This is a genomic window from Micromonospora yongxingensis (assembly GCF_052601155.1).
Window position 1 is genome coordinate 1 of sequence record NZ_JBQXEO010000002.1, and the last position, 112,959, is coordinate 112,959.

Annotated in this window: 104 protein-coding genes and 1 riboswitch (1 of these 105 only partly in view); of the genes, 44 read left to right on the forward strand and 60 right to left on the reverse strand. The window is 72.1% G+C overall.

The genetic code is table 11. The features are described 5' to 3' along the window. Both ACTWLT_RS03155 and ACTWLT_RS03160 read left to right on the forward strand, forming a co-directional pair. Nucleotides 1–919, forward strand: a 919-nt coding sequence (locus tag ACTWLT_RS03155; protein WP_445317053.1) for a glycosyltransferase family 9 protein, incomplete at its 5' end; no start/stop codon positions are given. 9 nt (nt 920–928) lie between these two features. After that, nucleotides 929–1,792 carry an alpha/beta hydrolase family protein gene (locus ACTWLT_RS03160; protein WP_445317054.1) on the forward strand — a complete coding sequence of 288 codons (864 nt, stop codon included), beginning with the start codon at nt 929–931 and terminating at the stop codon, nt 1,790–1,792. Between the two features lie 39 nt (nt 1,793–1,831). On the opposite strand, the gene ACTWLT_RS03165 is transcribed toward ACTWLT_RS03160, so the two are convergent. Beyond that, complete coding sequence (locus tag ACTWLT_RS03165; protein ID WP_252419548.1) at nt 1,832–2,002, reverse strand: hypothetical protein; 171 nt, start codon at nt 2,000–2,002, stop codon at nt 1,832–1,834. A 199-nt stretch (nt 2,003–2,201) separates the two neighbouring features. Here ACTWLT_RS03165 and ACTWLT_RS03170 point away from each other — a divergent pair, with 199 nt between their 5' ends. From ACTWLT_RS03170 to ACTWLT_RS03180, 3 genes are all read left to right on the forward strand, one after another. Beyond that, nucleotides 2,202–2,834 carry a hypothetical protein gene (locus tag ACTWLT_RS03170; protein WP_445317055.1) on the forward strand — a complete coding sequence of 211 codons (633 nt, stop codon included), beginning with the start codon at nt 2,202–2,204 and terminating at the stop codon, nt 2,832–2,834. Nucleotides 2,835–2,981: 147 nt separating this feature from the next. After that, a complete protein-coding gene (locus tag ACTWLT_RS03175; RefSeq protein ID WP_445317056.1) occupies nt 2,982–3,350 on the forward strand; it encodes a hypothetical protein in 369 nt (122 codons plus the stop codon). An 81-nt stretch (nt 3,351–3,431) separates the two neighbouring features. Continuing rightward, entirely contained in the window at nt 3,432–4,673 is a 1,242-nt protein-coding gene (locus tag ACTWLT_RS03180; protein WP_445317057.1) for a cytochrome P450, read from the forward strand. 19 nt (nt 4,674–4,692) lie between these two features. On the opposite strand, the gene ACTWLT_RS03185 is transcribed toward ACTWLT_RS03180, so the two are convergent. Then, nucleotides 4,693–5,628, reverse strand: a complete 936-nt coding sequence (locus tag ACTWLT_RS03185) for a DUF72 domain-containing protein (protein ID WP_445317058.1) — start codon at nt 5,626–5,628, stop codon at nt 4,693–4,695. A gap of 129 nt (nt 5,629–5,757) precedes the next feature. On the opposite strand from ACTWLT_RS03185, the gene ACTWLT_RS03190 reads away from it, so the two are divergent. From ACTWLT_RS03190 to ACTWLT_RS03200, 3 genes are all read left to right on the forward strand, one after another. After that, the gene (locus tag ACTWLT_RS03190) at nt 5,758–6,261 is read left to right on the forward strand and encodes a DinB family protein (RefSeq protein ID WP_445317059.1); all 504 of its coding nucleotides are present in this window, start codon (nt 5,758–5,760) and stop codon (nt 6,259–6,261) included. Nucleotides 6,262–6,364: 103 nt separating this feature from the next. Next, entirely contained in the window at nt 6,365–7,123 is a 759-nt protein-coding gene (locus ACTWLT_RS03195; RefSeq protein ID WP_445317060.1) for a hypothetical protein, read from the forward strand. Nucleotides 7,124–7,244: 121 nt separating this feature from the next. Further along, nucleotides 7,245–7,949 (forward strand): Pr6Pr family membrane protein, encoded by a 705-nt coding sequence (locus tag ACTWLT_RS03200; protein WP_445317061.1) that lies wholly within the window; start codon nt 7,245–7,247, stop codon nt 7,947–7,949. Nucleotides 7,950–7,988: 39 nt separating this feature from the next. Here ACTWLT_RS03200 and ACTWLT_RS03205 read toward each other — a convergent pair whose 3' ends face one another. The 3 genes from ACTWLT_RS03205 to ACTWLT_RS03215 all read right to left on the reverse strand — a co-directional run bounded on the left by ACTWLT_RS03205 (nt 7,989) and on the right by ACTWLT_RS03215 (nt 11,062). After that, nucleotides 7,989–10,061: an amylo-alpha-1,6-glucosidase gene (locus ACTWLT_RS03205; RefSeq protein ID WP_445317062.1), complete on the reverse strand. Its 2,073-nt coding sequence runs from the start codon at nt 10,059–10,061 to the stop codon at nt 7,989–7,991. Beyond that, nucleotides 10,058–10,435 carry an SCP2 sterol-binding domain-containing protein gene (locus tag ACTWLT_RS03210; RefSeq protein WP_445317063.1) on the reverse strand — a complete coding sequence of 126 codons (378 nt, stop codon included), beginning with the start codon at nt 10,433–10,435 and terminating at the stop codon, nt 10,058–10,060. Before ACTWLT_RS03210 ends, ACTWLT_RS03205 begins: the two co-directional genes overlap by 4 nt. A gap of 120 nt (nt 10,436–10,555) precedes the next feature. Next, nucleotides 10,556–11,062, reverse strand: coding sequence for a mycothiol transferase (locus ACTWLT_RS03215; RefSeq protein ID WP_252419539.1), 507 nt, complete (start codon nt 11,060–11,062; stop codon nt 10,556–10,558). 77 nt (nt 11,063–11,139) lie between these two features. On the opposite strand from ACTWLT_RS03215, the gene ACTWLT_RS03220 reads away from it, so the two are divergent. Next, nucleotides 11,140–11,655 carry a 2'-5' RNA ligase family protein gene (locus tag ACTWLT_RS03220; RefSeq protein WP_445317064.1) on the forward strand — a complete coding sequence of 172 codons (516 nt, stop codon included), beginning with the start codon at nt 11,140–11,142 and terminating at the stop codon, nt 11,653–11,655. A 277-nt stretch (nt 11,656–11,932) separates the two neighbouring features. Beyond that, nucleotides 11,933–12,118, forward strand: a complete 186-nt coding sequence (locus tag ACTWLT_RS03225) for a hypothetical protein (RefSeq protein ID WP_445317065.1) — start codon at nt 11,933–11,935, stop codon at nt 12,116–12,118. A 15-nt stretch (nt 12,119–12,133) separates the two neighbouring features. Here ACTWLT_RS03225 and corA read toward each other — a convergent pair whose 3' ends face one another. After that, complete coding sequence (corA, locus tag ACTWLT_RS03230) at nt 12,134–13,261, reverse strand: magnesium/cobalt transporter CorA (RefSeq protein WP_445317066.1); 1,128 nt, start codon at nt 13,259–13,261, stop codon at nt 12,134–12,136. 216 nt (nt 13,262–13,477) lie between these two features. On the opposite strand from corA, the gene ACTWLT_RS03235 reads away from it, so the two are divergent. The 5 genes from ACTWLT_RS03235 to ACTWLT_RS03255 all read left to right on the forward strand — a co-directional run bounded on the left by ACTWLT_RS03235 (nt 13,478) and on the right by ACTWLT_RS03255 (nt 18,342). Next, nucleotides 13,478–15,427: an amino acid transporter gene (locus tag ACTWLT_RS03235; protein ID WP_445317067.1), complete on the forward strand. Its 1,950-nt coding sequence runs from the start codon at nt 13,478–13,480 to the stop codon at nt 15,425–15,427. Nucleotides 15,428–15,513: 86 nt separating this feature from the next. Continuing rightward, nucleotides 15,514–15,625, forward strand: a riboswitch (SAM riboswitch). A 33-nt stretch (nt 15,626–15,658) separates the two neighbouring features. Beyond that, nucleotides 15,659–15,799, forward strand: coding sequence for a hypothetical protein (locus tag ACTWLT_RS03240; RefSeq protein ID WP_252419534.1), 141 nt, complete (start codon nt 15,659–15,661; stop codon nt 15,797–15,799). Between the two features lie 99 nt (nt 15,800–15,898). Further along, nucleotides 15,899–16,777 carry an ABC transporter substrate-binding protein gene (locus tag ACTWLT_RS03245; RefSeq protein WP_445317068.1) on the forward strand — a complete coding sequence of 293 codons (879 nt, stop codon included), beginning with the start codon at nt 15,899–15,901 and terminating at the stop codon, nt 16,775–16,777. Nucleotides 16,778–16,822: 45 nt separating this feature from the next. After that, entirely contained in the window at nt 16,823–17,602 is a 780-nt protein-coding gene (locus ACTWLT_RS03250; RefSeq protein WP_445317069.1) for an amino acid ABC transporter permease, read from the forward strand. Next, entirely contained in the window at nt 17,599–18,342 is a 744-nt protein-coding gene (locus tag ACTWLT_RS03255; RefSeq protein WP_252419531.1) for an amino acid ABC transporter ATP-binding protein, read from the forward strand. The genes ACTWLT_RS03250 and ACTWLT_RS03255 overlap by 4 nt, the downstream gene beginning before the upstream one ends. Before the next feature lie 36 nt (nt 18,343–18,378). On the opposite strand, the gene ACTWLT_RS03260 is transcribed toward ACTWLT_RS03255, so the two are convergent. From ACTWLT_RS03260 to ACTWLT_RS03270, 3 genes are all read right to left on the reverse strand, one after another. Then, on the reverse strand, nt 18,379–19,686 hold the full coding sequence (locus ACTWLT_RS03260) for a hypothetical protein (protein ID WP_445317070.1): 1,308 nt from the start codon (nt 19,684–19,686) through the stop codon (nt 18,379–18,381). A 142-nt stretch (nt 19,687–19,828) separates the two neighbouring features. Next, entirely contained in the window at nt 19,829–21,400 is a 1,572-nt protein-coding gene (locus ACTWLT_RS03265; RefSeq protein WP_445317071.1) for a Na+/H+ antiporter, read from the reverse strand. Nucleotides 21,401–21,496: 96 nt separating this feature from the next. Continuing rightward, nucleotides 21,497–24,820, reverse strand: coding sequence for an ATP-binding protein (locus tag ACTWLT_RS03270; protein ID WP_445317072.1), 3,324 nt, complete (start codon nt 24,818–24,820; stop codon nt 21,497–21,499). A 155-nt stretch (nt 24,821–24,975) separates the two neighbouring features. Here ACTWLT_RS03270 and ACTWLT_RS03275 point away from each other — a divergent pair, with 155 nt between their 5' ends. The 3 genes from ACTWLT_RS03275 (at nt 24,976) to ACTWLT_RS03285 (ending at nt 26,950) form a co-directional block, all read left to right on the forward strand. Continuing rightward, a complete protein-coding gene (locus ACTWLT_RS03275; protein WP_445317073.1) occupies nt 24,976–25,854 on the forward strand; it encodes an alpha/beta fold hydrolase in 879 nt (292 codons plus the stop codon). A gap of 254 nt (nt 25,855–26,108) precedes the next feature. Further along, nucleotides 26,109–26,558, forward strand: a complete 450-nt coding sequence (locus ACTWLT_RS03280) for a hypothetical protein (RefSeq protein WP_445317074.1) — start codon at nt 26,109–26,111, stop codon at nt 26,556–26,558. Beyond that, complete coding sequence (locus ACTWLT_RS03285) at nt 26,555–26,950, forward strand: hypothetical protein (protein ID WP_445317075.1); 396 nt, start codon at nt 26,555–26,557, stop codon at nt 26,948–26,950. The genes ACTWLT_RS03280 and ACTWLT_RS03285 overlap by 4 nt, the downstream gene beginning before the upstream one ends. Before the next feature lie 29 nt (nt 26,951–26,979). On the opposite strand, the gene ACTWLT_RS03290 is transcribed toward ACTWLT_RS03285, so the two are convergent. After that, entirely contained in the window at nt 26,980–29,157 is a 2,178-nt protein-coding gene (locus ACTWLT_RS03290) for a hypothetical protein (RefSeq protein WP_445317076.1), read from the reverse strand. A 218-nt stretch (nt 29,158–29,375) separates the two neighbouring features. Here ACTWLT_RS03290 and ACTWLT_RS03295 point away from each other — a divergent pair, with 218 nt between their 5' ends. Beyond that, the gene (locus tag ACTWLT_RS03295) at nt 29,376–29,729 is read left to right on the forward strand and encodes a cupin domain-containing protein (protein WP_445317077.1); all 354 of its coding nucleotides are present in this window, start codon (nt 29,376–29,378) and stop codon (nt 29,727–29,729) included. Nucleotides 29,730–29,748: 19 nt separating this feature from the next. On the opposite strand, the gene ACTWLT_RS03300 is transcribed toward ACTWLT_RS03295, so the two are convergent. Beyond that, the gene (locus tag ACTWLT_RS03300; RefSeq protein WP_252419522.1) at nt 29,749–30,516 is read right to left on the reverse strand and encodes a TetR/AcrR family transcriptional regulator; all 768 of its coding nucleotides are present in this window, start codon (nt 30,514–30,516) and stop codon (nt 29,749–29,751) included. A 125-nt stretch (nt 30,517–30,641) separates the two neighbouring features. On the opposite strand from ACTWLT_RS03300, the gene ACTWLT_RS03305 reads away from it, so the two are divergent. The 3 genes from ACTWLT_RS03305 (at nt 30,642) to ACTWLT_RS03315 (ending at nt 33,748) form a co-directional block, all read left to right on the forward strand. Beyond that, the gene (locus ACTWLT_RS03305; protein ID WP_445317078.1) at nt 30,642–31,934 is read left to right on the forward strand and encodes a sensor histidine kinase; all 1,293 of its coding nucleotides are present in this window, start codon (nt 30,642–30,644) and stop codon (nt 31,932–31,934) included. Continuing rightward, nucleotides 31,922–32,587 carry a response regulator transcription factor gene (locus ACTWLT_RS03310; protein WP_252419518.1) on the forward strand — a complete coding sequence of 222 codons (666 nt, stop codon included), beginning with the start codon at nt 31,922–31,924 and terminating at the stop codon, nt 32,585–32,587. Before ACTWLT_RS03305 ends, ACTWLT_RS03310 begins: the two co-directional genes overlap by 13 nt. 99 nt (nt 32,588–32,686) lie before the next feature. Next, nucleotides 32,687–33,748 (forward strand): Gfo/Idh/MocA family oxidoreductase, encoded by a 1,062-nt coding sequence (locus ACTWLT_RS03315; protein WP_445317079.1) that lies wholly within the window; start codon nt 32,687–32,689, stop codon nt 33,746–33,748. Nucleotides 33,749–33,777: 29 nt separating this feature from the next. Here ACTWLT_RS03315 and ACTWLT_RS03320 read toward each other — a convergent pair whose 3' ends face one another. From ACTWLT_RS03320 to ACTWLT_RS03330, 3 genes are all read right to left on the reverse strand, one after another. After that, entirely contained in the window at nt 33,778–33,939 is a 162-nt protein-coding gene (locus ACTWLT_RS03320; RefSeq protein WP_445317080.1) for a hypothetical protein, read from the reverse strand. 184 nt (nt 33,940–34,123) lie between these two features. Beyond that, on the reverse strand, nt 34,124–34,342 hold the full coding sequence (locus ACTWLT_RS03325; protein WP_252419515.1) for a hypothetical protein: 219 nt from the start codon (nt 34,340–34,342) through the stop codon (nt 34,124–34,126). A gap of 184 nt (nt 34,343–34,526) precedes the next feature. Further along, the gene (locus ACTWLT_RS03330; protein WP_252419514.1) at nt 34,527–35,621 is read right to left on the reverse strand and encodes a PIN domain-containing protein; all 1,095 of its coding nucleotides are present in this window, start codon (nt 35,619–35,621) and stop codon (nt 34,527–34,529) included. Nucleotides 35,622–35,842: 221 nt separating this feature from the next. Here ACTWLT_RS03330 and ACTWLT_RS03335 point away from each other — a divergent pair, with 221 nt between their 5' ends. Beyond that, nucleotides 35,843–37,879 carry a glycosyl hydrolase family 28-related protein gene (locus tag ACTWLT_RS03335; protein WP_445317081.1) on the forward strand — a complete coding sequence of 679 codons (2,037 nt, stop codon included), beginning with the start codon at nt 35,843–35,845 and terminating at the stop codon, nt 37,877–37,879. 39 nt (nt 37,880–37,918) lie between these two features. On the opposite strand, the gene ACTWLT_RS03340 is transcribed toward ACTWLT_RS03335, so the two are convergent. The 5 genes from ACTWLT_RS03340 to ACTWLT_RS03360 form a co-directional block, all read right to left on the reverse strand. Further along, on the reverse strand, nt 37,919–38,260 hold the full coding sequence (locus ACTWLT_RS03340; RefSeq protein ID WP_445317082.1) for an MmcQ/YjbR family DNA-binding protein: 342 nt from the start codon (nt 38,258–38,260) through the stop codon (nt 37,919–37,921). A gap of 68 nt (nt 38,261–38,328) precedes the next feature. Then, the gene (locus tag ACTWLT_RS03345) at nt 38,329–38,955 is read right to left on the reverse strand and encodes a CG0192-related protein (protein ID WP_445317083.1); all 627 of its coding nucleotides are present in this window, start codon (nt 38,953–38,955) and stop codon (nt 38,329–38,331) included. Nucleotides 38,956–39,015: 60 nt separating this feature from the next. After that, the gene (locus ACTWLT_RS03350; RefSeq protein WP_445317084.1) at nt 39,016–40,110 is read right to left on the reverse strand and encodes a cellulose binding domain-containing protein; all 1,095 of its coding nucleotides are present in this window, start codon (nt 40,108–40,110) and stop codon (nt 39,016–39,018) included. Nucleotides 40,111–40,175: 65 nt separating this feature from the next. Further along, nucleotides 40,176–41,225 (reverse strand): nitronate monooxygenase, encoded by a 1,050-nt coding sequence (locus tag ACTWLT_RS03355; protein WP_445317085.1) that lies wholly within the window; start codon nt 41,223–41,225, stop codon nt 40,176–40,178. 107 nt (nt 41,226–41,332) lie between these two features. Beyond that, nucleotides 41,333–42,421: an NHL repeat-containing protein gene (locus ACTWLT_RS03360; protein WP_445317086.1), complete on the reverse strand. Its 1,089-nt coding sequence runs from the start codon at nt 42,419–42,421 to the stop codon at nt 41,333–41,335. 143 nt (nt 42,422–42,564) lie between these two features. Between ACTWLT_RS03360 and ACTWLT_RS03365 the strand changes: the two genes are divergently transcribed. Both ACTWLT_RS03365 and ACTWLT_RS03370 read left to right on the forward strand, forming a co-directional pair. After that, the gene (locus ACTWLT_RS03365; RefSeq protein WP_252419552.1) at nt 42,565–42,885 is read left to right on the forward strand and encodes a PadR family transcriptional regulator; all 321 of its coding nucleotides are present in this window, start codon (nt 42,565–42,567) and stop codon (nt 42,883–42,885) included. A 16-nt stretch (nt 42,886–42,901) separates the two neighbouring features. After that, entirely contained in the window at nt 42,902–43,996 is a 1,095-nt protein-coding gene (locus ACTWLT_RS03370) for a hypothetical protein (protein ID WP_445317087.1), read from the forward strand. A gap of 33 nt (nt 43,997–44,029) precedes the next feature. Here the strand turns inward: ACTWLT_RS03370 and ACTWLT_RS03375 are convergent, their stop codons facing one another. Further along, a complete protein-coding gene (locus ACTWLT_RS03375) occupies nt 44,030–45,139 on the reverse strand; it encodes an RICIN domain-containing protein (protein ID WP_445317088.1) in 1,110 nt (369 codons plus the stop codon). 347 nt (nt 45,140–45,486) lie between these two features. Between ACTWLT_RS03375 and ACTWLT_RS03380 the strand changes: the two genes are divergently transcribed. Further along, nucleotides 45,487–47,790 (forward strand): M64 family metallopeptidase, encoded by a 2,304-nt coding sequence (locus ACTWLT_RS03380; RefSeq protein WP_445317089.1) that lies wholly within the window; start codon nt 45,487–45,489, stop codon nt 47,788–47,790. Nucleotides 47,791–47,883: 93 nt separating this feature from the next. Further along, nucleotides 47,884–48,156 (forward strand): hypothetical protein, encoded by a 273-nt coding sequence (locus ACTWLT_RS03385; protein WP_252419504.1) that lies wholly within the window; start codon nt 47,884–47,886, stop codon nt 48,154–48,156. Between the two features lie 29 nt (nt 48,157–48,185). On the opposite strand, the gene ACTWLT_RS03390 is transcribed toward ACTWLT_RS03385, so the two are convergent. After that, entirely contained in the window at nt 48,186–48,731 is a 546-nt protein-coding gene (locus ACTWLT_RS03390) for a hypothetical protein (protein WP_445317090.1), read from the reverse strand. A 273-nt stretch (nt 48,732–49,004) separates the two neighbouring features. Here ACTWLT_RS03390 and ACTWLT_RS03395 point away from each other — a divergent pair, with 273 nt between their 5' ends. The 3 genes from ACTWLT_RS03395 (at nt 49,005) to ACTWLT_RS03405 (ending at nt 51,386) form a co-directional block, all read left to right on the forward strand. Then, nucleotides 49,005–49,412 carry a GntR family transcriptional regulator gene (locus ACTWLT_RS03395; RefSeq protein ID WP_445317091.1) on the forward strand — a complete coding sequence of 136 codons (408 nt, stop codon included), beginning with the start codon at nt 49,005–49,007 and terminating at the stop codon, nt 49,410–49,412. A 97-nt stretch (nt 49,413–49,509) separates the two neighbouring features. Next, nucleotides 49,510–50,400: an ABC transporter ATP-binding protein gene (locus ACTWLT_RS03400; RefSeq protein ID WP_252419501.1), complete on the forward strand. Its 891-nt coding sequence runs from the start codon at nt 49,510–49,512 to the stop codon at nt 50,398–50,400. Further along, the gene (locus ACTWLT_RS03405; RefSeq protein WP_252419500.1) at nt 50,397–51,386 is read left to right on the forward strand and encodes an ABC-2 membrane transporter-related protein; all 990 of its coding nucleotides are present in this window, start codon (nt 50,397–50,399) and stop codon (nt 51,384–51,386) included. Before ACTWLT_RS03400 ends, ACTWLT_RS03405 begins: the two co-directional genes overlap by 4 nt. A gap of 49 nt (nt 51,387–51,435) precedes the next feature. Here ACTWLT_RS03405 and ACTWLT_RS03410 read toward each other — a convergent pair whose 3' ends face one another. After that, entirely contained in the window at nt 51,436–52,524 is a 1,089-nt protein-coding gene (locus ACTWLT_RS03410; RefSeq protein ID WP_445317092.1) for a DNA glycosylase AlkZ-like family protein, read from the reverse strand. Nucleotides 52,525–52,683: 159 nt separating this feature from the next. Here ACTWLT_RS03410 and ACTWLT_RS03415 point away from each other — a divergent pair, with 159 nt between their 5' ends. Together ACTWLT_RS03415 and ACTWLT_RS03420 are read left to right on the forward strand one after the other, a co-directional pair. Beyond that, nucleotides 52,684–54,294, forward strand: a complete 1,611-nt coding sequence (locus ACTWLT_RS03415; RefSeq protein WP_445317093.1) for a metallopeptidase domain-containing protein — start codon at nt 52,684–52,686, stop codon at nt 54,292–54,294. Between the two features lie 68 nt (nt 54,295–54,362). After that, nucleotides 54,363–54,707: an avidin-fold protein gene (locus tag ACTWLT_RS03420; RefSeq protein ID WP_445317094.1), complete on the forward strand. Its 345-nt coding sequence runs from the start codon at nt 54,363–54,365 to the stop codon at nt 54,705–54,707. A 35-nt stretch (nt 54,708–54,742) separates the two neighbouring features. Here ACTWLT_RS03420 and ACTWLT_RS03425 read toward each other — a convergent pair whose 3' ends face one another. The 5 genes from ACTWLT_RS03425 to ACTWLT_RS03445 form a co-directional block, all read right to left on the reverse strand. Beyond that, on the reverse strand, nt 54,743–56,002 hold the full coding sequence (locus ACTWLT_RS03425) for an ROK family transcriptional regulator (protein WP_252419496.1): 1,260 nt from the start codon (nt 56,000–56,002) through the stop codon (nt 54,743–54,745). A 112-nt stretch (nt 56,003–56,114) separates the two neighbouring features. After that, a complete protein-coding gene (locus tag ACTWLT_RS03430; protein ID WP_252419495.1) occupies nt 56,115–57,218 on the reverse strand; it encodes a substrate-binding domain-containing protein in 1,104 nt (367 codons plus the stop codon). A 51-nt stretch (nt 57,219–57,269) separates the two neighbouring features. Further along, nucleotides 57,270–58,568 carry a multiple monosaccharide ABC transporter permease gene (gene mmsB, locus ACTWLT_RS03435; protein WP_252419494.1) on the reverse strand — a complete coding sequence of 433 codons (1,299 nt, stop codon included), beginning with the start codon at nt 58,566–58,568 and terminating at the stop codon, nt 57,270–57,272. After that, nucleotides 58,565–60,112 carry a multiple monosaccharide ABC transporter ATP-binding protein gene (gene mmsA, locus ACTWLT_RS03440; RefSeq protein WP_445317095.1) on the reverse strand — a complete coding sequence of 516 codons (1,548 nt, stop codon included), beginning with the start codon at nt 60,110–60,112 and terminating at the stop codon, nt 58,565–58,567. The genes mmsB (ACTWLT_RS03435) and mmsA (ACTWLT_RS03440) overlap by 4 nt, the downstream gene beginning before the upstream one ends. Nucleotides 60,113–60,163: 51 nt before the next feature. Further along, nucleotides 60,164–60,619, reverse strand: a complete 456-nt coding sequence (locus ACTWLT_RS03445; protein WP_445317096.1) for a hypothetical protein — start codon at nt 60,617–60,619, stop codon at nt 60,164–60,166. Between the two features lie 28 nt (nt 60,620–60,647). Between ACTWLT_RS03445 and ACTWLT_RS03450 the strand changes: the two genes are divergently transcribed. Together ACTWLT_RS03450 and ACTWLT_RS03455 are read left to right on the forward strand one after the other, a co-directional pair. After that, on the forward strand, nt 60,648–61,028 hold the full coding sequence (locus ACTWLT_RS03450) for a hypothetical protein (protein WP_445317097.1): 381 nt from the start codon (nt 60,648–60,650) through the stop codon (nt 61,026–61,028). A 67-nt stretch (nt 61,029–61,095) separates the two neighbouring features. After that, nucleotides 61,096–61,518: an acyl-CoA thioesterase gene (locus ACTWLT_RS03455; protein ID WP_252419491.1), complete on the forward strand. Its 423-nt coding sequence runs from the start codon at nt 61,096–61,098 to the stop codon at nt 61,516–61,518. Nucleotides 61,519–61,530: 12 nt separating this feature from the next. Here the strand turns inward: ACTWLT_RS03455 and ACTWLT_RS03460 are convergent, their stop codons facing one another. From ACTWLT_RS03460 to ACTWLT_RS03470, 3 genes are all read right to left on the reverse strand, one after another. After that, the gene (locus ACTWLT_RS03460; protein WP_445317098.1) at nt 61,531–62,706 is read right to left on the reverse strand and encodes an alcohol dehydrogenase catalytic domain-containing protein; all 1,176 of its coding nucleotides are present in this window, start codon (nt 62,704–62,706) and stop codon (nt 61,531–61,533) included. A 136-nt stretch (nt 62,707–62,842) separates the two neighbouring features. Then, nucleotides 62,843–63,082, reverse strand: a complete 240-nt coding sequence (locus tag ACTWLT_RS03465; protein ID WP_445317099.1) for a tautomerase family protein — start codon at nt 63,080–63,082, stop codon at nt 62,843–62,845. A gap of 30 nt (nt 63,083–63,112) precedes the next feature. Next, nucleotides 63,113–63,829, reverse strand: coding sequence for an SDR family NAD(P)-dependent oxidoreductase (locus tag ACTWLT_RS03470; RefSeq protein WP_252419488.1), 717 nt, complete (start codon nt 63,827–63,829; stop codon nt 63,113–63,115). A gap of 116 nt (nt 63,830–63,945) precedes the next feature. On the opposite strand from ACTWLT_RS03470, the gene ACTWLT_RS03475 reads away from it, so the two are divergent. Continuing rightward, on the forward strand, nt 63,946–64,566 hold the full coding sequence (locus tag ACTWLT_RS03475; protein ID WP_445317100.1) for a TetR family transcriptional regulator C-terminal domain-containing protein: 621 nt from the start codon (nt 63,946–63,948) through the stop codon (nt 64,564–64,566). Between the two features lie 7 nt (nt 64,567–64,573). On the opposite strand, the gene ACTWLT_RS03480 is transcribed toward ACTWLT_RS03475, so the two are convergent. Beyond that, entirely contained in the window at nt 64,574–65,476 is a 903-nt protein-coding gene (locus ACTWLT_RS03480) for a LysR family transcriptional regulator (RefSeq protein ID WP_445317101.1), read from the reverse strand. 92 nt (nt 65,477–65,568) lie between these two features. Then, a complete protein-coding gene (locus ACTWLT_RS03485; protein WP_445317102.1) occupies nt 65,569–65,967 on the reverse strand; it encodes a hypothetical protein in 399 nt (132 codons plus the stop codon). 327 nt (nt 65,968–66,294) lie between these two features. On the opposite strand from ACTWLT_RS03485, the gene ACTWLT_RS03490 reads away from it, so the two are divergent. Then, a complete protein-coding gene (locus tag ACTWLT_RS03490; protein WP_252419484.1) occupies nt 66,295–67,554 on the forward strand; it encodes a family 16 glycosylhydrolase in 1,260 nt (419 codons plus the stop codon). A 100-nt stretch (nt 67,555–67,654) separates the two neighbouring features. Here ACTWLT_RS03490 and ACTWLT_RS03495 read toward each other — a convergent pair whose 3' ends face one another. Further along, nucleotides 67,655–68,953 carry a DUF1479 domain-containing protein gene (locus ACTWLT_RS03495; RefSeq protein ID WP_445317103.1) on the reverse strand — a complete coding sequence of 433 codons (1,299 nt, stop codon included), beginning with the start codon at nt 68,951–68,953 and terminating at the stop codon, nt 67,655–67,657. Between the two features lie 91 nt (nt 68,954–69,044). Here ACTWLT_RS03495 and ACTWLT_RS03500 point away from each other — a divergent pair, with 91 nt between their 5' ends. Beyond that, on the forward strand, nt 69,045–70,232 hold the full coding sequence (locus ACTWLT_RS03500; RefSeq protein WP_445317104.1) for an ROK family transcriptional regulator: 1,188 nt from the start codon (nt 69,045–69,047) through the stop codon (nt 70,230–70,232). Between the two features lie 51 nt (nt 70,233–70,283). After that, nucleotides 70,284–71,306, forward strand: a complete 1,023-nt coding sequence (locus ACTWLT_RS03505) for a DUF4331 family protein (protein WP_445317105.1) — start codon at nt 70,284–70,286, stop codon at nt 71,304–71,306. Nucleotides 71,307–71,385: 79 nt separating this feature from the next. Here the strand turns inward: ACTWLT_RS03505 and ACTWLT_RS03510 are convergent, their stop codons facing one another. Both ACTWLT_RS03510 and ACTWLT_RS03515 read right to left on the reverse strand, forming a co-directional pair. Beyond that, nucleotides 71,386–71,616 (reverse strand): DUF2188 domain-containing protein, encoded by a 231-nt coding sequence (locus tag ACTWLT_RS03510; RefSeq protein ID WP_252419480.1) that lies wholly within the window; start codon nt 71,614–71,616, stop codon nt 71,386–71,388. A 111-nt stretch (nt 71,617–71,727) separates the two neighbouring features. Next, entirely contained in the window at nt 71,728–72,384 is a 657-nt protein-coding gene (locus tag ACTWLT_RS03515) for a M23 family metallopeptidase (protein ID WP_445317391.1), read from the reverse strand. Between the two features lie 120 nt (nt 72,385–72,504). Here ACTWLT_RS03515 and ACTWLT_RS03520 point away from each other — a divergent pair, with 120 nt between their 5' ends. The 3 genes from ACTWLT_RS03520 to ACTWLT_RS03530 are packed head-to-tail and all read left to right on the forward strand — an operon-like array spanning nt 72,505 to nt 76,245. After that, nucleotides 72,505–74,910 carry a PEP/pyruvate-binding domain-containing protein gene (locus ACTWLT_RS03520; RefSeq protein ID WP_445317106.1) on the forward strand — a complete coding sequence of 802 codons (2,406 nt, stop codon included), beginning with the start codon at nt 72,505–72,507 and terminating at the stop codon, nt 74,908–74,910. Between the two features lie 43 nt (nt 74,911–74,953). After that, nucleotides 74,954–75,619, forward strand: a complete 666-nt coding sequence (locus ACTWLT_RS03525; protein WP_445317107.1) for a PH domain-containing protein — start codon at nt 74,954–74,956, stop codon at nt 75,617–75,619. A 53-nt stretch (nt 75,620–75,672) separates the two neighbouring features. Then, nucleotides 75,673–76,245: a TetR/AcrR family transcriptional regulator gene (locus ACTWLT_RS03530; protein ID WP_445317108.1), complete on the forward strand. Its 573-nt coding sequence runs from the start codon at nt 75,673–75,675 to the stop codon at nt 76,243–76,245. 14 nt (nt 76,246–76,259) lie between these two features. Here the strand turns inward: ACTWLT_RS03530 and ACTWLT_RS03535 are convergent, their stop codons facing one another. From ACTWLT_RS03535 to ACTWLT_RS03575, 9 genes are all read right to left on the reverse strand, one after another. Continuing rightward, a complete protein-coding gene (locus tag ACTWLT_RS03535) occupies nt 76,260–77,648 on the reverse strand; it encodes an N-acetylmuramoyl-L-alanine amidase (RefSeq protein WP_445317109.1) in 1,389 nt (462 codons plus the stop codon). A 37-nt stretch (nt 77,649–77,685) separates the two neighbouring features. Then, nucleotides 77,686–78,852 (reverse strand): peptidoglycan DD-metalloendopeptidase family protein, encoded by a 1,167-nt coding sequence (locus tag ACTWLT_RS03540; RefSeq protein WP_445317110.1) that lies wholly within the window; start codon nt 78,850–78,852, stop codon nt 77,686–77,688. 28 nt (nt 78,853–78,880) lie between these two features. Then, on the reverse strand, nt 78,881–79,747 hold the full coding sequence (locus ACTWLT_RS03545; RefSeq protein WP_445317111.1) for a MauE/DoxX family redox-associated membrane protein: 867 nt from the start codon (nt 79,745–79,747) through the stop codon (nt 78,881–78,883). Between the two features lie 79 nt (nt 79,748–79,826). After that, nucleotides 79,827–80,423 (reverse strand): cell wall protein, encoded by a 597-nt coding sequence (locus ACTWLT_RS03550; RefSeq protein WP_445317112.1) that lies wholly within the window; start codon nt 80,421–80,423, stop codon nt 79,827–79,829. A 15-nt stretch (nt 80,424–80,438) separates the two neighbouring features. Further along, nucleotides 80,439–80,852 carry an RlpA-like double-psi beta-barrel domain-containing protein gene (locus ACTWLT_RS03555; protein WP_252419472.1) on the reverse strand — a complete coding sequence of 138 codons (414 nt, stop codon included), beginning with the start codon at nt 80,850–80,852 and terminating at the stop codon, nt 80,439–80,441. 165 nt (nt 80,853–81,017) lie between these two features. Further along, a complete protein-coding gene (locus ACTWLT_RS03560) occupies nt 81,018–82,340 on the reverse strand; it encodes a hypothetical protein (RefSeq protein ID WP_445317113.1) in 1,323 nt (440 codons plus the stop codon). 14 nt (nt 82,341–82,354) lie between these two features. Continuing rightward, on the reverse strand, nt 82,355–83,881 hold the full coding sequence (locus ACTWLT_RS03565; protein WP_445317114.1) for an alkaline phosphatase D family protein: 1,527 nt from the start codon (nt 83,879–83,881) through the stop codon (nt 82,355–82,357). 139 nt (nt 83,882–84,020) lie between these two features. Further along, nucleotides 84,021–85,007 (reverse strand): TolB family protein, encoded by a 987-nt coding sequence (locus ACTWLT_RS03570; protein ID WP_445317115.1) that lies wholly within the window; start codon nt 85,005–85,007, stop codon nt 84,021–84,023. After that, entirely contained in the window at nt 85,004–86,284 is a 1,281-nt protein-coding gene (locus ACTWLT_RS03575; protein WP_445317116.1) for an MFS transporter, read from the reverse strand. The genes ACTWLT_RS03570 and ACTWLT_RS03575 overlap by 4 nt, the downstream gene beginning before the upstream one ends. 222 nt (nt 86,285–86,506) lie before the next feature. On the opposite strand from ACTWLT_RS03575, the gene ACTWLT_RS03580 reads away from it, so the two are divergent. Then, on the forward strand, nt 86,507–87,883 hold the full coding sequence (locus tag ACTWLT_RS03580; protein WP_445317117.1) for a CBM96 family carbohydrate-binding protein: 1,377 nt from the start codon (nt 86,507–86,509) through the stop codon (nt 87,881–87,883). A 92-nt stretch (nt 87,884–87,975) separates the two neighbouring features. On the opposite strand, the gene mmsB (ACTWLT_RS03585) is transcribed toward ACTWLT_RS03580, so the two are convergent. The 4 genes from mmsB (ACTWLT_RS03585) to ACTWLT_RS03600 all read right to left on the reverse strand — a co-directional run bounded on the left by mmsB (ACTWLT_RS03585) (nt 87,976) and on the right by ACTWLT_RS03600 (nt 93,205). Continuing rightward, the gene (gene mmsB, locus ACTWLT_RS03585) at nt 87,976–89,226 is read right to left on the reverse strand and encodes a multiple monosaccharide ABC transporter permease (protein WP_445317118.1); all 1,251 of its coding nucleotides are present in this window, start codon (nt 89,224–89,226) and stop codon (nt 87,976–87,978) included. Then, the gene (mmsA, locus tag ACTWLT_RS03590) at nt 89,223–90,761 is read right to left on the reverse strand and encodes a multiple monosaccharide ABC transporter ATP-binding protein (protein WP_445317119.1); all 1,539 of its coding nucleotides are present in this window, start codon (nt 90,759–90,761) and stop codon (nt 89,223–89,225) included. The genes mmsB (ACTWLT_RS03585) and mmsA (ACTWLT_RS03590) overlap by 4 nt, the downstream gene beginning before the upstream one ends. An 80-nt stretch (nt 90,762–90,841) precedes the next feature. Further along, nucleotides 90,842–91,984 carry a multiple monosaccharide ABC transporter substrate-binding protein gene (chvE, locus tag ACTWLT_RS03595; RefSeq protein WP_252419464.1) on the reverse strand — a complete coding sequence of 381 codons (1,143 nt, stop codon included), beginning with the start codon at nt 91,982–91,984 and terminating at the stop codon, nt 90,842–90,844. A 234-nt stretch (nt 91,985–92,218) separates the two neighbouring features. Further along, entirely contained in the window at nt 92,219–93,205 is a 987-nt protein-coding gene (locus ACTWLT_RS03600; protein ID WP_252419463.1) for a LacI family DNA-binding transcriptional regulator, read from the reverse strand. A gap of 618 nt (nt 93,206–93,823) precedes the next feature. On the opposite strand from ACTWLT_RS03600, the gene ACTWLT_RS03605 reads away from it, so the two are divergent. After that, complete coding sequence (locus ACTWLT_RS03605) at nt 93,824–96,565, forward strand: beta-L-arabinofuranosidase domain-containing protein (RefSeq protein WP_445317120.1); 2,742 nt, start codon at nt 93,824–93,826, stop codon at nt 96,563–96,565. Nucleotides 96,566–96,644: 79 nt separating this feature from the next. Here ACTWLT_RS03605 and araA read toward each other — a convergent pair whose 3' ends face one another. From araA to ACTWLT_RS03665, 12 genes are all read right to left on the reverse strand, one after another. Further along, the gene (gene araA / locus ACTWLT_RS03610) at nt 96,645–98,147 is read right to left on the reverse strand and encodes an L-arabinose isomerase (RefSeq protein ID WP_445317121.1); all 1,503 of its coding nucleotides are present in this window, start codon (nt 98,145–98,147) and stop codon (nt 96,645–96,647) included. A 26-nt stretch (nt 98,148–98,173) separates the two neighbouring features. Continuing rightward, complete coding sequence (gene yjfF / locus ACTWLT_RS03615; RefSeq protein WP_252419460.1) at nt 98,174–99,163, reverse strand: galactofuranose ABC transporter, permease protein YjfF; 990 nt, start codon at nt 99,161–99,163, stop codon at nt 98,174–98,176. After that, nucleotides 99,160–100,230 (reverse strand): ABC transporter permease, encoded by a 1,071-nt coding sequence (locus tag ACTWLT_RS03620; RefSeq protein ID WP_445317122.1) that lies wholly within the window; start codon nt 100,228–100,230, stop codon nt 99,160–99,162. The genes yjfF and ACTWLT_RS03620 overlap by 4 nt, the downstream gene beginning before the upstream one ends. Beyond that, a complete protein-coding gene (locus tag ACTWLT_RS03625; RefSeq protein WP_445317123.1) occupies nt 100,227–101,768 on the reverse strand; it encodes a sugar ABC transporter ATP-binding protein in 1,542 nt (513 codons plus the stop codon). The genes ACTWLT_RS03620 and ACTWLT_RS03625 overlap by 4 nt, the downstream gene beginning before the upstream one ends. Before the next feature lie 183 nt (nt 101,769–101,951). Further along, a complete protein-coding gene (locus ACTWLT_RS03630) occupies nt 101,952–102,953 on the reverse strand; it encodes an ABC transporter substrate-binding protein (RefSeq protein WP_445317124.1) in 1,002 nt (333 codons plus the stop codon). A gap of 116 nt (nt 102,954–103,069) precedes the next feature. Then, a complete protein-coding gene (locus ACTWLT_RS03635; RefSeq protein ID WP_445317125.1) occupies nt 103,070–103,762 on the reverse strand; it encodes an L-ribulose-5-phosphate 4-epimerase in 693 nt (230 codons plus the stop codon). After that, the gene (gene araB / locus ACTWLT_RS03640; RefSeq protein ID WP_445317126.1) at nt 103,759–105,429 is read right to left on the reverse strand and encodes a ribulokinase; all 1,671 of its coding nucleotides are present in this window, start codon (nt 105,427–105,429) and stop codon (nt 103,759–103,761) included. The genes ACTWLT_RS03635 and araB overlap by 4 nt, the downstream gene beginning before the upstream one ends. Nucleotides 105,430–106,191: 762 nt before the next feature. Beyond that, the gene (locus ACTWLT_RS03645; protein WP_252419454.1) at nt 106,192–106,980 is read right to left on the reverse strand and encodes an ABC transporter permease; all 789 of its coding nucleotides are present in this window, start codon (nt 106,978–106,980) and stop codon (nt 106,192–106,194) included. Beyond that, on the reverse strand, nt 106,977–107,933 hold the full coding sequence (locus tag ACTWLT_RS03650; RefSeq protein WP_445317127.1) for an ATP-binding cassette domain-containing protein: 957 nt from the start codon (nt 107,931–107,933) through the stop codon (nt 106,977–106,979). Before ACTWLT_RS03650 ends, ACTWLT_RS03645 begins: the two co-directional genes overlap by 4 nt. A 44-nt stretch (nt 107,934–107,977) precedes the next feature. Further along, nucleotides 107,978–108,820 carry a DUF4097 family beta strand repeat-containing protein gene (locus ACTWLT_RS03655; RefSeq protein WP_445317128.1) on the reverse strand — a complete coding sequence of 281 codons (843 nt, stop codon included), beginning with the start codon at nt 108,818–108,820 and terminating at the stop codon, nt 107,978–107,980. Between the two features lie 72 nt (nt 108,821–108,892). Further along, nucleotides 108,893–109,417, reverse strand: coding sequence for a hypothetical protein (locus ACTWLT_RS03660; protein WP_445317129.1), 525 nt, complete (start codon nt 109,415–109,417; stop codon nt 108,893–108,895). A gap of 89 nt (nt 109,418–109,506) precedes the next feature. Next, nucleotides 109,507–110,721 (reverse strand): FUSC family protein, encoded by a 1,215-nt coding sequence (locus tag ACTWLT_RS03665; protein WP_445317130.1) that lies wholly within the window; start codon nt 110,719–110,721, stop codon nt 109,507–109,509. A 214-nt stretch (nt 110,722–110,935) separates the two neighbouring features. Here ACTWLT_RS03665 and ACTWLT_RS03670 point away from each other — a divergent pair, with 214 nt between their 5' ends. Continuing rightward, on the forward strand, nt 110,936–112,959 hold the 5' portion of the coding sequence (locus tag ACTWLT_RS03670; protein ID WP_445317131.1) for a hypothetical protein. 205 nt of this gene lie beyond the right edge of the window; 2,024 of the gene's 2,229 nt are visible here — the first part of the coding sequence; its start codon is at nt 110,936–110,938; the stop codon falls past the right edge of the window.

Consider the following 112,959-nt stretch of genomic DNA (forward strand, 5'->3'; position numbering starts at 1 on the left):
GACCGCGGTGCCCGCGCTGAGGGCACTACGCGCCGCGTACCCCGGTCGGGAACTGGTACTGGTCGCACCGCGCTGGCTGACGCCGCTGGTCGACCTCGTCGGCGGCGTCGACCGGCTGGTCGACGCACCAGGGCTGGGCCACCTCGCGTGGCCCGGCCCGGCCCCGCAGATCGCGGTCAACCTGCACGGGCGGGGACCCCAGTCACACCGCATGCTCGCCGACACGCAGCCGCAACGGCTGCTCGCCTTCGCCAACGCCGACGCCGGCTTCACCGACGGCCCGCCCTGGACCGTCGACGAACACGAAATCGACCGGTGGTGCCGACTGCTGTCCTGGTACGACATCCCCGCCGACCACACCAACCTGACATTGCGCCGGCCGGAACCAGCCGGTCTACCGACCGGGGTCAGCATCGTGCATCCCGGCGCGAAGGCCGCCGAGCGCCGCTGGCCGCCGGCCCGGTTCGCGGCCGTGGCGCGCGACCTCACGGCACGGGGGCACCGGGTGGTGGTGACCGGCAGCCGTGGCGAGCGGGCGCTCTGCCTCAGGGTGGCGGAGCTGTCCGGGCTTCCCACCGCGGCGGTGCTGGCCGGTCGGACCGACCTCGGCGAGTTGGCCGCGCTGGTCGCAGACGCCCGGCTGGTGCTCAGCGGCGACACGGGCATCGGTCACCTGGCCACGGCGTACGGCACGCCGTCGGTGCTGCTGTTCGGGCCGGTGCCGCCCCGGCAGTGGGGACCGCCGCCGGACCGGCCGTGGCACCAGGCGCTCTGGGCGGGCCCCCGTCCGCGCGGTGCGGCCGACGACGCCCCGCATCCGGCCCTGGCCGCCGTGCAGGTGCCCCAGGTGCTCGACGCCGTGGAGCGGGTGGAGCGGGCCCGCCGCGCGCCGCTACCCGCCGGTAACGTCGGGTCGTAAGCTGGGCGGGTGAACGGGGACCCGGAGTACGCGCAGGAGTTCGTCGACGTCGATGGTGGCCGCCTCGGCGTGCAGGTGTACCCGGAGCCCGAGGGCGACGCGGGCGCGCCGGCCGTGGTGATCTGGCCGGCGATGGGGGTGCGCGCCCGGTACTACCGGCCGTTCGCCGCCGCGCTCCGCGCCGCCGGGCTGGCCGTCGTGGTCGCCGACCTGCGGGGCACCGGGGCGAGCACCCCCGCACCGAGCCGCGCCGACCGGCACGGCTACAGCGAACTCGCCGGCGACGTCGGTGCCGTCCTGGCCGCGCTCAAGCCACGACTGGACGGCCGTACCCGGCTGCTGCTCGGGCACTCACTCGGCGGGCAGGCCGCACTGCTGCACCTCGCACTGGACGGCACCGACGCGGTGGACGGGCTGGCGCTGGTCGCGGTCGGCATCCCCTACTGGCGCACCTACCCGGGGCGGCGAGGGCTGGGAGTGCTGCCGTACACCCAGGGGATCGCCGCCACCGCCGCGCTGCTCGGGGTGTGGCCGGGGTGGGGCTTCGGCGGCCGGCAGGCGCGCGGGGTGATCCGGGACTGGGCGTACACCGCGCGGACCGGCCGCTTCCCCCGACTCGACGGTACGGACACCGAGGCGGCGGTGCGCGCGGTACGGACTCCGGTGCTGGCGGTCAGCGTGGACGACGACCAGTACACCCCGCACGAGACCATGGACCACCTCTGCGCGAAGCTCACCGCGGCCCCGGTGACGCGGGAGCGGTACACGGTGGCGCAGGCCGGGGCGGCCCTGGACCACTTCACCTGGGTCCGTGCGGGTGCTCCGCTGGCGCGGCGGATCGCCGGTTTCGCCAGCGACCTGCCGCCCCGCTGAGCCGTACCGGCCGGTCGTCGTGCGGCCCGGCCGGCTGACTCACTCGTCCTGATCCAGCGGCACCAGCTCGCCGTCGCGCTCCACCCGGACCTCACCGTGGTCCTTGCGCGGAGCGACCTCGGCGGTGTTCCGGTGCGGGTCGTTGTCCGGATGCATCAGCACCGCGTCGGTCTTGGCGGTCTTCTCCCGGCTCTCGTCCGGCTGCGACATCCCGTTCCCCTCTCCGTCAGCGTCCCCCGGACATCTACCCGCCACCGACCGGACGACTCCTGCCGGTGGCCATGCGGCACCATCGCGATCCGGATGTCCCCGCCGTGCCCGTGCGGCACCGGATCGACCGGCACGCGCCGGGGTTAGCCGCCCGGGCGGCGGGTAAGCCGCAGCGCCCGACACGGCGGAAGGGGATCACATGTCCGAACGGCACACCGCACTGCGCTCGATGCACGATCTGGGCCTGGCGGCCTGGTTTGGCGGCTCCCTCATGGGAGCGCTCGGCGTCAACGGCGCAGCGGCGAAGATCAGCGACTCGACCCAGCGGCTTCCGGTCGCGTCGGCCGGATGGTCCAAGTGGACCCCGGTCAACGCGGCCGCGATCGGCGCGCACCTGGCCGGGGCCGTCGGCGAGCTGGTGACGGAGAGCCCGCGGGTCGCCAGCCAGTCAGGGGTGGCCCGGGCCAGCACCATCAAGACGGCGCTGACGATCGGCGCGCTCGCGGTCACCGGCTACAGCCGGTTGGTCGGCATGCGGTTGGAGAAGGCGGGGGCCCCGCCGGTGAGCGGGGCCACCGAGCCCAACCACCAGACCCCGGCGAGCGTGGCCTCCTCGCAGCGGCAGATGAAGCTGCTCCAGTGGGCCATCCCGGCGTTGACCGGGACCCTGGTCGTGGTGACCGCGTACATGGGCGAGCAGCAGAAGCCCGGCCAGGTGTTCCGCGGCATCCTCGGCCGGGCCGGCGGAGTGATGAGCGCCCCGATGGGGGTGGCCAAGATCGCCGGCATGGGCATGGGCGGCAAGCGGCAGATGGCGATGGCGGGCCGCTGAGTGCCGAACCGGACGGCCATTGCCCCGCCGCTCCTGCACGGCGGGGCGATGGCCGGCCGGTCGTAGGGACCGGTACGGCGCGCGGGCGGGCGTGACCCGTCCCCGCAATCGTCCGCCGGTGACGGCGGACCGACGAGCGAGGTGGCCATGACGGCGCACGAGGGACGCAGTGGCGGCGACCGGCTGGAGCCGGAGGCGGTGCAGCCGTGGAAGACCGAGGACGGCTTCGACGCCGAACCGCCGTGGGGCACGGACGAGGACTCGCCGATGGACGAGGGCAGCGAGGAGACGGCGGTGCCCGAGGGGCGGCGCGGAGAACGCCGCGCGGGCGCCCCGGCGAGCCGGACCAACCCGGCCGGCCTGCACGGCTTCGGCTCGGTCGAACCGACCCGTACTCCAGCGGCCGGCCCGGGCGCACCGCCGGACCCGGCGCCCGGCCGCCGGTCCTTTCCGGACGACGCGGACATCAACGAGCGCAGCCAGGACGCGCTGCGCACCCGCGGTCGGCGCTCCTAGCAGCACCCGCGACGCCCGCCGCCGGGTTTCGGCCGGCGGGCTCGTGGTTTGCGAAACGTCCGGCCGGGCACGACTGCACCCATGCAGAAGCCGCGCACCTTCCGCCTCGACGATGGTCTTCCGCTGGCGTTGCACGGGTACGCGTGGCTGCCCGACCGGCTACGTCGGGCCGGCGCCGACGTGCTGCGGACCCGGCTGCTGGGGCTGCCCACGGTGGCCCTGCACGGCCCGGAGGCGGCCCGGTTCTTCTACGACGAGCGGCACGTGCGCCGGCAGGGGGCCATCCCCGGGCCGGTGCGGAGCACCCTGTTCGGGCACCACGCGGTGCACACCCTCGACGGCACGGCACACCGGGTCCGCAAGGCGCTGTTCGTGGGTCTGCTCGTGAACGGCGGCATCGACGGCCTGGTCGAGCGGGTCGGGCGGGCGTGGCAGGCCGCCTCCCAGGACTGGCCCGGCCGCGGCCGGGTGGTGCTCTTCGACGAGACGAGTCGGGTGCTGACCCGGGCCGTCTGCGACTGGACCGGCATCCCGCTGACGCCGGCCGAGGTGCCGGCGCTCGCCGCCGACCTGGTCGCCATGGTCGACGGCTTCGGCAGCGTCGGCCGGCGGCACCTGCGGGCGCGCCGGGCACGGACCCGCCGGGAGAACTGGCTGGCCACGCTGATCGACCGGGTACGCCGGGGCGAGGCGACGGTCCCGGAGGGCTCCGCGGTCGCGGCGGTGGCGGGTCACCGGGACGCCGACGGCGCGCCGCTGGACGCCTGCACCGCCGCGGTCGAACTGCTCAACATCATCCGCCCCACGGTCGCGGTGAGCTGGTTCGTCGCCTTCGGCGGGCACGCTCTGCACCGCTGGCCGGCGCACGGGGACCAGCTCCGCGCCGCCGACCCGGGGTTCGCCGAGGCGTACGCCCACGAGGTCCGCCGGTTCTACCCGTTCGCGCCGTTCGTCGGCGGGCGGGCGGTGACCGGCCTGGAATGGGGCGGCGTACGGATCCCGGCGGGCGCGATCGTGCTGCTGGACCTGTACGGGCAGAACCACGACCCCCGGCTCTGGCCGGAGCCGTACCGCTTCCGGCCGGAGCGGTTCGTCGGCCGGGAGATCGGGCCGTTCGAGCTGGTGCCCCAGGGCGGCGGTGACCCGCGCACCGGGCACCGTTGCCCCGGGGAGCAGATCACCGTGGCGTTGTTGCGTGACCTCGTCGTCCGGCTGGCCCGGCTGGAGTACACGGTGCCCGAGCAGGACCTGCGCATCCCCCTGCACCGCATCCCCACCCGCCCGGTGGACGGCCTGCTGATCGAGGTCGGCCCGACGGCCTGACCGGCCGCTGCGGCACGTGTCAGGTGGTGGACGCGGCCCGCGCGGCGACGTCCGGTCGGTCGACGTCGGACTCGGGCCAGATCATGGTCTCGGTCAGCACCTGCGCGAGCCGGGTCGCGTCGCGCTGGGCCTGGCCGGCGCAGCAGTTGTTGAACAGCACGTGCAGTTCGTCGGCCGGGCCGGCCAGCTCGGCCAGCAGCCCGGCCCAGTGCCGCAACTCCTCCTCGGCGTACGCGTAGCGGAACTTGTCCTCCTTGTCGCCGTCGCGCCAGGCGTCGCTGTGTCCGTGGAACCGGACGATCGCCGGCTCCGCCGTGGCGGTCAGGATCGGCGGCACCGACGACGGGTGCCCCTGCGGCATGTCGACACAGACCAGCGAGAGGTCGTGCGCGCGCAACAGGTCCACAGTGTCCACGGCGGCCCCGTCGTCGAACCAGGACCCGTGTCGCAGCTCCACACCGACCCGCCACGGCCGGCACCGCTGTGCCAGTTCGACGATCCGGCGTTCGGCGGCGGCGCTGCGCACCAGCCACGGCGGGAACTGGAGCATCACGACACCCAGCTTGCCGGCGGCCGCGATCGGCTCCAGCGCCGCCCGGAACCGGGACCACAGCTCGTCGTACGACCGCTCCGGCAGGTCGCGGCGACGGATCCGGCTCGAACCGGCGGGCGGGCGCAGGTCGCGGGGCAGTGCCGCGACCCGTGTCGGGTGACCGGTGAAGAGGCTGAACGCCTTGACGTCGAAGGTGAACTCGGGCGGAGTGGCGTCGACCCAGCCGTGGGTCGTCTCCGGCGCGGGGATCGCGTAGTAGGAGGTGTCCACCTCGACCAGAGGGAAGCGTCCCGCGTAGAAGCCCAGTCGACCGGCGGGCGTGTTGGCCGAGCGCGGGTACCACCCGGAGCGCAGCAGCGACTGGTCGGCCCACGAGGACGTACCCACCTTAATCACACCCATGTCATTCAGTGGACCGCTCCGCGCGCGGATCGGCAACCGCTGGCGGCCCGCGCCGTCGCCTGTGGGCCGGAACTGTCGGTGCCGGGTCCTACGCTCAGGCCGAGCCGACGTCGACGAAAGGGCGCCACCATGACGAGCACCGAGCAGCTCACCGGAGAGCGGGCCGACCTGTTGCAGGCGCTGCGCCGGCACCGGGGTTTCCTCCTGCACACCGTCGACGGGCTCACCGACGAGCAGGCGGCCACACGGACCACCGTCAGTGAGCTCTGCCTCGGCGGTCTCATCAAGCATGTGGCCGGCATCGAGGAGCGGTGGATGCGCTTCGCCGTGGGCGGCGCGGATGCGATGCTGCGCGAGGAGGTCGACTGGGTCGGTCAGTTCCGGATGGCGCCGGGCGAGACCCTGGCCGGTCTGGTCGAGCGATTCCAGCAGGTCGCCGCCGAGACCGACGAGCTGGTCGCCACCCTCGACCTGGACGCGGCGCACCCGCTGCCGCAGGCGCCCTGGTTCGAGCCGGGGGCGAGCTGGACTGTTCGCCGGGTGCTGCTGCACCTGATCGCCGAGACGTCCCAGCACGCCGGGCACGCCGACATCCTGCGCGAGGCGATCGACGGCACCAAGACCATGGGCTGACCCGGGCGGGCCGTTCCCCGCCATCCACCGCGCGTCACCTCCGATCCCACCGAGCGGGAGCCGATGTGACAGCGCGCAGGTCGGTGGCGCTGAGGGACACGAGATGACCGCAGACCGCATCGACCAGAAGACCGCCGAACAGTTGTTCGGCGGTAACATCGTCGACCCCTCGACCGCCCGGCGGCCGGTCGCGTTGCTGCTGACCGCGGTGCGCGCCGCACCAAGCCCCGGTGAACTGGCCGGTGAAGGCGTCGCCCTGCACGCCTTTCGCCGTGCCCTGGCTGACCCGGCCGTCACCCGACAGCCCGACCGCCGGTCACGCACTCTCGCCTGGACCGGCGCCCGGGCCGCGGTGGCGGCACTGGCGCTGGCCGCCACCGGCGGGGTGGCACTGGCCGCCGTCAACGGCACGACTCCCCGGCCGCACCTGCCCACGGCAACCCCACCGGCACCCGTCGGTCCACCCGCCGCGACCGCCCCGGCCACCGGTGACCGGCCGGCGACCGACGCGCCCGCCACCACCGTGCCGACGCCGCACACGTCGGCCGCCGGCGAGGTGGTGGGTCTGTGCCGGGCGTACCGGACGGTCGCCGAAGGCAACCCCGGGCGCGCGCTCGACAGTCCGGCCTTCTCCGGGTTGATCGCCGCAGCGGGCGACCGGCATCGCGTGGCCGACTACTGCGCGGACATCCTGGCCGTCGAGGCCGCACCGGGCAGGCCCAGCGGTGCACGGCCCGGTGCGGTGCCGAGCCGGCATCCGGGGTCTCCCGGGCCTCCGGACGGGCCGCCCACCGCCCGCGAGCAGGACCACACCGGACCGGCCGACGGCCGGTCCGCCCCGCCGGGCCGCCCATCGAACTGACCGCTCACGCGGGCGGCCGTCCTGACGATGTGGACGGCACAACCGACCTTCCTCGGCCGGGGCTCGAGATCACGGCCCGGCGCGACGACTCCTGCCCGCCGACGGCTGATAGCTTGCCCCGGTGAGTCTGCGGCGTCGACGCGCGGTGGCGGCCCTGCGCCTGGCGGTGGTGCTCGGCGTGCTGGGCGGGATCGTGCTCACCGCGCTCGGCCCGGCCACCGTCACCGGGCTGCTGCCGTACTTCACCATCCAGAGCAACGTCGCGGTCGGCGCCCTCGCGGGGTACGCCGGCTGGCGGGCCTGGCGGGACCGGCCCGATCCCCCACCGGCGCTGCGCGGCGCGGTCACCCTCTACATCACCATCACCGGCGTGGTCTACCACCTGGTGCTGGCCAACCCGGCGAGCCCGTTCGCGATGGCGCAACCCGACCGGGCCGTCGGCGAGGCGCTCGGCAACCAACTGCTGCACACGGTCGTGCCGCTGCTCGCGGTCGCCGACTGGGTGCTGTTCGACCAGCGTGGCCGGCTGCGCCTGCGCTACGCGGCATGGTGGCTGGCGTTCCCACTGGCCTATCTCGGCTTCGCCCTGCTCCGAGGGCTGGTCGTCCGCCGGTACCCGTACCCGTTCCTGGACGCCGGTGAGCTGGGCTACGACGGAGTGGCGATCAGCGCGGTCCTCTTCGCCGTCGCGTTCTGGCTGCTGGGCCTGCTCTTCGTCACCCTGGACCGCACCCTGACCCCCCGCCGCCACCCAACCACCCCCACCCCCACCCCCACCCCGCCCGCCGACCATGAGGTCGGCGTGGCCGGCACCGGCGGGTCGTGACACCAATCTCATGATCAGCGGGGCGGGAAGGGGCACCGGTCAGCGGAGGCGGGCTCGTGCGGCGGCCCGGTCGCGGCCGTAGGCGTCGGAGTGGCCCCAACGGCCCGGGATGTCGAGCAGCTCGATCCGGCCGAAGCCCTTGGGCAGGGACGGGTTCACGAGCAGGTTGTCGCCGGTGGGCCGCAGCCCCAGCAGGGTGCCCAACAGCATCAGCAGCGCGCCCGACGACCAGGACTGGGGACGACCGGCCGAGGGCAGCTGAACGGGATACTTCGTCAGGCTGCGCTCGTAGCCGGCGATCAGCTCCGGCACCGCCCCGCCGACCGTCTGCGCCATGTCGAAGATGCCGTTCGCGATCAGGGCCGCCTGGACGTCGAAACCGTAGTGTCGCAGCCCGGCGGCGATCAGCGCGTTGTCCGACGGCCACACCGCCCCCAGATGCGAGCCCACCGGGTTGTACGGGCGCTGCCCGGTGGCGAAGGTCCGCACCCCCCACCCGCTGAACAGCCGCGGCCCGACCAGATGCTCGGCAACCGCCTCGGCGCGGTCGTCGGCGACGATCCCGCTCCACAGCAGATGCCCGATGTTGGACGACAGCGCGTCGACCGGATCGCCGTCCGGCCCCAGCGCCAGCGCGTAGTACTCCCGGTGCGGCAACCAGAAGTCCCGGTTGAACCGGTCCTTCAGCTCCGCCGCCTCCCGCTCCAACCGGTCGGCGTACGCGGGGTCACCCCAGAACTCCCGGGCCAACCGGGCGCCGCGCCGCTTCGCGTCGTACGCGTAGCCCTGCAACTCACAGGTCGCCCGGGGAAGTCCGGGTTGCCGTCCATGGACGTCGACGATGGCGTCGTCCGAGTCCTTCCATGCCTGGTTGACCACGCCGTGCCGCTCGTTGCGGCGCTGGTAGCGCAGGTAGCCGTCACCGGTCATGTCGCCGTACTCGTCGATCCAGTCCAGCGCCATCCGGGCCGGGTGGCGCAGTTCGCGGACCAGGTCGGCGTCGCCGGACCAGCGCTCGTACTCGTCGAGGAGGACGACGAACAGCGGGGTGGTGTCCGCCGCGCCGTAGTACACGGCGTCCGGTCGCTCGCCGAACGCGGCGGATTCGCCGTAGCGGAGCTGAGCCAGGATCTTGCCCGGCTCCTCGTCGTGTCGGTCGTCGAGCTGGCTGCCCTGCAGCAGCGCCAGCATCCGCAGCGTCGCGGGGGCCAGCTCGGGGGTGAACGCCATGGTCTGCAGGCAGGTGATGATGCTGTCGCGTCCGCACAGGCCCATGGCCCACGGCAGGCCGCCGACCGGCACCCGGGCGGTGGACGACAGTGGCAAGTACCGCAGCGCCGCCAGGTCGGCGAGGCAGCCCCGGTAGGTCTCCTCCAGGCCGCCCCGTTCGGCCACCAGGTGCGGGGCCCGGTCCAGCCAGTCCGCCAGATCCTCGCGCATTCCCCCGCGTACGTGCTGCCGGTGCGACTCGATGTCGTTGCGCAGGTCCCGGCCGCCCTCGCCGTGGATGGTCATGGTGACGTGCAGGGTGGTCTCCCACGCGCCTTCGGGCTCGATCCTGATCCGGAACGTCATTCCCCGCTCGTCCACCTGCACGGGCGCCGTGCTGGTCACGGTGGTCTCCCGGATGAACCGCTCCCGCTCGTAGCGCAGCACGAGTTGGCGGCGCGCCGAGTCGGCGGTGATCTGGGCGGCCCGGCGGGTCGGCTCCCGTCGCTCGGCGGCTCTGGCGACGTCGGACAGGTCGGCGAAGTCGTTGCCGATCTCCATCCGCACCGTGAACTCGGCCGGCTGGGCCGAGTGGTTGAGCACGGTGATGTGCTCGCTGAAACTGTCGTTGATCGATCGGTGCCGGATGACCGACACGTCGGCGTCGACGTAATGGCTCGCGGCGCCCGGAACCAGGAAGAACCGGGTCTCGAAGTACGTCATGTCGTCGCGGGACAGCGCGTTCAGCCCTTCCCCGTCGACCCGCAACATCCAGTGGGACAGGAAGCGGGTGTCGAATGAGAAGAGCCCCACCGGCGCGTCCGGGGCCGCCTCCACGTCGCCCTGCGCGTCGCTGATCGCGAAGGCGTTGCCCGCGATCACGTGCACCAGTTCCTGCCTCACGGCCGCCCGCCCCGCCCGGCCGTCGCGGCCCTGCCCAGCTCGCGGGGATGGCGGGCACCGACAGGCCCGGGAAAGATCCGCCGCAGCAGCATCAACAGCCGAATGTTGCCCTGGACGGTCACCTCGTTGCGCAGCAACGCGGCCGACAGGTGGGTCTCGCCGCTCGCCAACCGTTCGAACACCGTCCGGTCGGCGCGGACCACCAGCTCGGCGTCGCTGGACGACCGGGTCACCCGGACGTGCTGGTCGTCGACGGTCAGGTACCAGTGCTCGCTGTGGCCGTCGTCGCACGCGTCCAGCCGCAGAGTCCCGGCGGTCGTCTCTGGCAGGTCGGTACGCCGGCCGGAGCCGAGCTGTTCCAGGTGTTCGGCCATCGCGCCCATCTCGTCCCCTCCCCCGCTCTCCCGCAGGATCGCCCGCCCCGGGGTGAGGACGCCTCACCCGGACCGGGTGACGACCGGTGATCGCGGGCTGAGCCGGTGGACGTCCCCGGCTCAGGCGCCGATCAGCCCTCGGAGGTAGTTGGCCTGGCCGACGTGTTGCTGGTCGTCCTCGGCGATGCTGACCAGCCGGACGCCGAGGGTGACCGGCGGGTCCCACGACTCGTCGACCACCCGGTCCAGATCCGCCGCTCGCAACCCGGCCAGGAACGGCCCGGTCCGCGCCGCGACCGCCTCGTAGTAGTCGATCAACGCCTGCGCGCTCTCCGGCCGCACCGCGGCGACCTGGGCGGGCGAGTGGCCGTAGCCGGTGTTGTCCGGGTCGGTGGTGAGGCCGAACCGGCCGGCCCACTCGCCGCTCGCCCAGACCTGGTCGGTGTCGAGCAGGTGGGCGACGTGGTGGTCCTGGACCCTGGTCAGGTGCCAGACCAACCAGCCGATCGAGTTGGCGCCGGGGCCGGGCGCCCAGCGCAGCTGCTCGGGGCTGAGGCCGTCGACCGCCGCCCGGACGAGGTCGGGCAGCCGGTCGTACGTCTCGGTCAGCAGGTCACTCACGTCCACGGGTCACGCCTCCTGGTGTGTCTCTGATCGGGTACCGCCGACACGGACGGCCAAACCTCGGCCGCTACGGTGATCAAGTGGTCGCGGCGTTGGAGCTGTATCTGGACCCGGACGCTACCCGGCGGATCCGGGTGCTCTGGGACGCTCTGGAGGCCGAGGGCGTGCAGAGCATGCGCTCGCTGCTGGAGCAGCGCCACCGCCCGCACGTCTCGCTCGCGGTGGCGCCCCGCTTCGACCCCGAGCAGGTCGCCGCGGCGCTGCGCGGCACCGTCGTGGCCGCCCCGCTGCGACTCGACTTCCAGCACGCCGGTCAGTTCGTCGGACGGGTGCTCTGGCTCGGCCCGACGCCCACATCGGAGCTGCTGGCCCACCACCGGATGGTGCACGACCGGCTCGCCGCCGCCGGCATCACGCTGGTCGAGCACTACCAGCCGGGGCGCTGGGTGCCGCACTGCACGCTCTCCATGCGGGTGCCGAACGTGCTGATGGCCGCCGCGGTGCGCCGCTGCCTGGAGGTGCTGCCGCTGGCCGCGACCGTGGTCGGCGCGGCACTCACCGACCACGCCCGCGGCATCGCCCACCCGCTGTCCTGACCGCCGGCCCGCCTGGCCCTGGAGGGCGGCCGCGCCCGGCCGGACAGGGAGTCTCCCCAGCTCCCCGGACCAGCGGCGCGACCCTTGTGCGTAATGTCCGGATTGGCGGGTCGCAGTCGGGAAACTGAAAACAAGGGGTGCCGACGAGGCCGGGCGTGGGATGGTTCGACATGGATGCCGTTCCGATGGCCGCCCGCCGCGCGCGGCCGGCCCATCCGGCGACGCGGGCGCAACGTGGCGCCGCCCGGGACGGCTTCGACGACGAGAGGCAGTGCCCATGCAGGCTCAGCGCAGGCCACCGCAGACGGAGCGGAGCCAGACCAGGGACGACCGGACCGGCGGCGGCATGACCGGGGCGGCCACGCCACTGACCATCTGGGCCGCTGCCGTGCTGCTCGGTCGGATCGGCTCCGGCGAGGACGACAGCGAGGACGAACTGCACATCCTTCGCGGCATCGAGTGACCCTCGGGACCCCGTTCAGAGCCAGCCGCGCCGCTTGAAGATCAGGTAGAGGGTGCCGCAGACCAGCAGCATCAGCAACAGCGCGAACAGGTACCCGAAGTGCCACTGCAACTCCGGCATGTGGACGAAGTTCATCCCGTACACCGTGCCGATCAACGTGGGTGCGAACAGGATCGCCGCCCACGAGGAGACCTTCTTCAGCTCCTCGTTCTGCGTGTAGCTGGCCGCCGTGAGGCTGCGCATCTCCTCGTTCTGCTGCTGCGAGACGAGGGTGGCGTTGACGGTGAGGATGTTCTGCAACAGGTGCCGGAAGCCGTCGACGCGTTCCACGACCTGTGTGAGGTGGTCGGTCACGTCGCGCAGGTAGCGCCGCAGCTCCTCGTCGGTCGCGTAGCTGCCCGCGCCGGCCGCCAGCGCGTCGAGCACGTTGAGCAGCGGGCGGGCGGCCCGTTGGAACTGGATGACCTCGCGGCTGAGCCCGTAGATGCGCCGGCTGGCGTTCGGGTCGCCACCGAAGACCTCGGTCTCGATCTCGTCGATGTCGTTCTCCAACCCGGCCACCACCGGCGCGTAACCGTCGACCACCTGGTCGAGGATCGCGTACAGGATGGCCTCCGGGCCCTGGGCGAGCATCTGCGGATCGGCCTCCATCCGCCGCCGCACGGCGGCCAGGTCGGGCGCCTCACCGTGGCGGACGGTGACCACGAAGCCCGGCCCGATGAACAGGTGCAGCTCGGAGAACTCGACCTCCTCCCGCACATCGTCGTAGCGGGCGGCGCGCAGCACCACGAAGAGGGTGTGCCCGTAGCGCTCCAGCTTGGGCCGCTGGTGGGCGTTGATCGCGTCCTCCACCGCCAGGTCGTGCAGCCGGAACTCCCGGGCCAGCGAGGTGATCTGGTCAATGTCGGGTCGGTACAAGCCGATCCAGGCCATCGCGTCGTCCTGCTCCTGGAGGCACCGGTACGTCTCGGCGAGGCCGGCCGGTGACGCGAAGCGGTGCCCACGGATGTAGACGGCGCTGTCCACCAACCCGCCGGTGCCCGGCTCGGCCGGCTCGTCGCCCGGCGGCTCGTCGCGGATCTCGTGCTCGTCGAGCTGGCGGCCGAAGCCCTCACCCGGGCGGAACCGACGGCCGCCGACCATGACCCGCTCCCTCCCCGGAGGCACCACCGGCGGCTACCCGAACCACCCGCGCGGTTCGGCCAGGCAGCCGGGAGGCGCTGCTTCCCCCGTGCCCGCGCACCAAAACCCTCCGGGGCGTCGCCCACGGTCGCCCGGGTTCCGCCCAGCGTCGGACGGGCGGGGTCCGGCTGGCGGATACTCGCGGTGACCACGGGCGGGACGACGGGGGAAGCGCCGATGGAGGTCGACAGGCGCGCCGGCCCGCGGACCGGGCGGCTGCGGGGGTGGCTGCTCGGCGGCGACTCGGAGCAGCCGCGGCAGCAGGGGCCGCACGGACGCCCGCCGGAGCACCGGCACCACCCGTGGTGGAGGGTGATGTGCCTGACCGGCGTCGACTACTTCTCGACCCTGGGCTACCAGCCGGGCATCGCGGCACTGGCCGCCGGGGCGCTCTCGCCGGTGGCGACCCTGGTGCTGGTGCTGGTGACCCTGCTGGGCGCGCTGCCGGTCTACCGGCGGGTGGCGGTGGAGAGCCCGCACGGCGAGGGCTCCATCGCGATGCTGGTACGCCTGCTGAGCTACTGGCCCGGCAAGCTGCTGGTGCTGGTGCTCCTCGGCTTCGCGGCCACCGACTTCATCATCACCATCACCCTGTCCGCCGCTGACGCGACCGCCCACATCGACGAGAACCCGTTCTGGCCGGAAGGGCTGCGCGGGCAGGAGGTCGTGCTCACGCTGCTGCTCGTGTCGCTGCTGGGTGCGGTGTTCCTCAAGGGATTCACCGAGGCCATCGGGATCGCCGTCGTGTTGGTCGCGGTCTATCTGGCGCTGAACACGGTGGTGATCGCCGCCGCGCTGTGGCAGGTGGTGACGCACCCGAGCGCGGTCGGGGACTGGACCACCGCGCTGACCACCGGCCACGGCGACCCCTGGATGATGGTCGGGCTGTCCCTGCTGGTCTTCCCGAAGCTGGCCCTGGGCCTGTCCGGCTTCGAGACGGGGGTGGCGGTGATGCCGAGCGTGCGCGGTGACCCACGGGACACGGAGGACCGGCCACTGGGCCGGATCAGGGGCGCGCGCCGCCTGCTCACCACCGCCGCGACGATCATGTGCGTCTTCCTGATCACCAGCAGCGTCACCACCACCGTGCTGATCCCGCCCGAGGCGTTCCAGCCGGGTGGGCCGGCGAACGGCCGGGCGCTGGCCTACCTGGCGCACGAGTACCTCGGCGAGGTGTTCGGCACGGTCTACGACCTGTCCACCATCGGGATCCTCTGGTTCGCGGGCGCCTCGGCGATGGCCGGTCTGCTCAACCTCGTACCCCGCTACCTACCCCGCTACGGCATGGCGCCGACCTGGGCCCGGGCGGTCCGGCCGCTGGTCCTGGTCTTCACCGCGGTGGCGTTCCTGATCACGATCGTCTTCGAGGCCAGCGTGGACGCGCAGGGCGGCGCGTACGCCACCGGGGTGCTGGTGTTGATCACCTCGGCGGCGACGGCCGTGACTCTCGCGGCACGGCGGCGACGCCAGCGCGGCGCGACGATCGCCTTCGGCGTCATCGCACTGATCTTCGTCTACACCACCGCGGCGAACGTGGTGGAACGTCCCGACGGCGTGAAGATCGCTGCCTGCTTCATCGGCGGGATCATCCTGGTGTCGTTGCTGTCCCGGCTGAACCGCGCACTCGAGCTGCGGGTCGACCGGGTGGAGCTGGACCCCGAGGCGGCCCGGATGATCGACGAGTGCGCCGGGCGCCGACTCCGACTGATCGCGCACGAGCCGGACAGCCGGGAGCCGGCGGAGTACCGCGCCAAGCTCGCCCAGACCGTCGCCGACAACGAGTTCCCGGCCGACAGCGACGTGATCTTCGTCGAGGTGACGGTCACCGACCCGTCGGACTTCGAGACCGAGTTGCTGGTGCGTGGCAGCGTCGTGCACGACCAGTACCTCGTGCTCAGCCTGGCCAGCTCCTCGGTGCCCAACGCGCTGGCCGCCCTGCTGCTGGAGATCCGCGACCGGATCCGGCGGCGCCCGCACATCTACTTCGAGTGGACCGAGGGCAACCCGGGCGGCAACTTCCTGCGCTACCTGGCCTTCGGCCAGGGCGAGATCGCCCCGGTCACCCGGGAGATCCTGCGGCGCCAGGAGCCCGACCGGAGCCGCCGACCGCACGTGCACGCCGGTTGACCCGTCGCCCGGGTCGTCGTAGCGCAGGGTGAGCGTGGTCATAACGGCTGGACGGTCCGCCGGTTCCGGCTGCTAGCCTCTGGACAGGTCATGAGCGCCAGCGCGAAGCCCCGGCTCGCTGGCCGGCAACCCTCCTCCGCGGTGGGGTGCCCCGGGTGAAGACCAGGCACCGACGGGACGTCGGTGCAAGCGTGGCCTGGCACCCAGGTCAGCACAGACCCGGGAGAACCCATGCGCATCCTCAGCACCGCCCCACCGGCCGACGCCGCGGACTCCCGCGCCGGTTGGCTGCCACCGGCACTGACCCGGCGGCGGCACGTGGACATGATGCGGGTGTGCAGCGCCGCCTGTCGCGGCCGCGTCGCGCACTAGCGCACCCCTTTCCCGAACCCATCCCAGCGGTACGCCCACCGGGCGCACCGTCGGCGGCGCACGCTCGCGTCCGCCGCTGCGCAACCTTCGGAGACACCTGTGCGATTTCTTCCCGCCCTCACCCGTGCCGCTGCCCTCGGCGCGGCGACGATCCTGGCCGCCACCGCGCTGACCGCCTGCGGCGACGACACCTCCTCCGACGCCACCGCCAACCCGTACGGCCTGGCGCAGCCCGGCGTGCTGCGCGCCGGCACGCTGACCGACGCCCCGCCGAACGTGTACCTCAAGGACGGCCGGTTCACCGGGTTCGACAACGACCTGCTGACCGCGGTGGCCGGCAAGCTCGGCCTCAAGGTCGAGTTCGTCGGCACCGACTTCTCCGCGCTGCTCTCCCAGGTCAACAACCGCAAGTTCGACGTCGGCAGCTCCTCGATCACGATCACCGAGGCGCGGAAGAAGACGGTCGACTTCGGCAACGGCTACGACTTCGGCTACTTCGGCCTGGACGTCCCGGCCGGCTCACCGATCACCAGCTTCGACCAGCTCGCCGGCAAGCGGGTCGTGGTGGTCCAGGGCACCGTCCAGGACGACTACGCCACCGGCAGGCAGCTCGACCCGGTTCGGGTGCCGGACTACAACGGCGCGATCAACCAGCTCAAGGCGGGCACCGCCGACGCGTGGATCGCCCCGGCGGAGATCGGCGAGAAGTCGGCAGCCGACAGCAACGGAAAGATCACCGTGGCGGCCAAGCAGCTCAGCCCCGCGCCGACCGCGTACGCGGTCGCGAAGGGCAGCGACAAGCTCCGCGAGGCGCTGAACAAGGGCCTCGACGAGGTGATCGCGGACGGCACCTGGAGCCGGTTGCAGGCGCAGTACTACCCGGGCCGACCGGTTCCGGCCGACTTCAAGCCGGGCAGCGGCACGGTGGCCGTGCCGGCTGCGCCGTCGGCGTCGGCGTCCGCGTCGGCCGCGTCCTGAGGCACACCCGGTGACGAGCGAGCAGGGCGGTAGGAGAGGCGACCGATGGATCCGTTGAGCACCCTGTGGGAGACCTTCTTCGACTGGGACGCCATGCGCGAGGCGCTACCCGAGATGCTGACCGTCGGGTTGCCCAACACGCTGATCCTGGCGGTCTCCGCCGCCCTGCTCGGCTCGGTGCTGGGTCTGCTGCTGGCCGTCGCGGGCATCTCTCGCAGCCGCTGGCTGCGCTGGCCGGCGCGGGTCTACACCGACGTGTTCCGGGGGCTGCCGGCCGCGGCGACGATCCTCCTGATCGGAGTCGGGCTGGCGCCGCTGGGCATGGAGGTCTGGGGCCCCGACCCCTACCCGCTGGGCATCCTGGCGCTGTCGCTGATCGCTGCGGCGTACATGGGGGAGATCTTCCGCTCCGGCATCCAGTCGGTGGAGGCCGCCCAGTTGGAGGGCGCCCGCGCGCTCGGCTTCTCCTGGGCCGACTCGATGCGACTGGTGATCATTCCGCAGGGCATCCGGCGGGTGCTGCCGGCCTGGGTGAACCAGCTCATCGCACTGATCAAGGACTCCAGCCTGGTCTACTTCCTCGGGCTGGTGGCCAGCCAGCGGGAGCTGTTCCGGATCGGCCAGGACTACGCGGCCACCACCGGCAACGAGTCCGCGCTGCTGCTGGCCGGGCTCTTCTACCTGGCGTTGACCGTGCCGCTGACGCACGTGGTCAACTGGATCGACCGGCGGCTGCGCCACGGCCGGCCGGTCACTCCGGTCGACGATGACGAGGACGACACCGAGCCGGCGCTGGCCGGCACGACCGAAGGGGACCGGCGATGACCACCGCGACGACCACCTCGGTCAGCCTCGACGTGCGCGACGTGCACCTCGCCTTCGGGCCGAACCGGGTGCTGCGCGGCGTCGACCTGGCCGTGCCACGCGGCGCGACGGCGTGCGTGATCGGCCCGTCCGGGTCGGGCAAGTCCACCCTGCTGCGCACCATCAACCGGCTGATCGAGCCGGACCGCGGCGACGTGCTGCTGGACGGGCGCAGCGTGCTGAGCGACGACCCGGACGCGCTACGGCAGCGGGTGGGCATGGTCTTCCAGCAGTTCAACCTCTTCCCGCACATGAGCGTGCTGCGCAACGTCACCCTGGCGCTGCGGCGGCTGCGCAAGCTCGACGAGGACGAGGCGGTGGCGGTCGCACGCGCCCAGCTGGAGCTGGTGGGGCTGGCCGGCAAGGCCGACTCGCGGCCGGCGCAGCTCTCCGGCGGCCAGCAGCAGCGGGTGGCGATCGCCCGGGCGCTGGCGCTGCGGCCGGAGGTGATGCTCTTCGACGAGGCCACCTCCGCACTCGACCCGGAGCTGGTCAAGGGGGTGCTCGGGGTGATGGCCGACCTGTCCGCCGGGGGCATGACCATGGTCGTGGTCACCCACGAGATGGGCTTCGCCCGGCAGGTCGCCGACACCGTCGCCTTCATGGACCGGGGCGTGGTGCTGGAGGCCGGCCCGCCGGAGGCGATCTTCGAGCGGGCCGGGCATCCGCGGCTGCGCCGGTTCCTCGATCAGGTGCTCTGAGCCGCACCGACGGCTGCGGCCGCCGTGCCGTCCGCGTCAGCCGGCCTGGCGGCGCAGGTGCGCGGCGAACGCCTGCAGATCGCCCAGCAGCACCAGGATGGCGTTGCGGTAGGCGACCGACGCCCACAGGTGCAGCTCCTCGTCGTCCAGCCCGCCGAACGCCATGGACAGCGCCTTGCGCCGGCGCCGGTCGAGCACCTTGTGCGGGCGGGCGAGCAGGTCGCCCTCCCGGCGCAGGGCCTGCAGGTACGCGGCCACCGCGTCCTGGTAGTGCCGGCCGGCGACCCGCTCCAGCAGGGTGAACTCGAAGACGTTCAACGCCGCCTCGGACTCCCAGTAGGCGCTGTCGCGCTCCGGCGCGCCCGCGTGGTGCCGGCCCATCGCGTGCCGGGCCTCGTACAGCAGCAGCACGCCCCGGCCGGTGGTGCTCAGCGGCCGGCGGGGCGCCGGCAGCCGCAGCGTACGCACCGGCGTCGCACGGGTCAGGTCGAGCGCACCGGCGTACGACGGCATCCGCTGCGCCCCGGCACCCGGCTCCGGCACCAGGCAGGCCCGCTCCGCGTAGGCCAGCGGGCCGCCGGTGGGCAGCGCCCGCACCGCCGCCGCGTGCAGCTCGGCCAGTGGGCGGTCGTCCGGGGGCCCGTCCGGCGGCAGGGTGAGCACGAGACCGGTGGCACCGGGCACGGGCACGCCCAGCACGCAGGAGTTACGCAGGAACGCCCAGGTCGCCTCCGCCTCGCGGATGCCGCTCGCCACGGCCTGCGCGTCGGCCCGCCAGTCCCGGGCGATCCGCAGCCGCTGCTGGAGGTCCGCCGTCGCGGCGCCGTCGTGCGGGTACAGCTCGCGCACCGCTCGCGGCAGCGTCCCGAGGCGAAGGTCCAGCAGGTCGCCGCTCGGCGCGGGCACGGCGTGCGTCGCGCAGTCGGCGTCGGTGTGCGGGTCACCGGGCACCGCGTGGCAGTCACCGAGCCAGCTTCCACCGGGTTGGCGCGTCGGCCGGGCGAACGCCAGGTGTGGCAGCCGACCGGTGCGCAGCACCGTCTCGTACTGGGGTCGGGTGCGCATGGTCCGCAGCACGTCCAGCGGCAGCACCGGCGCCAGCTCCAGCACGGCGGCCAGGAGCGCGCAGTGCGGGCAGGCCGGCCCGTCGGGATCGCGCACCCGGTAGCGGCGCAGATGGTCGACGCCGGGCTGCTCCCACTGCACCCCGATGACGCCGTCGCCCTGCGCCATCAGGTAGAGGAACTCGGTCGCGTCACGCTCGCGGGTCACCGAGGTCACCTCGTCGAGGAACTCCCGTGCGGTGACCACCCGCAGGCCCGCCTCCGTCGCCCCGGTGGTCACGGGCACCCCCTCACGGACCGTACGCATCGACCAACGCCGAACCGCTTCCCACCGTACCCGGCGGCGTGACGACCGGGTGGCCTGCACACCCGCCGGCCGCTGTCACCAATCCGTCGTTCGGTGCGGCGGCCGGGCCGGCGAGTCAGTCGACGCTCCCGCGGCCGAGCAGCCGGATCTCCTCGTTGTCCAGCGCGGACTGGAGGTCGAGCAGCACGAGGTCGTCGATCTCCCGCCGGTCGCGCAGCCGGGTGATCTCCCGTCGCTTGTGTTCGAGGACGCCGAGGCGCAGTTTGCGTTCCAGACGGCGTTCCTCGGCGCTGCGATCGCCGCCCTCGTTGACGTCGTCCAGGTGCTGCTGGTACTCAGCCTCGAGCCGGCGCACCGTCTCCTCCCCGGCACCGATCTCGGCGGCGACCTGCGGCAGCGCGGCCAGGCCGGCCTCGGTGGCCCGTTGTCGGGCCTGCCGCAACTCGTCGGCGCGCTCGGGGTCGCCGGCCAGTCCCGCCCAGCGCACCACCAGTGGCAGGGTGGTGCCCTGAACGAGCATGATCAGCACGATCACCAGCGCGGTGACGAAGATGATCAGGTCGCGTTCGGGCACCGGTGCACCGGCGGCGGTCGTCGCGGGGACCGCCAGCGCGGCGGCGAGCGAGACGGCACCCCGGAAACCGGACCAGCCGGCGACGGTCCCCACCCGCCAGCCGGACGGCCCACGGGGGTCGTCCATCCGGCGGCGCAGCAGCTTCGCCGACTCCGCCGTCAGATAGACCATGGCCAGCCGGGTGCCGACGATCACCACGGTGACCACCGCCACGATCACCACCGCCCGGGTCGGCGAGGTACTGACGATGCGCTTCACCGCCTGGGGTATCTGCGTGCCGAGCAGGACGAACAGCGCGCCGTTGATCAGGAAAGTGGACAGGTCCCAGAACGCGTACGCCAGCACCCGGGACCGGGCACGGATCACCCGTGGGCCGGCGTAGGCCAGCAACAGGCCGGCGACCACCACCGCCAGCACACCGCTGGCGTGCACCGCGTCGGCCAGCAGGAACGCGGCGAACGGCGTCAGCACACTCAGCGCGCCCTCGCGCAGCGGATCGTCGAGCCGCTTGCGGATCAGCACCACGATGCCGCCCACCAGCAGGCCGGCGATCACACCGCCGGCGGAGGCGCCGACGAACTCCTCACCGATGCCCAGCGCGCCCGGCGACGAGGCACCGGTGAGCAGACCCACCGTCACCGCGAAGAGCACCAGCGCGGTGCCATCGTTGATCAGGCTCTCCGCGTGCAGGGTGGTCAGGAGCTTCCGGGGCAACCGTTTGGCCAGGCCGGTGACCGCGGCGGCGTCGGTCGGTGCCAGGACCGCCCCGAGCACCCAGGCGGCGGCGGGGTTCACCCCGAACGCCTGCGCGGTCAGCGACACCGTGACCATGGTGAGCACCACCAGCACCACGGCGAGCAGCCCGATCACCGGGAGGTTGGCCCGGATCTCGCGCAGGCTGAGGGTGAGGCTCTCCCGGTAGAGGATCGCGGGCAGGAAGATCAGCAGCACCAGGTCCGGTTCCAGGGTCAGCTCGGACAGCGGCGGCACCAGCCCGAGCAGCACCCCGAACGAGATGAGCAGCACCGGCGGCGCCACGCTGTACCGGCCGCCGAGCGTGGTGCCGACCAGGACGGTGGCGCCCAGCACCACGATCAGGACGAGCCCCTCCACGGCGTACCCCCTCGATCCGCGGCCGACGGCGGCCGCGCCGGTTCCATCTGACCGCACCCCGAAGCCCCGTTCGGGGGAAACGGCAAGTCGCCGGGGTCAGGCGCGGTCGCGAGCGGCGACGGCCCGGGCGGTACGGCGGTACGCGGCCGCCTCGTCGTCGCGGCCCAGGGCGGCGGCCAGGTCGGCGAGGTGTCCGGCCACCGGACCGAGGGTGAGCACCCCACTGCCGGCGGCCAGCTCGGCGGCGGCCGGTCGCAGCTCGACGGCGAGGTTCTCCATCGTGGCCCGGTCGCCGAGGGCGAGCGCCGCCCGGGCGGTGAGGCAGAGCCGCGCCTCCCGCAGCAGGTCGTGCGGCCCGACCGGGAGCGTCCGCAGGGCGGCCCCGGCGGCGTCCCGGTCGCCGTCGACCAGCAGCAGCAGCGGGCGGACCCACGGCTCGTGCGGGCCCCAGTCCATGCCGGCCCAGTCCGCACCGCCGAGCCCGGGGATCGGCCGGTCACCGCCGACGCCCTCGGCCAGGCGCAGGCCGAGCAGGGCGAGCGGGAGCAGTCCCCGGGTCAGGCCCGGCATGGCGTCGGCGGGCAGCCGCACGGCCGCCGCCCGGTACGCGTCCGCCGCCGCGGTCGACTCGCCGACCAGCGCCAGGCGCAGCGCGGCGTACCACCGGGTGAAGAGGCCGACCAGTGGCAGTTCGTACCGCTCGGCGAGGCGGTCGGCGGCGCGGGCGTGCGTGTCGGCGCCGGCCCGGTCCCCCAGCGCGCAGCAGGCCTGCATCCGGACGAGGTGGCCCAGCACCTCGAAGGTCACCAGGTGGTGCCGGGCGGCCACGTCGATCAGGTCGGCCCCGATCCGGGCCCGCTCCTCGGCCAGGCCGACGCGGTGGAAGGCGTGCATGAAGCGGGCGTTGAGCGCGAAGGCCAGCAGCCCGGGGTCTCCGCTGGCGCGTGCGATGGCCTCGGCCTCGTCGGCCGCCCGGCGGCCACGGTCGGTGGTGGTGCCGCGCAGCTCCAGCGCGAGGGTGCTCAGCAGTCGGCTGCGCTGCGCGGGGCCGTGCACGCCGAGTGCGGCCAGGGCGTGCTCGGCGGCCCGGGCGATCCGCCCGGCGAGGACGTCGTCGTCGTTGCGGGTCCAGATGGCGGGTACGTCGAAGCCGGCCAGCACCTCGGCGACCAGTCCGGGGTCGCCGACGGACTCCGCGTCGTCGATCGCCTCCGCTCGCCGCCGCCGCGCCTCGGCCAGCCGGCCCGTCACGGCCAGCGCGCGCCCCAGGCCGAGCACCGCGCTCAGCCGCTCGCGCCGGTCGGCCCGGCCGGACCGGTCGTACGCCTCGACCGCCTGCCCCCACAGGCGGGCCGCCTCGTGCGGGTTGCCGCTCCGTTCTGCCTGTTCGGCGGCGGCGCGGGCGTACCCGGCGGCGCGGCCGGCGGCGACCGGTCCACCGGCGCGCAGCAGGTGGTACGCGAGCGCGGCGGGCTCGGCGGGCCGACGGTGTCCCAGCGTCTCGGCGACGGCGGCGTGCCAGGCGGCGCGGCGCGGCGCGGACAGGTCGGCGTAGAGCGTGTCGCGGACCAGGATGTGGGTGAAGCGCAGCCGCCCGTCGGGGGCCTGCTCGGTGAGGAAGCCGGCCTGCAACGCGCGGTCCACGGCGTCCAGCAGGGCCGTGGGATCGTCGGTCAGCGTGCCGAGCACCTCGATGTCGAGGTCCCGGCCGAGCACGGCCGCCTGCCGCAGCAGGGTCCGGGTCGGCGGGGGGAGCTGCGCCAGCCGGTGCCGGATGACGTCGCGTACCCCCGGTGGAACCGCCGCCAGCGCCGCCCCACCCTCCGTGGCGTACAGCTGGGCCAGCTCCCGGACGAAGAACGGGTTGCCGCCGCTGCGATGGTGGATCAGTCGCACGGTGGGTGGGTCCAGCTCCGCCCCGACGACGGTGCGGGCCAGCTCACCGGTCGCCGGCACGGACAGGCCGGCGAGGTACTCCCGGACCGGCTCCAGCCCGGCCACCCGGGCCAGGGCCGCGGTCAGCTCCGGGCTGATCTCGGTGGCGCGGTAGGTGCCGAGGAGCAGCACCGGCCCGGTTGCCGGCTGAGGGCCGTCGAGCAGCGCCGTCAGCAGGTCCAGGGTGTCCCCGTCGGCGCGGTGCAGGTCGTCGAGGACCAGCAGCACCGGCCCTCGGCCGGCGACCGCCGAGACCAGCGACGCCACCGCGCGGTGCCGGCGGAACCGGGCCACGGCGGGATCGTCGGCACCATCGGTCGCCCCGGCCGCGGCGAGGTCGGCCACACCGGCTTCGGCCGCCCCGGCGAGCGCGTCGGTGATCTGCGTCCACGGCCAGGCGGCCGGGGCGCCCTCGTACTCCGGGCTGCGACCCCACGCGGTGGTCCAGCCGTCGGTGGCGAGTCGCCGCGTCAGAGTCTCGGCCAGCGCCGTCTTGCCCGCGCCCGGGTCCCCGCTGAGCAGGGCCAGAGCGGGTCGGCTGGTCCGGGCGGCGACCTCCGCCGCCCGGAGCAGCCGGTCCAGCTCCGTGTCGCGGCCGACGAAGGGTCGCTCCGTGACCGGTCCGGCCGGTCTGACGGATCCGGGGGGCGGCTCCGTCCGGGCGAGCACCTCGGAGGTGGCCGGCCCAGCCGGCAGGGTGAGGTGTGGCGCCTGCGCGAGGATGTCGGCTTCCAGCCGCCGCAGCTCGGGACCCGGGTCCAGGCCCAGTTCGCTCACCAGGACGTCCCGTGCCTGCCGTAGTGCGGCCAGCGCCTCGCCCTGCCGCCCGGAGCGGTACCGGGCCGTCGCGAGCAGCCGCCACGCGTCCTCGCGCAGCGGATGGCTGGCGAGGTGGGCCGGCAGGTCGGCGGCGGCCTCGTCGGGTCGGCCCAGCGCCAACAGCGCGTCGGCTCGCCGCTCGACGGCGAGCATCCGCAGCTCGTCCAGCCGGTTGATCTCGGCGACCGCCCACGTCTCGCCGGCGCAGTCGGCGTACGCGGGCCCGCGCCAGAGCGGCAGCGCCGCGTCCAGGGCGGCCAGGGCCGGAGCGGGCCGTCCCGCCGCCAGCAGCCGTCCCGCCTCGGCGACCGCCGCCTCGAACCGTTCGGCGTCCACGGCCTCGGGGGCGGCCCGCAGCACGTACCCCGGGGGCTCGGTGACCAGCAGCCGGGGCGGCTGCCGGGGCGGCCGGTCGGGCTCCAGCGCACGGCGTAGGTCGGCCACGAAGGTCCGGATCGCGCCCACCGCGCCCTCCGGGGGCACCTCCCACAGGTCGTCGGCGAGACGGTCCACCGGCACGACCCGGCCCCGGGCGATCAGCAGTCGGGCCAGCACCATCCGCTGGCGGAGCCCTCTGAGCGCGACCGGCCCACGCTCGGTCGCGGCGGTCACCGGGCCCAGCACGCCGAAGGTCACCGCCTCGGGTGCCGTCGGCTGCCTGGTCATGGCACCAATCTAGGCAGGTCCCCGTGGCCGGCCGCAGCCCGCCGGCACTGATCGGACGCTGACCGGCTGCTGATCACCACCGGTCAGGCTCGATGACGTACGAGGGCGACGGGCACCTCCCCGCGCCGACCCCACACCCACAGGAAGGTTCCCCCGTGGACCCCAGGATCAACGGATTCGACTACCGCCGGGTCACCGTCGCCGACGGCGTGACGCTGAACGTCGCCGTGGGCGGCTCCGGACCCGCTGTCGTGCTGCTGCACGGCTTTCCGCAGACCCACCTCATGTGGCGGCACGTCGCGGCCGACCTGGCCGCCGACCACACGGTCATCTGTCCCGACCTGCGCGGCTACGGCGACAGCGACAAGCCCCTCGACACCGACGGCACCGGGTACGCGAAGCGCACGATGGCGGCCGACATCGTGGCGCTGGCCGCCGCGCTCGGTCACGAGCGCTTCGCGCTGGCCGGGCACGACCGGGGTGCCCTGGTCGCGTTCCGCGCCGGCCTCGACCATCCGCAGGCGGTCAGCCATCTCGCCCTGCTCGACGTGGTGCCCACCCTGGACATGTGGAACGTGCTGCACGGCGCCAGCGCAGCGGTCGCCTTCCACCTGTACCTGATGGCGCAGCCGCCCGGCCTGCCCGAGGAGCTGATCGGCGGCAGCCCGGACGCCTTCTTCGGCCACTTCCTGGACGTCTGGACGCGGGACCCGGAGGCGTCGCCGCCGGAGGTGCGCGCCGCGTACCTGAGCGCGTCCCGGGCCGCGATCACCTCGATCGTCGCCGACTACCGGGCGTCCGCCGGGGTCGACGTCACGCACGACACCGCGGACCGGGAGGCGGGTAACCGGCTGCGGATGCCGGTGAGCGTTCTGCAGCAGGACTGGGGCGCGGCGCTGGGCTACGACGCGGCCGCGGTGTGGCGGGCCTGGGCGCCGGACCTGGAGCACCGGACGGTCACCTGCGGGCACTTCATGGCGGAGGAGGCGCCCGCAGAGGTGGTACGGGCCCTGCGGGCCCTGCTCGCCCGGTAGCACTCCACCGCGCCGGCCGCCCGTCATGTCGTTTTTCTGACACTGGTGGTCACTCAGCGACATGGCGGGCCGGCCCCCCACCTCCCTTCACCGCTCCGCGCGCCCCAACCCGGCCCTCGCCCTGGAGAATGGGCCTGACCTGCGGATATGCGACGTGACTCCAGGTGGACGCTCAGTGGTCACCGGTGATACACAGGCAGTAACCGGCCAGCCAACGGCGGCGAGTCGCTCACCTCCTCGACCAAGGAGTCGCCGTGGGATACCTGCGCATCCGGTCCCGGCACCAGCCGTTCGAGGTGGCCGCCCTGGTCATGGCACCCATCTGCGGTGTTCTTCTGCTGGTGCTCGACGTCCGACCCACCTCGGTCCAGATGTCCATGCCGGTCCCGATCCAGGTCGGTTGGGAGATCGGTCTGATCGCGGTCGGCGTGGGCGGCCTGTCGGGCATCCTGTGGCCCGGCCGGCTCGCCACCGGGCTCGGCATCGAGCTCGCGTCGGTTCTGGTGTTCGGCACCATCAGCGGCATGTACACGATGGCCCTGCTGGTCGTCTCGGGTCGGCAGTCCGTCGCGGCAGCGTCGTTCATCACCGCGCTCGCGGTGGGGTCCCTGTGGCGGGCCGCTCAGATCGCCATCGACCTGCGCCGGCTGGCCCGGGCCATCCAGTGCACGAACGGCGAACCGATCAAGGACGGTGTCACGTGATCTCCACACCGGCGCCCGAAGCACCCCCGTGGCTGCAGGTGGCGCTCAGCGCATTCGGCATCCTCGGCGGCACCACCGGCCTGGCCGCCATCGCCACCGTGGTGGTGCAGCGGGGCAAGTTCAAGGCCGACGCGGCCGACACCCTCACCGAGGCCGCCCTCACCCTGGTGCAGCCACTACAGACCCGGATCACCGAGCTGGAGGAGCAGGCGCTGAGCGCCCGGTCCGAGCTGGGGGTGCTCCGCGAGCAGGTCAACCAGTTGCAGTTCGTGGTCCGCGTGCTCACCCGCACGCTGGACCGGTGGCGTGCCGCGATCCGCTCCCCCGACGCCACCCTGCGCAAGGTGCGGGCGGTGGTCGCGGAGTCCGAACGGCTGCCGGAGGACGGGTGAGGTGCGACTCGGGACGGTCCGTCCACCGCTCACGCACGGCCCTGGTCGCGTAGCCGCCCGACGAGTTCGCGCACCGCCGCCCGGAACTCGGGATCGGACTCACCCGGTTGGTGCCCCCGCAGCAGCGGCGGCCGACGCTCTGACCCTGGCGGTGCCAGGTCCCTCGGGTCCCGCAGGCGGCGATCGACCCGCCCGGCGGGATCGTCGGCGTCCGGGGGTTGATCGCCGGGCCGGTGCGGCGCGAAGATCCAGCCGCCGACCGGATCGGTGTCCCGCCACAGGTTCAGCCACCGCCACCCGATCCGCTCCCCCACCTCACGGAGCACCTCGTCGTTCAGGTACGCCGGAAACAGCCGGGCGTACAGCCGGCCCAGCGGGGACCCGTACGTGAGCAGCGCGACCCGTGGACGCAGCTCCGGGGGCAGCCGCAGCACCGCGAGGGCCAGCAGCGCCGAGCCGTGGCTGTGCCCGCTGAGCAGCACCCCGGCGTGACGCCCGGCGAGCTCGGTGATCCGGTCCACCAGCTCCGGCACCGCGCGGTCGGCGTAGCTCGGCGGCGCGAACGGGTGGGCGGCCCGTGGCCAGAAGGTCCCCAGGTCCCACAGGATCCCGACGTGCCGGCGGAACCACGCCGTCCGGTAGGCGAGGATCCCACCCAGGAGCAGGGCCAGCACCACGCTGGCGGTGAGGTAACTGCCCACGGCGAGGCCGACACCGACGGATCCGGCGGGCAGCCCGAGCAGACGCCCCGCCAGCTCGTCCGGCTCGAACCCGGCCAGCCCCAGGACGCCCGTGGTCAGACCGATCGCCGCCAGCGCCGCGTACGCCACGGTAAGCATTCCCAGCCACTCGGTGAACCGGGCCCGGGCGATGGCCCTCGTCACCGTCCGCAGTTCCTCGGTGGCACCCGGCGGTGGTGCCGGGAAGTCCCCGGCGGTGATCGTCCTGGCGGCCTGCCACCTCGGGCGCCGTGACGTGAACGTCATCGCGCCGCCCAGCACCACCCCCGCGGTCACATGGAGGAAGAAGGCCAGGATCGTCCACTGGTACGGCAGCGGCGGCCCGCCGTCGCCCTGGTAGCCGCCGAGCAACTGCCCGCTCTGGTAGACCAGGTCGGCGGAGAACGCGCCGGCCAGGCCGACCGCGATCGCCGCCATGACAGCCGCGCCGAGCCCGCGCGGCAGCGGGGAGCGGCGGTCCCCCCGACGGTGGTGCCACAGCACCAGAACGCTCAGCACGACCAGCAGTGACATCTGACCGAACATCGCCGTACTGACGACCTGGTCGTAGCCGGGCAGCCCGGGCGACGACGGCCAGTCCCGCCCGTCCATCGCGACGACGACGAGCGTCGCCACACTCACGGCGTACGCCACCGCCCGCGCCGTCCCGGCGGTGCGCGTGGCCGCCCGCCCGGTCGCCGCACCGTCCAGCAGCCCGGGGACGGCGAGCAGGCCGACGCAGGTCACCAGCACCGCACCGGAGAGCGCCAGCAGGATCGTCGTCCACGCCGTCCGCCCGCTGCTGGAACGGGCCGCGAGCAGCATCACGTCGAGCACGGCCAGCGCGACGGCGACGTGGATCGCCCGCAGCCGTGCCACCAGTGGCTCGACCGCCCACAGCGGGTGGCGGGGTGGACGGGGTCGGCGGTTACCGAGCAGGCGGAGCAGGACGACGGCGGCGACCGGCACCAGGGCCAGCACCGCCAGCCGCTGCCCCATCTGCCGGCCGTCGAGCTCGGCGGTCATGGTGAAGGGGTGCGCGCACCGGGCGACACCGAGACACCGCCAGGCGATCAGGTCGAGCGCGACACCGGCCATCGAGAGCACGTACAGCGCGGTGAGGTTGAGCGCGAGGAGCCGGCACAGCACGGTGACGCCGGAACCGATGCGCCGGCCCGCCGGTCGCATCCAGACCGCCAGGTTGCTGAGCATGAACGGCAGCAGGAAGACCAGCGACAACGTCCGGCCCACGGTGCCCGACGGCAGATCGCCCCACCGGTACGCCTCCAGCGTCACCCCGTCCGGGTCGGCGTCGCCGGGCTGCTCGGTCACCGGGCGGTGGAAGCCGCCGCTGCGGTCGCCGGCGACCTGCCGGACGTGCGTCCGGTAGAGGACCCGCTCCGGGCGCGCCCCGGAGACGCCGTGCACCCGCAACTCCACGATGTCGTGCCGCTCCGGTCCATCGCGGCGCGGTGAGCCCTCAGGCATCGGTGGGCCGTCCGCGGTCGTTCCCGCGCTGCGGCAGCCGCCTGGGAAGCCCGTGAGCCATCGCCATCCTTCCCGGCCTCCGATGCCACCGCCGTCCCAGTCGTACCACCCGGACGGACGGGCCGGGCGGGTTCCGCCGGGTACGCCGTGACGCCGGGCGGATCACATTAGAGTCGCCCGTGTCCGCAGCGGTGCCGCGTACGAGACCAGGGGGAGTCGTGGCGAGGGAACCCGGCGACGCGTCGGCGCCGAGCGTGAAGCGCACCGAGCTGCAGCGACACCCGGCCTCCGTGCCCGGCCGTCTGATCGTGCAGACGCTCTTCGAGATACCGGTCGGATTGGCGTCAGGACGGCACAGCCACCCCGGCGAGGAGGTGGGTTACCTCATCCGTGGCACGGTCGACATGGAGTTCGACGACCGGCGGACGTTGACCATCCACGCCGGCGAACCGTTCCTGATCCCGCCCCGGACGATCCACAATGCCCGCAACGTCACCGACGACACCACCACGATGATGCTGTCGACGTACGTCGTCGAGGCCGACGAGCCCCTGGTGACGCAGTACCCCTGACCGGAGGACGCGGCTCGCGCTACCCGGCGGCCGCCCGCTCGGCGACCACCACCGAGATACCGTCGAGGACGCGTTGCAGGCCGAACTCGAAGGCGTACTCCGGCCCGTACGCCGCGCCGTGCTGCTGGCCCGCCGCGGTGCCGACCCGCGCGGCGGTCGGGTAGCTGCCGGCCGTCATGTACGTCTCCAGCCAGGGTGCGTGCGACTGCCACCACTGGCCGTCGGTCATGCCGGTCTCCCGCTCCAGGTCGACCACCTCGGACGCGGCGCGCGCGGCGCTCTTCACGTGCCCGAGCACCAGGGTGAGCACCGCGTCCATCTCCACGTCGGTGAGCCCGATGTCGGCGACCGCGGTGAGCTCGTGGTCGTACTTGGCCAGCAGGTGGGGGCCGAGCACCGGCCGGGTCGTCTCGGCCCGCAGCATCCACCGGTGGCGCTGGTAGAGCGCGAGGTTGTCCCGGGCGATCCGCTCCAACCTGGCCCGCCAGTCCCCGGCGACGGCGGTGCGGGGCATCTCGCCGTACGCGGTGTCGATCATGACGTCGACGAGCTCGGCCTTGCCCGGCACGTAGGTGTAGACCGACATGGTGCCGACGCCCAGCGCCTCGGCCACCCGGCGCATGGTCAGCGCGTCGAGACCCTCGGCGTCGGCGATGCCGATGGCGGCCCGGACGATCCGGTCGACGCTGAGCCCCGGGCCGGCGCTGCGGCTGGTCGGTTCCCGGGTGCGCCACAGGATGGCCAGGCTGCGGGCCGGGTCCGCCGTCGCCTTGCGCTCACTCGCCATGGTGCGGCAATCCTAGCAACGTGGGCGTACGTCGTACGCCGCCGGTGAGGGTAGTGCTGGACCTACCCCGGAAAGTGGATCTGGACGGCTGGGTCGACCGCACGCCGACGATTAGCGTCTGCGGCATGACCTCGGAACACCCTCGTCACCTGGCCGCGGCGCTGCGCCGCCGCGGCTGGCTGATCTCCGCCTGGCCCTGGCGCGCGCTGGTCTACCTCGTCAGCACCGTGCCCATCGCCGGCGTGCTCTCCGTCGGGCTGCTCGTGGTCGTCGGGCCGCTGCTGGCCGCCCTCAACGCGGTATGGCTGCACGGTCGGCCGCCGGAGATCCCGCTCATCCTGTTCCTGGTGGTCGGCAGCCTCACCCTGCTGGCGCTGGCGCCGATCGTGAGCTTCCCGGTGGCCGCCGTCGAGCGGTGGCGGCTCGGCCTCGTCGACGGTCGACCGCTGCCTCCGCCGCCGTGGCAGGGTCTGGCCGCCCGCTACCGCACGGCCGCCGGCTGGCGGGAGGTGGCGTACCTGTTCTGGCTGGGCGGGTTCGTGCCGGTCGCGTACTGGGTCCTCCTGCTGCTGGTTCTCCTCGACCTCGGGCTGGTCACCAGCCCCTGGCTCGCCGGCGACGACAACCAGCCGGTCGTGATCTGGCGCACCGTGGGCAGCCCCGGCGAGGCCGTCCCGTACGCGATCGTGGGCGTGCTGCTCATCCCGGTGCTCTGGTACCTGGCAGGCCTGCTCGCCGCCGTCCAGGCCGCCGTGGCCCGGTGGGCGCTGGCCTGGCCGGTCGACGCGGCGGCGCTGCGCGAGGTCGCCCGGTCCCGGACCCGGCTGGTCGGGGCGTACGAGGCCGAACGTCGTCGGATCGAGCGTGACCTGCACGACGGTGCGCAACCACGGCTGACCAGTCTCACCCTCCAACTGGGGCTGGCCCGGCTGGACGTCCCCGAGGACTCCCCGGCGGCCCGGCCGCTGTCGGTCGCCCACGACCAGGCCCGGGGTCTGATGGTGATGCTCCGGCAGTTGGTGCAGGGCATCCGTCCGCAGAGCCTCACCGACCTCGGCCTGGCCGGCGCGGTGCGGGAGCTGGGCGACGCGGCCACCGTCCCGGTGACCGTGCGCGCCGACCTCGACGGCGAGCTGCCGGAGATCGTCGAGACCACCGCCTACTTCGTGGTGTCCGAGGCGCTGGGCAACGTGGCCCGACACGCCGGGGCCAGCCGCGCCGAGGTGCACCTGACCAGGGTCGGCGGGGATCTTGTCGTCGAGGTCTCCGACGACGGCCACGGCGGCGCCGACCCGTCCCGGGGTACCGGCCTGACCGGCCTCGCCGACCGGGTCGCCGCAGCGGACGGGCGACTGCTGCTGTCCAGCCCGCCCGGCGGGCCCACGCTGCTGCGGGTGGAGCTGCCGTGCCGTCGGTGACGCGGGTGGTGCTCGCCGAGGACGAGGTGCTGCTGCGCGAGGGTCTGGTCGCGCTGCTGACCCGCTTCGACTTCGCGGTGTGCGCCGCCGTCGGCTCGGCGCCGGAGCTGCTGGACGCCGCCCGCACCCACCGGCCGGACCTGGTGCTGACCGACATCCGGATGCCACCCGGCCGGCGGGACGACGGGCTGCGCGCGGCCGTCGCGCTGCGCGCCGAGCGGCCCGAGCTGCCGGTCGTGGTGCTCAGCCAGTACGTGCAGACCGGGTACGCCGCGGCGCTGCTGGACAGCGGCGACGGCCAGCGGGTCGGCTACCTGCTCAAGGACCGCGTGGCGGAGGTGACCGAGTTCGTCGACACCCTGCGCCGGGTCACCGCCGGTGGCACCGCCATCGACCCGGACGTGGTCCGGCAACTGCTGCACCGCCCGCGCGACCCGCTCGCCGCGCTCTCCGCCCGGGAACGGGAGGTGCTGGCGTTGCTGGCCGAGGGCCGGTCCAACGCGTCGATCGCCGCCCGGCTGCACGTCACCGAGGCGGCGGTCGGCAAGCACGTCGGCAACATCCTGCTGAAGCTCGACCTGCCGCCCAGCGACGACACCAACCGTCGGGTGCTCGCGGTGCTCACCTACCTGCGGGCCGATCCCGTCCCCTGAGCAGCGCCGGGTCCGGATCGGGCCCGGCCGGCCGGGGCGTAGATTCGGTCAGCGGTACCGCCGTCACCGGGGCGCGGGCCGGGGAGACGGGAGTACGGCATGGCGGAGGCGCTGCGGGTCGGTCTGCTGGGGTACGGGCTGGCGGGCCGGGTGTTCCACGCGCCGCTGATCGCCGCGACACCCGGGCTGCGGCTGGACGCCATCGTGACGCGTGATCCACAGCGGCGCGAGCAGGCCCGGCAGCAGCACCCGGACGCCCGCCTCGTCGACGACGCCGAAGAGCTGTGGCGTACGCCGGACGCGCTGGACCTGGTGGTGGTGGCGACGCCGAACCGGCAGCACGTGCCGATGGCCCGGGCGGCGGTGACCGCCGGCCTGCCGGTGGTGGTGGACAAGCCGCTGGCCCCCACCGCCGCCGAGAGCCGGGCGCTGGTCGAGGAGGCCGACCGCCGGGGCGTGCCGCTGACCGTGTTTCAGAACCGCCGCTGGGACGGCGACTTCCTGACCGCCCGCCGGCTCGTCGAGCAGGGCGAGTTGGGACGGGTGCTCCGCTTCGAGTCCCGGTTCGAGCGTTTCCGTCCGACGATCAAGCCGGGCTGGCGGGAGCTCGCCGGTCCCGAGGAGGCCGGCGGGGCCCTCTTCGACCTCGGCGCCCACCTCGTCGATCAGGCGGTGCAGCTCTTCGGCCCGGTCGATCGCGTCTACGCGGAGGTGGACCGGCGGCGCGCCGGCGCCGAGGTCGACGACGACGCGTTCGTGGCGTTGACCCACGCCAACGGTGTGCACTCGCACCTGTGGATGGGCGCGCTGACCGCTCAACTCGGGCCCCGGCTGCGGGTGCTGGGCGACCAGGCCGGCTACACGACGTACGGGCTGGACGTCCAGGAGGCAGCGCTGCACGAGGGCGGCCGTCCGGACCAGCCGGGCTGGGGCGAGGTTCCGCCGGAGCGGTACGGCCTGCTCGGCGTCGACGGCGACCTGCGGGCCGTGCCCACCGAGGCCGGTTCCTACCAGAGCTTCTACCAGCAGGTGGCGACGGCGCTGCGGGACGGCACGGCGATGCCGGTGGATCCGCGGGACTCGGTCGCCACCGTCGAGTTGATCGAGCTGGCGCACCGCTCGGCGGCAGAGGCCGCCGTGCTCCCCGTCCCGTCCGCCTGACCGCCCGCCGGGGCCGACTGGGACCCGTCCTAGTCGGCCTCGCGCTCGGTGCGAGCGTCGTCCGGCACCCGGGCGTCGTCGTCGGTCAGCGCGTCGTCGTCGGATCGGCCGGCGAACCGGGCCAGCCGACGTTCGGCCTCCCGAACCTCGTCGGTGATCTCCGGGTTCTGCTCGTCGGGACCCTGCGACATGGGACCTCCATCCTGCCTACCCCCGGTTGTACCCCGCCTGGGACGGCGGACACGGGCGGTGTGCAGCAATGGCACGAGCAACTCTTGACCAGTTGATGCTCAGCGGTCGAGTCGAGCACCGGGCCGACCGACGATCGCACCGGGCGGGAGCCCAGGAGCGTTGCCGGCCCGGCCCGGTGCCGGATCAGCGCTTCAGTTCGCGCCAGGATGGGTGGGTGCCGCGCCACGCATCGGCGAGGATGGCCGCCGAGGCCCGGCTGGGGCACTGCTGCACCCGCTCACGACCCGACGCCCCACCGATCTGGGCGCGGACCTCCCAACCCTGCCCGTCAGTACGGATATACACGTCCCGGCGCCCGCGCGGGGTCGTGTCTCCGTTCCACCAGTGTTCCTCCACCATCATTCGCCGACCGTATAGCAAATTACGGCCAAGGGGTACGTCGCAGGTGGGCCGTTACCGCATCAATAACCGCAATTCAGTCACATTTCAAGCCGGCCGCCGACAGGGAGGAACCGTCTCGGCGATTCCCTCACGTCCTGAGCAACGAATCAGACTCGATTCGGGTGCCGTTGCGCGGGCTCCACGTTCATCCCTGCGCGGTGAGCAGGTAGTCGTCGGCTTCGGGGCTCCACCGTAGGTCGACCGCGCCACCGGTGGCGGCGGCCTTGCAGAACTGGAGGAAGCTGCGGTAGCCGAGCTTCTTCTCGCTGAAGTCGGGACGCGCCCGGCGGAGCTGGTTCTTCAGCCCGGACAGCGCCACCGGGTTGCCGCTGCTGCCGAGGTCCGCCACCACGCCACGGAGCAGGCCGAAGGCCACCTCCCGGTCGCCGTGCTCGGGCAGCGAGACCTCGGGGTCGCCCTTCGCGGGGCCCTCGGCCAGCTCGATCACGTTGTGGCCGGCGAGGTGGCGCAGCAGTTCGCCAAAGGTACGGAAGCCGTAGTCGGACTCGCTGAACGTCGGGTCCTTGCGCAGCAGGGTGCGCTTGAGCCGCGAGGCGGTCACCTCGCCGCTGGCGCTGCCCTGTAGCCCGGCCACCGTCTGGGCCACCAGCACGGCGAGTGCGTCCACGTCCCGGTCGGGCTCCTCCCCCGCCGGCCGGCGCTCCACCTCCGGCTCGGGCTGCTCGCGTTCCGGCTCGGGCGCCCGCTGGTCCTGGCCGGGCTGCCGCACCGGACGGCCGCGACGGCTGCTGGTCGGCGGGATGTCCACACCCTCCAGCCGGTCGTAGTAGAGGAACTCGTCGCAGGCCGGCGGGAGCAGCGCCGACGTCGACCCCTCGACACCGACGCCGATGACCCGCTTGTTCAGCTCGCGGAGCTTGTGGACGAGCGGCGTGAAGTCACTGTCGCCGCTGCAGATCACGAAGGTGGAGATGTAGTCGCGTTCGAAGGCCAGCTCGATCGCGTCGACGGCCATCTTGATGTCGGCCGCGTTCTTGCGGGAGGCGCCCATCCGCTGCGGGATCTCGATCAGCTCGACGTGCGACCGCGTGAGCATCCGGCGGTCCTCGTCGAAGTAGGACCAGTCGGCGTACGCCCGACGCACCACGACCCGCCCGCGCTCGGCGAGTGCGTCCGCGATGGGCCGGAAGTCGAAGGCCGCGCCGCCACGGTGGTCGCGCGCCCCCAACGCCAGGTTCTCGTAGTCCAGGAAAAGGGCGATCCGGTCTTCTTGATCCACGCCGGTCAGCGTACGCCGGGCGCGACCTGCCCGGGCTCAGGCGCCGCACGACACGTCGATCCGGTGACCGTTCAGTTCTTGCGACCAAACTGTCGCTTCTTTTCGTTGTTCGATTGGTGTCTTGCAGCGCAGTGTTCGGTGCTGCATCATGACGATCAATGTCGGGCGTCAGGGGGAGCGCCGGGCGGACCTCCACCACCACCCACACAGGAGGGTCACCGATGTTTCGGTTCATCATGCCGGCGCGGGGGCGCCCGGGCCGGCCGGCCGCCACCGCGCTCGCACTCGCGACCGCCGTCACCACGCTGGTCGTCGGGCCCGCCGTAGCCGTTGCCGCTCCGCCCACGCCATCCGGTGCAGCGCCGGTGGTCACCCGGGCCGCCCTCGACCCCGCGCTGGTCGCCGGACGCGGCGCCGACGTCGACTTCGTCGAGCAGGAAGCGGAGAACGCCCGCACCAACGGCGAGATCATCGGCCCCGACCGGTCCGCCTACACGCTGCCCGCGGAGGCCTCCGGCCGCCGGGCCGTCCGGCTCACCCCCGGCGAGTACGTGGAGTTCGTCCTGCCCAGCGCGGCCAACGCGATCACCGTGCGGTACAGCATCCCGGACGCGCCCCGTGGTGGCGGGATCACCGCGCCGCTGGGCGTCGCGGTCAACGGCAGGCACGTGCGCAGCATGACGCTGACCTCGCAGTACTCCTGGCTCTACAACCAGTACCCGTTCTCCAACGACCCCCAGGCCGGGCTGTTGCACCCCGACTGGTGGATCACCGAGTGCTCGTGCGTGCCGTCGGCCACCACGCCGTACCCGACCATCACCACGCCGTTCCGGCCCACCCACTTCTACGACGAGCAGCGGCTCCTGCTGGGGCGCACCCACCGGGCCGGCGACCGGATCCGGCTCACCGCACCGGTCGGCAGCGCCGCCGCGTGGACCGTCATCGACCTGCTCGACTCCGAACTGGTCGCGCCACCGCACATCCGGCTGCTCGCGGCGAACGTGCTGGCCTTCGGGGCCGACCCGACCGGCCGGCGCGACTCCGCCGACGCCCTCGACCGTGCCATCGCGTTCGCCCGCCGCGCCCACCTGAAGGTGTACATCCCACCGGGCACCTACCAGGTCAACCGGCACATCATCGTCGACGACGTGACCATCGAGGGCGCCGGCAACTGGTACACCATCATCAAGGGCCGGCAGGTCGCCCTGCCGACGCCCGCGCCGGACGGCTCGGTGCACACCGGCGTCGGCTTCTACGGCCGGGACGCCACCGACGGCGGCAGCCGCAACGTCCACCTCTCCGGCTTCGCCATCGAGGGCGACGTCCGGGAGCGCATCGACACCGACCAGGTCAACGCGATCGGCGGCGCGATGAGCGACTCGACCATCGACGGGCTGTACCTGCACCACACCAAGGTCGGCCTGTGGTTCGACGGTCCGATGACGAATGTCCGCGTCACCAACAACATCATCGTCGACCAGATCGCCGACGCGCTCAACTTCCACACCGGCGTGACCGACTCGCTCGTCGCGCACAACTTCGTCCGCAACACCGGCGACGACGGGCTGGCGATGTGGTCGGAGAAGACGGCCAACACGCGGAACACGTTCGACCACAACACCGTGCAGTCGCCGACCCTGGCCAACGGCATCGCCATCTACGGCGGCACGGACAACACCGTCTCGCACAACCTGATCGCCGATCCGGTCCGTGAGGGCAGCGGCATCCAGGTCGGTTCCCGTTTCGGCGCGGAGCCGTTCACCGGGCACCTCCGGATCACCAACAACACCACCGCCCGGGCCGGCACGTACGAGCTGAACTGGAACATCGGTCTCGGCGCCATCTGGTTCTTCGCCCTGGACCGGAGCATCGACGCGAGGATCGAGGTGGTCGGTGACGCCTACCTCGACAGCACGTACAACGCGATCATGCTGGTCAGCGACTGGCCCGTGAAGGATCTCCACTCGATCACCAACGTGCACTTCCGGGACATCCGGGTCGACGGCACCGGCACCTCGGTGGTCAGCGCCCGGTCGGCCGGCTCGGCCTCGTTCGCCAACGTGGACGCTCGCAACGTGGGTGCCGTCGGCGTCAACAACTGCGGGTCGTTCCACTTCACCCCGGCCGGCTCGGAGTTCGCGCTGACCGACCTGGGCGGCAACGACGGCGGCTGGTTGGCGCCGTGGCTGCTGCCGAACACCATCACCTGCGACGACCGGCCGCCGGTGTCGCCGCCACCGCCACCAGCCCCCTGGTGACGGCGACGGGGGCCCGGATGACCGGGCCCCCGTCCGCCCTCAGCTGCCCAACCGCTGCCGGGCCAGGAACTTCGGCACCACCATCCGCCATGCCTCGGTGACCAGCTCGGTCATGTACCCGTGCTCCAGTCGGGCGGTGTGGCAGCACACCCAGTGGAAGCGGAGGTCGGACTCGCCGGGCATGAAGAACAGCTCCGGCTCGGCGGCGACCAGCGCGGCCCGCTCCTGCTTCGGGAAGCCGAAGCCCATCGTCGACTCGTCCCGGGAGAAGGCGACGTAGACGATCGACCCGACGCGGAACTTCACCCGGTCCCGGATCAGGTGCTCGCTGCTGCGCGGCAGCGTCCGGGCGAGGGCCCGGACGTCGGCGACGGTGACCACGCCCCGACCGTAACGGCCAGCCGGTCCGCCGTCGAGCCGCTGCGGGAAGGCCCGGTCGCCCCCGCCCCTCAGCGCGCCCGGGCGTACGCCAGGGGCACGGTCGACGGCTGCCCGTCCCAGTTGCCACTGAGGACAGCCCCGGCGGCATCCGTGGCCACGGCGCCGGGCCGGCGGACGACCAGCAACTCGACGGAGTCGGTGACGATCAGGGTGGCGTCCTCGTCGACCACCGGTCCCCCGTCACCGACCGGGGACACCCCGGCACCGCTGGCCACGATGGTCATGGTCGGCTCGCGCAACTCGCGTCGGCCGTCGACCTCGAAGTACTGCTCCGCCTGGCCGGTGCCGGCGAGGATCGCGTCGGCCAGCGCCGCCGCGTACACCGGGTCCGCGCAGCCGTCGTACACCCAGCGCGGGCCGAGCACCGAGTGCTCGGTGGTGCCGACGAGCCAGTCGTCGGCACCGTCCAGGGGCTCGGCGCGGTAGGTGAGCGGTACCTGGTGGACCGGCCCGTCGGCGGTGCCGACCAGCATCGTCTCGATGCCGACGGCGCCGGCGGGGTCGTCGAAGCGGTAGGCGCCCCGGCTCAGCACGTCGGCGCCGACCGGCCCCCGGTACCACGGTTGACCGGGGAGCCAGGTCGCCAGCAGGTCGAGTTTCGAGGGGCGCAGGGTCGCCCGGTGCAGCAGTGCCATGCCGCCAGCCTAGGGACGACCGGCCGACCGACCTCGGGTCGGGCCGCTATCGGCCCACGGTCACAGGCCCGCGCACGGGTTGCCGCCCACTGTGCAGCTCTCCGGCTCCCGGGCCTTGGGGCGGCTGTCGCGGACTTCGAAGCGGAACGTGTGCGACCCGCCGGCTGGCACGGCCGGCCCGGTGAAGGTGAGCGTCCGTCCCTCCCGCCGCACGTCGGCGCCGTCGACATCGTCGACGCTGCTGTCCTCGGGGAGGGTGACCACCACGGCCCAGTCCGCCACCGGCGCGCCACCCGGGTTGCCGACCACCACCTCACCCGTGTAACCGAACAGTCGGCTGGAGTCGGTGCGGTAGCCAGCCGTCAGCGGTGGCGGCGCCGGGACCGGGGCGAGGGTGGGCGACGGTTTCGCCACCGGCGTCCGGCTCGGTCGGGGGGTCGCCGACGCGAGGGTCCGCGAAGGGCGCGCCGAGGCCACGGACCTCGGTGTGCCGGTGGGCGCGACCGTCGCCCCGGACGACGACGCCGTCGGCGACGGTGTCGCCGGGGCCGGTGCGGCGGCGCTGTCCGGCTCGCCCGGCAACGTGACCCACGCTGCCAGCCCCGCGACCAGTACGGCCCCGGCCAGCACCGCGACCACCGTGCGACGGCGGCGGCGTGCCCGGGCCGGGCCGGCGCCGGGCGCGCCGATCGTCGGCAGTTCGGTGGCCATACCGACCTCGCCGCGACTCAGGTCGACCTTCTGGAAGGCGAGCCAGTCGAGAATGGCCGGCAGGCGCACGGTCAGGGCCTGCCGGAGCTGCTGCTCGCGCGGTTCGTGCTGCTCGGCGGACCACACGCCGTGCGTCGTGACCTCTCGCACCGCCAGCCGGCAGCCCTGCTTCGTGGCGGTGACGGTGCAGGTCAGCTCGGTGAGCCGACCGGCCTCGTCGCACCGCAACGCCAACAGCTCGGGCACCCGTCGCTCGGTCACCTCGACCTCGACGTTCGCGTCGAAGCCGGGCAACCCGGCAGTCTGCAGCACCAGCCGGTCCGGCACCCCCGCCACCGTCTCGGCCTCGGCGAACCACCGGCCGAGCAGCTCCGCATCCGTCAGTGCGAGCCAGACCCGGTCGGGCGGGTGGGACAGGTCGACCTGCGCGCCGATCTCGATCACGGCGCGACTCTACGGGTTTCGCGTCCGGCCCGTCCCGCCCGGCCCGGGCCGTCGTCGGTGACCCGTCAGCCCCAGCGTGCGGAACGGTCCGCCGCCGCCGCCAACGCGGCCCGGGCACCGGCGCTCAGCTCGGCGACCAGCTCGGCCGCCGGCACGTCCCGGGCGAGGGCGTGCGCCTGCCCGGCCCAGAGGTTGGCCACCGAGGCGTCGCTGTCGCGTCGGGCGGCGGCGAGCAGCGGACGCGTCAGGTGCAGCACCTGCGGGTAGCCGGTCGGTGCCGCCGCGTCGTGCCGGCGCAGGAAGTCGTTCACCACACCGCGCGCCCGCTTGCCGGTGTACGCCCGGGTCAGGGCCGTCGGTGCCGAACTGGCCACCGCCGCCCGGTGCATCGGCGAGCTGCCGGCCTCGGGGCAGCGCAGGAAGGCCGTACCGAGTTGCGCGGCGGCGGCGCCGGCGGCGAGCACGGCGGCCACCCCCGGGCCGTCGACGACGCCCCCGGCCGCCACCAGCGGGCGGTCGCACCCGGCGGCGACCAGCCGGAGCAGCGGCAGCAGCGCGTAGTCGTCGTCGTCCGGAAGGCCGCCGCGGTGCCCGCCGGCCTCGGTGCCCTGCACCACCACGACGTCCACGCCGAGGTCCGCGGCGGTCGTGGCGGCATCCGGCCGGGTTACCGTGGCCCACACCTCGGTGCCCCGCTCGTGCAGGGCGGCCACCGCGGCACGGTCGGGCAGCCCGAACGCGAAGGACACCACCGGGACCGGTTCGGCGAGCAGCAGGGCGATCTTCTCCGGGTACCCGTCGTCGCCGCCCGCCGGCTCGCCCAGGGTCACCCCGTGCTGACCGGCCTCCGGGGCGAGCCGGTCCGCGTACGCCCGGATGGCGGCCTCGTCCACTGTGCCGGGGCCGGGCAGGAAGACGTTGACCCCGAACGGCCGGTCGGTGCGGCCGCGAACCTCGGCCATGTCGGCGGCCAGCCGGCCGGCGTCGATCATCCCGGCGGCGAGGAAGCCCAACCCGCCGGCGGCGGAGGCGGCCGCCACGAGCGCTGGCGTGGACGGACCGCCGGCCATCGGGGCGACGACGATCGGGTGGCGCAACACGGACAGCACGGACATGCACCCATCCTGTCGCATCGGCCCGGTCCCCCGGGTCGGGGAGCGCCGGCCCCGGTCGGCCGTCTGCGGCGGATGAGCCACCGCGGCTGTCCGCGCCCGCCCGTCGGTCACCGACGGGCGGCGCGCCGCGACCGGAGCAACCCGGCCAGCCCGAGCAGCGCCAACAGTGTCCCGGCGCCTGCCGCGATCGGCCAGATCCGGTTGGCGGCGGCGACCACCTCGCCCTCCGGGCGGACCGGGGTGGCCGCCACCGGGCCGGCCGTGGTCGGCTCCGGGCGGCGCGGGGAGGCGGCCGGCGCCGTCGAGGCGGGGTACCGCAGAACGGTCGGGCGGGTGCCCGCCGGCTGGTCGGCGGACTCGGAGACCGTGAGCAGGGAACGGCCGTCCCGGCTGTAGGTGATCGACTCGCCCTGGGGCTCGTCCGGCAACGGTGTGACCCGCGGCGTGCCGGTGGTCAGCGCGGCGACCACGTCGCCGTCGGGCACGTCGTACTCGAACGCGTCGGCGTAGCTGCGCAGCACCACCCGGCGCCCGTCCGGTGCGTTCGCCGCGCCGGTGACCACGCCTCGACCGAGGAAGGAGTACGGGTTGCTGGTCGTGCTGGTCGGCAGGTCCACCTGGCCGACCGGGGCCAGTGGCGTGGTTGCGGCCGGCCGCAGCGCGGTGGTGGGCGCGTACAGCGAGACGCTGCCGCCGCCCTTCGTGATGATCAGCGGCCGGCCGCCGGCGTCGATCAGCAGCGCCTCCGCGTCGTGCGGGCCGTCCGGGTAGGTCATCCGGTGCAGCACCGGCCGGTCCGCGTCCGGCGCGAGCCGCCACAGCGCGACGGTCTCCCGGGAGCGGTCGTTGTCGCCGATGTCGGCGACCCAGACGGTGCCGTCGGGGCCGACCGCCAGGTCCTCGGTGTCCCGGGGCCGGGAGGGGTAGCCGACCGTCCGCACCACCGCGCATCGCCGGTCGAGGAAGAAGATGCGGCGGTTGGCCTCGCTGTCGGCACCGTCGTTGACCACCACGTACCCGGTGTCCGTGGCGGCCATCCCGGAGATCTCGGTGAGCCGGTCGTCGCGCACCTCGCACACCGGCGTCCCGGCCCCCGGCGCGCCGGCCACGGCCGTGCCCGGTGCCAGCGCCACCGCGCCGACGAGGGCGGTGACCAGTGCCGCACCGGCGCGAGCGTGCCGCTGCCGTACCCCCATCGCCCGTCCTCCTCGTCGCGGCCGTGGCCCGGCCGCCCCGCCAATCCTGGCTGATCCCGCCCGCCGGCGGTGCCCGTCGGCGGGACCGGACCCGATCCTTGCTCATACATCGATGATCTATCTATAGTGCCGGCATGCCAGGCATGCGCGAGCCGACGTTCCTCATCCTCACCGCGCTCGCCAACGGTCCACGGCACGGCTACGGGATCGTCCGTGAGGTCGCCGACCTGTCGGCCGGGCGGGTCACCCTGCTGGCCGGCACCCTCTACACCGCCCTGGACCGGCTCGCCGCCGAAGGGCTGATCGCGCACGACCACGACGAGACCGTCGACGGGCGGCTACGCCGCTACTACCGGCTCACCGGCGGCGGCATCACCGCACTCGAGGCGGAGACGGCCCGGCTCCGCCAGCTCACCACCGCCGCCGAGGCGCGGCTGCGTCACCTGCGTTCCCGCCCCGCCTGACCTTGGAAGGATGGCCATGCCGACGACCGAGGTGTTGGCCCGCCGGTACCGGCGGTTGCTGCGCTTCTATCCCCGTGACTGGCGACGGGCCCGTGCGGCGGAGGTGATCGCGCTGCTGCTCGACGCGGCACCGGCCGGCCGCACCCGGCCCACCGCCCGGGAGGCCGTCGACCTGGTCCGGGCCGGGCTGCGCTGCCGGCTCGGCCGCCCGGCCAGCCGCACGGTCGTCGCGTGGGCCGCGCTCGCCACGGTCGTCTGCGGTCTCTTCGGCGGCGCGTTGGCCAGCCGTGCCGCCTGGGAGACCTCTCGGCCCCAACCCGACCGGGCCGAGGCCGCCGCCATCCTGAGCGAGGTCTTCCCCGGCCACGACCTCGGTGACATCGAGATCCCGCCCGCGCTCTTCGTCGTCTACGGGCACCCGCTGACCCTGCGTAACGTCAGGTCGGTGCTGCTCGGCGACGGCGGCGAGTATCAGGAGAGCGCCACCGGCGCCGGTGCCACCGGCGCACCGCCGGTGCCCGCCGAGCAGATCGTCGCGGTGGCCCGGCAACGCCTGACCGATGGCGGCTGGCGGGTGTACGACCCGGAGGTGTCCGGCGGCGTGGGCTGCGCGGACAAGCTCTGCGCGACCCCGATGGAGATCACCGACACCACCCTGGTCGCCCGACGTGGCGACACGATCCTGAACGCCTCGATCTCCTCCCAGACCGCCGTCGACGCCACCTACCTGGCGGTCGAGCTGCACCGGGCGCCACCGCCGGCCGTGGTCCCGGCCGGGGTGCTCGGCGCGCCGCTGGGAGCGGCGGCCGGTTGGCTGGTCTTCGGCTGGGCCAGCCGACGCACCGAGGGGCGCCGGGTGAACGGCACGGCGGCGAGCATCCTGTTCGGCGTGACGATGGTGCTGTGGTGGCTGCCGGTGCTGCTGACCGCGCCGTACCTGTTCACGCACCACCTCGCCGAGCCGCACCCGGCGTGGCACCCACCGTGGGAGTGGCTGGGCCAGCCGACGGCCTCGCTGCTGTTCCTGGTCGGCGCGGTGTGCGCGCTGCTGGCGCTGGGGCTGGCCGCGGGGCCGCGCCGGGACCGGTCCCCCGTGGCGCTGGTCGGCTGACCCGCGCGCCACCGGGGAACCGGCCCGCGACCGCTACCGCACGGCCCAGCGCTGGGCGCCGGTGCCGTTGCAGGTCCAGAGCTGGACCCTCGTGCCGTTGGCCGTGGCGGAGGACGCCACATCGACGCACTTGCCGGCGGCGGTGAGCACGATCGCCCCGTCCGCGCGGAAGGTGAAACGCTGCGCGCCGGTGCCGTTGCAGGTCCAGATCTGCACCGTGGTGCCGTCGGCGCTCGCCCCGCCGGCCACGTCCAGGCACCGGTCGCCGTAGACCCGCAGCTCCCCGGCGGCGGTACGCGTCCAGCGCTGGTTGGCGCCGCTGTGGCAGTCCCAGATGATGGTGGGGGCGCCGGGGGTGGTGCTGGCGCCGGAGACGTCGAGGCAGCGCCCGGAGTTCGGGTTGACCAGGCCGACGGGGCTGCCGACCGGCGGTCCGGCCGGCGCGATGAGGCTGCCGGGCACGGATCGCAGCGCGTCGTACCAGCGGGCCGCCATCCTGTCGTAGCCGCCGGCGTTCGGGTGGACGCCGTCGGCGAGGTCGGCGGTGGTGAGGGCGGCGTGCATATCGACCAGGTGCACCCGCCCGCCCTTCTGCGCCACGATCCCGGGGATCGCCGCGTTGTACGCCTGCACCCGCGCCTCCCGGGTCGGGTCGGTCTCCGGGGTGATGGTGGCGACGAAGAGCTCCGCCTCCGGTGCCGTCGACCTGATCTTGTCGATGAGGGCGGAGAGCCGGGCCGGCGCGTTGGCCAGGTCGTGGTTCTGGTTCACGTCGTTGGTGCCGATGTGCAGCAGCACGGTACGAGGGGTGGTTGCCTGCAACCAGGCCACGATGGTGGCGTCGAGCTGGTCGATGCGCCAGCCCGAGTGGCCCTCGTGGTCGTGATCGCCGAGGCTGGCGGGCCCGTTGTACTGCGAGCCGACGAAGTCGACGGTGTAGCCGCCGCCGGCCAGCCGCTGCCACAGGTTGATCCGGTACCCGCCGGGCACGTTGAACCCGTCGGTGATCGAGTCACCGAGCGGCATCACCCGTACCCCGCCGTTCGACTCGGCCTGTGCGGGTGCGACCTGGGCCAGCGCCAGCACGGCACCGAGGACGAGCCCGAAGCCGCCGGCGGCGGCCCGTCGTGCGTTCCATCGCATGGTCGATCCCTCTCCTCACCGGTCGTCCAGGGACCTCGGTGGTGGTGCCGTCCGCCGAAAACGACGCCCACAGCTGGACGTATCCATCGATGCTTGGCTATGGCCGGGTGGTCCGGGCCGACCGGGCGCGGTCGGGAGCCGAACGCCGTGCTGGCTGCGCCGAGCGGTCGACCGGCGCCGCCCGCCCCGGCGGCCGGCGTCACGCTTTCCATTCAGGACGGCAGAGGGTTATGCGCCGGCCGGCGCCCGGGTACGGTCCAGATGACCGCGGTCACGGCAGGCGCGGACGACGGCGCCCCCGCGTCCAGTGCCCGATCGGGCCGGCCGGCACACGGAGGGGAGCCCAGGTGCGGATCAGAGCGGGGTTGTGCGTCGCGGTGATGCTCGCGACCGGGATGGTCACCGCCACACCGGCCGCCGCCGCGCCGGCCGACAGCGCCACCGTGGTGCCGATCCAGGTCACCGGCGACCCGGCGAAACGGTTCAACCTGGTGCTGCTGGGCGACGGCTACACCGAGGCCGACCTGCCGACGTTCCGGTCGCACGTGGAGCGGCACCTCAACACGCTGTGGACAATCGAGCCGTTCAAGTCCTACCGCAGCTACTTCAACGTCTACGCCGTCGAGATCGCCTCCGCCGAATCCGGGGTGGACTGCGACCCCGGCCTGTCCGCGCCGCAGCGGGACACGGCGCTGGACATGGGCTTCTGGGGTGGCTGCAACCCGGCGAGCGTGCAGCGGCTGCTGACCGTCGACGGCGCGGCGGCGAACGCGTACGCCGACCTGGCCGCCGGGACCAACCCGGGTAACCGGCAGCTGATCGCGCTGGCCAACAGCGACACCTACGGCGGCGCGGGCGGCCGCAACGCGACCGCCTCCGGCGGCAACGCCCTCTCCGCGCTGATCAGTCCACACGAACTCGGGCACTCGCTCGGCGAGTTGCAGGACGAGTACGACTACTACGGCCGTGGCGTGCCCGGTGACACGTACACCGGGCCGGAGCCCGACTCGGTGCACCACACGGTGCTGACCGAGCAGCAGATGCGCGACACCCGGGCCAAGTGGTGGCGCTGGCTGGGCGAGCCGAGCGAGTCCGGCGGCACGATCGGTCGCTACGAGGGTGGGCTGTACCTCCAGCGCGGGGTGTGGCGGCCCAGCCGGCACTCGATGATGAAGTCGCTGGGCTTCTACTTCGACCAGGTCGCCCGGGAGCAGATGACCGAGCGGATCGCCGCCCGGGTCGGCATCCTGGAGGGCGGCACGGCCACCGGCCAGCCGGTCGGCGCGGACCGGGTGCTCTGGGTGGACACCCTGCACCCGGTGAGCCACGCGCTGGCCGTCAGCTGGGCGGTCGACGGCAGGGCGGTGCCGCGTACCGGCAATGCCCGCCACCTGGACCTGCGGAAGCTGCGGCTGGGGCCAGGGCGGCACACGGTCACCGCCACGGTGACCGACCCGACCTCGTTCGTCCGCGACCCGGCGGTCCGCAGCTCCCCCGCGCTGACCCAGATCCGCTCCTGGACCGTGGACACCGGAGCGCACACCCCGCCGGTGGCCGAGCCGCTGACGATCACCGGGTCCACCGCCACGGACCGACCGGTCGGCGCGCGCGACGTCGTGTACGTACGGACCAGCCAGCCCTCCGACCGCGTGCCGGGCGTGCGCTGGTCGCTCGACGGCCGGCCGGTGGCCGACGCCGGCAACGATCGGGACCTCGACCTGGGCAGCCTGCGCCTGTCGCGTGGCACCCACCGGCTGACCGCCCGCGTCAGCGACCCGGTGACCCGGGAGGCGGTGACCCGCACCTGGACGGTCGACGCGACCCGGCCCGAGGTCGGGTACGCCGTCTCCGAGCCACTGCTCACCACGACCCGGCCCGGCCGGCCAACCGAGTACGTGTACAACGGCCCGTTCACCATGGGGTTGACCGGCACCGACGACGGCACCGGGCAGGTGACCTCGGAGTTCCGGCTCGACGGCGACGGCTGGCACAACTACTACGGCTGGCCGACCGACGCCCGGTCGCCGTTCCTGTTCACCGCCACCGGCACCGACGTGGACGGCCTGGTCTACGGCAACCTCGGCTCCGGCGGCCTGTCGGTGTCCCCGTTCGCCGAGCGGTCCCCCGGCTACGGCCGGCACACAATCGAGTACCGGGGCATCGACGCCGTCGGCAACGTCGGCGCGGCCCGCTCGTTCGTGGCCACGCTGATCCCGTCGCCGCCGGCCTGCACCAGCGTGGTCTCCGGCCGGCACGCCGGTCCCCTGGTGGTGACCAGCGGTGTCACCTGCCTGCGAACGGCGACCGTGTCGGGTCCGGTGACCGTCCGACCCGGCGCCGCCCTGGTCGCCGAGCGGTCCTCGATCGCCGGGAGCCTCGTGTCGACCGGCGCCACCGCCGTCGAGGTGCTGAACACCGACGTGCGGGGCGCGGTGACGCTGGCCGGCACCACCGACCACGTCACGGTGGTGGGGGCGCGGGTGAGCGGTCGACTGGTACTGAGCGGCGCCGGCACCGCGACGGCGCCGATCCTCTCCGGCGGCCAGGTGGGCTCGCTGGTCTGTTCGGGGTCCGGCCCGGCGCCGGTCGACCTCGGCTCCCCGACCACGGTGCGCGGCGCGACCTCGGGCCGGTGCGCGCACCACGGCTGACGCGCGGATGCCCGCCACCAGGCGTGAGTCGGACGGTGGCGGGTAGGCGAGCGCCCGGCGGGATGGTCGGCTCCCGCCGGGTAGGAGGCCGCGATGAGCACGTACCGGGATGACCAGGGCGACACGTTCCCCCCGCCGGAGGCGGACGCCCTGGAGCAACGACAGGACGCGGTCGACACAGGGCCGCCGGACCGGATGTCGGGTGACGTGGACCCGGAGGCCACCGAGGCCGACCTGGCCGAGCAGGGTGCCCTGCCGGGGGGCACGCTGGAGGACGCGACGTCGCTGCCGGCCGACGCCAACGCGGCGGACGTCCTCGAACAGCGTCAGGAGATCCCCACCCGCGACGAGGGCCGCCGAACGTGACCGCACGGGGCACGACGGTCTGAGTCGGGTCATTCGGGCTGCTGCAACCGGCGGTTCCACCAGCCCGGCCGGCGCCGCGCGATGTCGCGCAGCCGCCAGTGCTCGGAGTGCTGGGTCACGATGAACAGCGGCACCAGGCCGAGCGTCAGCAGCGGCAGGTAGCGCGGCGCCGAGCGGTTCTCCAGCAGCGACCCGGCCAGGGCGGCCACACCCGACACGTACAGGATCGGGTTGTAGAACGGCATCAGGTCCGGCCCCAGCCCTTCGCACTCACGCAGCCACGGCAGGCCCAGCCGGGTTCGCCGGCGCGGCCAGCCCCGCAGGTGGGCGAGCACCGCCGCCAGTCCGGCGCCGTTGCAGAGGGCGAACACGGCGTCGCTGGACGCCGGGCGGGTGGCGGCCGTCCGCCACAGGGTCCCAGCGCCCACGGCCCACAGCCCCGCGGCGGGCACCGGGCCCAGGACGGAGGCCGCCGGCATGCCGACGCCGGCGCCCAACTCGAAGAACACGTGCGCGGCCAGGCCGGCCGCGGCGAGCCGGGTCAGCGGCCGACGGGCCGCCGGATCCGCTCGCACCCGGCTTCCGCCCGTCCACCCGATCCGGCTCGACCCCACGGCAGGACCCTTCCGCAGTACGGCATCTCGGCTCGTCGCCGGTCAGGCCCCCGACCAGCCCGATCGCGGTACCCGCTCCGATCGGGCCTACACGCCGTGGCCGGCACCCGCCCACCTGGCGCCGGAGTCCCCCGTTCGCGTCGACTCACCGTGGCGCCCTTGACAGCGGTCGCACTCCCCGTGAAGCTGTCTATTAGTCCTACTGTCGTAGGACAACAGGAAGGATCGTCTCGAGTGATCGAGTTCTTACTGGACAGCCGGTCGAAGGTGAACACCTACATGCAGCTCGTGCAGCAGGTGAAACAGGCGCTGCGGGTCGGCCTGCTCGTGCCGGGCGACCAGTTGCCGAAGGTCCGGGACGTCGCGCAGTCACTGGCGATCAACCCGAACACCGTGCTGAAGGCGTACCGGGAGCTGGAGATCGAGGGTCTGGTCGGCGGCCGACCGGGGGTGGGCACGTTCGTCCAGCGCACCCTGGCCGGCGCGTCCCTGCCCAACCAGGCCGAGTTGCGCGAGGACCTGGTCGCGTGGCTGCACCGGGCGCAGGCCGCCGGCCTCACGGCCGAGGACGTCATCGCCCTGGTGGAGACCACGCTGCGAGCCACCCTCGCCGACGACACCCCGCAGAAGGAGCCCGCGTGAGCGAGCGCGGCGAGCGAAACCTCAGGCACAGCGAGCGAACCAGCAGCCGTGCGCGTCACCGCACAGCGGTGGCCCGAGCGGAATGAGAGGACAGAGGATGGACATGGTCTTGGAAGCCGACCGGCTGGGCAAGCGGTACGGCAGCACCTGGGCGCTGCGGGACTGCTCCCTGCACGTGCCGGCCGGGCGGATCGCCGCGCTGGTCGGGCCGAACGGCGCGGGCAAGAGCACACTGCTGCACCTGGCCGTCGGGTTACTCAAGCCCGACGCGGGCGCGATACGGGTGTTCGGCAGATCGCCGTACGGCGACACGGAGGGCCTGGCCGACATCGGGTTCGTCGCCCAGGACACCCCGCTGTACCGGGACTTCACCGCCGCCGAGCTGGTGATCGCCGGCGGCAAGCTGAACCGGCGGTGGGACGGGGCGCTGGCCCGTACCCGGCTGGCCCAGCTCGGCATTCCGCCCGACCGGCCGGTCGGCAAACTCTCCGGCGGGCAACGGGCCCAGGTGGCGCTCGCCCTGGCACTGGCCAAACAGCCCCGGCTGCTGCTGCTCGACGAACCGGTCGCCAGCCTCGACCCGCTGGCCCGGCGGGAGTTCCTCCAGTCGCTGATGGGCAGTGTCGCGGACTCCGGGACCACGGTCCTGCTCTCCTCGCACCTGCTGGCCGACCTGGAACGGGTCTGCGACTACCTGATCGTGCTCAACGCCGCCCAGGTGCAGCTCGCCGGCACGGTCGACGACCTGGTGGCCGGGCACCGGCAGCTGGTCGGCCCGCGGCACGACGGTGGCGCGATCGGGGGCGTCGCCGCCGTGGTCCGGGCCAGTCACACCGACCGGCAGTCCACGCTGCTGGTCCAGACCGACGGGCCGATCACCGATCCCGCCTGGGCGGTACGCGAGATCGGCCTGGAGGACGTCGTCCTCGCCTACCTGGCCGACGGTGTCACGCAGACCAGTCACAGCGAGTGGGGGGTGCCGGCATGATCTGGCTGACCTGGCGGCAACACCGCAAGCAGGCGTTCTTCACCCTGCTGGGGTTCGCGGCGCTCGCCGCCCTGATGGTGCCGATCGGCCTGTCGATGCGGCACAGCTTCGCGGACCTCGGGCTGGCGGACTGTGCACGCCAGCTCGCCGACACCAACGTGGCGGCGGCGACCCGGGACACCTGCGACGCGGGCTTCCGCCGCTTCACCAACCGGTACGGCAGCCTGAACCTGGTGGCCGTGCTGCTGCTCACCCTGCCCGTGCTGGTCGGCCTGTTCTGGGGTGCCCCGCTGGTGGCCCGCGAGGTGGAACACGGCACACATCGGTTCGTCTGGACCCAGGGCGTCGGCCGCACCCGCTGGGCGCTGGTGAAGTTCGGGCTGGTCGGCTCCGCCGTGGTGGTCCTCGCGGTCGGCTACGGGCTGGGCATGTCGTGGTGGGTCGAGCCGCTCACCCAGGCCGCACACGAGGGACGGCTCGGCATGGTCGTCTTCGACCTCCAGGGCGTCGTCCCGATCGGGTACACCCTCTTCGCCGTGGCGCTGGGCGTCTTCGCGGGCACAGTGTGGAAGCGGATGCTGCCCGCCATGGGCATCACGTTGGCCGGCTTCATCGGCGTACGAGCGGCGGTGGAGGTCCTGGCCCGACCGCACTACCAGCCCGCCCGCACCCAGACCTTCCCGATCGAGGGGGACGGGCCCCTGGAGGTCAGCCGGGGGGACTGGATCCTCACCCAGGGCGTCCGGAACCCCGACGGGACGATGATCGCGGAGGACACCCGGATCCAGTGCCCGCCCGGTGGAAAGGGGCCGGACGGGCGGGCCTGCGGAGCCGAGCTCGGCATCGAGCCCGGCGCGTACAACTGGCAGCTCTACCAGCCGGCGGACCGGTTCTGGCTGTTCCAGGGCATCGAGACGGGGATCTTCGTCGCCCTGGCCCTGCTCCTGCTCTACCTCGCCGTCCGCCGGGTCCGTCGGATCGCCTAGCACCACGACGCTGGTCGCCGGGGCGCACGACGGCCCCGGCGATCACGCCTCAGCGCAGGCCCTCGGCGGTCAGTTTCAGCCAGGTCGCCAGGTCGTACAGCTCGTCGTGCACGGCCCGGGTCACCTCGCGGGTGAAGGGCACGTCCTCGTGGACGGCGTGCACGGTGAGCGTGCCGCGCCGGCGGTCCGCCGTGGCGTCGATTTTCCCGACCAGCCGGTCGCCGTGCAGGATCGGCAACGCGAAGTAGCCCCACCGTCGGCTGGCCTTCGGCTTGTACATCTCCAGCACGTACTCGTACTCGAACAGCTCCGCGAGACGGACCCGGTCGTGCACCAGTCGGTCGAAGGGCGACAGCACCGCGGTACGCCCGGTGAAGGGTTGCCCGAGCGCGGCCGGGTCGACGCGCCAGACCCCCGGGACGCCCTCGACGACCGCCGGCTCACCGGCGTCACCCACATCCGCCGGCTCGCCGGGGACGACCACCGCCTTCTCCCGGGCGATGCCCAGCGCCCGCAGTCGCCGCTCGTTGCGAAGCCGGTGCGCCTGTTCCAGCGGGACGACGGGCGTGCCGGGCGGGTAGACCCGTTCCGCCACGTCCCAGAGTCGCTGCCGGCCCTGGCGGCCGGCGATCGCAACCTCGCCGCGCAGGACCAGGAACTCCAGCATCTGGGTGACGTTGCGGTTGTTGGTCCACCCCGATGACGGCCACGGCACCACGCACGTGTCGGGGATGTCGCGGGAGAGCAGCGGCCCGGAACGGCCGAGCAGGTCGAGCACCTCGCGGCGGAACGAGTCGTTGCGGCGCAGCCACTCGCGTGGCCGCTCGTGCGTGGGCCAGGCCGCCATGGCGGCGAGGTAGAGACCCAGGTCGTCCATCGGCCGCACCATCGCCTGATGCTCGAAGAGCGTCCGGTCGCGTTCCAGAGACCGCTGCAAGTCGGCCGGCTGGTACGACGGGCCGAGCCGGCTCCAGGCGACCAGGTCCGCGCTCGGCGCGACGGCGGCCGTCGGGTCGATCTGCAGGAGCGTCAGCTGACGCACCACCGCCAGCAGGTCGGTCGGCCTCGGGGCGGCGAGGAGTTGCGCCCGGACGGCGACCCTCCGTGCCTGCGCCCGATCGAGCTGGTGCACCACCACGCCGTCGAGCCTAACGGCGACGCCCCGGCGCCGCGTCGACCGGCGAAGTCGGATTCCGGCCCGTCGCCAACGCGACTGAAAGTGCCCACACGATCACTGGGAGTGCTCCGATGTGGACCTCAGGACCGGGTCGGCCGGGCCACAGGGATGGGAGTGCGTGTGAAGTCCAGAATCCTCCGTCGGGTCGCCGCGTCGGCCGTGGCGCTCGCCTGCGCCGCGCTGGGCGCCGTGGCGCTGCCGGCCGCCCCGGCGACCGCCAGCCCGATCCGCAACGCGACCGCCTGGTCGGTGCTGCTGTGCAAGTTCAGCGACAAGCCTGCCGAGCCGAAGACGCCGGCGCACTTCGCCAACTTCCTCACCGCGGCCGGAATCGGCACCGGCGGGGTGGCGGACTACCTGGCCGACCAGTCCGGCGGGCGGGTGTCGCTGGCGGGCTCGGTCGTCCGGGGCTGGTACACCATGCCGTACACGCTGGCGCAGTTCCAGTCGATCGACCGGTGGACGCGGATCCAGCGCTGTGTGGACACCGCCGCGGCGGCCGGCTACGGGGTGCCCGCCGGCAACCGCATCGCGGTCATGCTCAACGACTGGGTGGATTCCGGGGCGGCCGGCGGTCGGGTGCTGCTCGACCCGGGCGCGTGGAACGTCGGCTTCGCCGCGCACGAGATGCTGCACGGCTACAACCTGGGGCACTCGTTCTCCAACGACACCACGTACCAGAACGCGCCATGGTCCCAGCCGGGCGAGTACGACGACCCGTGGGACGAGATGAGCGCCATGCACATCTACGCCTTCGGCACCGCGAACTACGGCACCAGCGCCGTCGGGCTCAACGGACCCCACCGTGACGAGCTGGGCTGGCTGCCGAAGAACCGGGTGTTCACGATGGCCGCCGACGGGGTGGCCTCGCGAACCCTGACGCTGGCACCGCTGGAGGTGCCGGCGGCGAGCGGCCCGCAACTGGTGCGGATCCCGTTCGACCCGGCCGACCTGTTCCACTACTACACCGTCGAGTTCCGCCGGAAGACCGGCTGGAGCGCCGGCATCCCCGCCGACACCGTGCTGCTGCACGAGGTCCGCAACGGCACCCCGACGCTGCTGCGTACCGGGCCCGGCGGCGGGCCGGCGCAGTCGCTCAACGCCAACGGCGTCCAGATCGGCGTGAACTGGCTCTCCGGCAACGCCGCCTCGGTGACCGTGACCACCGACGTGGTCAACCGTTGCCTGCAGGGGTACGTCTGGCGGGAGGCCCGCCCCGGTGACGTGGTCTGTGTCACCGGCGCCACCCGCAGCCAGGTGTGGGCGGACAACGCCGCCGCGGCGAGCCGCTGGGTGAACGGCCCGTACGGGCCGCACACCTGCGTCGCCGGCTACGTGTGGCGCGAGGCGTACGCCGGGGACGACGTCTGCGTCATCGGGGCACAGCGCACTCAGGCCGCCGCGGACAACGCCGCCGCCGCGGCGCGGCGCAACCCGGCGCGGTTGGTGTCCGGCCCGAACACCTGCGTCAGTGGGTACGTCTGGCGCGACGCCGACCAGTCCGACTACGTCTGCGTGACCGGCACGACCCGCTCTCAGGTCCTGGCGGACAACGCGGTCGCCGCCAGCCGCTGGGTCAGCGGCCCGTACGGGCCGCACACCTGCGTCGCCGGCTACGTGTGGCGCGAGGCGTTCCTCGGTGACGACGTCTGCGTCACCGGCACCCAGCGCAGCCAGGCCGCCGCGGACAACGCCGCCGGTCCCGGTCGGGTGCTGCGCCCGGCAGGCTGACCGATGGCGCCCCCGGTGGCTGGCCACCGGGGGCGCACCGGCGACGCGGCCCGGGTACGTTCGGCGCCATGACGATCTCGTTGGACGGGCGCCGCTTCGCCGCCGTGGCCGATGTCGTCGCCGGCGAGGTCGGCACCGAGACCGTGTTCGCCTACCACGAGAGGGCGGACGAGGTCTGGGCCGAGTACGCCGGCGGGTCCATCCGGCGCGGTCACCTCGTCGGCACCCGTGACGGCGATCGGTTGGACTTCCGGTACGTCCAGCTCAACACCGACGGCCAGACCTCCTCCGGGCACTGCGTCTCCGAGGTGTCGGTGCTGCCCGACGGCCGGCTCCGGCTGAACGAGAGCTGGTCGTGGGAGTCCCGACCGGGCAGCGGCACCAGCGTGGTGGAGGAACTGCCGCCGCTCTGAGGGACTCGTCGCCCTGGGGCCGACGGCTCGACGGGCTAAGCCGGGTCGGCCCCGGGCTGACCCACGACGCCGACGTTCAGCGGATCGGCCAGCAGCTTGTCGAAGGCCAGTTCGGCGGCACCGATCAGGACGGCGTCGCGGCCGAGTGCCGCCGGCTCCAGGCGCAGGTGCTCACGGGAGACCGGCAGGGGCATCGCGTCCAGCCGGCTGCGGACCGTGTCCGCTCCGGCGGTGAAGATGTCGCGCAGCGAGCCGCCGAACACCACGGCGTCCGGGTTGACCACGTTGACCAGGTTGGCGACGCCGAAGCCGAGCCAGTCGGCGACCCGCTCGACCGCCTCACGGGCCGTGCGGTCGCCGTCCGCCGCCGCGCGCAGCACCTCGGCCACCGCCGCACGGTCGGCCGGGTCCCGGCCGGCGTGCCGCAGCAGCGCCGCCTCACCGATCTCGGTCTCCCAGCACCCGCGTGAGCCGCACCCACAGGGCAGCCCGTTCGGGTTGACCACCATGTGGCCGACCTTGCCGCTGTGGCCCCGGTGCCCGATCACGAGCCGGCCGCCGATGATGAGGCCGGCGCTGATGCCGAGGTCACCGTGCAGGTAGATGAGGTCGTCGACGCCGGCCGCGACGCCACGGACGTGCTCGGCCAGGCCGGCGATGTCGGCCAGGTCGCCGGCCACGAAACCCGGGCCGGCGGTGAACTCGGCCGCCAGCGCGGCGCCGAGGGTCTCGTCGACGCCGGCTATCCGGATCCGGCCGTCCCGGTCCCGGGTGGTGTCGGTGACCGCGACCGCGCCGCCGACCAGCAGGGCGTCGGCGGCCACGGAGCGTTCCATGTCGCGGACGAGGTCGGCCAGCGGCCCGACGGCGTCGACCACCGACGTGCCGGGACGGCGGGCGACCTCGCGAAGGTCGAGGATGCTGCCGCCGAGGCCGACCCGTGCGGCGCGCAGCCGGTCCGCGTCGATGCTCAGCGCGTGCGCGTAGACGCGGTCGGAGCGCGGGCTGACCACCAGCGACGGGCGACCGGCGCGGCGCGCGGTGGTCGGCGCCTCCTCGGTGACCAGGCCACTCGCGACGAGGTCGGCCGCGAGCGCGCCGATGGTGCTGCGGTTGAGGCCGAGCCGGCTGGTCAGCTCGGCCCGGGACGTCGGACCGTGCAGGTGGACGTAGCGCAGGACGGCGCCGAGGTTCTGCCGCCGGATCTCCTCCTGGCTCGCGCCGGGAGCCGCGGGTTGCGGGGATTCGGGGTTGCGGCCGACGCCGGATGGCCTGAACCGGACGGGTGTCTCCACGGTCAGGCCTCCTTCCGGGTCGGTGGCGGGTGGTGCGGGGGTGCCAGGACGACGATGGGTCCCGGACGAAGAGATCCGGGACCCATCGGCGTTGCTGCCTACCGAGCGGTGATTACTTGGTGAGCGGCGCGAGCTTCGGGTCGTTGGCGTACGCCTCAGCCGCGTTGGCCTTGGTGACGGCGACCGGCGGGAGCAGGTACGTGTCGACGACCTTGCTGCCGTTGTTGTAGGACTTGGTGTCGTTCACCTGCGGGGTGTTACCGGCCTGGAGAGCCTTGACCATGTTGATGGTCTCCTTGACCAGGTTCCGCGTGTCCTTGTTGATCGTCATGTACTGCTCGCCAGCGACGATCGACTTGACCGACTCGACCTCGGAGTCCTGGCCGGTGACGACCGGGGTCGGCTTGCCAGCACCCTTGACCGAGGTCAGGATGGCGCGGGCCAGCGTGTCGTTCGGGGAGAGGACGCCGTCCAGCTCCTTGTTGCCGTAGGTCGAGGTCAGCAGCTGGTCCATGCGGGCCTGCGCACCCTCGGCCTTCCAGCCCTGGATGGCGGTCTGCTTGACGTCGGTCTGCTTCGAGGCGACGACCACGTTGCCCTTGTCGATCTCCGGCTTGAGCACGCTCATCGCGCCGTTGAAGAAGACACCGGCGTTGTTGTCGTCCGGCGAGCCGGAGAACAGCTCGATGTTGTACGGGCCGTTCGGCTTCTTGGCCTTCATGCCGTCCAGCAGGGCCTGGCCCTGGAGCTGGCCGACCTTGAAGTTGTCGAACGCGACGTAGTAGTCGAGGTCCGGCGTGTTGGTGATGAGCCGGTCGTACGCGATGACCTTCACGCCGGCGGCGTGGGCCGCGGCGACCTGGGTCGACAGCTGCGCGGCGTCGGTCGCGCCGATGACGATCACCTTGGCGCCCTTGGTGGTCATGGCGGTGATCTGGGCCTGCTGGTCGGCCACCGTGGTCGACGCGCCGGCGTACTGCACGTCAGCCTGGAAACCGGCCTCCTTGAGACCGTTGGTGAAGAGGTCACCGGCGAGGACCCAGTTCTCCGAGGTCTTGGCCGGCAGGGCCACACCGATCAGGGAGTTCGCCGGGAAGCCCTTGGCCGCCTCGCCGCCGGAGCCGCTGTCGCCGTCACGGCCGGAGCCGCAGCCGGCCAGGGCCAGCATGGCAGCGGCACTGATGGCCACCACCGACGTGCCGAAGAATTTACGCATGTGAGGACTTGCCTTTCTGAAAGTTGGAACGGGTGGAGAGGTCGGTGGCCGTCAGCCGGACACCGCTGCCTTGGCGGGCTCGCGCTCCGCGTCCGGCGGTGAGGCGGGTGGGGCGGAGTCTTCGCGACGGAACGGTCGCATCAGGCTCCCGATGATGGAGAACCGCCCCTGGCTCTTGTTGTAGACGTCGATGGCGACGGCCAGCAGCAGGACCAGGCCCTTGATGATCTGGACGCGGTCGGTGCCGACGCCCATCAGTTGCAGGCCGTTGTTGAGCACGGCCATGACGAGACCACCAACGATCGAGCCGCTGATGGTGCCGATGCCGCCGGAGACGGCCGCGCCACCGATGAAGACCGCGGCGATGGCGTCCAGTTCCCAGCCGTTGCCGTCCTGCGGTCCGGAGGCCGCCGAACGGGCCACGAAGATCATGCCGGCCAGGGCGGCCAGGACGGACATGTTCATCATGACGAAGAAGTTGACCCGCTTGAGCTTCACGCCGGACAGCTCGGCCGCCCGGGAGTTGCCGCCCACCGCGTAGATGTGCCGGCCACCGGCCGTGTTGCGGGTGTAGAAGGAGTACGCGATCACCAGGACCAGCAGGATGATGCCGGAGATCGGGAAGCTGGTGCCGACGCGACCGCTGGCGAAGCGCAGCGCCGCGAAGGCGATCACCCCGACCATGATGGCCATCCGCAGGATCGAGATCCACATCGGCGCCGGGTCGGCGTCCATCGCCCGACGGGTCTTGCGGGCCTGGATCTCGCGCCACACCACGGCCACCGCCGCGGCCAGGCCGAGCAGCAGCGTGGCGTTGTTGTAGCCGGTGTTCGGACCGAACTCGGGCAGGAAGCCGGAGCCGATCTCCCGGAAGCCCTCCGGCACCGGGATCGTGTTGGCGTTACCGATGTACTGGTTGCCACCGCGGAACAGCAGCATGCCGGCCAGGGTCACGATGAACGCCGGAACCCCGATGTAGGCCACCCAGAAGCCCTGCCAGGCGCCGATGATCGCGCCGATGGCGAGGCCGAACAGGATGGCGACGGGCCAGGGCAGCGACCAGTCGGCCATCGACTTGGCCACCAGGATGCCCGCGAAGGCGGCGACAGAGCCGACCGAGAGGTCGATGTGCCCGGCGACGATCACCATGAGCATGCCGATGGCCAGGATCAGAATGTACGAGTTCTGCTGGAACAGCGCGATCAGGTTGTCCGACCGCAGGGTGAGGCCATCGGTCAGGATCTGGAACAGGACGACGATCGCCACCAGGGTGAAGATCATCCCGAACTGGCGAGCGTTGGAGGTGGTGCCTCCGAACAGGTTCTTCTGAAGGTCCTTCAATCGGCTCATCGTGTCAGCATCTTCTTCGTCGAGGTCATCTGCTTCATGAGGTTTTCCGGGGTGGCGTCCTCGCGGGCGATCTCGCCCGTGATGGAGCCTTCGAACACGGTGTAGATGCGGTCGCAGAGCCCGATCAGCTCAGGCAACTCCGAGGAGATGACGACGACGCCCTTCCCCTGGTCGGCGAGCCGCTGGATGATGCCGTAGATCTCGTACTTGGCACCCACGTCGATGCCGCGCGTCGGCTCGTCGAGGATCAGCAGGTCCGGGTCGGTGAACATCCACTTCGCCAGGACGACCTTCTGCTGGTTGCCGCCGGAGAGCTTCGAGACGCTCTCGTCGACCGTCGGGGCCTTGGTCCGCAACTCCTTGCGGTACGCCTCAGCCGCCTGGTACTCCTCGACCTCGTTCAGGACGCCGTGGTGCGAGATCTTGGACAGCTTGGCGGCCACCGTCGACGACTTGATGTCGTCGAGCAGGTTGAGGCCGATCGCCTTGCGGTCCTCGCTGACGTACGCGAGCCCGTGGTCGATCGCGTCCGCGACCGACTTCAGGACGATCTCCTTGCCGTCCTTGATGATCGTGCCCGACTCGAACACCCCGTAGGAGCGGCCGAAGACACTCATCGCCAGCTCCGTGCGGCCCGCGCCCATCAGGCCGGCGAAGCCGACGATCTCGCCGCGACGCACCACGAAACTCTCGTTCTTGCAGACCTGCCGCTCGGCCGAGATCGGGTGCCGGACGTTCCAGTTGCGGACCTCGAAGAAGACCTCGCCGATCTTCGGCGTGTGGTCCGGGAACCGGCTGCTCAGCTCACGGCCGACCATGCCCCGCACGATCCGGTCCTCGTCGACGCCGTCCGCCTTGACGTCCAGCGTCTCGACGGTCCGGCCGTCCCGGAGGATGGTGATCTGGTCCGCGATCGCCTCGATCTCGTTCAGCTTGTGCGAGATCATGATCGAGGTGATGCCGCGCGAGCGGAAGCCGCGCAGCAGGTCGAGCAGGTGCCGCGAGTCAGCCTCGTTCAGCGCGGCGGTCGGCTCGTCCAGGATGAGCAGCTTCACGTCCTTGGCGAACGCCTTGGCGATCTCCACGAGCTGCTGCTTGCCGACACCGATGTCCTTGATCAGGGTGTCCGGGTTTTCCTCGAGACCGACCCGGGCCATCAGGTCCAGCGCCATCCGGTTGGCAGCGGTCCAGTCGATCGCACCCCGCTTGCGCGGCTCGTTGCCGAGGAAGATGTTCTCGGTGATCGACATGCCGGGGATCAGCGCGAGCTCCTGGTGGATGATCACGATGCCGGCGTTCTCGCTGGCGCGGATGTCGGAGAACCGCGTCTCCGCGCCCTGGTAGATGATCTGGCCGTCGTAGGTGCCGTACGGGTAGACCCCGCTGAGGACCTTCATCAGCGTGGACTTGCCCGCACCGTTCTCGCCGCAGATGGCATGGATCTCGCCGGCGCGAACCACCAGGTTGACGTCGGAGAGGGCCTTGACTCCGGGAAACTCCTTGGTGATGGAGCGCATCTCAAGGAGGATGGGCACGTCGCTCATCGCTCGTACCACCTCGCCAACGTCATCGGTTGCCTCCGGAAGGTTTGACCTTCACTCGGTTTTGTTGTTGACGGCAACGTATTGCGGCGGGAGGCCCATCCGCAAGGCGAGGGCCTGTTGAAAATGTAACAATCCGGCAATATAGACGTAGCGCAGTGTTCGCCTGCCCCAGTCGCCCCGGCCGCCACTCACGGCACCCCGGGAACGCTCTCCGCCCTGACGCCGGCCGGGCGGATCCGGATGATCGACCCCGGCCGCTGTCCGCAGGGCCGCCACCAGGCACGACCGGTTCGCGGCCGGCGCAGGGTAGCCGCCACGGGCGCCCCTCCGCCATCGAGCGTCCATGATCATTGAGGTCGCCGAGCACCGCGCGGCGGGGAGTCCGGCCGGCCAGGCGGCGACGATGTGATCCACACCGCTGGTCAGGCCCCCTGGCGTGGGGCCGTTTCTCCTAGAATCCGGACAGTCGGGCACCAGGGTGATGCCGACCCCTTCGGCAATCGCCACGCCGCACGCGTCGCCGGAGGAAAGCGATATGACCGCACGACCCGATGCACACGGCGACCAGCACGACCCGGCTCGGTCGCGGTACGTCGCCGGCGTCCTGGCCCTGGCCGTCCTGACGGTCGTCATCTTCGCCGGCGCGGACCGCCTGCCGCCGGTGGTGCGGACGGTCCTCGGTTTCAGCGTCATCTTCTTCGTCGGCGCCCTGGCGTGGGTGGGCTCGGCCGTGCGCCGGCGGGGCGGGGCCGAGTCGGCGCGGACGACGGCGAGCATCCTCAACGCCTACGCCGTCGCGCTGCTGGCCGCACTGGTCGGGTACTACCTCCTCCGGGACCGGGAGTGGGCCTGGCTGGTCGGGCTGCTGCCGGCGGCCGTGTGCGTGGTGAGCGCCTGGCGGGTCGCCCGCGCCTGACCCGACCGGCCCGACCGGGTGGAGCGCCACCCGATCCGCGGCGATGGAGCCTCGCTACCCTCGGCCCATGGCAGATCCGTTCCGGGTACGCATCACCGTCCGTGGCTACGAGCTGGACACGCAGGGGCACCTGAACCAGGCCGTCTACCTCCAGTACGGCGAGCACGCCCGGTGGGAGTGCCTGCGCGCCGCGGGCATCGCGCAGGACCGGCTCCTGGCGGCCGGCGTGGGGCCGGTCGCCCTGGAGGTCACGCTGAAGTACCTGCGGGAGCTGCGCGGTGGGGACGAGGTCGACGTGTCCTGCCAGTTCCACTGGAGCGAGAGCAAGGTGTTCCAGATCGAGCAGGACTACACCCGCGTGGACGGCACCCCGGTCGCCAGGCTGACCGGGGTCGGCGGGCTGCTGGACCTGTCGGCCCGACGGCTGGTGCCCGACCCGCGCGTACGGTTCCGGCAGCTGGCCACCGATCCGGGGCCGCTCAACCTCTGAGGCCGGCCGTCGTCAGGGGTGCAGCACGGCCTTGATCACCCCGTGTTCGCGGCGGTCGAAGCTGCGGTACAACCCGGGTGCGTCGTCGAGGCCGCCGTGGTGGGTGACGATCACGCCGGGCCGGGCCCGGCCGGCGACGACCATGTCCCGCAGCAGCACGGTGTAGCGGCGGTCGTGGGTGCGGCCGAACCGGACCGTGACGCCCTTGCCGAACAGCGTTCCCCATGGTGCGACCAGGTCCTCGTGGGCGCTCGCACCGGGTCGGGGGTGCGGATCGTTGTTCGGGTACACACCGGCGACCGCGATCGCGCCGACGGGGTTGACCAGCCGCGCCGCGTCGGCGATGACCTGGTCGGGGCGTTCCTGGTCGGGCCGTTCCCGGTTCCTGGCCTGGAACCCGACCGCGTCGATGACCTTGTCGATCCCGCCCAGCTTCTCCTCGCCGAGGGGCAGCCCCGTCCGAGCGCGGTCCGCGCGGATCTGCTCGACCGGGTCACCGTGTCGGAAGTCCACCGGCACCGCGCCGATCTCGCCGGCCTTGTCGAGCCGGGCGTCGACGCCGTCCACGCAGTACACCACCCGGGCGCCGCGGATCAGCGCCGAGTACGCGCTGAGCAGGCCGATGGTGCCCGCACCGAACACGGCCACCGTGTCACCGGGCTCGACACCGGCAAGGGTGGCCGCCGCGTGCCAACCGGTGACGAACGCGTCGGCGAGCAGCACGAAGTCGTCCTCGTACGCGTCCCCCGGCTCACCGGGCACGGGTACGCAGTTCGCGTCGGCCCACGGCACGCGCAGCAGATCGGCCTGGGCACCCCGGTAGGTGCCCATCCCGGCGTAGCCGTACGCCGCGCCCGGCCCCTCGGCGCGCACACGGAGGCAGGCCGCCGACAGGCCCCGGGCACACATCACGCACGTTCCGCAGAAGAGGTGGGTGGGGATCACCACGCGGGTGCCCGGGCGGACGGTCTGCACGGCGGCGCCCACCTGCTGCACGACGCCCAGCGGCTCGTGACCGAGCACCATGCCGGGTTCGGCGCTGGTCCGCCCGTCGTACATGTGCAGGTCGGTGCCGCACAGGGCGGTGGAGGTGATCCGCACGAGCGCGTCGGTCTCGGCCTCCACCATCGCGTCCGGCACCTCCCGCACCGCGACGGTGCGCACGTCCGCGTAGACCACGGCTCTCATTCCGACTCCCTCACCGGCGGCAGGGACCCGTCCTTCCCGGGGCCGGTCGGTTCATGCCACCGGCCCACAGGTCGAGCCCGCACCGGTCGTGCCGGGCGGCGTCGAGCGACGCCACCCGGCCCGGTTGCTCGCCCGCCTACGCGGATCCGGCGTCGCGCTGCTGCTGCCGGAACTGCTCGACCGGCAGGCCGCCGTGACCCCAGTTCTCGGTCTCGACCTCGTCGATCACCACGAACGTGGACGTCAAGGGCTTGTTGAGAACGTCGCGCAGCAGTTCGCTCACGCCCTTGATGAGTGCGGCCTTCTCCTCGGCGGTCGCCGCGGACGCGCCGGGCGTGCTGCCCTCGCGGGTGATCTGGATGGTGACGATCGGCATGATCTGCTCCTCTTCCGGGGTTGCGTGGGTTCAGTGACCGGCGTTCTGGCCGCCATCGACGTGCAGGATCTCGCCGGTGACGAAGGGTGCGGACTCGAGGTAGACGACAGCGTCGACGACGTCGCTGGTCTCGCCCATACGGCCCACCGGGTGCAGGCCCGCGAGCGCCTGGTGCGTCTCGACGGGGTGCATCGGGGTCTTGATGATGCCGGGTGCGACGGCGTTGACCCGGACTCCCCGACCCGCGTACTCGATGGCCAGTGACTTGGTGGCGGAGCTGAGGCCACCCTTGGTCAACGAGGCGAGCGCCGACGGGACGTTCGAGTTGGGCTGGTCGACGAAGCTGGTCGTGATGGTGACGATGTGCCCGGCGCCGGTGGCCAGCAGGTGCGGCAGGACGCGCCGGGTGAGGTGGAAGAACCCGGCGAGGTTGATCCCGGTGACCAACTGGTAGTCCTCGTCGGTGTAGTCGGTGAAGGGCTTGGCGACGAAGATCCCGGCGTTGTTCACCAGGGTGTCGATCCGCCCGAAACGGTCCAGGGCGGCACGGACCACCCGCTCGGCGGTGTCGGCCTCGGAGATGTCGCCGCGAACGGTGACGATCTCCGGGTCGTCGGCCACGCCGATCGAGCGCGAAGTCGCCACGACGCCGTATCCGAGCTTGCGGTAGGCGGTGACGAGGTCGGCGCCGATGCCCTGGGACGCACCGGTGATCACGACGACCTTCTGTCCCTGACTGGTGCTCATGGAAACACTTCCTGACTGGCCGGAGCCGTGGGATCGGGCCTGGTCGGCCCGGTCGGAGTGACCACTAGACGACTGGTCTACTAAAAGCTAGCCGACCGGTCGTGTATCGTCAAAGCATGGGACGGACCAGTGACGCGCGGAACAAGATCCTCGACGCGGCCGCCACGCTGATCGAACAGCGTGGCTACTCGGCGCTGGGCGTGGCCGAGATCTGCGCGGCGGCGGGCGTGCCGAAGGGCAGCTTCTACTACTTCTTCGAGTCGAAGCAGGCGCTCGCCCGCACCGTCATCGAGGAGCACTGGGCCACCCAGCGCCGCCAGTGGGAGCAGCTGCTCGGCAGCGGGCACGACCCGCTGCGGCGGCTACGGGACCTGTTCGAGGCCACCGAGGAGATCCAGCGCGCCGGCCAGCTGAAGGCCGGGGTGGTCGCCGGCTGCCTGTTCGGCAACCTCGCCCTCGAACTCAGCAATCAGGCCGAGGAGATCCGCCAAAGGCTTCAGGAGATCTTCGAGGAGCAGATGGACCTCATCGAGCGGGTGGTCGTCGAGGCGAAGGAGGCCGGCCTGGCTGGCCCGTCGGTCGACACCCGCGAGGCCGCCCGGTCCATCGTCGCCCAGATCGAGGGACGGGTCCTGCTCGCGAAGCTGCTCAACGATCCGGCCCAGTTGGAGATGCTGTGGCGCAACTGCCTCGACCTTCTCCAGGTGCCGGCACAGGCGCGGGCCGCCACCGACTGAGTGCGCGTCAGCCGGTGGTGGTGAGGTCGACCGTGGCGGCCAACTCGGTCACGACCGCCAGCACGCGGTGCAGGGCGACCGAGCGGTTGTCGGGCCGCCAGAGCATCACGGTGGTGGTGAACTCGCCAGCCAACGGCACGAACACCACACCCGTGCGGCGCAGGTTGTGCGCGGACCGGCCGAGTCGGGTGATCCCGACGCCTGCGGCGACGAGACCCAGCAGACCCTGGACGCTGGCGTCCCGGGCGACGATGTCGGGAGTGAACCCGGCGGCCCGGAAGTCCTCGTCGAACGTGCGGTGCCAGGGCTCCCAGGAACTGCGCGGCGTCATCACCCAGCGTTCGTCGGCCAACTCGGGCAGCGTCAGCTCGGTCCGGTCGGCGAGCGGGTGACCCTCGGGCAGAACGGCGCACACCTGTTCGGTGACGAGGGTCCTGGCGGCCAGGCCGGGCACCTGCGGCGGGCGGGTGAACGCGAGGTCGTACCGGCCGCTGGACAGGCCGTCGACCAGTGGCCCGATGGTGGTCTCCTCGGTGGTCAGTTCCAGGCCGGGCAGGCGGTCCCGTACCGCCCGGACCACCGGCGGCAGCAGATGGTTGGCGGTGGTGGCCAGGAACGCCACGCGGAGTTGGCCTGTCTCGCCGCGCACGGCCCGCCGCACCACGGCGACGGCCTCGTCGGCGCGGTCCAGCACCGCGCGCGCCTCCGGCAGAAACAGCGTTCCGGTACCGGTCAGCCTGGTGCCCCGGCTGCCCCGGTCGAACAACTTCCCGCCGAGGATCCGCTCCAGGGCGTTGATCTGCTGGGAGAGTGACTGCTGCGTGATCATCAGCCGGCTGGCGGCCCGGGTGAAGCTCGACTCCTCGGCAACGGCAACGAAGTACCTGAGCTGTCGAAGTTCGGGGGTCACAGCCTGAGGCTACCGCCGTCGCAGGTGGCCGGTGCCGGTCACGGCCGACGGCGTCGTTGCTGGTCGCCGGCCTGACCTGACACGTCGATCCGTCAGTGAACCTGGGCCGCCGGTGCGGGGTGGCGCTTCATCTCCTCCATGAACGGGAACCGGGTGGTGAGCTCGGCGAGCGTCAGCCCGGCCCGCCAGGCCGCGGCCAGCTGGGCCACCTGGACGAGATCCATGGCGTCACCCCGGGCCTGGACCTCGCCGGACACCCGGAGGTCCACCATGAAGTATCGGGCCTGGGAGCCCAGGCCGACGCAGACCACACCCTGGTCGGAGTGCAGCTCGGCGCAGGTGAACCGGCTACGCCCCTGCTCCGGAGCGCTCACCCGGCCCAGATCCAGCTCGTGGCGGGCGGCGATCTCGATGAGCGCGGGGGCCAGACCACCCCGCTCGACCAGGTCCGGGTAGAGGCGCACACCCAGCGCCGTCGACACGTCGCTCATGACTGACTCCCACTTCCTCGTGACAGAGACCAGCAGCGCGCAGGTTACGGGGATGTTTCCGGCGAGCCTCGTCATCCTGTCCCCCGTGGACGCCCCACGGCAATAGGAAGGGTCGATTCGACCGCTATCGGGGTAGCCCGTGTGCGCGGTCGGGAGCGGGATGGAGCCGCCCCGGCTACGGGCGAGAACCGGACGGTGACCCCCTGTCCCCGCGCTGGCAACACTCTTGACAGAATGCCGTTCATATCGACATTCTTCGTTTTAGAGAGCGCTCTCCGGCACTCTCCGGGCTCAAGCCTCCGCCACCCCCTCGCTGAGGAGCCTCCCGTGTTCACAGCCCGTCCCGCCCCACGCCTCCGGCCGTTCGTCCTCGCGGCGGTCGCCCTCATCGCCACCTCCGTGGCGCTCGTCCTCCCGTCCCAGAACGACCGGGCCGAGGCCGCCATCGGCCCGATCAGCTGGCAGGACGAGTTCAACGCCTCGGCCGGCACGCCCGTCGACCAGAACAAATGGCGGTTCGACATCGGCGGCGGCGGCTGGGGCAACAACGAACGGCAGTACTACACCAACAGCACCAGCAACGCCGTCCACGATGGTCAGGGCAACCTGGTCATCACCGCCCGCCGGGAGAACCCCGCCAACTACCAGTGCCACTACGGGCGCTGCGAGTACACGTCGGCGCGGTTGCTGACCGCGGCCACCTTCACCCAGACGTACGGCCGCTTCGAGGCCCGCATCAAGATCCCGCGCGGCCAGGGCATCTGGCCGGCGTTCTGGATGCTCGGCACCGGTGGCGGGTGGCCCGACGCCGGCGAGATCGACATCATGGAGAACATCGGCCGGGAACCCAACACCGTCTACGGCACCGTGCACGGGCCCGGCTACTCCGGCGGCGGCGGCATCACCGGCAGCCGCACCCTCGGCGGGCCGCTCGCCGACGGCTTCCACACCTACCGGGTGGACTGGGAGCCGAACGTGATCACCTGGTACCTGGACGGCGTGCAGTACCACCGGGTCGACCCCGCCCGGCTCGGCGGCAACCGATGGGTGTTCGACCACCCGTTCTTCATGATCCTTAACGTGGCGGTCGGCGGCAACTGGCCCGGCTACCCGGACGCCTCCACCCAGTTCCCGCAGCAGATGCTCGTCGACTACGTCCGGGTGTCCAGTTACACCTCCGGCGGTGGCGGCGACCCGGCTCCCGGCACCAGCCGGATCAGGGGCGCGCAGAGCGGACGTTGCATCGACATCCCCGGCGCCAACCCGGTCGAGGGCGCCAAGCTGCAGATCTGGGACTGCAACACCACCGCGGCCCAGTCCTGGACGTTCGCCTCCGACGGGACCGTCCGGGCGATGGGCAAGTGCATGGACCCGGCCTGGGCCGGCACCGCCAACGGCACCGAGGTCAACCTGGTCTCCTGCAACGGCAATCCCGCCCAGCGCTTCACCCTCAACGGCGCTGGCGACCTGGTCAACCTGAGCGCCAACAAGTGCGTGGACGTCCGGGACGCCAACCCCAACAACGGCGGCAAGCTGCACCTGTGGGACTGCATAGGTGCCGCCAACCAGAAGTGGTCCCGCGTCTGACACCTCCCGACCAGCGGCGAGTGGGCTGTCCGGCGACATGTCCGGGCGGCCCACCGCCGTACGCGGGACCGCCACCGCCGGACGGCCTGCGAGCCGGTGATCAGTCGAGGCCCAGGCCGCGCCGCCCGATGGGGTTGAGGTCGTCGGGCTGGAAACGGTCGGGCCAGTTGCGCTCGTAGTGCTCCGCCGGGAAGTCCGTCGGGCTGGCCCCGGTGCGGAACGCCTCGCGGACGGAGGCCGCGTACCGCTCGTTGCGCGGGCACCACGGGGCAGCGGGGATGTACATGACGTTGCCCCAGCCCCGCTGGTCCCGAACCGGCGCGACGCTGTGGATCATGTCGCAGTGCCACCAGACCGAGTCGCCCGCCCGGACGTCCGGGATGCCGGCGAGTGCCCGCATGAGCAGCGGGTGCCAGGTCTCGCTGGCGGGGAAGACCTGGTTGACCGTGACGCCGCACATGTCGTCGGCGGGCACGTCGGCGAGCAGTGGCCGCAGCATCAGGTAGGCCATCGCCTCGGGGATCGGGACCGTGTGCAGCACCCCCTGGTCGTGGTCCATGTCGGAGAGAGCCGTCCAGCCCTGGAAGGTGCGGAAGGCCGAGCACATGGTGGTGCCGGGGTACTGCGGTCCGGCGGTGCGGTGGGCGGCGTCCCAGGGGTCGTACTGCTCGACGGTGCCGTCGAAGAGGTGGCGAAAAGCCTTCTGGTACGCCTCGGTCATCCACAGGTCGAGGGTGCCGGGGTCGAGGTGGGTGCCCAGGCCGTTGGAGTCCGCGCCCGGCGGCCGGCGGCGGATCCGGTCCGGGTAGAGCGAGTCGCGATCCGGGTCGAACCACCGTACGCCCTCGGACTCGTGCTTCCACTGACTGTTGAGGAATGCCTGCACCCGGGCCATCCGGTGGCTCTGGCGGGCCTGCATCTGCGCGGGTGACCAGTAGATCGGGTAGATCTCGGGCGTGGAACCGACGCTGCCGAAGAAGTCGTCGGCGGGGCCACTGTAGGCCTCGGTGAACCCGTTGCCGTCCACGTAGTCGACGATGTCGCGGTCCCAGTCGAGGGCCTGCTGACGGTCGAAGTGGCCGCGGACGACGAGGCACCCCCGCTCGCGGAGCTTCGCCATCGCCCCCGCCGGCACGGCGCCGGCCTCGATGTCGGCGTACTCGATGACCGGCCAGACCGTCTCGCCGCGGTCCTTGGCAGCCACGATCTCGTCGACCTTGGCCCGCACCCGCCGTTCGACGACCGCGAACACCTCCTCGACCGTACGGCCGGAGGCCTCGATCCGGCCCCGCAGCGCGGCCTTGATCTCGCGGATGGCGGCGGGGAGGTCGTCCGGGGTCGACTCCCAGTGCGGCAGGGGCGGGAGCGGGGCGACGGCCAGGGCTGGCTGGGCGTTCATGGCGCGACCTCCTTCTAGTTAGGGCTCCTTCTTGGAAAGACTGTAGGAGGCGGGAACCCTTCTAGGCAAGACTCCTGCCTAGAATCGGGGGGTGACCACCGTCAAGCCCTCGCTGGAGTTGCTCCGCTCGCTGACCGACGAGCACGTGCTGCGGGAGCTGATGCGCGCGCGGCGGCTGACCCGCGCCGACCTGGCGGCCCGCAGCGGCCTCTCCAAGCCCACCGTGGGCGAGAGCGTGCGCCGGCTGACCGAGGCCGGCCTGCTCGTGGACACCGGGGAACGGACGCCCGGCGGGCGCGGCCGGGGCCGCGTCGGCTCGTACTACGCCCTCGCCGACACCGTCGGCACCGCCCTGGCCATCAGCATCGCGCCGGACGGGGTGGTGGTCGAGCGGGTCGACGCCCACGGCGACATCCTCGGGCGGACCCGGCACGACATCAGCCGGCCAGCGCGGGCCGAGCAGGTGGCGGCCGCCCTGCGCCGCGCCGTCGACCGGGCCCGCGAGAGCGACGGGAAGAGCATCCGGCTGGCGGTCATCAGCGCCGCCGACCCGGTGGAACGCGCCAGCGGACGACTGGTCCGACTGCCCGACGCGCCGTTCCTGCTCGGCGAACTCGACCCGGTCGGTGTGCTGACGCCCCAGGTCGCCGGCCCGGTCATCGTCGACAACGACGTCAACTGGGCGGCGCAGGCCGAACGCGACACCGACCCGGCGGGCCTGCACGACTTCGCCTACGTGTTCCTCGGCGAGGGACTGGGATGCGCGATCGTCAGCGACGGCGAGGTACGCCGCGGTCACTCCGGGGTCGCCGGGGAGATCGCGCACCTGGTGACCATCGGCCCCGACGGCCAGGCCATCCGGTTCATCGACGTGTTCGCCGACCTCGACCTGCGACGCGCCGGCACGACGGCCATCGACGTCGACCGCGTCGACCGGCTCCCCGCGACCAGCCGCCAGGCGCTGGGGCGGGCCGTCAGCGGGGTGCTGGCCGCCGTCGTCGCGCTCGCCGATCCGCGCCTGATCCTCGTCGGCGGCCCCTGGGGCAGCAGGCCGGCGATCCTGGACGCCATCGCCACCGAGTTCACGCGGATGCCCCGCCATGTCGAGGTACGCCCGGCGCGGCTGACGGAGGAGCCGTCGCTGACCGGCGCCCGCGCCGAGGCCCTCGACCGTCTCCGCTCGGCCATCATCGCCCTCCCCTCACGAACGGCATCCTCGGCGGACCTCCGGCCCTCCAACGAGCACGACCACGGATTCGGCCGGCGACAGGAGAACTGACCGCTATGTTCGGGTTAGCCCAATAAGTCCGGAAGTACCGGGAGTGAATCCATGTCGCACCACCTCGACACCCCCCTCGCCGCCCAGAGCGGCCAGCTCTACATCGACGACCTGTACGTCTTCAACGGCGACCGCGCCACAGTGTTCGTCATGGACGTCAACAGCTCGGTGACGAAGGCCGACATCAAGCGAGGCTTCCACGCCGAGGCGCGCTACGAGATCAAGATTCACTTCAACGACGCCGACACCGAGGGGTTGACCTACCGGTTCGCCTTCGGTGAGCTGGACGGCGACGGCAGGCAGGCGCTGCAGTTGTACGAGCTGACCGGCGCCGACGCCCGCGACGACGCCGCGATGGGCACTCCGATCGTGCAGGGCCGCAGCGGCGAGGTGTCCAGTGGCGGCAACGCACGGGTCTGGGCCGGGCGGATCACCGACCCGTTCTACGTCGACCTCGACGAGCTCGCCACCATCAACGGCGCGGTCAAGGACGGCGCGAAGCTGGACCGCTCGGCGTGGCGGGCCGACAACGCCAAGAACAGCTTCGCCGGCACCACCGTCGAGTCCATCGTGCTCGAGGTGTCCCACGACGAGCCGATGCTGCGCGACGGCACCCAGATCGGCGTCTGGTGCCGCACCATGCTGGCCACCGACGCGGGCGGGTGGCGCCAGATCAACCGGGCCGGCCACCCCATGATGTGGCCGATCTTCTGGCCCACCGACACCGACTTCTCCAACCCGGCCAACACCCGGCACCCCTGCGACGATCTTCCGGAGGACGGCGAGGAGATAGCGTCCGCCGTCGCGGGGGTCGTCGCGGCGAACGGCACCGCCCCGGACCCGCAGGCGTACGGCTGGAGCGTGGCACGGCAGCTCTATCCGGACGTGCTGTCGTACCAGGTGGGCACGGCGGCCAACTACGGCTTCGCCGTCCGCAACGGACGCACCATGGCCGACAACGCGCCCGAGGTGATGTTCTCCCTGGTGCTCAACACCGGCATGACCTCCGGCCTCACCCCGGACGTGACCAAGGGCGCGCGCGCCGACACGTTCCCGTACGTGGTGCCGGCCTGATCGGGCCGCCGTTCGTGCCCGAAACGGGCTGACCTCTCCGGAGTCGCCGGAGAGGTCAGCCCGCAGGTGGGCGAGAAGCTCAGCCCTCGATGTCTCGTGGATCGCGGCTGCGCGGGTAGGTGTTCTTCTCCCCGATCGTGCCGTCCTGCTTCTTGATCACGTGCTCGACGCCACGGTCGGCCGCCATCTCGCGACCACGGGCCTGCGCCTCGGCCTTGACCTCATGGGTACTGCTGGCTCGCTCGTTGCCCTCCGGGCGGTTCTTCCACTGCCCGTCCTCGTGGTACGTGTCGACGTCACCCTTGGTCATGACCGGTTCCTCCCTGCGTCTGAGTCTGTCCACCAGAACCAGTGCCCGGAGCCGCGCCGGGCAAAACGTGCCGCCGAGGTCCACAGGAGAGCGTGAGGCGGTGGCTGGCGGTCAGCCGGGGACGCAGTTGTTGCTCTTGCGCTTGATGATCTGTTCGCGTTCGTCGGTGGTGATGCCCGACGGCTCCCCGTCGAAGTGGGTCTCGACCTTGTCCCAGCCACGGCGCTGCTCGTAGTGCAGGTGCGGGGCGCCGGAGTTGCCGGTGCTGCCGAGCCGCCCGATCTGGTCGCCCTGGGCGACCCGCTGACCGACCCGAACCAGCGGCGGTTCGAGCAGGTGCAGGTACTGCGTCTCCCACTTGCCGCCGTGGTCGATCTTCACCCAGTAACCGCCGCCGCGACCACGCGGGCCCTCCGGGTTCTCCGGGTTACGCCCGCCCACCGACCCGTTGACGCCCGCCACGGTGACGGTGCCGGCGTAGGACGCGAGGACGGGCCGTCCCCACGCCTCACCCTCGGTCGGGAACAGGTCGACGTCGTAGTCGTCGTGGCCGGGGTAGGTGCTGAGCTGCCACGTCTCCCCGCAGGCGACCGGAAGCTGGAAGAGCGGTCGCGGGCCGGGCGGGCGCAGCATCGGCACGACGACCACGGCGACGGCGATGAGGGCCACGACCGCGACGAGCGCGAGGAGGACGCGGACGGTGCGACTGCGGGCGCGACGGTGGGTGCGGACTCTGGTGGGGTGGCCGGTCGTCACCGCCACGAGCATGGCAGACGTCGGCAACGCCCCCGCTCCGGGTCGCCCCCGCGACGGTGACATTGCAGTCGTATCGCCAAACGGGTACCGTGGGATGCAATGCAGGTGCATTGCATAGAGACGAGGCCCCACATGCACGTGATCGCGTTGTCCGAGGCCACCGCCGACATGGTCGACCTGGTCGGCGGCAAGGCGGCCGGGCTGGGCGAGTTGATCCGGCGAGGCGAGCGGGTCCCAGAGGGATTCTGCGTCACCGCCGAGGCTCACCGGCTCGGCGTCATCCCGCAGGCGGAGATCGTCGCCGCGTACGAACGGCTCGGTGCCGGCCCGGTGGCCGTACGCTCCAGCGCCACGGCGGAGGACCTGCCGGATGCGAGCTTCGCCGGGCAGCAGGACACCGTCCTGAACGTCACGGGCACCACCGAGCTGCTCGCCGCGATCGGGAAGTGCTGGGACTCGCTGCACAGCGCTCGCGCGACCGCCTACCGCGACGCCCGCGAGATCGACCACTCGACGGTGCGGATGGCCGTCGTCGTCCAACGCATGGTCACCCCCGCCGTGGCCGGGGTGCTGTTCACTGCCAACCCGCTGACCGGCCGACGCGACGAGATGGCCGTCGACGCCGCGCCGGGCCTCGGCACGGCCGTGGTGGACGGGGCGGCAACCGTGGACCACTACGTCCTCGACGGCGTCGCGCGGGACGCCGAAGGTTGCCTGACGCCCGCGCACCTCGCGGAGCTGCGGGCCACCGGTGAGTGGGTGCAGGGACACTTCGGCTCCCCGCAGGACGTGGAGTGGGCGATCGACGGTGACGGGGTGCTGTGGCTGTTGCAGTCCCGGCCGATCACGAGCCTGTTCCCCCTTCCGCCGGAGACCGGGAAGCCCCTCCCCCGGGTCTACCTGGAGTTCGGCCACGTTCAGGGCATGCTGCAACCGGTCACCCCCATGGGCATGTCGACCCTGCGGTCGCAGATCTCGGCGATGCTCGCCTCCCTCGGCGTCCGGGTCGAGATCATCGACATCGGCGGTCGCCTCTACGGCGACCTGACCGACCTGGCTCGGAGCAGGTCGTCCCGCAAGCGGCTGGTCAAGCTCCTGGCCGTCGACTTCGGCCCGCGGGCGCAGGCGGTGATGCAGCACGTCCTGGCGGATCCGCGGTTCGCCGTGACCACGGTCAGCGCCGAGCGCGGCGCGGCGCAGGGGGCGGCGTCCCTGCGGACCGCCGGCCGCGCGGTGGTGGGGATCCTGCGCGCGCTGGCCCGTCCCGACGCGGCGCGGATCCGCATGTTCCAGGCCGTCGAGCAGATGAGAGTACGGTCGGCGGCCCCCGCCGACCTGCGCACCGCCGCCGACCGCCTGCGCTTCCTGGAGGCGCGGGACGCCGACGACGACAGCGCCGACGCGATCATGTGGCCGATCGTCACGGGCATGCTCGCCGCCGCGTTGCCAGCCTCGTTGCTCAAGGGCGTCGCGACCCCGGATGAGATCCACACCGTGCTGGGCGGGATGCCGCACAACGTCACCATCGAGATGGATCTGGCGCTCTGGCGGCTCGCCCAGAACGCGGGCGACCATCGTCAACTCCTGCTCGACACCGCGCCGGACGAACTGGCCGCGCGATACCTGCGCGGGACGCTGCCCGACGTCGGGATGGCCGGTTTCCTGGACGCCTACGGTCACCGCGGCGTCGCCGAGGTCGACCTCGGGGTGCCGCGCTGGGCGGAGGACCCGACGCCGGTCTTCGCGGCGCTCGCCAACTACCTGCGGGTCACCGACCCGCGGCAGGGCCCGGACCAGCGCTTCCAGCGGGCCGCCGCGACGGCCGAGGCCGCGCTCGACGAGCTGGTCAGGCGGGCGCGCCGCCGGCGGCCGGTACGGGGCACGATGGCCGGGTTCCTGCTGCGCCGGGCCCGGTCGTTGGCCGGCCTGCGCGAGGCCGGCAAGTTCGCCGGGCTGTACCCGCTGCGGGAGACCCGCCGGCAACTGCTGCTCATCGGCGCCGACCTGCACGCGGCCGGGCTGCTGGAACAGCCCGACGACATCATGTTCCTGACCCTCGACGAGGCACACGCCTCGGTGCACGACAGCGTCGACCACCGGGCCACGATCGCCTCCCGCAGGGCGGTGCACCGGAGGGAGTTGCGCCGCAGGACGGTGCCCGTGGCGCTGCTATCCGACGGCACCGACGTCGAGGCCGCACTGCCCGTGGCGCCCGCCGTCGATGGCACCCTCACCGGCGTGGGCGCGTCGGCGGGCCGGGTGACCGGCCCCGCCCGGGTCGTCCACGACCCGGCCACCGCACACGTCGAGCCGGGCGAGGTCCTGGTCGCCGCGACCACCGACCCCGGCTGGACCCCGTTGTTCCTCACCGCCGGGGCACTGGTCACCGAGACCGGCGCGATCATGGCGCACGGCCCGACGGTGGCCCGGGAGTACGGCATCCCGGCCGTCATCTGCGTGCCCGACGCCACCCGCACGATCTCGACCGGTCAGCTCGTCACCGTGGACGGCGCCGCCGGAACCGTCACCGTCCACTGACCGCCCGACCACCGACCGCCCGACCACTACCGCGAGGACGACCATGACCGACGTGAAGGCCCCGACCGGGGTGAAGGTGGGCCCGCTGCTGCGCCGGGTGGCCGAGATGGAGGCCGCGATGTGGCGCAGCCTGTACGTCTGGGCGCGGCGCAGGCCACTGCCCCTGGCGCCGGGCGACGAACCGTTCGGCTACCTGGGCGTGGTCAAGCCGATCCTCGGCATCTTCATCGGCCTGTCGGTCGTGGAGATTCCGATCTTCGACCTGATCGTCACCCATGTGGTGCCGTGGGGCCCGGCCCGCTGGATCGTGCTCGCCCTCGGCGTCTGGGGTCTGCTCTGGATGGCCGGCCTCTACGCGAGCATGCAGATCCACCCGCACCTTGTCGGTGACCGGGGCCTGCGGGTCCGGGTGAGTTCGGGCATCGACATCTGGATTCCGTGGACGGACATCGAGGCCCTCCGCAAGCGTTACCGCTCGCTGCCGTCCAGTAAGACGGTGCAGGTCGAGCAGGAGGGCGAGCGCCGGGTGCTGCACCTCTCGGTCGGCAGCCAGACGAGCATCGACGTCCTGCTGCGCCGGCCGACGACCTTCGACCTGCCGAAGGGCCGGTCCGAGCCGATGGACGAGCTGCGGCTGTACGCGGACGACCCCGACGGTCTCCTGCGCAGCGCGCGGGGCACCCCCGCGCCCGGAACCGTCAGCCGGTAACCGCCGCCCGTCGGCGGACTGTCCGGGCCACCCACTGTGAAACGATCGAGGTCATGCCCAAGAAGGTCGATCACCAGGAGCGGCGCACCCTCATCGCGGACGCGTTGATGCGGGTCGCCGCGGACCAGGGCCTGGAGGCTGTCAGTCTCCGTCACGTGGCTGCCGAGGCCGGCGTGTCCGCCGGGATGGTCCAGCACTACTTCCGCACCAAGGACGAGATGATGGCGTTCGCGTTGGCGGTGGTCCGCGAGCGCGGTCAGATCCGGGTCACCGAGGCGATGGCGCGGCTGGGCGCGGACCCCTCCCCCCGGCTGCTGCTGCGCACGATGATCGCCGCGCTGTTGCCGCTGGACGAGGGGACCCGCGACGAGGGGCGGGTGGCGCTGGCCTATTTCGCCTACACCGCGGTGCGGCCGGCGGCCGCGTCCAGCCTGCGCGCGGACACCATGCAGCTGGCCGAATTCATCGCCAGCGCCCTGCCCACCCGACACGCCGACGCCGCCTCGGCCGCGGCCGGCCTGCTGGCGCTCATGGAAGGGCTCGGCATCTACCTGCTGGGCGGGCAGTACACCGCCGAGCAGGCCTTGGCGGCGCTGGATGCCCACCTCGACCTGCTCTTCGGTTGACGGCCGCCGCGCCGTCAGCAGCGGGGCACGTTCGGGATGTACCCGTCGTAGCCGGTCAGGACGAAGGCGTCGGAGACGTAGCGGTTGGTGCCGATCCGGTTCCAGATGCTCGTCGTGCCGTACGGGCCGGTGACCGTGCTCCCGACCGCCTGGCAGTAGACGGAGACCGTGGCGCCGTCGGCGACCGAGCCGACGATCGGGTAGCTGGCGCCCGGCCCGGACCGCACGTTGAGGTTGGCCGACTCGGTGTTGACGGTGCCGGAGCCGATGCCGGTCACTCCGTTCACCAGTTGCAGGTAGTAGGTCCAGTTCCAGTTCGGGCCCGGGTCGGTGTGGGTGGCGCCGGGCACCTCGACGTGCCCGATGATGTGCGCCCGGTCCCTCGGGATGCCGTACCTGGTGGTGAGGCTGCGGGTGAGCGCCGCGGAGGCACGGTACATCGCGTCGGTGAACCAGGCGGGGTTGTCGACGTACCCCTCGTGCTCGATGCCGATCGACCGGGTGTTGTAGGTCCAGTTGCCGGCGTGGTGGGCGATGTCCTTCTCCCGCACCGACTGGGTGACGGCCCCGTCGGAGGACCGGAAGGTGTAGTGCGCGCTGACCTTTGCCGCCGGGTTCTGGAACCAGCTGATGGAGCCGGCGTACGAACCCTGGGTCATGTGGATGACGACGCGGTTGACGGGGTGGCTGCCCGGCCGGCTGGCCACCGTGTAGTTGCTGGTGCTGGCCGGCGCCCAGGCGGCCGGCCCGTAGTCGGTGCTGAGAGTGCCGATCCCGCCGAGCACGGCGGCCCGCTCCAGGCCGCCGCGCCGGGGCGCGACCGGTCGGGCGGCCACCGCCTCGCCGCGCGCCGAGGTGAACCCGGTGCGCAGCAGGTCGTAGACGGTGTCCGCGTAGAGTCGCGCCACCGACGGGTCGGTGGCACCGCCGTACCGGGCGACCGGTGCGTACCAGCCGTTCACGTCGTCACGGGCCGCGGCGGTGAGGCCGGTCTGGTCGGCGTACGAGCGCAGCACGGCGGCCGCCCCGAGGATGTTCGCGGCAGGCTCGGCCCGCAGCACGGTCGGGGTCAGCCGGGTGAGGCCGGCCGCCTCCTCGAGGGTGTGCACCTGCGTGTTGCTCGCCAGGTGCATGATCCCGTACCCGCCGGCCGCGCTGGGCGTACCGGCCTCCGGGTCCAGGCGCGACTCGGCGTACCCGAGTGCCATCAGCAGGTCGCGGGGGACGTCGTACCGTGTGGCGGCGGTGTCGAACGCGGCGGCCAGCGGGCCGGACGACGCCGGCGTACCGGTCGGGGCGGCGGCCGCCGGCGACGCCGTGGCGACGGGACCGGCGAGGGCTGTGGTCAGGGTGAGCAGTCCGCCGAGCAGGAGCCGACCCGGGCGGGAGGTTCGTACGGTCATTGCCACTCCTTGCGATGGATGGGGTCGGGTCGGCGCGTCAGCACCAGCCGTTGATCGGACCGTTCACACCCGTCCACAGGTAGGCGTCGGACACCCAACTGCCGTCGCTCAGCCGGTCCCAGAGCGCGGTGGTGCCGTAGCGGCCGGTGTGTGCGGTGCCGTTGGCGGAACAGGAGACGGAGACGGTGGCGCCGTCGCCCAGGGAGCCGAGCGATCCGTAGCCGGTCCCGGGACCGGCGCGGCGGGTCAGTGCCCCACCGCCGTTCGCGTCGACCACCGCCTGGGTGAAGCCGAGCGCGCCGTAGTTGTACAGACCCGCCCCCGCACCGGCCCAGGCCGACCCGTGCCGAGCCCCGCCCTGGTACGCGGCGGCGCCGTTGGCCAGCACCCACTTGCCGATGTCGTGCCCGGCGATCGGCACGTACGCGCTGTTCTGCCGCAGCCCGAAGTGGACGTGCCGACCGTAGGCGGCGCCGCCGCAGGTGACGTCCGTGCCGGTGTTGCCCAGGGCGGCACCCTGACCGACGCTGGCGCCGTTGACGGAGATGCTGTTCCACAGGTGGTAGTAGTCGGTCGAGTAGCCCCGGTCGTGGATGACGCGGATCCAACCCTGGCACATCGTGTACGCCGCGCCGGCCCGTGCCGCGCGGACCACCTGGTCGCCGCCGGCCAGGTCGATCGAGCTGTACGGCGACTCGCTCCCGCCCCACCCGTGCGGGCCGCTGGTGAGCGTCCACGTCTGGCCCACCGCGAACGGCAGGGCCATCCCGGTCCGGTAGTCCCCGCCCGCGTACATCGGGGTCGGGGCGGTGGTGAGCACGCTCCTCTCCCGTCCCGCCACCAGGGGTGACTCGGCGGCCAGGTCCGCGAAGGCGGCCTCGCCGTCGAAGGCGACCCGCCACCCGGCCCGGTCGGCACGGGCGATGAAGATCGACCCGGTGGGGTGGGCGTCCTCCTGCCGGGGTGCGAGGGCGACGGCGGTGCCGAACGCCCATCGGCCGTCGGTGCGGCTGACCGTGACCCGGGTGTCCCGTTCCGCGAGGGCGGTGGGCGCATCGGCCGAGCCGAGCAGTTTGGCGGTCACCGCGTCGGTGAGCGTGGGAGCGTCGGCCGCCGCGGCGGCGCTGGGCGCCACCCCGATCAGGCTCGTGACCGTCAGCAGGGCGGCGGCTGCGCCGCCGGTCCATCGTCGAGCGTGCCTCATCGTGGTCCTCGCCTTCCTGGTGTGGGTTTCAGACCGGGGCAATGGAGAGCCGGGGACCGCTGGCGGGCCGGGTGCCGGTGAGGTTGAGCAGGGTGTGCCCGGTCGCGTCGTCGACCACGGCGACCCGCACCCGGTCGGGCTCACGGTCGGCCAGCGGCACGGCGAACACCGCCGTCACCAGCCGGCCCTGGTAGCGCGCGGCGTGCCCGACGAAGCGCCAGTCGCCCTCGTCCCAGTGCTCCCGAACGTCCGAGCGGAGCAGCGGCGCCACCCTCCGGTAGGCGTCGCTGAGCTGAAGTTGCTGCACGGTGGCGAGCAGCGGTACGCCGGAGCCGCCACGCAGCGGATGCGTCAGCCGGGCCCGCAGGCGGCGCAGCGGCAGCAGCCAGACCTGGTCCAGTTCCGGGGAGAGCGCCACCACCGCGGCCAACTCGACGACCAGTACGGCGCCGCCGGCCACCGGGTGCCCGGCCACCGCGGTCGGCCAACCGCCGGTGGCCAGCAGGGCCAGCCCGCCCGCCACCGCGAGCAACCCGGCCCGGGCCAGGCTGCGGCCGGAGACCGGCGTCGCCCGGGCGCTCAGGCAGCCGCAGGAGGAGGTTGGTGCGGCGCGGCGGGCGTACGCGAGGTAGCCGAGGAAGGCCACGGCCAGCCCCGTCGCGGCCAGCGCCTCCGCGCGCAGCACGGGTGGCAGCAGGAGCAGCGCGCCGAGGGTCAGCTCGACGCCGCCCAGCAGCCGGTACGCGGGCAGCGCCCGGTGCTGCCCGAGCAGCCGGACGAGTGCGGACCGGTTGGCGGCCGCTGCGGCGTGCGGGCTGGCCAGCTTGACGCGGGCGGACCAGATCAGCACCACGCCCACGACCAGCGGCTGGACAGCCGCGATCACGTCGATCATCGTTTCTCCCCTCGGGTGTGCCGGCGGGTGACACTCCGGGCGACGCGTGGGTGCGGGGCGCGCCGCCCGGCGGCCGTTGCTAGGCGGCGGCGTAGACGGTGGCGATGTCGATCTCGTTGGTGTCCGGATGCCAGGCGCCGAGCACCTGGACGTGCCGGCCGACGCGGAGCAGCGACAGGTCGCTGACCGCCGGGGTGCCGTTGTAGACGGCGGCGGACCGGTCCGGCACGACGTGCGCGACGATCCGCCGGCCCTGGTGGTCCAGGTGCAGCACGTTGCGGCCGACGGCGGCGATGTGCCCGTGCAGGTTGACGATGTTGAGCCAGACGGAGTCGGCGGCGAGCGTGCCGTCGGGCAGACGGACGCCGCGGGCGTAGAGCCCGTCGCCGACGGTCACCTTGTCGAACGTGGTCGGGTGCAGCTTCCAGATGCTCGTGCCGTCGGTGATCCGGATCGAGTGCAGCACGGTCTCCGAGCCGGTGACGAGCAGCATGCTGCCGGAGATCCTGCTGATCCGGCCCTCGGCGAAGTTCGGGTCCGGCGCGCCGGGTTCGATGGTCGCGGGCTCGGCGGCGAAGGCCGCCTCGGGGGCGAGCGAGCCGAGGCCGGTGGCTCCGACCACGCCGCCGAGCGCGGCGGTGGCGAGCAGACGCCGGCGGTCCAGGGTCTGGTTCATGGTGGCACCCTCCGTTCAGACCGTGTCGACCGAGCAGGGCCGCAGCCCAGCGGAGAGACTGGCGATCGCGCTGTACGCGGCGGGCGTCAGATCGATGATCCGGTTGCTGCCGCAGGCGGAGCCGCAGCAGGTGCGCTCGCCGCAGAACAGGTCGGTCTGCGGCCCGCAGTCGGCGATCGTGGTGCCGACCCGGGCGCCGTTGCACAGGTTGGTGGTGTAGTGCCGGAAGCCGCAGCCGCGCCGGGTCATCCCGGTCACCCCGCACCGGTCGGGTCGGGTGATGGCCAGGCACGCGTCCGAGGTGTTCGGCCAGGCGTGCTGGTAGTTGCCTGAGCTGCAGGTGCCGCAGGCGCCGCCGCCGGCTGTGCCGCAGGGACCCCAGGCGCTGCCGCAGCAGAACCAGGACACCTCGCCTCGCAGAGCTGCCATGGGTGCCTCCTTTCCGAGCAGGAGAACGAAAGAGACGGACGTAAATATTGACGGTGATTGTTGTGGCACAAATCGTCGAAGTCAACCGGCCGCATCGAAAGTTTTCTACACGCGCACCGACGGGCGGCGGCGCGCCGATCGGCACACCACCGCCCGTCGGTCGGCTCAGCCCGCGGCCACCGCCCGCGCCTTGAGGCGACGCAGCTCGTCGGCGGTCATCAGCCAGGTGGAGTTCGTGGCCCCGAGGCCGAGGAGCACCTGGTCGAACGAGTTGCCGTCGTTGTCGTCGGTGTAGCAGACGCTCACCTCGCCCCACGGGGAGGCGGCAACGGCCAGTTGGTCCTGCCGACCGGTCGTGGTCTGGCTCAACGCCTGGGCCGCCAGCCGGCCGGTGGACGTGCCGTCCGGGTTGAGGCCCCGCACCCAGACGTCCGGGTTGGCGCCCGCGACCGTCCACCCCACCACCACGTTGTCCTGGTCGTCGACACCGACCCCGGGCGCGGTGGCTCCCGTACCGCTGGAGACCTGCACCTCGTCGTGCCGTGCCGTGCCGGTGGCGGTGAAGGAGCGCGCCCAGACGCCGCGCGTACCGGTGTGGTCGGACTCCCAGCCGACCGTGAAGTCACCGGCGAAGCTCGCCGCCACCGAGGCGCGTTGCTGCTGCCCGCCGCTCTGCACGTTGGCCGTCCGCCGCGACAGCACCACCGCGCCGTTGGACCGCGCCAGACGGGTCAACCCGATGTTGTACGAGCCGTTCGCGTCGGCGTCCTCGTCCCAGACCACCAGGGCCTCGCCGGCGGCGGACACCGCCACGTCGGGGCGGTGGTGGCTACCCGTGGTCTGCGAGGCCGTCACCTCGTACGCCTTGGTGGTGGCGGCGGTGAAGCCGGCGGCCCTGACGGTGGCCGGGGCGGTCCCCTGCACGTCCTCCCAGACCACCGTGAACCCCACGGCGGCGGCGTTGGTGGGCGCGCCGTCCGGGTCGACGGCGACCTTCGGCCAGATCTGCTGCCCCGCGTCGCTGGCGTTGGCCTGCCCCGATCCGAGCACCGTCCCGGTCGGCGACACCACCCGGTACTGGATGTTGTAGACACCGTTGCCGTCACCGTCGGCGGCCCAGACCACCACGGCGTTGCCCCGGTCGTCGAGGCCGACGTCGGGGCTGACGTGCCGCCAGGCGGCCCCACTGGTGCCACCGCCGGAGAGCTTCAGCTCGTAGCCGGGGGTGCCGTCACGGAAGAGGCGCAGGAAGATCTCGCTGTGGGTGTCGTCCTCGGGAGCGGTGCTGTCGCGGTCGTCCTCCCAGACCACCGCGACGTGACCGTTGCGGTTCATGGCGATGCCGGGCAGGTCCTGGTCACCGGTGGCGGCGCTGTTCGCCGTGGTCCAAACGACCGCCTCGGCGGTCATGGCGGTCGGCGCGGCGACGCCCGTGACGACGCCCGGGAGCAGCACGGACGTGACGAGCAGTGTCGTGATCGCGGTCATGGTGGGCTCTCCTTCTACCCGGCCTGCAGGCCGGGCTGGCCGTCGAGGATGACGAACGAGCGCACCGTGGACGCCGCCGCCCCGTGCTCGGTCACCGTGCTCACCGCGCGGAAGTCCGCGCGGACCTGGCTGCGGCTGATCGTGGTACGCACGTAGCCGCGCCGGTCGGAGTAGAACTTCAGGTGCGGGTTGGTGGCCGCGTTCGGGATGGTGGTGGTGGCGCTGCCGTTCCCGCCGGTGGCGATCGAGGTGCAGACCAGCTCGGTGCCGATGGTGGCCGAGGACGGGTTGGCGTAGTCGGCCTTGAGCTCGTTGGCCCACGACTTGTGCACGTCGCCGGTGAGTACCAGGGGGTTACGCACCCCGCGCTGCTGCCAGCCGGTCTGGATCCGGCTGCGGGAGGCCCGGTAACCGTCCCAGGAGTCCATGCTCGCCGCTCCGCTCGCCTCGAACTGCCGGGCGAAGAAGACCTGCTGGCCGAGGATGTCCCAGGTGCCGTAGTGCTGTGCCAGCCCGTCGAGCAGCCAGGTCTCCTGCGCTGCGCCGGTCAGCGACCGGGAGGTCAGGTCCGCGTCGGCGCAGACCTTCCAGCCGTCACCGCACGCCTGGTCGTCGCGGAACTGCCGGGTGTCGAGCATGTGGAAGGTGGCGAGCTGACCCCACCGGATCCGGCGGTACAGCGGGATGCTGTTGCCGTTGGCCGCGGACGTCGGCCGCAGCGGCATGTTCTCGTAGTAGGCGCGGTACGCCGCGGTCCGCCGGGCGGTCCACTGCGCCGCGGTCAGCGTCGGACTGCTGTCGGCGCGGACCATGGTGGCGTAGTTGTTCTCCACCTCGTGGTCGTCCGGCACCACCAGCCAGGGGGCCGCCGCGTGCGCCGCCTGCAGGTCCGGGTCCGACTTGTAGAGCGCGTACCGGCGGCGGTAGTCCGCCAGCGACACGATCTCGGCGCCGACGTGCTGCCGCACGGCGGAGGTGTTGACGCCGCCCTCGTAGATGTAGTCGCCGAGGTGCAGGATCAGACCGGGGTTCTCCTCGGCCATCCGCCGGTACGCCGTGTAGTAGCCGGCCTCGTAGTGGGCGCAGGAGGCGAAGGCCATCACCAGGTCGCGGCCGAAGGTGCCGGGCGCGGGTGCGGTCCGCGTACGCCCGACCGGGGAGATGTGGCCCTGGGCCCGGAAGCGGTAGTAGTAGTCGGAGTCGGCGGCGAGCCCGCCGGCGATCGCGTGCACCGAGTGCGCGTCGGCGTACCGGGCGACCACCGAGCCCGAGGAGACCAGCGAGGAGAACCGGTCGTTGGTCGACACCTGCCATTCGACGGTCACGTCGGCGTTGGCCATGCCACCCTGCCCGTCTGCGTTGAGCGGCGAGGGTGCCAGCCGGGTCCAGAGGACGACGCTGTCGGGCGCCGGATCACCGGAGGCGACACCGAGTTTGAAGGGATACGGCACCGCGGCCTGGGCACCCTGCCAGGGTGTTACCGCGGCGCCGGCGGCGGCAAGTCCACCGAGGACGAAGATGCGACGACTCAGCCTTGTCATGGTCAACACCCTGCGAGACGTCGATGAACGGCGATGGGTTCGGCGCCGAATCCGACATGACGCGATGCTGTCCGCACCAAGGCGGTCAGGTGTCCTACCCCCCGACGGACCGTACGGCGTCCACTTCGGACGAACGCCGTCAGGCGAGCGGGGACGGTGACTCGGCGCCGGGCAGCACCAGTCTCGGCGCGCCGGATCCGTCCGCCGCGACGGCCCAGACGTCGGGCCGGCCGTCACTCTGGCGCAGCGTGTAGGCCAACGTGCCGTCGTCCAGCCAGGCGGCCTGGTCGTCGACGCTGGTCGTCTCCGCCGTCGCCGTCACCCGCATCGTGGCCAGGTCGAGGACCGACAGCCGCCAGCCCTTCGCCGGGTCGGCGCCGATCGCCTCCTTGAAGGCGATCCGGGTGCCGTCGGGCGACAGCGACGGGCACTCGACGTTCTCCTTCACCGTCTCGACGGCGCGGCTCGCGACCTCGCCCCGGACGAGGTACCGCTTACCCCCGGTCGACATCGTCGCGTAGAAGACGTTGTCGTCGGCGGTGAAGGTGACGCCCCAGTAGTTGACGTCGGGGTTGCGGTAGGTCCGGCCGTCCCGCTTGATCGTGAACTCCTCGAGCGAGGTCACCGTGGCGCCGGTGACGGTGTCGATGATCCCGGTGCGGGTGGAGAAGCCGCCGCTGGTGTAGGAGTCACCACCGACGAACGTCGTCCAGGAGACCATCCGACCGGAGGCCGAGACCCGGGCGCGGTTGGGCAGGCCGGGCACGCTGAGCGTCCGCGTCGGGTGCAGCGCGGCGTCGAGTACGACAACCTGGTACGTCCAGGGCGTGTCCGGCTTCAGGCAGACACCGGTGCCGGCGGCCGCGTACACCCGGAGGCATTCCAGACCGGACACGGAGCGCGGACCGGTGGGGTCGGCCGTGGCGACGGAGGAGACGTGCCGGTCGGTGATCGCCAGTAGGCGCGGGCCGGGCGTGAGCGTGACCGCCTGGTCGCCGGTCGCGGCGGGCGGCGGCGTGCGGGCCGGCTCCGCGGCCGTGGCGGCGTAGCCGGCCGCGACGGCACCCAGCAGCACCGCCGAAGCGGCCACCACGCCCAGCTTCGCTCGGGTCGACAGCGAGGTCATCGGAGCACCTTCCGGGTGACGGGACGGGACGGGGCGACCAGCAGGAGCAGCGTGACGACGAGGACGCCGGCGACGACCGCCGCCGCGGCCCGGATCGCGTTCTCCGGACCCCACGCCTGCCAGGCGAGACCGAACAGCACCGAGGAGACGAGGTACGCCAGCGCCTGCCCGGTCTGGACGAGCGCGATGCCGGTGGTACGCAGCCGCGGCGGCAGAACCGGCCCGGCGAGCGCGATGAGCACGCCGTCGGTCGCCGCGTAGAACGTGCCGTACAGCGTCAGCGTCAGCACGAGCAGCGGCCAGCCGTGGACCGGGCCGGCCAGCAGCAGGTACGTGGCGCCGAGGGCCGCGTACCCACCGACCACCACGGGGAGGCGGCCGATCCGGTCGGCCAGCACGCCCAGCGGCGCGGCCAGCACCAGGTAGGCCAGGCTGGTTCCCACCGCGAGCAGCGGGAACCAGCGCAGACCGAGGTCCTCCCGGCGCTGGAGCAGCAGGTAGACGAAACCGTCCCCGATGGTGGCGAGCCCGAGCAGCGCCGCGGCCAGGACCAGACGGCGCGCGTGCCGGCTACGCAGCAGACCGAACGCCTCGCGGACGGAGACCCTCGGTTGGTCGGGGCTGTCCACCGGCCCGCCGGCCGGGCGCTCCCGGACGAAGAGCACGAGCACCACGAGGGCCAGGACGGCGACGCAGAAGCTGGTGACGAAGACCGCGTCGTAGGACTGGCCGACGGCCAGCAGGACCGCGAACGCGGCCAGCGGCCCGAGGAACGCGCCGACGCTGTCCATCGCCCGGTGCACGCCGAACGCCCGGCCCAGCGACTCCGGTGGCGTGGAGAGGGTGATCAGCGCGTCGCGCGGTGCGCTGCGCACACCCTTGCCGAGGCGGTCGACGGCGATGACCGCACCGATCATCGGCACCGACCGGCCGGCGAGCAGCAGGCCGAGCTTGGCTACCGCCGAGAGCGCGTAGCCGACACCGGCGACGAGCTTGCGCCGCTGGAACCGGTCGGCGACGAAGCCGCCGACGACCCGCAACAGCGCGGTCGCGCCGGTGTGGACGCCGTCGAGCACACCGAAGGCCACCGGGCTGAGTTGCAGGCCCAGCACCAGGTACAGCGGAAGGATCGCCGTCACCATCTCGGCGGACACGTCGGTGATCAGGCTGACCGTGCCCAGGGCCACGACGTTGCCGCTGACCAGCGCGAGGCGTCGGCCGGGTCGGCCGCCGGCGGGTGGGTCCGCCGCGGGTCGGGAGACGGTCGACAGGTACACGAGCATCTCCTCGGATCGGGGGCTGACGGTCAGCCATCGTCCGGACTAACCGGACGAGAGACAAGGGACCGTGGGTGGCAGGCAGGAATGCGGCGGATGAACAGGGCGCAAACATCGAGATGTTTCGCTGCCTGAGCGTACTGTTCATGTGTTCGTAGTGCGCCGGCCCATCGACCTTCCTACATTCCTTGCGCTCTCCACCCGCAAGAGAAGGGCTCCTGGATGGACACTCGAATTCCCCGCCCGTCGGTGGCGCTGGGGGCGGTCGCGGTGCTGGTCGCCGCCACCGCCGCCGTCGTCCTGACCGGCTCGGGCGTGGCCTCGGCGGCGAGCGTGACGTTCACGCCGGTCGCCGACACCTACGTGCAGAACGACACCGCGTCCACCAACTACGGCACGTCGACGCAGGTCGTGGTCGACAACTCCCCGGCCCGGCGGACGTTCCTGCGCTTCACGGTGAGCGGCGTCAGCGGCACGGTCACCAGCGCGAAGCTGCGGCTACGCACCATCAGCGGCAACAGCGGCAGCGACGCCGGTGGCACGTTCCGGCGGATGTCCAACACCACCTGGTCGGAGACCGGCACCACCTGGAACAACCAGCCCGCCATCGACGGGGCCACACTCGGCACGATCGGCGCCGTCAGCGGCAACACCTGGTACGAGATCGACGTCACGACCGCGGTCGCCGGCAACGGCACGTACAGCTTCGGTGCGACCTCCGCCAGCGGCGACGGCGCCTACTACGACACGCGCGAGAGTGGCGCGGACGCCCCGCAGCTGGTGGTCACGACCGGGACGACGCCGCCGCCGTCCGGGGACCCGGTCCTCGTCGGCGTCGGTGACATCGCCAACTCCGGCTCCGGCGACACCGCCACCGCGGCGCTGCTGGACTCCATCCCGGGAACGGTCTTCACCACCGGCGACAACGTCTACGACAACGGCACCGCGGCCGAGTTCGCCAGCTACTACGAGCCCACCTGGGGCCGGCACAAGGCACGCACCCGTCCGTCGCCGGGCAACCACGACTACAACACCTCCGGCGCGACCCCCTACTACAACTACTTCGGTACGTCCGCCGGCCCGAGCGGCCGGGGCTACTACTCCTACGACCTCGGCAACTGGCACATCGTGTCGCTGAACTCGAACATCAGCATGTCGGCCGGCTCCGCCCAGGAGCAGTGGCTGCGGACGGACCTCGCGGCCAGCAGCAAGCCGTGCACGCTGGCCTACTGGCACCACCCGCTGTTCACGTCCAGCTCCAACCACGCGCCGTCGACGTCGACGCGCCCGCTGTACCAGGCGCTCTACGACAACAACGCCGACGTCGTGGTGTGGGGGCACAACCACGTGTACGAGCGGTTCGCCCCGATGAACCCGGCCGGAGGCGCCGACGCCAGCCGGGGCATGCGCAGCTTCGTCGCCGGGATGGGCGGTGCGAGCCACTACAGCTTCGGCACCATCCAGCCCAACAGCGAGGCCCGCAACAGCTCGGCGTACGGGGTCCTGAAGTTCACCCTGCACGCCAGCAGCTACAACTGGCAGTTCGTGCCGGTCGCCGGGCAGACCTACAACGACAGCGGCACCGGCAACTGCCACTGATCCGCCCGCCCGACGGCCCTGCCTGAAACCCTGTCGAGCTGCCCCGGATGCGGGGCAGCTCGACAGGCGGGCTCAGTGGACGAGGCTCAGCCTCAGCGGGCCGTGCCTGCGCGGCGCTTGTTGTAGACGTCGAAGGCCACGGCGACGAGCAGGACCAGGCCCTTCACCACCGACTGCGTCGACTGGTCGACGCCCATCAGCTGCATGCCGTTGCTCATCACCGCCATGATCAGGCCACCGACCATCGCGCCCACCACGGTGCCCACCCCACCGGTGACGGCCGCGCCGCCGATGAACGCGGCGGCGATCGCGTCCAGCTCGAACATGTTGCCGGCAGCCGGTTGGGCACCGTTGGACCGGGAGGAGTAGATGACGCCGGCCACCGCCGCCAGGAAACCCATGTTGACGAACATCCAGAAGTTGACGGTGCGGACCTTCACCCCCGACAGCGCCGCCGCCGACAGGTTGCCGCCGATGGCGTAGACCTGACGGCCGAAGACGGTGCGCCGGGTGAGCAGACCGTAGACCAGCACGAGGACCGCCAGGATGATCAGCACGATCGGCAGCCCACGGGCGTGCGCCAACTGCCAGGCGAAGTACATGATGACCGCGCCGACCACGGCGACCCGGGCGACGAACAGCGGGAACGACTCGACGGGCTGCTGGTAGCGGATGCGCGCGACCCGGGTGCGGAAGCCGCTCACCGCGTACCCGGCCACGGCGACGGCGCCGATCAGCAGCGTGAACGCGTCGAAGCCCTGACCGCCGAGCAGTCCGTTGAGGAATCCCGCCGCCACGCGCTGGTACTCGGCAGGGAACGGCGACAGCGAGATGTTGTCGAGCACCCGCAGGGTGAGGCCACGGAACAGCAGCATCCCGGCGAGGGTCACGATGAACGCCGGAATGCCGGCGTACGCCACCCAGAAGCCGTGCCAGGCGCCGACCGCGACGCCGACGGCCAGCGCGGCCAGGACGCCGACCCACCACGGGTAGCCCTGTTGGATCACCAGGACGGCGGACACCGCCCCGGTCAGCGCGACCACCGACCCCACCGACAGGTCGATGTGCCCGCCGATGATCAGGATGACCATCCCGATCGCGAGCACCAGGATGTACGAGTACTGGAGGACGATGTTGGTGATGTTGCCGGGGCTCAGCGACACCCCGTCGGTCAGGATCGCGAAGAGCGCGACGATGACGACCAGGGCGACGTAGATCCCGCTCTGCCGCAGGTTGTTCAGCACCAGTGCCCGCAGGTCGCTCGTCCCGGTGTGCAGGGCCGCGGCGGGTGCGCTGTCCGGGGGCGTTGGGCGCTCCGCCGAGGGGGTCTTGATGCTGGTCATCCGACGAGCTCCTTGTCCTTGGTCATCAGCTCCATGAGGCTCTCCTGGGTCGCCTCGCCGACCGGCATCTCGCCGGTGATCCGACCGGCGGCGAGGGTGTAGACGCGGTCGCACATCCCGAGCAGCTCCGGCAGCTCGGAGGAGATGACGATCACCGCCTTACCCTCGGCAACCAGCCGGTTGATGATCGTGTAGATCTCGTACTTGGCGCCGACGTCGATCCCGCGGGTCGGCTCGTCCAGGATCAGCACGTCCGGGTCGGTGAACAGCCACTTCGACAGCACCACCTTCTGCTGGTTGCCGCCGGACAGCTTTCCGACCACAGCCATGACGCTGGGCGCCCGGATGTTCATCTCCCGCCGGCTCGCCTCGGCGACCTTGATCTCCTCGTTGCCGTTCACCCAGCCCAGTCGGGACAGCCGGTCCAGGGCGGCGGCGGAGACGTTGCGGCGGACGTCGTCGATGAGGTTGAGGCCGTACCGCTTGCGGTCCTCGGTGACGTACGCGATGCCGTTGTCGATCGCCTCCGCGACGGTGCCCGCGTGGACCTCCCGTCCGCGCACGAACAGCCGACCCCTGATGTGGCGCCCGTACGACCGGCCGAAGACGCTCATCGCCAGCTCGGTGCGCCCGGCGCCCATGAGCCCGGCGATGCCCACGACCTCACCGGCGCGCACGGACAGGCCGACGCCCTCGACGACCATCCGGTCCTGCACGGGGTGCCGCACGGTCCAGTCCTCGATCCGGAGCACCTCCTCGCCGGGTGACGACACCCGGTCGGGGTAGAAGCTGTCCAGGTCGCGCCCGACCATGCCCCGGATGATCCGCTGCTGGGTCACGTCGTCGGCGCGCATGTCGAGGGTCTCCACCGCGCGACCGTCGCGGATGACGGTGGTCGAGTCGGCGATCGCGGTGATCTCGTTGAGCTTGTGCGAGATCATGATGCAGGTGATGCCCCGGTCCCTGAGCTGCCGCAACAGGTCGAGCAGGTGAGCCGAGTCGATGTCGTTGAGGGCCGCCGTCGGCTCGTCCAGGATGAGCAGGCGCACCTTCTTCGACAACGCCTTGGCGATCTCCACGAGCTGTTGCTTGCCGACGCCGAGCTGGATGACCGGGGTGACCGGGTTCTCGCGCAGCCCGACGGACGCCAGCAGTTGCGCCGCCTCGGCGTTGGCCCGGTTCCAGTCGATGAGCCCACTGCGGCCGCGCCGTTCGTTGCCGAGGAAGATGTTCTCGGCGATCGACAGGTGCGGCACCAGGGCCAGCTCCTGGTGGATGATGACGATGCCGTTGGCCTCGCTGTCGCGGATCCCGCGGAACTGCACCGGCTTGCCGTCGAACAGGATCTCGCCGTCGTACGAGCCGGTCGGATGGACGCCGGACAGCACCTTCATCAGGGTCGACTTGCCGGCGCCGTTCTCGCCACAGATGGCGTGGATCTCCCCCCGGCGCACCGCGAGGGTGACGTCCTCCAGCGCGGTCACACCGGGGAAGGTCTTCGTGATGCGACGCATCTCGAGGATCGTGTCGTCCATGGTCACTGTCCTCTGTCAGGTACGGACGCGGTACGCCAGGGCGCCGGGCTCGGCGATGGACGCCGAGCCCGGCGGACGGCTTACTTCTTGGCCTGACCGGCGGCGACCTCTTCCGCCGTCCAGTAGCCGGAGTCGATCAGCGTGGCCTTGATGTCGTCCTTGTAGACCGTCGCGATCGGCAGCAGGTACGCCGGCACGACCTTGACGCCGTTGTTGTACGTCTGCGTGTCGTTGGCCTGCGGCTGCTTGTCCTGCAGGAACGCCTCGGCGGCGTTCACGGCCTGGTCGGCCAGCAGACGGGTGTCCTTGAAGACCGTGGAACTCTGCACACCGTCGTTGATCAGCTTGATCGAGGCGATCTCGGCGTCCTGACCGGTCACCACGGGGATCTTCTTGCCCGCGCTGCCGTAGCCGGCGTTCTGCAGGGCGGTGATGATGCCCCGGGAGATGCCGTCGTACGGCGACAGCACGCCGTCGACCCGGGCGCCGTCGTTGTAGCTGGAGGTGAGCAGGTCCTCCATCCGCTTCTGCGCGGTCTCCTGCTGCCACCGCAGGATGGCCGTCTGCTCGGCGGTGGTCTGGCGCGACTTGACCCGCAGCGTGCCGTTGTCGAAGAACGGCTTCAGCGTGTCCATGGCCCCGCCGAAGAAGTACTGGGTGTTGTTGTCGTCGAGGGAGCCGGCGAAGAGTTCGACGTTGAACGGCCCCTTCGCCGTACCCTTCGAGCCGTCCTTGTTCTGCAGGCCGAGACCGACGAGCAGCCCGGTGGCCTGGGCGACGCCGACCTTGTAGTTGTCGAAGCTGACGTAGAAGTCGACGTTCTTGCTGCCACGGATCAGCCGGTCGTACGCGATGACCGGGATCTTCGCGTCGGCGGCGGCCTGCAACTGGCCGCTGAGCGCCGTGCCGTCGATCGCCGCGATGACCAGGACGTCGGCGCCCTGGGTGATCATCTGGTCGACCTGCTGCGACTGGGTGGGAATGTCGTCGCCCGCGTACTGGAGGTCGACCTTGTAGCCCTTCGCCTCCAGCTTCTGCTTGACGGCGTTGCCGTCGGCGATCCACCGCTCGGAGGTCTGGGTCGGCATCGAGACACCGATGGTCAGGTCTCCGGGCTTGTCCCCGCTGGTGTCACCGCCGCCGCCCGCACCCTCGCCGCTGCACGCCGCCAGGCTCAGCGCCAACACCGCGCCACCGAGAGCGACCAGGAATCTCCTGCCCACGGGACTCTCCTCTCTGGACTCGCGGCCGACCGCCGGGGCCAACCGTCACCTTTCGGGTAGTGTTAGCGCTCACATAGTGCACGTCAACACTTGATCCGAAATACCGGCGTCACGGTCTCGTAACGGAAGCATCCCGACAAGGGCGGTCCCCGGAGGCCCGATCCGCGCCACGCGGCCGGCGGTGCCGTTGTTGCTCGTCAGGACGTCAGGCAGCGCCGTGGGTGGCCGCCCTGGTCAGTGGCGCGGCGGGGCGACGCTGTCGCGGGCGACCAGGGTGGGGGCGACGGTCTGTCGCATCGCTCCGCCGACACCCGACTCGATCTGGGCCAGCAGCATCTGGAGGCTCGCCCGCGCCACCGCGTCGAAGTCCGGCCGGACGGTCGTCAACGGCGGTATGAAGTACGCCGCTTCCGGCACGTCGTCGAAGCCCACCACGCTGATCTCGGCCGGCACCCGTCGGCCGAACTCGTGCAGTGCTCGCAGCACGCCCAGTGCCAGATGGTCGTTGGCGGTGAAGATGGCCGTGACCTCCGGCATCCGCGCCAGCATCTGCCCGCACCGGTAACCCGACGCCGCCGACCAGTCCCCCGGCATCAACGGCGGTGGCTCGACGCCGGCAGCCAGCAGCGCCTCCCGCCAGCCCTCGATACGACCGACGCTGTCGAACCAGTCGGAGGGCCCCGACACGTGCCAGACGGTGCGGTGCCCGGCGTCGAGCAGGTGTTGGGTCGCCGCACGGGCGCCGGCGGCCTGGTCGACCGTCACCAGCGGCACCGGCCGGTGCGGATCACCGTCGACCGTGACCAGCGGGACATCCTTGGGCAGTCGTTCCAGCGCCTCACCGGCGGACTCGACCGGCGCGATGACGACGATGCCGGCGACACGGTGCGCCAGGTGCCGCTCGACAGCGGCCGAGATGGAGCGGTGGTCGAGGTCGCGCACACTGCCCACGCTGACCGCGAAGCCCTCCTCGGCGGCCGTCTGCTCCAACGCGGCCAGCAGCGAGGCCGGACCGTAGAGGGTCGTGTTCTGTGCGACCACGCCGATGACCTGCGATCGACCGGTGACCAGCGCGCGGGCCGCACCGTTGGGCCGGTAGCCGAGCTCGGCGATCGCCGCCCGCACCCGCAGCCGGGTCTGCTCACGGACATTGGGGTGCCCGTTGAGCACCCGCGACACCGTCTGATGGGAGACACCGGCGAGACGAGCAACGTCCGTCATCGCGGGACCGTGCACGGCCATCTCGCTCCCCCCGCCCTGCATCTCCGACCCGCGCCCGTCGATGTCGACCGGAGCGGCCGGACGCGACCCCTCGCTCAGCCGCCACGCCGGCGCTGAAACCCGGTGACCAGCGCTGAATCGCCGACAGTCTACGCCAGCCACCGCCCACACCACGGCACGGGACGCGGCCGGTGCCCCGCCCTCGCAACGGGCGGAAGCGCCGGACGGTGGCAGGCCACGACCTGACGCCACGAACCGCCATTGCCGCCAGTCGTCGGTACCACTTGTCGCGATTCGGTGTGATCGCTAACAGCCTATACCGCAATCACGGTGCCTGATACGCCGGGAATTGCGGAAACGGGCAGTACAGCGAGCAGACGGGGTTATGCCAGGAAACGAAGCCGACGTGCGGGGACCGGACCTGGACGCCTACTTCCATCGATTGACGCCTACCTCTGTTAACGCTAACGTAACGAATCACGGCCGGATTGGTGCACGAGACCCGGAGCACCGCCGCCCGCTCGGACGGGCGCACAACACGCCCCACAGACGACCCCACTGGCGGTATCACCGCGCCCGCAGCCCCACCACCACCTCATCCCCCGCACGGAGGCACTGATGTCCTCTCCCCTCGTCAGTCGTCGATTCCTCCTGCAGTCCGCCGGCGCGGCGGCCGTCGCCACCACCGTCGGTTCCACTGCCGGTGTCGATGCCGCCAGTGCCGCGCTTCCCCCCGTCCGCTCCGACATCGGCGTCTCCGCGTACACCTTCGAACCGGGCCAGATCCGGCTGACCGCCAGCCGCTGGCAGGACAACCAGAACCGCACGCTGAACTACCTGCGCTTCGTCGACGTCAACCGGCTGCTCTACAACTTCCGCGCCAACCACCGGCTCTCCACGGCCGGTGCGGCACCGACCGGCGGCTGGGACGCCCCCACGTTCCCGTTCCGCACCCACATGCAGGGGCATCTCCTGACCGCGTGGGCCAACGCCTGGGCGGTACTGGGCGACACCACGTGCCGGGACAAGGCCAACCAGATGGTGGCGGAGTTGGCCAGGTGCCAGGCCAACAACGCCGCCGCCGGCTTCAACACCGGCTACCTGTCCGGCTTCCCCGAGTCCGACTTCACCGCCCTGGAGGCACGGACGCTGAACAACGGCAACGTGCCGTACTACTGCATCCACAAGACACTCGCCGGGCTGCTCGACGTCTGGCGCCTCATCGGCAACACCCAGGCCCGCGACGTGCTGCTGGCGCTGGCCGGCTGGGTGGACTGGCGCACCGGCCGGCTCACCACCGCCCAGATGCAGGCCATGCTGGGCACCGAGTTCGGCGGCATGAACGCCGTCCTGACCGACCTGTACCAGCAGACCGGCGCCGCCCGCTGGCTCACCGCCGCCCAGCGCTTCGACCACGCCGCCGTGTTCAATCCGCTCGCCGCCAACTCCGACCAGCTCAACGGGCTGCACGCGAACACCCAGGTGCCCAAGTGGATCGGCGCGGCCCGGGAGTTCAAGGCCACCGGCACCACCCGGTACCGCGACATCGCCAGCAACGCCTGGAACATCACCGTCAACGCCCACAGCTACGTGATCGGCGGTAACAGTCAGGCCGAGCATTTCCGGGCGCCCAACGCCATCGCCGCGTACCTCCGCTCGGACACCTGCGAGGCGTGCAACACGTACAACATGCTGAAGCTGACCCGGGAGCTGTGGTTGCTCGACCCGGACCGGGCCGCCTACTTCGACTTCTACGAGCGCGCGCTGCTCAACCACATGATCGGCCAGCAGAACCCGGCCGACAGCCACGGGCACGTCACCTACTTCACGCCACTGAACCCGGGCGGCCGCCGCGGCGTCGGCCCGGCGTGGGGCGGCGGCACCTGGAGCACCGACTACAACTCGTTCTGGTGCTGCCAGGGCACCGGTGTGGAGACCAACACCACGCTGCTGGACTCCATCTACTTCCACAACGGCACGACCCTGACCGTGAACCTGTTCATGCCGTCGGTGCTCACCTGGTCGCAGCGCGGGATCACGGTCACCCAGGCCACCTCGTACCCGGTCGGCGACACCACCACCCTGACCGTCAGCGGCTCGGTCGGCGGATCGTGGACGATGCGTATCCGGATCCCCGGGTGGACGAGCGGTGCCACCGTCAGCGTCAACGGCGCAGCACAGACCATCGCCACGACACCGGGCAGCTACGCCAGCCTCACCCGATCCTGGGCCTCCGGGGACGTGGTCACGGTCCGGTTGCCGATGCGGGTCGTCCTGGCGGCCGCCAACGACAACGCCTCGGTGCAGGCGATCACGTACGGACCGGTGGTGCTCTCCGGCAACTACGGCACCACCACGTTGAGCGGACCACCGGCACTGGACACGGGCTCGATCACGCGGACGGGCAGCAACGCCCTCGCGTTCACCGCCCTCGCCAACGGCGCCCCGGTCAATCTCGGGCCGTTCTACGACGCACACGGGCACAACTACACGGTCTACTGGAGCACCGCCGCGGGCGGTGGCGGCAACGACGCGAGTTTCCGCCTGGTCAACGCGGCCAGCGGCCTCGTCCTCGGCATCCAGAACATGTCCACGGCGGACGGCGGGCTCGCCCTCCAGTGGGGCGACACCGGCACCGCCGACCACGACTGGCAGATCCTGGTCGACGGGTCGGCGATCCGCCTACGCAACGTCAACAGCGGCAAGGTGCTCGGGGTGGAGAACATGTCCACCGCCGACGACGCCCGCATCCTCCAGTGGGCCGACAACGGCACCGCCGACCACAACTGGACGCCCGTGGACGTGGGCGACGGCACGCACAAGCTGCGCAACGTGCACAGCGGCAAGCTGCTGGCCATCGCCGGCGGCGCCACCGGCCAGGGCGCCCAGGCGGTGCAGGACCCGGACAACGGCAGCCTGGACAACCAGTGGCGGTTCGTCCCCAACGGCGCGCGCCGGATCCAGAACCTCGCCAGCGGCCTCGTGCTCGGCGTGCAGGACATGTCGACCGCCGACGGCGGCCTCGTGATCCAGTGGGGCGACAGCGGCACCGCCGACCACCTGTGGACCGCGATCGTCGACACCGCCGGATACCTGCGGCTGCGCAACTCCCACAGCGGCAAGGTGCTCGGGGTCGAGGGCGGCGCCAGCGCCGCCGGCACCCGGATCGTGCAGTGGGCCGACAACGGCGCGAGCGACCACCGGTGGCGGCTGCGGTACGGCGGCAGCGGTTACTTCCGCATCCAGTGCGCCAACGGGGGCCGGGTCCTCGGTGTCAGCGGTGGCTCCGGCAGCCAGGGCGCGCACGTTGTCCTCGGCAACGACAGCGGGGCCGCCGACCAGCGGTGGCGCCTCGTCTGAACCACCCGGGCCTGCCCGTCACGGGAGCAGCCGGTCGACCAACTGGCCGACCGGCTGCTCCCGTCGGGTCCGTGCGGGCTCAGAACCCCCGGGCGAGCCGGTAGTACGCCTGATTCCACCGGATCTCGTCCGCGAAGCGGCGCGGGTGGGTGTCGGCGTCGATGACGACCAGCTCGGTGCGGGTCATCTCGGCCAGGTCGTGCAGTTCCTCCACTCCGACCGCCTGGGACAGCACGGTGTGGTGGGGCGCGCCAGCGGTGATCCATGCCTCCGCCGAACCGGCCAGGTGCGGGCGGGGCCGCCACACGGCCCGTGCCACCGGCAGCTTCCGCAGCGGGTGCGGCGGCGACACGACGTCGACCTCGTTGGCCACCAACCGGAAGCGGTCCCCCATGTCGGCCATGCCGAGCACCACCGCCGGACCCGGGGCGGCGTCGAACACCAACCGCACCGGGTCCTCGCGGCCGCCGATGCTCAACGGATGGATCTCGACGGTCGGCTTGTCGGCGGCGATCGTCGGGCAGACCTCGAGCATGTGAGCGCCGAGGACCAGCTCGTTGCCCGGAGTGAGGTCGTAGGTGTAGTCCTCCATGAAGGAGGTCCCGCCCTCGACGCCCACCGCCATCGCCTTGAGCGTGTGGACCAGTACCGAGGTCTTCCAGTCGCCCTCGCCGCCGAATCCGTAGCCGTCGGCCATCAACCGCTGCACGGCGATGCCGGGTAGCTGACGGAGGCCGCCGAGATCCTCGAAGTTCGTGGTGAAGGCCCGGAATCCGCCAGCGTCCAGGAAGGCCCGCATGCCGAGTTCCAGGCGGGCGGCGTACCGCAACGACTCGTGCCGCTCGCCTCCGGCAAGAAGCTCACCGACGATGCGGTAGCTGTCGTCGTACTCCTTGACCAGCTCGTCCACCTGCGCGTCGGTGACCTCACCGACCACCTCGACCAGGTCGTTGACCCCGTAGGTGTTGACCGACACCCCGAACCGCAGCTCTGCCTCGACCTTGTCGCCCTCGGTCACCGCGACGTCGCGCATGTTGTCGCCGAACCGGGCCAGGCGCAGTGACCGCATCGCCGACCAGCCGAGCGCGGCGCGGGCCCACGCCCCGACGCGGGCGACCACCCGCGGGTCGCTGACGTGCCCGGCCACCGTCTTGCGGGCCACACCGAGGCGGGTCTGGATGTACCCGAACTCGCGGTCGCCGTGAGCGGCCTGGTTCAGGTTCATGAAGTCCATGTCGATGTCGCCCCACGGCAGCAGGACGTTGGCCTGGGTGTGCAGGTGCAGCAGCGGCGTCTGGAGCGCGTCCAGCCCGGCGATCCACATCTTCGCCGGGGAGAAGGTGTGCATCCACGCGATGACCCCGACGGCGCCCTGTGCTGCGGCCTCCCGACAGACCTGAAGGATCTCACCGCTGTTGGTCAGGACCGGCTTCCAGACCACCCGGGCGGGAATCTGCGGTGAGTCGTCGAGCGCGGCCGCGATCACGCGGGACTGCTCGACGACCTGCCGGAGAGTGTCCTCGCCGTACATGCCTTGACTGCCGGTGAGGAACCAGATCTCGGGTGCGCTGTGTGGTGCCATGGGGTTGCCTTCCGCGAGTGGGGCGGTCACTTGTAACGGATTCCGATGAGGCGCTGGAGCAGGATGAACGCGAAGAGCAGGCCCCCGATCACGATCTTGGTCCACCAGGAGTTGAGGCTGCCGTCGAACGTGATGAGGGTCTGGATCACGCCCAGGACGAGGACGCCGAGCACCGTGCCGAAGACGTACCCCGAGCCGCCGGTGAGCACGGTGCCACCGATGACGACGGCGGCGATGACGTCCAGCTCCATGCCGACGGCGATCAACGGCGCACCGGAGAGGGTGTAGAAGGACAGCAGGATCCCGCCGATCGCGGAGCACAGACCGCTGATCGTGTAGACGGCGATCCGGGTCCGTCCCACCGGCAGACCCATCAGCAGGGCCGACTGGGAGTTGCCGCCGATGGCGTACACGTTGCGCCCCAGCCGGGTGTAGGCCAGCGTGTACGCGGCGACGGCGACCACGACGAAGGCGATCAGCACGCTGACCGAGACGAAGTTGCCCCGCGGGTCACCGATCCGCTCCTGCGACATCCTGGTCCAGAACCCGTCGGTGATCGGGATGGACGAGCCGGAGATGAACGTGCACATCCCCCGGGCGAAGAACATCCCGGCGAGCGTCACGATGAACGGCTGGATCTCGAAGAAGTGGATGGCGCAGCCCATCAGGAGGCCGAGCGTCGGACCGATGAGCAGGGCGATGACGAGCACCAGCGCGGCCGGCAGACCCTCCTGGAGCAGCCAGGCCGACACCATCGCCGTCATGGCGACGACGGACCCGACCGACAGGTCGATGCCGCCGGTGAGGATCACGAAGGTCATCCCGACCGCGACCACGAGCAGGAAGCTGTTGTCGATGAAGACGTTGAAGATCACCTGCACGTTGGAGAACGCCGTGTACTGGGACACGCCGATGCCGTACATCACCAGCAGCAGGGCGAGCGTGGCCAGGACCGGAATCTGCCGCCTCGGCAGCCGGAACCGGGCACGACCAGCGGTGAGCGATCCAGTGGTCATGCCGGCACCTGCTCCTTCGGCTTGTCGGCGATGGTGTCTGGCTTCGGAGCGCCGCGCCTGCGGCGGGCGAACCGGGCCCGGAAGGCCGGCGCCTGGATGAGACAGACGGCGATGACCACGACCGCCTTGAACAGCAGCGAGGTCTGCGGTGAGATGTCCATGGCGTACACCGTGGTGGTCAGGGTCTGGATGATCAGCGCGCCGATGATCGTGCCGCTGAGGAAGAACCGGCCGCCGGCGAGGGACGTACCGCCGATGACGACCGCGAGGATGGCGTCCAGCTCCACCCAGAGGCCGACGGCGTTGCCGTCGGCACTGGAGACGTTGGCCGTCATCATGAATCCGGCGACCGCGGCGCAGACGGCGCTGAGCACGTACGCGAGGAAGATGACCCGGCCGGAGCGGATGCCGGCCAGCCGGCTCGCCTCGGCGTTGCCGCCCACCGACTCGACGATCATCCCGAGCGCGGTGCGCCGGGTGAACGCGGCGACGAGCAGGGCCGCGGCGAGGGCGATGAAGATGGCCAGCGGCAGGGTCAACAGGTGGCCCAGCCCGATCGCCCGGAACGGCTCGGAGTTGATGGTGATGATCTGACCCTGGGTGATCAGCTGGGCGAGACCCCGGCCGGCGACCATCAGGATCAGGGTGGCGATGATCGGTTGGATCCCGATCACGGCCACCAGCACCCCGTTCCACGCGCCGAGCACGAGCGCGACCCCCAACGCCATCGCGAGGGCGGTCAGCACCACGGCAAGGCTGTTCTGGTCGGACTGCTTGCTGATGTACATGCAGGCGATCGCGCCACTGATCGCGCACACCGAACCGACGGACAGGTCGATGCCGCCGGTCGAGATGACCAGGGTCATGCCCAGTGCGACGAGGATCAGCGGCGCGCTCAGCCGCAGGATGTCGATCGGCGAGCCGTACAGGTGCCCGTCCTTCAGCTCGATCGACAGGAACCCGGGCCGGTAGATCGTGTTCGCGGCGAGCATGACGACCAGCACGGCGGCGGGCCAGAACAGCCGGTGGCCGGTCACCGCCCGGTAGCGGCCCATGGTGGCGTTCATCGGTCTGCCTCCTCCCGGTGGGACCCGGTGGCGATCGTCTGCATGATGCGGTCGGCGTCCAGGCTGTCGTCGTTGGCGAGCTGCGCGACCATCTGTCGATCCCGCATGACGGCCACCTTGTGGCTGAGGCGCAGCACCTCCTCCAGCTCGGCGGAGATGAACAGCACCGCCATGCCGCCGTCGGACAACTGGGTCACGAGCTTCTGGATCTCGGTCTTCGCGCCGATGTCGATGCCCCGGGTCGGTTCGTCGAGGATCAACAGTCGCGGCTCGGTGATCAGCCACCGTGCCAGGAGCACCTTCTGCTGGTTGCCGCCGGAGAGGTTGCGGACCGGCACCTCCGGGTCCGCGGGCCGGATGTTGAGTGCCTTGACGTACCTGTCGACCAATTCGTCCTGGCGACGGCGCGGGATGGGCCGCAGCCAGCCGCGGGCCGCCTGCATGGCGAGGATCATGTTCTCGCGGACCGACAGGTCGGCGACGATGCCCTCCGCGCGGCGGTTCTCCGAGCAGAAGCCGACGCCGTGGTCGATGGCCTGGGCGGGGGTGCGCAGACCGCTCGCCGTGCCGTCGACCACGACCTGACCGCCGTCGGGCCGGTCTGCCCCGAACAGCAAGCGCGCCACCTCGGTACGCCCGGAGCCCAGCAGGCCGGCCAGGCCCACCACCTCGCCGGCGTGGATGGTGAGGCTGAACGGCTCCACCGCGCCCGCCCGGCCGAAGTTCGACACCGCCACCAGGGGGGTGCCCTCCTCCAGCGCGGTCAGGTCCCGTCGGGAGTGCTCCTCGATGCCTTCGAGGACGTCGAGTTCCTTGCCGATCATCTTCTCGACCAGGGAGAGCTGGGGCAGCTCGGCGGTCAGGTACTCGCCGACGAGCCCACCGTTGCGCAACACCGTGATGCGGTCGGCGATCTCGTAGACCTGGTCGAGGAAGTGGGTGACGAAGAGGATCGCGATGCCCTCGCCGCGCAGTTGCCGCATGATGCGGAACAGCTGCGCCACCTCGCCGGCGTCGAGGCTGGACGTCGGCTCGTCCAGGATCAGCACCCGGGCCTTGATGTCGATGGCGCGGGCGATGGCGACCATCTGCTGGATCGCCAGGGAGTACGAGCCGAGCGGCGCGCTGACGTCGAGGTCGAGATCGAGGCGGGCCAGCAGGGCCCGGGCACGGCGGCGAACCTCACCCCAGCGGACGGCGCCGAGGAGCCGGGGCTCGCGGCCGATGAAGATGTTCTCCGCCACCGAGAGGTTGGTGCAGAGGTTGACCTCCTGGAAGACGGTGCTCACCCCGGCGGCGGTCGCCTGCATCGGCCCGCTGAAGGACACCGGATCGCCATCGAGGGTGATCGTGCCCTCGTCGGTGTCGTAGACGCCGGTGAGCACCTTGATGAGGGTCGACTTGCCGGCGCCGTTCTCGCCCATCAGGGCGTGCACCTCGCCGGGAAAGAGCCGGACGTTGACGTTGTGGAGTGCGCGCACCCCGGGGAAGGACTTGCTGATCCCGGTCATGGTCAGGACCGGACGGCTATCCGTCATCCCATCAGACCTCTTCTGGGTCGTCGACACGGAAGGCCGCTACGCTCCCGTGCGCCCGCCCGGTCGTCCCTGCGGGTCGATCGGGCGGGCCTGCTCCGGGTGGTCGCGGGCCAGGCCCGGTCCGTTGCGGGTAGGGGGCGACGCGGCGGGGCCGCCACGCGAGCGCGGCGACCCCGGCGTCGATCAGTACTTGCGGTTGGGCAGCGCCTCCTTGGCCTGCTCCTGGGTGAAGGTGGTCTCCTCGGTCTCGATCCGAGCAGGCACCTCCTCGCCCGCGTGGACCTTCTTCGCCAGGTCCATCAGCTGCGGGCCGAGCAGCGGGCTGCACTCCGCGATGAAGTTGAACTTCCCGTCGGCGAGAGCCTGCATGCCGTCCTTGACAGCGTCGACGGTGATGATGGTGATGTCCTTGCCGGGCACCTTGCCAGCGGCGGTGATCGCCTCGAGCGCGCCCAGACCCATGTCGTCGTTGTGCGCGAACAGCACGTCGATCTTCGGGTTGGCCTTGAGGAACTGCTCCATGACCGCCTTGCCGCCGGCCCGGGTGAAGTCGCCCGGCTGGGAAGCGATGATCTTGAGGTTCGGGTTGGCGGCAATCGCCTCGCCGAAGCCCTTCTTGCGGTCGTTCGCCGGCGCCGCGCCCGTGTTGCCCTGCAACTCCACGATGTTCACCGGGCCCGAGGCGGTCTTCTTCTGCTCGACCAGCCACTCACCGGCGAGCCGGCCCTCCTTGACGAAGTCCGAGCCGAGGAACGTCTTGTACAGGGACTTGTCGGCCGAGTCGACCGAGCGGTCGGTCAGGATGACCGGGATGTCGGCGTCCTTGGCCTCCTTGAGCACGGTGTCCCACCCGGACTCCACCACCGGCGAGAAGGCGATCACGTCGACCTTCTGCTGGATGTAGTTGCGGATCGCCTTGATCTGGTTTTCCTGCTTCTGCTGCGCGTCGTCGAACTTCAGCTCGATCCCCGCCGCGGCGGCGGCCTCCTTGATCGAGGTGGTGTTCGCGGTACGCCAACCGCTCTCCGCGCCGACCTGCGAGAAGCCCAGGGTGAGCTTGCCGTCGTCGGTGGATCCGCCGCCGGTGTCACTGTTGCCGCAGGCCGCCATGCTGCCGACGAGCAGCGCACTGGCGATGACCGCGCCGGCACGCCACCGGGCGGAGTGCGTTCGCATCTTTCCCATCGGATCTCCTTGGCTCGGTGTGGTGGGTGACCGCGCCGACCGCAGAGGTTCGGAAAGCGGCGTACGCGGGTGGTGCGTGCTGTACCTCGTTGGTGCGCACCGGCGAATCCCGACGGTCAGGACGCCGCCGGTGAGACTGGTTGTTGGCCGTAGACGTTCTGGTAGCGGTGGTAGAGCGCGTCGACGTCGGCCTGCGCGATCGGCACCGGCTGCCCGACCGCGCGGGCCAGGTGTGCGGTACGCGCCACGTCCTCGCACATGACCGCCGCCTTGACCGCCGCGCGGGCGTCGCGGCCGATGGTGAACACGCCGTGGTTGCGCATCAGCACCGCCGGCGAGCGGTGCCCGGCGAGTGTGGCGACGATGCCCTTGCCGATGTCGTCGCCGCCGATCAGGGCGAACGGGCCGACGGGGATCTCCCCGCCGAACTCGTCGGCCTGTGCGGTGAGGTGGCAGGGGATCGCCTCCCCACGGGCGGCCCAGGCGGTGGCGTACGAGCTGTGCGTGTGGACGACCCCACCGACCTCGGGCATGGCGCGGTAGACGTAGGCGTGGGCGGCGGTGTCGCTGGACGGGGCGAGATCCCCGTCGACGAGGACGCCGTCGAGGTCACACACCACCATGGTGTCCGCCGTGAGTTCGTCGTAGCCCACGCCGCTCGGCTTGATCACCATGAGGTCCCGGCCGGGGACCCGCGCGGAGACGTTGCCGGCCGTCCAGGCGACCAGGCGGTACCGGGTCAGCTCGGCGTGCAGGCGGGCGACCGTCTCCCGCAGTTCACCGATCTGTCGGTCCAGCTCGGCGTTCACGCGACCACCTCCAGTGGGGCCGCGGCGGTCCCGACCGCCGCGTTGCGGATCGCTCGCAGGCGGAGCATGACGTCGTTGCCCCCGCGCCCGAAGTGGTCGTGCAGGGCGCGGTACTCGGCGTAGAGGGCGTCGTAGGCGCGCGCCCGGTCGGGGTCCGGTCGGTAGACGGCCTCGTGCACCCGCCCCATCGCCTGCGACGCTTCGTGGATCGAGGGGTACTCACCGGCGGCCACCGCCGCGTGGATGGCCGACCCGAGCGCGGGGCCCTGTGCGGAGCCGATGATGTTCAGCGGACGGTTGGTCACGTCGGCGTAGATCTGCATCAACAGTTCGTTCGAGGTCAGACCACCGGCGATCACCAGGTCGTCGACCGCCACTCCGGCGTCGACGAACGCCTCGATGATCATCCGTGTCCCGTACGCCGTGGACTCCAGCAGCGCCCGGTAGATGTCCTGTGGTCGGGTGGCCAGCGTCATCCCGACGACGAGCCCGCTGAGGTCGTGATTGACCAGCAGTGAGCGGTTGCCGTTCCACCAGTCCAGCGCGATCAGGCCGTGCGCGCCGACCGGCTGGCTGGCGGCCAGCTCGGTGAGGCGTTCGTGCGAGGCGACGCCGGCGGGGGCCGCGTGGTCGACGAACCAGCCGAAGATGTCACCCACCCCGCTCTGCCCGGCCTCGTAACCCCATGCGCCAGGGCTGATGCCGCCGTCGACGACACCGCACATCCCGGCCACCTCCGCGAGGTGGGCGCCGTTGACCACGTGGCAGGTGGAGGTGCCCATGATCGCGACGAGCCGACCGGGCCGCACGGCCTGCGCGGAGGCCGCCGTGACGTGTGCGTCGACGTTGCCGGCGGCGACCGCGATCCCCGCCGGCAGGCCGGTCCAGGCCGCGGCCTGGGCGGTGAGCGTGCCGGCACGGGCGCCGAGGGGCAGCAGCGGGCCGTCCAGTTTGGCCACGAAGTCGCCGAAGTCCGTGTTGAGCGCGGTCAGGAACTCCGCCGACGGGTACTGGCCATCCTGCCGGATGCCCTTGTAGCCGGCCGTGCAGACGTTCCGGGTCTCGGTGCCGCTGAGCTGCCAGACGATCCAGTCCGCGGCTTCGACGAAGCGCTCCGCCCGGTGGTAGACCTCGGGATCCTCCTCCAGCATCTGCAGGCCCTTGGCGAACTGCCACTCGGCGGAGATCTTGCCGCCGTACCGGCCGATCCACGGCTCCGCGCGCTCGTGGGCCAGCGCGTTGATCCGGTCGGCGTGCGGCTGGGCGGCGTGGTGCTTCCACAACTTGACCCAGGAGTGCGGACGGTCGCGCAGCTCGGGCGCCTCGCACAGCGGGGTGCCGTCGGCGAACGTCGGCAGCACCGTGCAGGCGGTGAAGTCGATGCCGATGCCGACTACCGCCGCCGGGTCGATCCCTGCGGCGGACACGGCCGCCCGGACGGCGTACCGCAGCACGTCACGGTAGTCCTCCGGATTCTGCAGAGCCCAGTCCGGCGGCAGCGGTCGACCCTCCGGAAGCTCCGTGCTGATGACCCCGTCGCGGTACTCGCGCACCGCCGTCCCCATCTCGGCACCATCACTGACCCGCACCACCAGGGCACGGCCGGACAGGGTGCCGAAGTCGACGCCGACGACGTAGCGTTCGCCAGCTCCGTCCACACGGTTCATGCTCACCTCCACCGTTAACGGTGACAGTGTTAACGCTCACATCTAAACCCGTCAAGACATCTGATCGCAACAGCTCCGTAACGGCACCCTGGATCGTCCGACGGTGCGCCGACGAGGTGCGACAGGTGCACAACCCGGTGCCACATCCGGACCACCCCGGGCGGGCCGTTCAGCGGGACCGTCCGATCACGACCATTCACCGGCGAGAGGCAATGTCAGCGATAACATCCACACCCGGCACGCAGGATATTCGACCGATCACGCAGACAGACACTCAGGCTCGTGAATGGGTGGGTCGTGGAAGACCGTCAATTGCAGCGGCCATCCGAAAGCGCAGGCTGCCGGCGCTTCCGCGACGCAGGGCCAGCTCGGCCACCCACGCCGGTCCGCCGTCGCTTCGGACCGCCAGTGCCCCACTTGTCCGGGACGGAAGCCGGTGCCGGCCGTCTGCCACGGCTGGCGCCCGTGCCGTCATCCGGTGCGGTCCTCCGGGTCCCGCCCGGTGACCGGGGACCACCGGATTCGATCCCGCGTCGATCTGGTCGACCGACCACTGCTGCCAGACAAAACGCGGGACACCAGAGCAGGATTCGATTGTTATCGATAACAAAGCGTTTCCCGGCGAGGTCGTCACCACTCCCGAGGGCCGTACGACAACGGTCCTCAGAGCGACCACGGGCACAGCTACGGAAACGGACGACGGCCCGGCTTGCCAGCCGGGCCGTCGTCGTCATCGCGGTGGATCGCAGCGAGCACCTGCGTTCAGCGTGCGGGATTGCGGTTGTACAGCGCCCTGGCCCAGAAGAAGCAGAGCACGGTGATGACGGCGCACCACGCGACCGCGAGGAACCCGTTGCTGCCGATGCCGGTGCCGAGCAGCAGACCCCGGAGGGTTTCCATCACGGGCGTGAAGGGCTGGTAGTCGGCGAACAGCCGCACCGCCGTCGGCATCGAGTCGGTGGGGACGAACCCGCTGCCGAGGAACGGCAGCAGCACCAGCGGCATGGGCAGGTTGCTGGCCGTCTCGACACTCTTGCTGACCAGCCCGAGCGCGACCGACAGCCAGGTGAGCGCAAAGGTGATCATCGCGAGGACGCCGATCGCAGCGAGCCACTCGACCGGATTGGCGGTCGGCCGGAAGCCGACGAGCAGTGCCACACCGGTCACGACCGCGAGACTGAGCAGCGTCTGGAGCAGGCTGCCCAGCACGTGGCCGGTGAGGACCGACGGCCGGAAGATCGCCATGGTGCGGAACCGGGCGATGATGCCCTCGGTCATGTCCATGGCAACCGAGATGGCGGTGCCCTGCGCCGCGCTGGCCACGGTGATGAGCAGGATGCCGGGGGTGACGTAGTTGGCGTACTGGGCCCGGTCGCCGGTCGGCCCGAGGCCGGCGCCGAGCGTGCCACCGAAGACGTAGACGAAGAGCAGCAGGAAGATGACCGGCATGCCGATGAGCAGGAGCGTCATCGACGGATAGCGCCGCATGTGCAGGAGGTTGCGCCGCAGCATCGTGCTCGAGTCGCGGGCAGCGAGGGTGAGGGTGCTCATCGCGCCATGGCCCTTTCGTTGTCGGGTCGGCCGGTAAGGGTGAGGAAGACGTCGTCGAGGTCGGGGCCGTGCACGGTGAGACCGGCGACGCCGATCGAGGCGCGGTCGAGCTGGTCGAGCAGGGACCGCAGCGAGCCGACCCCGCCGTCGCTCGGGATCTGCAGGGTGAGCGCCGCGTCGTCGCGGGTGGCCGCCACGAGCAGCCGGGCGGCCGAGTCGAGCCCCTCGTGGTCGGCGAACTGCAGGACGACATGACCACCGGGGATGAGCCGCTTCAACTCGTGCGGGCTGCCCTCGGCGATCAGGCGGCCGTGGTCGAGGAACGCGACCCGGTCGGCGAGCTGGTCGGCCTCCTCCAGATACTGGGTGGTCAGCAGGATGGTGACGCCACCGGCGACGAGGTCGCGGATGATCTGCCACATCGCGCGGCGGCTACGCGGGTCGAGGCCCGTCGTCGGCTCGTCGAGGAAGATGACACGCGGCTCCCCGACCAGGGTCATCGCCAGGTCGAGCCGCCGGCGCATCCCCCCGGAGTACGTCGCCACCGGCTTGTCCGCCGCCTCCGCCAGGCTGAACTGCTCCAGCAGTTCGACGACGCGTCGCCGGCCGGCCGCCCCGCCGAGGTGGCGCAGGTCGGCCATCAGGCTCAGGTTCTCCCGGCCGGTGAGCAGGTTGTCGACGGCCGAGAACTGGCCGGTGACGCCGATCAGCTCGCGTACCGCGTCGGGTTCCCGGGTCAGGTCGTGGCCGCCGACGCGGGCTTCGCCGCCGTCAGCACCGATCAGCGTGGACAGGATCTGCACGGTGGTGGTCTTGCCGGCGCCGTTCGGGCCCAGCAGGGCGAAGATCGACCCTTCGGCGATCTCCAGATCGATGCCGTCGAGCACGACCTTGTCGCCGTACGACTTGCGCAGGCCGGTCGCGACTATCGCGGGTCGGGAAGGGCTGGCCATGGTCTCCTCAATTCGGGTACAGGGTTGTCGCCGCGCGCGGTCCGTCACGCGCGGCGGATCGTGATGTCGCCGTAGGAGGTGCCGGCCCGGACCTCGACCGTGTCGTCGGTCTGCGCCGGGCCGTCGGTCGTTTCGAGCGCGTTGTGCACCCGGCCGTAGCGGGAGCTGACGTCGAGCCAGGCGGCGGTCCCCCGGCGTACGCCGACCTCGACGGCCCCGTAGGACGTCTGCAGCTCGATCGACCCCCGCACGACCGCGCCCAGCCGGACGTTGCCGTACGCCGTCCGTGCCGTCACCGAGGCGAGAGCCTCGTCGACGGTGATGTCGCCGTAGGCGGAGTTGACCCGGACGTCGCCGCTGCTGCGGCCGACCCAGCAGTCGCCGGAGGAGTTCTTGATCTCGGTGGTGCCGTCGACATCGCCGAGCCGCACCTTGCCGGAGGACGCCTTCACCCGGGCGGGGCCGGCCACGCGTTCCACGGCGACCTCACCGTGGCTGTTGTCGACGTCCAACGGTCCGGTCTGGTCGAGCCGGATCGCGCCGCCGGTCTTGAAGTGGCACTCACCGAGCTGCCCCTCGCAGCGGAACGCGGCCCAGGACGACTCGGCGCGCACACGGGATCCGGTCGGCAGCTCGATCAGGACATCGACCGACGGCCCGGTGCCGAAGCCGTAGCGACGCCAACTCTTCGGCGCCCTGATCAGCAGTTGCCCGCCGGCGTACTCGACGGTGGTCTGCTCCGCGGCGCTCACGTCGGCCTTGTCCGACGGGTTACGGGGCCGCACCTCCACGACGGTGTCGGCACGGTCGGTCGCGCTGATCCAGGCGTCCCCCACCGGCAGCTCGATCCGGACGGAGATGGGCTCTGGCGTATCGAAAACAGGCATGGCGGTCTCCCGGAAGGTGGGCAGCGCACATCGCTGCAGGTCAGCGGTGGGGAAAGGAAACGGAGTACGGGGTCAGCGCGCCCAGCCGGTGAAGTGCTGGCCGGAGCGTGGCTCCACCCGGCGCGGCGGGCGACGATCCGGCTCGCCCGCCCCGACGGCGCCGGCGACCGCCCGCACGAGCCAGGCGTTGACCGACAGGCCCGCCCGTCCGGCGGCCTCCTCGACGCTGGCCTTCAACTGGTCGGGGAGCCGGAGGTTGATCCGCGACGTGCCACCCTCGTCGCCTCCGGGTGCGAGCACCGGCGGCGGCGGCGCTGGCGGGCCGGCCTCCTCGCCGCCCCCGTCGGTCGGCGGGCTGGCCAGCGTCACCACGAAGTCCGGTTCGCGCCCCCGCAGCCGGACGTGCACCGACCCGGGCGCGAGCTCCCGGGTGATCTCGTCGGCCGCGTCGGACAGCGCGTCGAGCAGCATGAGGCGGGTCGCCGCCTCCAGTTGGGTGTAGAGCCGCTGGGCCAGCGCTCGACTGTCCGGGTCGACGCCCTCCGCTGCCACGGCGAACTCGTTACGCAGGTTCTCGACGTACGGCCTCAGATCCATGACGCCATCATGGCACCACTTTGGCTCAGAGCGCAATACCTCTGGCTCAGGGTGGTGTCAGTATGCGGACGAGTGGTCGTACGCCCTGGTCAACCCCTGCGACCCTCGATGGGAGACGTCAACTCGCCGAACGCGCGCCGGACCAGGTGGTTCGCGTCCTCCTGGCTCAGCCCGCTGGCCACCAACAGGTCGCTGACGGTCGTGCGGACCTGCGCGACGACGACCGCGCCGGAGAAACCGACCCCCTCCCGGTAGGCGTCACCCGCGGCGCAGACCGCCCGTAGCGCCTGATCCCTCGCCCGCCTGGGTTCGTCGCCGGCGGCGAACTGCCGCTTCAACAGGCGGACCGCCTCGGCCAGGCCCGCGACCGCCGTCGGCATGGGCTCCGGAATCGGCTCGCCGTCCTCGATCAGGGTCACCGCCCGGCGGATCAACGTCCCGCTGTTGCGCATCGCCCGGTCGATCGGTTCCACCGCCTGCGCGTACCGGCCCACCGGCCCGTGCCGCTGGTGCCAGTGCACCGGCGACAGGATGCTGGCCTCCCGCGCGCCCTGCGTCGCCTCGACGAGGGCCTTCAGTTCGTCCTTGTTCTGCCGCAGCTCGACCAGGGCGGTACGCGCCGGAGCGACCTGGCGCTCGGCCAGCGCGCCGGCGGTGGCGTCGAGCTGGGCGCTGAGCAGGTCCAGCGCCGGACGGGCGGCCCGGTTGAGCACCCGGAGCGGGTTCAGCGGCAGCAGCACGGCGGTGACCAGCAAAGCCACCGCTCCCCCCACGAGCGCGTCCACGAACCGAGGGATCTCCAGATCACGCACGGATGGGGTGAGCGTGGCGATGAGCACCGCGGTCGCCCCGGCCTGGATGACCACCGCCGCACTGCCGGAGAGGAACAACGCGACGACGATCGCCAGCACCACGATCAGGGCGAGCTGCCACCACCCGGTGCCGATCACGACGAGCAGCAGGTCACCGGTGAGCACCCCGACGGTGACGCCGATGATCAACTCGACCGTACGGCGCAGGCGTTGACCCACCGACGCGGCGAGAGTCGACACCGCCGAGATCGGCGCGAACACCGGCTGAGAGACGTGCAGCACGTCGTGCACCACCACCCAGGACAGCGCCGCGGCGAGGCCGGCCTGCACGGCGAGCCCCCAGGTGGCGCGCAGCCGGCGCGACCGTTCGCGCAGGACGGCGGCCGAACGAGCCCGAACCCTGGCGGCGACCCCCGCCAGGCCGGCCCGGGCGGAGTCGTCGGGCCGGGTCGGTGCATCCCCGTCCGCCCCGTTCCGACCGGTGCCGACCATGGCGGCACCTACCCCTCCCCGCCCGGATCAGTCCTGGCCGCCACGACCCGCGGTCGGTTGTCGCTGTGCAGGACGCCGCTGGTGCCACGATTGTCCCCCTCCAGGCCGGGTAGACCCCGGCCTGCCACGTGGGTGGCGGGGCGTCCTCGGCCGGATGCGTGGGGCAGGGGCTGCCGGGACGCCTGGGGGGCGATTGTCGGATGGATCAGCGCTATTGACCGGGTCGGGCAGCTCTGACGGGGTCGTCGAGCTGCGGGTGCACGGGGTCTCCAGTAGGAGCGCCGAGCAGGTGTTGGGCCTGGAGCAGACCTCGCAGGTCGCGGGAGATCGCAGCGGCGGCTTCTACCGGGCCCGTCCGAGCTGCTCGCACACCAGCGGCGCGCAGGGGGTGGCGCTGGAGGCGTACCGCTGGGGTGATCTGCCCTCCGGGACCGTGGCCCGCACCCTCGCGCTGGTCTTCCTGCTGCCGTTCATGCTGGCCAACGTGGCGATCTGGATGCGCCCGGCGAACCCTGGCTCCGAGGCCGTGGTCAAGTCGCTCTGCCGGGTGCTGGCACTCACGCTCACCGCGCTGTACGTCCTCGCCGCCGCCGGCGTCGCCCTGGACCTGCTGGCCTGGAAGTGCATGACCTCGTCGGGCTGCCTGGCCGGGCGTAGCTGGTTCTCGTGGTTGGGAGGGCAACCCACCGGGCTGCGGCTGGCGGTGCTCGCGCTGGGCCCGGCCGCCGCCATCGGCATGCTCTGGCGGCTCAGCAACCGCCCGGGCAGAACCTTCGAGGCTTTTCGCGCACCCGAGAGGGAGGTCTCCGGTCTACCGCTCGGCGCGGTCGGTCAGTGGGACGCCGAGCCGCTGGTGGGTCGGCTGCGCTCCATCCACGTGGCGGCGGCGTTCGCGACACTGGACGTCACGCTGCTCGCCGCCCGAGCCGCGAGCGGCGCCTCGGCCGGCACGATCACGCTGGTCGTGGTCACCGGGGTGGTCCTGGCCGCCTGCGTGGTCCTGCTCTGCACGCCCCCGCTGATCGACCGGGGCGCTACCGACCGGCGGCTCGACGCGATCACCACCACGCTCCGGACGACCGCCATCATCCTGACCGTGGTGGTCGTGGCCCACGTGCTGGCCAACCCGGCGCCGTGGCGCACCGGGGGCGCCCTGCCCGGCTACGAGGCGATTCTGGCCTGCGTGTTCGTCGCCCAGACGGCACTGCTGGTGGCCCTGGGTGTGGTGCTGCTCTGGCGCCGGGACCGGCGGGGCGCCACCCCGCTGTTCGGGCTCGGAACGCTGGTGATGGTGGCCGTCGCGATCAGTCTGGCGGTGGCGTACTCCGCGGAGCTGGTCTACCGGGTGGCGGACTTCCTGGATCGCGATGCCCCGACCGGAGAGGGAATCGTCAACGGCCCGCCGTGGGCGTACACCTGGGCGATCTTCGGCTTCTTCCGGACGGTGCTGTTCACGCTGATCGTCGTGGGCCTGGTCATTCTGATCTCCCGCCGCGGCCGGTACCGCGCCGCTGCGGCGATCGTCGCGCGCGACCACCCGGACCCGCCCGCCGAGGCCGAGCCCCGCCTGCGGCAGGTGCGCAAGGTGATCGCACGTGCCCTGTTCACCGAGAAGCTGGTGCCCCTGGCCGTGGTCTTCGGCTGTCTCGCGGGACTCGGCACGGCCACCACCACCATCGGCCTGCTGGGGCTGTTCCCGAGCGACGTCGTCGAGCGGTACGCCGGCGTGCCGTCCGACGTCGTCACCTTCGCCATCGCGTTCGGCAGTTGGGTGATCGCGGCGATCATCCTCGGCCTGGTCATCGGCGGAGTCTTCGCCTACCGGACCAGCCAGTTCCGGCGGTACGTCGGAGTCATCTGGGACCTGGGCACCTTCTGGCCCCGGGCCGCCCACCCGTTCGCGCCGCCCTGCTATGCCGAGCGGGCCGTGCCGGAGCTGACCCGACGCATCACCTACCTGGTGGAACGCGGCGACGCGGTGGTGCTCACCGGGCACAGCCACGGCTCGGTCCTGGTCGCCGCGACGGTGCTCCAGTTGCCACCACAGGTCGGCAGCCGGGTCGCCCTGCTCACCGACGGGGCACCGCTGCGGCGGCTCTACGGCCGGCTCTTCCCCGCCTACATCGACGACGCGGTGCTGCAGGAGGTTGGCGACCGGGTCGGCTGGCGGTGGGTGAACCTGTGGCGTGACACCGACCCCATCGGTGGCTGGATCTTCTCCGGCCACCGGCCGGGTGA

Excerpts from the sequence above, each read along its gene's own strand:
- ACTWLT_RS03165 (WP_252419548.1), bottom strand. The coding sequence starts at position 2,002 with ATGTCGCAGCCGGACGAGAGCCGGGAGAAGACCGCCAAGACCGACGCG.
- ACTWLT_RS03170 (WP_445317055.1), top strand. The coding sequence starts at position 2,202 with ATGTCCGAACGGCACACCGCACTGCGCTCGATGCACGATCTGGGCCTG.
- ACTWLT_RS03175 (WP_445317056.1), top strand. The coding sequence starts at position 2,982 with ATGACGGCGCACGAGGGACGCAGTGGCGGCGACCGGCTGGAGCCGGAG.
- ACTWLT_RS03180 (WP_445317057.1), top strand. The coding sequence starts at position 3,432 with ATGCAGAAGCCGCGCACCTTCCGCCTCGACGATGGTCTTCCGCTGGCG.
- ACTWLT_RS03185 (WP_445317058.1), bottom strand. The coding sequence starts at position 5,628 with ATGGGTGTGATTAAGGTGGGTACGTCCTCGTGGGCCGACCAGTCGCTG.
- ACTWLT_RS03190 (WP_445317059.1), top strand. The coding sequence starts at position 5,758 with ATGACGAGCACCGAGCAGCTCACCGGAGAGCGGGCCGACCTGTTGCAG.
- ACTWLT_RS03195 (WP_445317060.1), top strand. The coding sequence starts at position 6,365 with ATGACCGCAGACCGCATCGACCAGAAGACCGCCGAACAGTTGTTCGGC.
- ACTWLT_RS03210 (WP_445317063.1), bottom strand. The coding sequence starts at position 10,435 with ATGGCCGAACACCTGGAACAGCTCGGCTCCGGCCGGCGTACCGACCTG.
- ACTWLT_RS03225 (WP_445317065.1), top strand. The coding sequence starts at position 11,933 with ATGCAGGCTCAGCGCAGGCCACCGCAGACGGAGCGGAGCCAGACCAGG.
- corA (WP_445317066.1), bottom strand. The coding sequence starts at position 13,261 with ATGGTCGGCGGCCGTCGGTTCCGCCCGGGTGAGGGCTTCGGCCGCCAG.
- ACTWLT_RS03235 (WP_445317067.1), top strand. The coding sequence starts at position 13,478 with ATGGAGGTCGACAGGCGCGCCGGCCCGCGGACCGGGCGGCTGCGGGGG.
- ACTWLT_RS03240 (WP_252419534.1), top strand. The coding sequence starts at position 15,659 with ATGCGCATCCTCAGCACCGCCCCACCGGCCGACGCCGCGGACTCCCGC.
- ACTWLT_RS03250 (WP_445317069.1), top strand. The coding sequence starts at position 16,823 with ATGGATCCGTTGAGCACCCTGTGGGAGACCTTCTTCGACTGGGACGCC.
- ACTWLT_RS03255 (WP_252419531.1), top strand. The coding sequence starts at position 17,599 with ATGACCACCGCGACGACCACCTCGGTCAGCCTCGACGTGCGCGACGTG.
- ACTWLT_RS03270 (WP_445317072.1), bottom strand. The coding sequence starts at position 24,820 with ATGACCAGGCAGCCGACGGCACCCGAGGCGGTGACCTTCGGCGTGCTG.
- ACTWLT_RS03290 (WP_445317076.1), bottom strand. The coding sequence starts at position 29,157 with ATGCCTGAGGGCTCACCGCGCCGCGATGGACCGGAGCGGCACGACATC.
- ACTWLT_RS03300 (WP_252419522.1), bottom strand. The coding sequence starts at position 30,516 with ATGGCGAGTGAGCGCAAGGCGACGGCGGACCCGGCCCGCAGCCTGGCC.
- ACTWLT_RS03305 (WP_445317078.1), top strand. The coding sequence starts at position 30,642 with ATGACCTCGGAACACCCTCGTCACCTGGCCGCGGCGCTGCGCCGCCGC.
- ACTWLT_RS03315 (WP_445317079.1), top strand. The coding sequence starts at position 32,687 with ATGGCGGAGGCGCTGCGGGTCGGTCTGCTGGGGTACGGGCTGGCGGGC.
- ACTWLT_RS03320 (WP_445317080.1), bottom strand. The coding sequence starts at position 33,939 with ATGTCGCAGGGTCCCGACGAGCAGAACCCGGAGATCACCGACGAGGTT.
- ACTWLT_RS03325 (WP_252419515.1), bottom strand. The coding sequence starts at position 34,342 with ATGATGGTGGAGGAACACTGGTGGAACGGAGACACGACCCCGCGCGGG.
- ACTWLT_RS03335 (WP_445317081.1), top strand. The coding sequence starts at position 35,843 with ATGTTTCGGTTCATCATGCCGGCGCGGGGGCGCCCGGGCCGGCCGGCC.
- ACTWLT_RS03345 (WP_445317083.1), bottom strand. The coding sequence starts at position 38,955 with ATGGCACTGCTGCACCGGGCGACCCTGCGCCCCTCGAAACTCGACCTG.
- ACTWLT_RS03355 (WP_445317085.1), bottom strand. The coding sequence starts at position 41,225 with ATGTCCGTGCTGTCCGTGTTGCGCCACCCGATCGTCGTCGCCCCGATG.
- ACTWLT_RS03360 (WP_445317086.1), bottom strand. The coding sequence starts at position 42,421 with ATGGGGGTACGGCAGCGGCACGCTCGCGCCGGTGCGGCACTGGTCACC.
- ACTWLT_RS03365 (WP_252419552.1), top strand. The coding sequence starts at position 42,565 with ATGCGCGAGCCGACGTTCCTCATCCTCACCGCGCTCGCCAACGGTCCA.
- ACTWLT_RS03370 (WP_445317087.1), top strand. The coding sequence starts at position 42,902 with ATGCCGACGACCGAGGTGTTGGCCCGCCGGTACCGGCGGTTGCTGCGC.
- ACTWLT_RS03375 (WP_445317088.1), bottom strand. The coding sequence starts at position 45,139 with ATGCGATGGAACGCACGACGGGCCGCCGCCGGCGGCTTCGGGCTCGTC.
- ACTWLT_RS03385 (WP_252419504.1), top strand. The coding sequence starts at position 47,884 with ATGAGCACGTACCGGGATGACCAGGGCGACACGTTCCCCCCGCCGGAG.
- ACTWLT_RS03400 (WP_252419501.1), top strand. The coding sequence starts at position 49,510 with ATGGACATGGTCTTGGAAGCCGACCGGCTGGGCAAGCGGTACGGCAGC.
- ACTWLT_RS03405 (WP_252419500.1), top strand. The coding sequence starts at position 50,397 with ATGATCTGGCTGACCTGGCGGCAACACCGCAAGCAGGCGTTCTTCACC.
- ACTWLT_RS03420 (WP_445317094.1), top strand. The coding sequence starts at position 54,363 with ATGACGATCTCGTTGGACGGGCGCCGCTTCGCCGCCGTGGCCGATGTC.
- ACTWLT_RS03430 (WP_252419495.1), bottom strand. The coding sequence starts at position 57,218 with ATGCGTAAATTCTTCGGCACGTCGGTGGTGGCCATCAGTGCCGCTGCC.
- mmsB (WP_252419494.1), bottom strand. The coding sequence starts at position 58,568 with ATGAGCCGATTGAAGGACCTTCAGAAGAACCTGTTCGGAGGCACCACC.
- mmsA (WP_445317095.1), bottom strand. The coding sequence starts at position 60,112 with ATGAGCGACGTGCCCATCCTCCTTGAGATGCGCTCCATCACCAAGGAG.
- ACTWLT_RS03450 (WP_445317097.1), top strand. The coding sequence starts at position 60,648 with ATGACCGCACGACCCGATGCACACGGCGACCAGCACGACCCGGCTCGG.
- ACTWLT_RS03455 (WP_252419491.1), top strand. The coding sequence starts at position 61,096 with ATGGCAGATCCGTTCCGGGTACGCATCACCGTCCGTGGCTACGAGCTG.
- ACTWLT_RS03460 (WP_445317098.1), bottom strand. The coding sequence starts at position 62,706 with ATGAGAGCCGTGGTCTACGCGGACGTGCGCACCGTCGCGGTGCGGGAG.
- ACTWLT_RS03465 (WP_445317099.1), bottom strand. The coding sequence starts at position 63,082 with ATGCCGATCGTCACCATCCAGATCACCCGCGAGGGCAGCACGCCCGGC.
- ACTWLT_RS03470 (WP_252419488.1), bottom strand. The coding sequence starts at position 63,829 with ATGAGCACCAGTCAGGGACAGAAGGTCGTCGTGATCACCGGTGCGTCC.
- ACTWLT_RS03475 (WP_445317100.1), top strand. The coding sequence starts at position 63,946 with ATGGGACGGACCAGTGACGCGCGGAACAAGATCCTCGACGCGGCCGCC.
- ACTWLT_RS03485 (WP_445317102.1), bottom strand. The coding sequence starts at position 65,967 with ATGAGCGACGTGTCGACGGCGCTGGGTGTGCGCCTCTACCCGGACCTG.
- ACTWLT_RS03495 (WP_445317103.1), bottom strand. The coding sequence starts at position 68,953 with ATGAACGCCCAGCCAGCCCTGGCCGTCGCCCCGCTCCCGCCCCTGCCG.
- ACTWLT_RS03505 (WP_445317105.1), top strand. The coding sequence starts at position 70,284 with ATGTCGCACCACCTCGACACCCCCCTCGCCGCCCAGAGCGGCCAGCTC.
- ACTWLT_RS03510 (WP_252419480.1), bottom strand. The coding sequence starts at position 71,616 with ATGACCAAGGGTGACGTCGACACGTACCACGAGGACGGGCAGTGGAAG.
- ACTWLT_RS03515 (WP_445317391.1), bottom strand. The coding sequence starts at position 72,384 with ATGCTCGTGGCGGTGACGACCGGCCACCCCACCAGAGTCCGCACCCAC.
- ACTWLT_RS03520 (WP_445317106.1), top strand. The coding sequence starts at position 72,505 with ATGCACGTGATCGCGTTGTCCGAGGCCACCGCCGACATGGTCGACCTG.
- ACTWLT_RS03525 (WP_445317107.1), top strand. The coding sequence starts at position 74,954 with ATGACCGACGTGAAGGCCCCGACCGGGGTGAAGGTGGGCCCGCTGCTG.
- ACTWLT_RS03530 (WP_445317108.1), top strand. The coding sequence starts at position 75,673 with ATGCCCAAGAAGGTCGATCACCAGGAGCGGCGCACCCTCATCGCGGAC.
- ACTWLT_RS03535 (WP_445317109.1), bottom strand. The coding sequence starts at position 77,648 with ATGACCGTACGAACCTCCCGCCCGGGTCGGCTCCTGCTCGGCGGACTG.
- ACTWLT_RS03540 (WP_445317110.1), bottom strand. The coding sequence starts at position 78,852 with ATGAGGCACGCTCGACGATGGACCGGCGGCGCAGCCGCCGCCCTGCTG.
- ACTWLT_RS03545 (WP_445317111.1), bottom strand. The coding sequence starts at position 79,747 with ATGATCGACGTGATCGCGGCTGTCCAGCCGCTGGTCGTGGGCGTGGTG.
- ACTWLT_RS03550 (WP_445317112.1), bottom strand. The coding sequence starts at position 80,423 with ATGAACCAGACCCTGGACCGCCGGCGTCTGCTCGCCACCGCCGCGCTC.
- ACTWLT_RS03555 (WP_252419472.1), bottom strand. The coding sequence starts at position 80,852 with ATGGCAGCTCTGCGAGGCGAGGTGTCCTGGTTCTGCTGCGGCAGCGCC.
- ACTWLT_RS03560 (WP_445317113.1), bottom strand. The coding sequence starts at position 82,340 with ATGACCGCGATCACGACACTGCTCGTCACGTCCGTGCTGCTCCCGGGC.
- ACTWLT_RS03565 (WP_445317114.1), bottom strand. The coding sequence starts at position 83,881 with ATGACAAGGCTGAGTCGTCGCATCTTCGTCCTCGGTGGACTTGCCGCC.
- ACTWLT_RS03570 (WP_445317115.1), bottom strand. The coding sequence starts at position 85,007 with ATGACCTCGCTGTCGACCCGAGCGAAGCTGGGCGTGGTGGCCGCTTCG.
- ACTWLT_RS03580 (WP_445317117.1), top strand. The coding sequence starts at position 86,507 with ATGGACACTCGAATTCCCCGCCCGTCGGTGGCGCTGGGGGCGGTCGCG.
- mmsB (WP_445317118.1), bottom strand. The coding sequence starts at position 89,226 with ATGACCAGCATCAAGACCCCCTCGGCGGAGCGCCCAACGCCCCCGGAC.
- mmsA (WP_445317119.1), bottom strand. The coding sequence starts at position 90,761 with ATGGACGACACGATCCTCGAGATGCGTCGCATCACGAAGACCTTCCCC.
- ACTWLT_RS03600 (WP_252419463.1), bottom strand. The coding sequence starts at position 93,205 with ATGACGGACGTTGCTCGTCTCGCCGGTGTCTCCCATCAGACGGTGTCG.
- ACTWLT_RS03605 (WP_445317120.1), top strand. The coding sequence starts at position 93,824 with ATGTCCTCTCCCCTCGTCAGTCGTCGATTCCTCCTGCAGTCCGCCGGC.
- araA (WP_445317121.1), bottom strand. The coding sequence starts at position 98,147 with ATGGCACCACACAGCGCACCCGAGATCTGGTTCCTCACCGGCAGTCAA.
- yjfF (WP_252419460.1), bottom strand. The coding sequence starts at position 99,163 with ATGACCACTGGATCGCTCACCGCTGGTCGTGCCCGGTTCCGGCTGCCG.
- ACTWLT_RS03620 (WP_445317122.1), bottom strand. The coding sequence starts at position 100,230 with ATGAACGCCACCATGGGCCGCTACCGGGCGGTGACCGGCCACCGGCTG.
- ACTWLT_RS03625 (WP_445317123.1), bottom strand. The coding sequence starts at position 101,768 with ATGACGGATAGCCGTCCGGTCCTGACCATGACCGGGATCAGCAAGTCC.
- ACTWLT_RS03630 (WP_445317124.1), bottom strand. The coding sequence starts at position 102,953 with ATGGGAAAGATGCGAACGCACTCCGCCCGGTGGCGTGCCGGCGCGGTC.
- araB (WP_445317126.1), bottom strand. The coding sequence starts at position 105,429 with ATGAACCGTGTGGACGGAGCTGGCGAACGCTACGTCGTCGGCGTCGAC.
- ACTWLT_RS03645 (WP_252419454.1), bottom strand. The coding sequence starts at position 106,980 with ATGAGCACCCTCACCCTCGCTGCCCGCGACTCGAGCACGATGCTGCGG.
- ACTWLT_RS03650 (WP_445317127.1), bottom strand. The coding sequence starts at position 107,933 with ATGGCCAGCCCTTCCCGACCCGCGATAGTCGCGACCGGCCTGCGCAAG.
- ACTWLT_RS03655 (WP_445317128.1), bottom strand. The coding sequence starts at position 108,820 with ATGCCTGTTTTCGATACGCCAGAGCCCATCTCCGTCCGGATCGAGCTG.
- ACTWLT_RS03660 (WP_445317129.1), bottom strand. The coding sequence starts at position 109,417 with ATGGATCTGAGGCCGTACGTCGAGAACCTGCGTAACGAGTTCGCCGTG.
- ACTWLT_RS03665 (WP_445317130.1), bottom strand. The coding sequence starts at position 110,721 with ATGGTCGGCACCGGTCGGAACGGGGCGGACGGGGATGCACCGACCCGG.